Genomic DNA, 115,343 nt, shown 5'->3' with positions numbered 1-115,343 from the left:
GCTGCGGACGCTCACGTGGACCGTGACGTCGGGCTCCTGCGCGTCGGTGAGTGTGGAGAGCAGGATCGGCTCGCTGGCGTGCGGCTGGACCGTGATGCCCTCGCCCACCGTCGACTTGAGGTTGCCGTCCTTGCCGTACAGCTCGATGTCGACGACCGCGGCGGAGTCGTCCGGGTTGGTGAGGTGCACATAGTCGGTGCGGGAGGCGGCGGTGCTGGCGCCCGCGAACCAGAACTCGGTGTCCGGGGTGCTGCAGGCGGTGCCGAGCAGCCCGCGGCCGACGCCCGCGGCGACCTGGGTGGTCTCCTGGACCGTCCAGCCGGGGGCGAGGCCTCCCGTGGCGGTGCCGATCAGCGCGGGCGTGTCCGAGCCCGAGCTGTCCGCGGTGACCGGGGTGCCGGGGTCCTTGGGAGTCACGGTGGGCGCGTCGGACTGCGCCTTGCTCTTGCCGCCCTTGGTGCTCTTCCCGCCTTTCCCGCTCTTGCCGCCGCTGCCGCTCTTGCCGGTGTCCGTGCTGTCCGCCGACTGCGTGTCGGCGGGGGTGAGTTGGGCCTTGCCGCTGCCGCTCGTGCCCTGGGAGACGGGTGTGAACGACGTGTACGTGGTGTCGGCGATGTCGGAGGTGCTCGGCTCGGGGCACAGCAGCCGGGTCTGCTCCACGGGCAGCCGGGCGGCCGTCTTCGCGGTGCTGCTGCCGGGCGCGTGGGGCGCGTCGAGCGCGGCGAACCCGGTGACGGCGGCGAGCGCGGTCACGCCGGCGATCAGGGACAGGGTCGTGCGGTTCACTGCTGGCTCCCGTCGGGGCGCTCACTGTCGGTGCCGTGCGCCGGGTCGTACGGCGCGGCGTAGCCCTGGTGGTACGTCGGGTCGTACGGCGCCGTGTTGCCGTAGGCGTACGGGTCGTACTGGGCGCCCTGGTAGGGGTCGGCCTGGTACTGCTGCTGCTCGTAGGCGCCCTGCGCGTACTCCTGGGTGCTCTGGTACTGCTCGCCGCCGTAGGTGTCGTACTCGGTGCCCGCGTAGCCCGTCGTGTCCCACTCCCCGTACGCCTGCTGCTGCGGGATCGCGACGGGTTCGAACACCTCCTCCTCGGCCGGGTCCGGGGCGTCGGTGTCCTGTGCCGCCTCCTCGGCCTCGGCTTCGGCTTCGGCCTGGGCGCGCAGCCTGCGGGCCCTGCGGCCCTCGCCGCCGGCGTCCTGGACCGGCGCGGGCCGCTCTTCGGGGAGGTCGTCGTCGACGTCCCGGCGGCGGCCCGGCAGGGCGAGCACCACGAGGACGACCGCGAGCGCGCCCTGCGCCCACAGCCACCCGGTGTGGCCGAACGGCGTGTCGTAGGTCACGTCCAACGTGCCGCCGGAGGCGGGCAGTTCGAAGCCCTGGGCCCAGCCGTCGACCGTGGTGCGGGTGAGCGGCTTGCCGTCCAGGGTGGCGGTCCAGTCCGCGTCGGCGGTGTCGGCGATCCGCAGGATGCGGCCGTCGGTGCCGGACGGGATCTTGGTGTGGATCCCGACGGATCCGGCCGCCACGGGCTGCGGTGCGGCGGAGCCGCTGACGATCGTCGCGCGGGAGACCTCGCGGTCCACCCGCCACAGGGCGCTGCCGTCCTGCTGGCTGAGCCGGCTCAGGCCGGGCGTGGCGTCCAGGACGCGGCTGACGTCGCGGGGGGCGCCCTTGCGGACGAGGACGTAGCGCACGGCGAAGCCGCCGAGTTCGTCGGCCTGGTCGGCGCCGGAGCCCGCCACGAGGTTGGCGACGACCTTGTCGAGCTGCTTGTTCTCGCCGTCCTCGGCGGCGAGTTCGGCGTCGCCGAGGCGGGCGCCGGAGCCGCGGACCAGGGTGTAGCGCACGAGCGCGGTGGACTCGCCGTCCAGGACGAGGGTGCGGGCCTGGTCGCTGGTGCCGCCCTCCTCGGCGACGAAGGCGGGCACCTGCGCGGGGTCGCGCCGCTCCACGGGCCCGTCCGCGCCGCGGATCATCCACCCGCCGGCGATGAGCAGGGGACCCGCGGCGGACGCGAACGCGATGAGCGCGGCCACGGGCTGACGCCAGCCGAAGCTCTGCTCGGCCACGCGGGTGCGGGCGCCGTCCGCGCCGACCGCGGCGGCGGCGAGCAGCGCGAGGCCGTAGACGAGGGTCGCGGGTCCGGCCCAGGTCGAGGCGTTGGACAGGACCGCGAAGACGAGCGCCACCAGGGCCGCCGTCCATGCCGTCCAGGCGGCCTTGCGGCGACCGGCGCGCACGAGGGCCGCGAGCGCGGCGAGGACGATGCCGATGAGCATCAGGCCGCTGACCGTGCCGGGGCCGCCGGGGCTCGCGCCCAGCAGATCGGAGGCGGAGGCCGTGCCCTTGCCGTAGGCGAGACCGGCCTCCCGGAAGAAGCCGAGGGGCAGCAGCGTGAGCGACCAGGGGGCGAGCACCAGCAGCGGGGTGCCCAACTGGGCGAGAACGCGCGGCACGTAGCCGAGGATCTCGTTTCTGCGCACGGCGAGCAGGGCGAGGCCCAGGACCGCCGCGATGGGCCACACGATCGGGGTGAACGCGGTGGTGATCGTCAGCAGAAGGGCGTACGCCCAGGTGGCGCGCCAGCTGCCGCGCGCGCCGGAGGAGTGGGCGAGTCCGGAGGCCGCGATGCCCGCGCGCGCGATGAGCGGCAGCAGCACGGCGAGGACCGCGGTGCCGATGCGGCCGCCGGCGAGGGCGCCGGTGGCTGCGGGCAGGAAGGCGTACGCGATGGACGCCCAGGCGCGCAGCAGCCGGGACTCGACGAGCGGCCGCGAGGCGAAGTAGGCGGTGAATCCGGCCAGCGGCACGGAGAAGACGAGCAGCACCGTCACCGCGAGGCCGGTGGAGCCGAAGAGGAGGCTCGCGAGCATGGCGACGAGCGCGAGGTACGGCGGCGCGGAGTGGGTGCCGCCGACGCCCACGGGATGCCAGGCGTCGAGATAGCTCGACCACAGGTCGGAGGAGGCTGCGGGCGCGGGCAGCAGCGCGCCGCCGGCGAGCGCCCCGCCGCCGAGCAGGGCGCGGCAGGCGACCAGCGAGACGAGCAGGAGGACGGCGAAGAGCAGCGGGCCCGGTTTGCGGGCGATGCGCTTGAGCCGGCCGAACTGCTCGACCTCGAGGAAGTCGGCGTCGTCGCCGCCCGGTCCGGACTCCAGGCCGCCGCCGTGCCGGCCGGCCGAGGAGACCTCGGGGTCGGAGCGGCCCACGAGGTTGCTCGCGACCTGTTCGACGGTGGCCCGGATCGTCGCTCCGGGCGGCGGGAACAGCGGGCGCAGCTCGCCCTTGTCGATCTGCGGACGGCCGCGCCTGCGTCGTCCGGCGATGATCCGCTCGGGCCGCAGCAGGGTGCCCAGCAGGCCGCGGATCTCGTCGACGGCCTGTCCGGGCACCTTGCCGACGAGGTACGCGACCGTGCGCAGCAGGGTGCCGAGGACCAGGCGGAGCAGGACCCAGGGCAGCTGTGCCGTACGGGCGTTGGCGAGCAGGGTGTAGACGGCGCCCGCTTTGTCCACCTTGTGCGGGGAGGCCGTGGTGCGGCCCGCGCAGTCGACGGCGCGGCGCTCGCGGGAGGCGGCCTCCGCGTGCCGTACGACCGCGTCGGGGGCGATCAGGACACGGTGGCCGGCGGCATGGGCGCGCCAGCACAGATCGACGTCGTCGCGCATCAGCGGCAGATGCCGGTCGAAGCCGCCGAGCTCCTCGAAGACGTCGCGCCGGATCAGCATGCCGGCCGTGGAGACGGACAGCACCGGGCGGATGTGGTCGTGCTGGCCCTGGTCCTGTTCGCGGCGGTCCAGACCGGTCCAGCGACGGCCGGAGTTGGCGATGGTGACGCCGACCTCCAGGAGCTGCCGGCGGTCGTACCAGCCGCGGAGCTTGGGGCCGACCACGGCCACGTCGTCGCGGCCCAGCTCCAGTTCGTTCTCCACGACCCGCAGGAGCTGGGCCAGGGCGTCGGGTTCGGGGGCGCAGTCGTCGTGCAGGAGCCACAGCCACTGCACCGGCTCCCCGTACGGCAGGTCGGGCAGGTCGTACGCCTCGTCCCGCCAGGTGCGGGTGACCGGATCCCAGCCGCTGGGGCGCTTGAGATAGGGCAGGTCGTCCGGGGTCAGCACGGCCGCGCCGCGGTTCGCCTCATCGACGGCCTGGCCGAAGCCGGTGCGCCGGGCGAGGTGCAGGACCCGGTCGCCGCCGAGGGCGTCGGTGAGCAACCGGGCGGAGTCGTCGGCGCTGCCGGTGTCGGCCGCCATGGCGTTCTGAACGGGGCGCTCCTGGCCGAGCAGCCCGGCGAGCGCGTCGGGCAGCCAGCGGGCGCCGTCGTGGGCGACGAGGACCGCGGTGACCACATGACGCGGGAACTCAGGTGTGGCAGCGGTGTCTTGATGGGCTGCCGTATGGCTGTGCACGGACATCGAGGTACGGGCCCCGGTTCGATGGACTGCGGTGGACGCCTGTGCCCCGCGGGGGCAGCGGTGCGTCTCGGACGAGCGACCACACTATCGGCTGGGCAGCACGACGGCCCGCCGCCTGTGGATAACCCACCTGCGACGGGCCGTCGTGACATCTGGGCAGCAGGCCGTGCGCCGTTGTCCCGGGCCAGGGCGCCGGAGGTCTCCGGCGGGACCGTGTCAGACCGCGGCCTTTTTCAGGCGGCGGCGCTCACGCTCGGACAGACCGCCCCAGATGCCGAAGCGCTCGTCGTTGGCGAGCGCGTATTCGAGGCACTCCGAGCGGACTTCACAGGCGAGGCAGACCTTCTTGGCCTCGCGGGTGGAGCCGCCCTTCTCGGGAAAAAAGGACTCGGGGTCGGTCTGGGCGCACAGCGCGCGCTCCTGCCAGCCGAGTTCCTCGTCCGCGTCGTCGACCAGCAGTTGCTGCACCAGCTCGGTCATGTGCGCCCCTCGTCAGTCTTTCGCGTCCCCGTGATGTAGCCGTTACCGATTTCGGCTGAACGACACGAGTGAAATTACAAGTGTGCCGATCCGGGCCAGTCAAGCCGAGATCTGCTATTGAGCCCCTTATTCACTCTGCGGAACCAAGGCTATGCGGAAAGTGTTCAAATCGGCATAAACCAAGACACTCGACAAGGGCCCTGATGGGCGACCACCCCGTCATAGGGGAGGACGTCCGGACGTTCGATCTCGTTCCGACCCGCACCGCGAAGCGAACCGGATCACAGTCGGATCACGAGATCGCAACGGCGTTCGCGCGCCCGGCGGTGCGCTCCATGTGTCCCGGACTCCCCGTGAACAAACCTTTCGTCTCGCAGATGAACCGGATGAGGTGAAACACCTCCCGCATCGCGGACCTCAAGTTGACAGGGGAGGTGTGAACCGGTGTCCTAGGGGGCATGCTCGCGAACCCGGCACTCACCCAGACCCGCTCCGCCGGGTCCCACGGTGCTGCCCGCGCTCGCTGTAGCTGTTGCTGTTTCGGCTGTTGAGCCTCTCCCACCGCTCCGGCCGCATCTGAGTCCACCGACTCGGCTGTTGTTCCCCGCCCCTATCAGGGCCCCCGCCACGCCCGCGACCCGGGCGGACGCCTCGCGACATCCAGCCGCCCCCCCACTCTCGCCGAGGAATGACCGCACCCCATGAACAGCGACAGCGACCTGCAGATCGCCGGCGACATCCTGGAAGTACCGCATCTGCTCCAGCCGCCGCGAGAGCACCCGGCCACCGTGGCCGAGTTCGCCGGCCTCGCCCGCTCCATCGCCGCCGACCGCTCCCAGTGGGAGCACCTCGTGCGGTACGACGCGACCTCCCGCTGGTACCACCGGCTGCGCACCGGGCCCTGCTACGAGGTGTGGCTGCTGTCCTGGGTCGCCGGGCAGGGCAGCGGACTGCACGGCCACGGGGGCTCGTCCGGCGTGCTGACCGTCCTGCACGGCGCACTGACAGAGCGCACAGAGCGCGGAACCCGCGCGTTGAGTGCGGGGGCGCAGAGGGTCTTCGCGCCGGGGTACGTGCACGAGGTGGTCAATGACGCGCTGGAGCCGGCGGTCAGCCTGCACATCTACTTCCCGGGCCTGACCGAGATGCCCATGCTCCCCGAGTCCCGGCTCCGTGCGGCCGGGGCGGCCGGCGAAATCGCCGGGGTCACCGGGGCCGCGGAGACCCGCGTCTCGGCGTGCGCGGCGGAGCACGGCCCGGTGGACACGGTCACCGGCTGAGCTCCGGCCGGAGCTCACGACACGGTCACCGGCTGTGCCCGGCGGACGTCCCCAACCGGTCCCGAGTCGTCGCCTTCGATCGCAGGACCGTCCCGTCCGTCCCGCGTCGACCACCCCCGCCGAGTCGGCCCGGCGGCTGACACACTGTCTCAATGCGCATTGTGGTTCTGGCAGGCGGCATCGGCGGTGCCCGGTTTCTGCGCGGTCTGAAGCAGGCCGCTCCCGACGCGGACATCACGGTCATCGGCAACACCGGCGACGACATCCACCTCTTCGGGCTGAAGGTCTGCCCGGACCTCGACACGGTGATGTACACACTCGGCGGCGGCATCAACGAGGAACAGGGCTGGGGCCGGGCCGACGAGACCTTCCACCTCAAGGAGGAACTCGCGGCCTACGGCGTGGGCCCGGAGTGGTTCGGGCTCGGCGACCGCGACTTCGCAACGCACATCGTGCGGACGCAGATGCTGGGCGCCGGCTATCCGCTCAGCGCGGTCACCGAGGCCCTGTGCGACCGCTGGAAGCCGGGGGTCCGGCTGCTGCCCATGTCGGACGACCGCGTGGAGACCCATGTCGCCGCCGAACTGGACGGCGAGCGCAAGGCGATCCACTTCCAGGAGTACTGGGTGCGGCTGCGGGCCTCCGTCCCGGCCGAGGCGATCGTGCCGGTGGGCGCCGAGCTGGCGAAACCGGCCCCCGGTGTCCTGGAGGCCATCGCCGAGGCGGACGTGGTGCTCTTCCCGCCGTCCAACCCGGTGGTGTCCGTCGGCACCATCCTCGCGGTGCCCGGCATCCGGGAGGCCATCGCGAACGCCGGGGTGCCGGTGGTGGGCCTCTCCCCCATCGTCGGTGACGCGCCCGTGCGCGGCATGGCCGACAAGGTGCTCGCGGCGGTCGGCGTGGAGTCGACGGCCGCGGCGGTCGCCGAGCACTACGGCTCCGGGCTGCTGGACGGCTGGCTCGTCGACTCGGTGGACGCGGCCGCCGTGGAGCGCGTCGAGGCCGCGGGCATCCGCTGCCGCGCGGTGCCGCTGATGATGACCGACCTGGAGGCGACGGCCCGGATGGCCCGCGAGGCGCTGGCGCTGGCGGAGGAGGTGCGGGGCGCTTGAGCGGCGGGCTTTCCACGAGCGAGGTCGGCGGGGCCCTGGGCGGCCCCTCGGCCGACGGTGCGCAGGGCTACCGCGTGTGGGCCGTGCCCGGGCTGCCCGAGATCCGTGAGGGCGACGACCTGGCCAAGGTCATCGCCGCGGCGGAGCCCGGGCTCGCCGACGGCGACGTGCTCCTCGTCACCTCGAAGATCGTGTCCAAGGCCGAGGGCCGGGTCGTCCGGGCGGACGACCGGGAGGCCGCCATCGACGCCGAGACCGTGCGGGTCGTCGCCCGGCGCGGACCGCTCAGGATCGTCGAGAACCGGCAGGGCCTGGTGATGGCCGCCGCCGGGGTCGACGCCTCCAACACCCCGGCGGGGACCGTGCTGTTGCTGCCGGAGGACCCCGACGCCTCCGCACGGGCCGTCCGGGACGGGCTGCGGGACGCGCTCGGCGTCGACGTCGGCGTGATCGTCACGGACACCTTCGGGCGGCCGTGGCGCACCGGACTCACCGATGTCGCCATCGGGGCCGCGGGCGTACGGGTTCTGGACGATCTGCGCGGCGGCACGGACGCGCACGGCATTCCGCTGAGCGCGACCGTCGTCGCCACCGCCGACGAACTGGCCGCGGCCGGTGACCTGGTCAAGGGCAAGGCCGAGGGGCTGCCCGTCGCCGTCGTGCGCGGGCTGCCGCATCTGATGGCCGGGGACGACGGCGAGGGCGCGCGGGCGATGGTGCGCGGCGCGCGCGACGACATGTTCCGGCTGGGCACCTCCGAGGCGGTACGGGAGGCGGTGACGCAGCGGCGCACGGTGCGGGCGTTCACCGACGAGCCCGTCGACCCCGGTGCCGTACGGCGCGCGGTGGCCGCCGCCGTGACCGCGCCCGCCCCGCACCACACGACACCGTGGCGGTTCGTGCTGCTGGAGTCCGAGGAGTCGCGGACGCGACTGCTGGACGCGATGCGGGAGGCGTGGATCGTCGATCTGCGCCGGGACGGGAAGAGCGAGGAGTCCATCGCGAAGCGGGTCCGGCGCGGAGACGTGCTGCGCAACGCGCCGTATCTCGTCGTGCCCTGCATGGTCATGGACGGCTCCCACAGCTACGGTCATGCGCGGCGGGACGCGGCCGAGCGGGAGATGTTCGTGGTCGCCACCGGCGCGGGCGTGCAGAACCTGCTGGTGGCGCTCGCCGGGGAGCGACTGGGCTCGGCCTGGGTGTCGTCGACGATGTTCTGCCGCGACGTCGTACGCGAGGTACTGGGGCTCCCGGAGACCTGGGAGCCGATGGGCGCCGTGGCGGTCGGGCATCCGGCCGAGGAGCCGAGGCCCCGGCCGGAGCGGGATCCCGGGGCGTTCATCGAGGTGCGGTGAGCGCGCGGAGCGCCGGCCCCGGGTCGCCCGGCCCGGACTCGGGACGCGTGGTGCGGACGGTCGCCCCCGCGCGGCCGTCGCGCGCTCTACTCTCTTAAGACACGTGACTCTCTCAAGAGACGTAGGACACGACTCTCTCGAGACACCCAGGACACGTAAGACACGCCAGTTTCCAGGACCCGCCTCCCTAGGACCCCCGCCGTGGCCGGACGCTTCCCTCTCCGCCCCACCCCGACGACCCTGCGCGGTGGGGACGTCGTCGTACCCAGGGGCGTGCCACGGCAGGCCACGGCCCCGGGCCGGCGGCGGACCTGGACCCCGACCGGCCCGCTCGACCTCGGGCTGGTGCTGGGGCCGCTGCGGCGCGGGCCCGCCGACCCCACGTTCCGGGCGACCCCGGACGGCTCGGTGTGGCGGGCCAGCCACACCCCTCAGGGGCCGGGCACCCTGCGCGTCGCGCTGCGGCACGGGAACGCCGAGGCGGAGGCCTGGGGGCCCGGGGCGGAGTGGCTGCTGGAGCAGTTGCCCGAGATGCTCGGCGCGTCGGACGATCCGGGCGCCTTCGAGCCAAGGCACCGGCTGCTCGCGCTGACCTGGAAGCGGCGTCCCGGGCTGCGGCTGACGCGCACGGGCCTGGTCCTGGAGTCGCTGATCCCGTCGGTCCTGGAGCAGAAGGTCACCACGGACGAGGCGTACCGGGCGTGGCGGCTGCTGGTACGGAAGTTCGGCGAGCCGGCGCCGGGCCCCGCGCCGGGACGGATGCATGTGATGCCGGCCCCGCGTACCTGGGCACTGATCCCGTCGTGGGAATGGCATCGCGCCGGTGTCGACGACAAACGGGCGTCGACGATCCTGCGGGCGGTACGGCTCGCCGCGCGGCTGGAGGAGGCGACGGGGATGGCGCCGGCCGAGGCGCAGGCGCGGCTCGAGGTGGTGCCGGGGATCGGGCCGTGGACCTCCGCGGAGACCGTGCAGCGCAGTCATGGGGCGGCGGACTCGGTGACCGTCGGGGATCTGCATCTGCCGGGGATCGTGGGGTACGCCCTCGCGGGGGACCGGAACGCGGACGACGAGAGGATGCTGTCGTTGCTGGAGCCGTACGCGGGGCAGCGGCACCGGGCGGCGCGGCTGATCCTGCTGAGCGGCTCCGTGCCCCCGCGCCGGGCCCCGCGGATGCGGCGCGGGGACATCGGGCGGCTGTGAGGGAGTTACGGAGCAATAGGCAGTAGAAGGAGTACGACGTCGGGGCAGCGGTGAGGGCCGGGACGGTGCTCCCGGCCCGTCCCGGCCCTCACCTGACCCTTGCCAGGTTCTTACCTTCGATCCCCGGCAGTGCCGTGCTCGCTCGGCCTCACTGGTCCGACGAGAAGCGCACCGCGCCCGCGGGGATCCGCGCGTCGCACCAGACCCGTACCCCGTCACGGAGTTCGTTGTCCGCGCCGACCACGGCGCCGTCACCGATGACCGCGCCCGTGAGGACCGAGCGCTCGCCGATCCGGGAGCGCGCGCCGATCAGGGAGTCGGTGATGACGGCACCCGGTTCCACCACCGCGCCGGAGAGCAGCGTGCTGCCCGAGATCCGGGCGCCCTCCCCGACGAACGCGCCCTCGCCCACCACCGTGCCGCCCGTCAGCTTCGCGCCGGTGGCGACCGACGCCGTCGGCAGGATCAGGCGGTCACCGCAGCGGCCGGGCACCGCGGGGGACGGGGCGCGGCCCAGGACCAGGTCCGCCGAGCCGCGCACGAAGGCGGCCGGAGTGCCCAGGTCGAGCCAGTACGTCGAGTCCACCATGCCCTGGAGATGGGCTCCGGCGGCCAGCAGGTCGGGGAAGGTCTCCCGCTCCACCGAGACCGGGCGGCCCATCGGGATGGTGTCGATCACCGAGCGGCGGAAGACGTACGCCCCGGCGTTGATCTGGTCGGTGACGATCTCCTCGGGGGTCTGCGGCTTCTCCAGGAACGCCGTGACCCGGCCCGACTCGTCGGTGGGGACCAGTCCGTACGCCCTCGGGTCCGTCACCTTCGTCAGGTGGAGGGAGACGTCCGCGCCCGTCGACTCGTGGGTGTGCACCAGGGCGCGGATGTCCAGGCCCGTGAGGATGTCACCGTTGAAGATGAGCACCGGTTCGTCGGGGCCCGAGTGGAGGCGGCTCGCCACGTTGCGGATGGCGCCGCCCGTACCGAGCGGCTCCTCCTCCGTCACGTACTCCAGCCGGAGGCCGAAGGCCGACCCGTCGCCGAAATACGGCTCGAACACCTCGGCGAGATAGGACGTGGCGAGCACGATGTGCTCGACTCCCGCCGCCCTGGCCCGCGCCAGCTGGTGCGTGAGGAACGGGACCCCGGCCGCTGGAACCATGGGCTTGGGGGTGTGCACCGTGAGGGGGCGTAGCCGGGTGCCTCTGCCGCCGACCAGGAGGATCGCTTCTGTCACCTGTCGTCTCTGCTTCCTGCCGGGACCGGCCGAACTGTCCATCGGCCGGCCAGTGTATGCAGACCGTGTTATGAGGACCGCTAAAGGCGTTATGAGGACCGTTAGAGGCGCCTTCGACGACAGTGGGGTGTCCTTCGACGGCTGTGTGGGGAAACGCCCCCGCACGCCTTCATACGGATGAACTCGTGCGGCATGCGCGAGACGTCGTGCGGTGTGGTGCCCGTCACCGTACGACGCCACGCGGGCGGTCGCGTACGACGTCCCGCGACCGCCCCCTCCTCAGCGGCCCTGGTAGCGGGCCGCCTTGAGGCGGATCAGGCCGAGTTCGCCGTAGAGCAGCCTTCCGGGGCACTCCGTGGCGAATCCGTCCCGATGGCCGGAGATCACGTTCAGTCGTACGTTCTCGCCCTTTGGGTAGAGATTGCCACCCCCGGACTCCAGATATGTCTTGGCGCGCGGATCCACACCGAAGAGGCCGAGTTTCCATGCGGTGAGCCGGGCGATGGCGTCCACCGCGGCGGCCGTCGGGGCGGTGCTGGAATAGGTGCCGATGACGGCGATCCCCGTGGTGTCGCTGTTGAAACCGAGGGTGTGGGCGCCCTGGACGGGCTTCTCCACGCCTCCCGCGCGGCCTTCGTAGATGGTTCCGCACCTGTCGACGAGGAAGTTGTAGCCGATGTCGCGCCAGCCGCTGCTCACCACGTGGTAGCGGTAGATACTGCGGATGACGGAAGGGGCTTGGGCGCAGGTGTAGTTGTTGCCCGTGGCGGTGTGGTGCACGAAGGCGGCCTTCACGGTGTCCGTGTAGAGAAAGTCCGGCTCGCGCAGACTCTCGTCGGCGCCCCAGCCGCTGCGCGAGACGATGCGCGGGCGCGGGGCGGCGTAGGCCTGCCGGGTGCGCTCCGTGGGCGTGTCCTTCCCGGCCGCCCTCCCCGGCTTCCGCGATTCCTCCGGGCCCTTCCAAGGGCCCGGGATCCCCAGGCCGTTGAGGGGGGCCAGGCCGGCTTCGACGGCGGACGTGATCGTTTCCGCGTCCGTGCCCGCGCCCACGGCCTGGTCCGGTGCGTCCGTGACCGGGCCGTCCGGCTCCTCGGCGAGACCTGCGGGATCCGCGGGATTTGCGGGATTTGCGGGATTTGCGGGCGCGTCCTCCCCCGGTGCCCGGCCCGGGTCGACCAGCTCGACGTGCAGGCCGTCGGGGAGCCGCGGGGCGCGGGTCTCACCGGATCCGGCCTCGTCGGCGCGGACCGACACCTGCACACCGTCCGAGGCGCCCACCCACAGCGGCGCCGTGGCTCCGCGCATCCGGCGCGAGCTGCCCTCCCTGGTGCTCGGGTCGGGGCCGTGGTCCTCGTTCCGGACCTCCAGTTCCTGCCAGCCGGACCACCGGCCCGTGCCGTCCGCCCGGGTGCGGATCCGGACATGGCCGTGGAGTCGGGCGGCCGGGTCGTCCCAGACGACGCCGACCAGGGAGAAGGAACGCACGGTCTGCGGGGCGAGGCCCCGCTCGGTCGCGGCCTCGGGGGCGCGCGAGCCGGTGAGGGGCGCGAGAGGGAGCGACTGGGTACTGCCGGGGACGGCCGCCGCGGCGACCGGCCCGGCCGCCGCGGCCGGGGGCGCCAGGGGCAGGGCGAGTACGGCGCAGCTGACACCGATCGAGGAAGCAAGGAATCCACGCATGACCACGATCTTGTACATAGTCAGACATATATGTCCATCAAGGAACTGACGGGTCGTCGGATCCGCTCGGCCGAACCGGTGGCTCGTCACACACCCGCCGCGCCGCCCCCGGCCATCGCCCCCCGCGTACGCTTGCGCGCGTGAACGCCACCGACCGCACCCCTGCCGACCTGCTGCGTTCCGCGCTCGTCGCGGACCCCTCGCGCCCCCTGGTGACCTTCTACGACGACGCCACCGGCGAACGCGTCGAACTCTCCGTCACCACCTTCGCCAATTGGGTGGCCAAGACCGCCAACCTGCTCCAGGGCGACCTCGCCGCCGAGCCCGGCGACCGGGTCGCGCTGCTGCTGCCCGCCCACTGGCAGACGGCGGTGTGGCTGCTCGCGTGCGCGTCCGTGGGCGTCGTCGCGGACCTCGGCGGCGACGCGTCGGCCGCGGACCTCGTCGTCAGCGGGCCCGACACGCTCGACGCGGCGCGCGCCTGCCCCGGGGAGCGCGTCGCCCTCGCCCTGCGTCCCCTCGGCGGACGCTTCCCGCAGGTGCCGGCCGGCTTCCTGGACTACGCGGCCGAAGTGCCGGGCCAGGGCGACCGTTTCCAGCCGTACGCGCCCGTCGATCCGCAGGCGGCGGCGCTGATCGTCGCCGGGGCGGAGTACACGGGCGCGGAGGTCGTGGAGCGGGCCCGCGCCGAGGCGCCCGCCCTCGGCCTGACCGGGCCCGGCTCCCGGCTCCTGTCCGGGTTGCCGTACGACACCTGGGAAGGGCTGAGCGCCGGGCTGTACGCGCCCCTGGCCACCGGCGGCTCGGTGGTGCTCTGCCGGCACCTGGACCGGCTCGGCGAGGACGCGCTCGCCCAGCGGATCGACAGCGAACGCGTGTCGGCCACCGCCACCGCTCGCTGAGCGGTCCGCCCCGGTCCACCACGGCGCGCACGGCCCTCCCGCCCGCGCCGGAGGGCACCGCACGCCCCCGTCCGGAACGTCCCCCGTTCGGAGCAGCAACACCCGCCTGTCGGCCCCGCCCCGGGCCATGGTCGTAGGAGCCCGACACGCTCGTACGCGCAAGGGGGTGCACCGGCAGTGACGATCCACGGCACCGCGTGGCGGCCACCCCGACGGCGCCGGCGCTGGGTGCGCCGCTCCGCGCTCGGCCTCGCCGTGCTCGTGCTCGGGACCAGCGGGCTCGCGTGGGCCGCGTACGAGAAGCTGAACGCGAACATCACCGCCGACAACGACGCGGCGTCCGAGCTGGCCCGCTACGAGAAGGACCGGCCCAGCGCGCCGGCTCACGGCGCGCAGAACATCCTGATCATCGGGTCCGACCGGCGGTCGGGCGCCGGGAACGGGCAGTACGGGCGGGACTCCGGGACCGAGCGGTCCGACACCGCGATCCTGCTCCACCTCGCGTCGAACCGGCGCACCGCCACCTCGGTGTCCCTGCCCCGGGACCTCATGGTGGACGTGCCCGACTGCCGGCGGCCGGACGGCAGCCGTACCCGGCCTGTTCACACGATGCTCAACCACGCCTTCGCGACGGGCGGTTCCGCGTGCACGGTGCGCACCGTGGAGAAGCTGACGAACATCCGGATCGACCACTTCATGGTCGTCGACTTCAACGGCTTCAAGGAGATGGTCGACGCCCTCCACGGTGTCACGGTGTGCCTGAAGAGGCCTGTCGACGACAAGGACGCCCGGCTGAAGCTGCCCGCGGGCAGGGTGACGCTCGACGGTGAACAGGCGCTCGGCTATGTGCGGGCCCGCAAGAGCCTCGGCAACGGCAGCGACACCGAGCGGATGGAACGCCAGCAGCTCTTCCTCGGCGCGCTGGTCGGCAAGGTGCGCCGCAACGACGTCCTGCTGAATCCGGTGACGCTGTATCCCGTGCTGGACGCGGCCACCTCGGCCCTGACCACGGATCCGGCCCTGGCGAGTCTGCGCGAGCTCTACCAGCTTGTGAGAGGGCTGCGGAACCTCGGCGCCGAGCACGTGCAGTTCCTGACCGTCCCGCGCACCCCGTACCCGGGCGACGCCAATCGCGATCAACTCGTGCAGCCTCAGGCGCAGAATCTCTTCGCACGGTTGCGCGCGGACCAGCCCGTCGAGGTCACCAAGGAAGTACCGGCCGATTCGCCCGGAAAAACGAGCGAGAAGGCAGGCGGTTTCAGTGACGGCCCGGAGTCGTACGGCAACGGAATGTCCGGTGGAAAGGCCCCTGTTGGCCCCGGTGTTCCGCGCCGGAGTCCCGAACCCCCGCCCACTTTCCGCGGGAACACGGCCGCGCAGGACGCGTGCGGGTAAAGTGCGGCCCAAGGCGGGGAACGTGTGAGCTAAGAACTCTCTGAGAATTAGGGCGGATTGCCCGGTTGTAGGGGAGTGGAATTTGTCACCGCCGTCGCTGGACGCTGAACTGGGCGGATAGTGTGAGCGAGCTGGTGCCATACCCATGAGGTCCGTCCTGGGTCACGCACCGACTCAAGAGACCCGTGCGCCTCGAGGGGGAAGGCGCCGCGTGGCCCCGACGGAGGATTCGGACAACCGTGGACGCGCAAGGCCGTGGGCGGGCGGACAACATCGACCCCGCAGATCAGTGGGTACTCAACCCGAACACCGGCGAATACGAACTGCGACTGGCCCCTTCCGCACCGCAGTCGGCCGTGCCGAGACCCCGCCGGGGCAATCCCCCGCCGGGCGCTCAGGGAGGCACCCGTACCGCACCCGGATCCCGGGGATCGGCTCCGAGCACGGCGCCCCCGGACACCGTCCCGGGACCCCGCCGGCGCCGGGGTGCCCCCGAGGAGCCGCCGCCGGGCCGGCGCCGTGGACGTACCAAGCCCAAGAAGGGCAAGGCGAAGAAGGTCCTGCTGTGGACCGGCGGCAGCATGGCCTTCGTGCTCGTCGCGGTCTCCGCGGCGGGTTACCTCTACATCAAGCACCTCAACGACAACATCACCTCCGTGTCGGACGACGGCGCGAGCACCGGCGGCTTCCAGAAGGACAAGGCGATCAACATCCTGTTGATCGGCACCGACAAGCGCACCGGCAAGGGCAACACGGGATACGGCGACGCCGGCAGCGTCGGGCACGCCGACACCAACATCCTTCTGCACGTCTCCAAGGACCGCTCGAACGCGACCGCCCTGAGCATCCCGCGTGACCTGATCGTCGACGTTCCGGACTGCCCGACGAAGCAGGCGGACGGCACCACGAAGGTCATCCCCGGCACGAAGGGCGTGCGCTTCAACACGAGCCTCGGCCAGGACGACCGCACACCGAGCTGCACCATGCGCACGGTCACCGAGCTGACCGGCATCACCCCGGACGACTTCATGGTCGCCGACTTCAACGCGGTCAAGACGCTGACGTCGGCCGTCGGCGGTGTCGACGTGTGTCTGGGCAAGGACATACACGACCCGGACTCGCACCTCAATCTGAAGAAGGGCATGCGCCACATCGAGGGCGAGACGGCGCTGGCCTTCGTACGCACCCGGCACGCCGTGGGCTTCGGCGGCGACCTGAGCCGGATCCAGTTGCAGCAGCAGTTCCTCAGCGCGCTGATGCGCAAGCTGAAGTCCAACTCCACGCTCAGCGATCCGACGAAGATGCTGGACGTGGCGGAGGCCGCCACCAAGGCACTGACGGTCGACTCGAAGATCGACAGCATCGGCAAGCTGAAGGACCTGGGTCTGGAGCTGGGCAAGCTCAACCCCAAGAACCTGACGTTCACGACGGTGCCGGTCCTCGACAACCCCGCCGACGGCGCGGTCAAGAAGACGGTCATCCTGAGCCCCGGCAAGGCGCCTCAGGTCTTCGAGGCGATCAAGGCGGACGTCTCCTTCACCGCGGTCAAGAAGCAGCAGAAGGCCGCCGTGGACGCCCGGCTCAAGGGCTCCCGCTCGGCCGCCGCCGACATCCGCGTCGACATCTACAACGGCGGCGCCCTGGGCGGCAGCGCGCAGAAGACGCTCGACTGGCTGCAGAACACCGAGGGCGTGACCAAGTCCAGCCAGCTCGGCAACGCGGGCGTCAACCTCGACAAGACGACCCTGGAGTACGCCCCCGACCAGGCCGACCAGGCCCGCAAGCTGGCGGACCTCATGGGTCTGCCCGCGTCGGCGCTGAAGCCGGGCAAGAGCGAGAAGAACGACCAGGGACTGCCCGCGATCGTGCTGACCCTCGGCAAGGACTTCAAGGGTGCCGGGGTGCCGCTGACGGCCCCGACCAAGGCGCCGGCCGTCGACTCCAAGTCCACGGCCGACGAGGTTCAGTGCGCCAAGTGACCTGAGCGGCCCGCGGCGCGTCTAACACGGCGCAAGACCTGCCCCGAGGAGTACATCCTGCGGGGCGGGTCAAGCGTCCTACTGGACGCGGGAACATCTGCGGGGCGCGACGGGCGTCCCGCCCACGACGAAGGTCCCGGGAGCGGCGCGATCAGCCTGCTCCGGGACGGACCCGCTTGCCGGGCGCAGGGTGGGGAGGCAGGGACTTGGTGCAGAGCAAGGTGCGGGGGAAGGGGGCGCGACCACGTGTCCATGACGCCGGTGAACTGGGCTGGGACGAGAGCCTGTACGACGCGAAAGGCGACGGCGCCCAGGACGGCGGGGACACTCCGCCGACCGAACCGCGCGGCGGAGGCCCGACCGACGGCTCGGGCGGGCACGACAAGACCGACGGGCAGCGCCCACGCCGCAGACGCCGCGCCCTGCGCTGGTCGGCGACGATCCTGGCGGTCGTCATACTCGGCACCGCCGGGGCGGGATACCTCTACTACCAGCATTTGAACGACAACCTGAAGAAGGACGCCCTCAACATCGGGGACGCCAAGGACCGGGCGGCCGCGCCGAAGCCGAACGCGGCGGGCCAGACCCCGCTGAACATCCTTCTTCTCGGGTCGGACGCGCGTGACACCAAGGAGAACCAGCAGCTCGGCGGCGCCAAGGACACCTTCGGTACGCCACCCCGCGCGGACGTCCAGATCCTGCTGCACGTCTCCGCCGACCGCACCAACATGTCGGTGGTCAGCATGCCGCGCGACACCCTGCTGTCCATCCCCAAGTGCACCGACCCCAAAGGGCATGTCTACCCGGCGTTGCAGCAGTGGATCACGAACGACTCACTGGGCCGCGGCGGCCCGGGCTGTTCCGTCGCCACCTGGGAGAAGCTCACCGGCATCCATATCGACCACTTCATCATGGTCGACTTCTCGGGTGTGGTCTCGATGGCCGACGCGGTCGGCGGCGTCCCCGTCTGCGTCGACAAGAACATCTACTCGCACACCTCCTCGGGCCATGGCTCGGGCCTGAAGCTCAAGGCGGGCACCACCTACGTCAAGGGCACGCAGGCCCTGCAGTGGCTGCGCACCCGCTACGGGTTCGAGGACGGCAGCGACATCGCCCGCACCAAGGCCCAGCACCAGTACATGAGCGCGATGGTCCGCGAGCTGCGCGCCAACGCCACGCTGAACAAACCCGACAAGCTGCGCAATCTCGCCGAGACGGCCACCCGGTCGCTCACCGTGGACAAGGGCCTCGGCACGGTCGCGAAACTCTACGACCTGAGCACCGAGTTGAAGAAGGTGCCCACCGACCGCATCACCATGACCACGATGCCGTACGACTACGTCGGGGAACGCGTGGTGCCCAAGCCGGGGGACGCGGACAAGCTGTTCCGCCTGGTGCGCGAGGACATCGCGCTCGACGGCAAGGACACGAAGAAGAAGGCCACGCCCCAGGCGACGACGGCCCCGACGGACAGCGACGACAAGATCGCGGTCCAGGTGCAGAACGGCACCGGCACCTCCACGCTCGACCCGGCCCCCGGGCGGGCGGGCGCCGTGGCCCAGTTGCTCGCCGGCAAGGGCTTCAGCGAGGCCGGCGCGGACACCTCGATGGTGGTCTCCGAGGACAGGACGGTGATCCGCTACCCGAGCGCGGATCTGAAGGGCGACGCCGAGCGGGTCGCCAAGGTCCTGGGCATCCCCGCGAGTTCGGTGGTGAAGTCCACGGACGTCTCCGGGGTCACCCTGGTCGTGGGCGCCGACTGGCGGTCGGGCACCGCGTACAAGGCGCCGAGGGAGGACGACAAGACCCCGACGACGGCGAACATTCTCAACGGGGCGACGAAGCAGTGCATGACGGTGGATCCCCACTACACCTGGTGACCGCCGCCCCTGTCCGGTGACCGCGACACGTAGGGCCCCTCTCCACTGCGGAGAGGGGCCCTATGCGGTCGCCGATGCGCTCAGCGGGAGGTGAGGACCGCCGGCCGCCGGGACGCGATGACCTTCTTCGCCAGCGATTTCGGGCTGGTCAGAAAGCCCCAGCCCCACGACATGTGCATGGTCGCGAGGGCGACGGGGATCCGCAGCCGCGCCGGCAGCGGCAGGCCCTTGCCCGCGGGGACGGAGCCCAGGACGATCGCCGCGAGATAGCCGCCCGGGATCACGAAGGCCCAGGGGGTCAGCGCGGCGCCCGCCACGACACCGGCCGCTATCGCGCACACCGCGGTCGGCGGGGCGAGGTAGCGCAGGTTGATGGAGCCCTCGTGGTAGCGGGCGACGACGTGCCGCCAGCGGCCGTAGTCCTTGTACTGCTTGGCCAGCGCCCGCACGCTCGGCCGGGGCCGGTAGGACACCTTCAGCTCCGGCGAGAACCAGATGAGGCCGCCCGCCTCGCGGATGCGGAAGTTGAGCTCCCAGTCCTGGGCGCGGATGAACTCCTCGTTGTAGCCGCCCTGCTGCTCCAGCGCCTCGCGCCGGAAGACACCGAGGTAGACCGTCTCCGCCGGAGCGGCCTGGCCACCGGTGTGGAAGGCGGCGTTGCCGACCCCGATCTTCGAGGTCATGGCCGCGGCGACCGCGTGCTCCCAGGCGTTCTCGCCCTCGGCGTGCATGATCCCGCCGACGTTCTGCGCCCCGGTCTCCTCCAGGAGGCGGACGGCGGTCGCGATGTAGTTCGGCGAGAGCATGCCGTGGCCGTCCACACGCACCACGATCGGGTGGCGGGAGGCCTTGATCGCGGCGTTGAGCGCGGCGGGCGTCCGGCCGGTCGGGTTCGGGACCGTGTGCACCCGCGGGTCCTCGCGGACCAGCTCGGCCGCGATCTCGTCCGTGCGGTCCGCGGAGGGACCGAGGGCGATCACGACCTCCATCTCGCCGGCGTACTCCTGGGCCAGGATCGCTTGGACGGCTCCGCGCAGATGCCGTTCCTCGTTGAGCACGGGCATGATCACGGAAACGGCGGGGAGTCGCACGTCGGGATTGGCGTTCATAGGAGGCTCACGTTACCGCGAACGGGGGACACCGGTGCGCGCCGCCCGGGCGCCGCCCCGGGCCCCGGAACCTGTCGGCTTACGGTGCCCAGGGATCCCCCATCCAGCTCCGCGGAGGTCTCCCCCGTGCCCAGCCCGACCCGCTCGCCCGCGCGCCCTCGGCCGGCCCGTCGCTCACCCGCCCGGCGGCCGCCCGTACGGCGGAGGAAGACCGGCTGGACCATGCGGGCGGTCACCACACTCTCCGTGGTGGTGCTCGCCTCGGCCGGCATCGGGCACGCGGTGATCACGGGCCTCGACGAGAACATCGGCCGGATCGACCCCTTCAAGGACATGAAGGACCGTCCCGAGGCGGGCCACGGGATGAACGTCCTGCTGGTGGGCACCGACGGCCGCGACAGGATCACGGAGCAGGAGCGGCACAGATTCCGGCTCGGCGGTGCGCCCTGCCACTGCACCGACACGATCATGATCGTGCACCTCTCGGCGGACGGGAACCGGGCGACCGTGGTCAGCCTGCCGCGCGACTCGTACGCGGAGGTGCCGACGCGCACCGCACACCCCGGGCGGCGGCACGAGACCCACCCGATCCGACTGAACGCGGCGTACGCGGAGGGTGGCCCGAACCTGACCGTGCGCACGGTCGAGCACATGACCCGTCTGAAGATCGACCACTATCTGGAGGTCGACTTCGTCAGCTTCATGAAGACCGTGGACGTGCTCGGCGGGGTCCGGGTGTGCACCCCGCAGCCGCTGAAGGACCCCTACACCGGACTGAACCTGTCCCCCGGCACCCATGTGCTGAACGGCGGCCAGGCCCTGCAGTATGTGCGCTCACGCCATGTCGACGGCGCCTCCGACCTGGGCCGGATGCAGCGGCAGCAGAAGTTCCTGGCGGCGCTGATCGACCGGGCGACCTCTTCCGGCCTTCTGCTGAACCCGCTGAGGTTCCGGGAGGTGGCCCGGGCGGCGCTCGGCTCGGTGCGGGCAGACCCGGGCTTCGGCACCGACCAGCTGCTCGACCTGGGCCGGGTGATGCGGAACTTCTCACCCCGCTCGTCGGAGTTCACGACCGTGCCGATCGGGCAGATGACCTACGAGGTCAAGGGCCTCGGCTCGACCGTGAAGTGGGACGACGCGAAGGCGCGGGAGCTGTTCACGTCACTGCGCGACGACAGGCCGCTCGCCCCGTCCCGGCCGCCGCGTAAGAAGGGCCCCGCCGCGGTCGAGGTGGAGGTGGACCCCCGGCAGATCCAGGTCCAGGTGGAGAACGGGACGGCCACCGAGGGGCTCGGCAAGCGGCTGGACGACGGCCTCGCGGCCACCGGGTTCCGCACCACGCACCGGCCGGCGAGCGCGGCGGGCCCGGCGGCGCAGCGCACGGTCGTCGTCTACGACCCGCGCTGGGACCGCTCGGCGAAGTCCCTCGCGGCGGCCCTGCCGGGCAGCCAGCTGCGGCCCGCACCCGGGCAGGGCCCGACGCTGAAGGTGATCGCGGGGACCGACTTCAAGGAGGTGCGGCCGGTGCGGACGCCCCCTCCCCCGCCCGCGCCCGGGGCGGCACCGGCGGTGGTGACCGGGGACGAGGTGGTGTGCCCGTAGGAGCCCGGCGGGCCGGACGCGAGGAGCCGTGGTCACGGAGTCACACCGCGCAGCCGTCGGCCCCCGGGCCGTCACTCCTCGTAGCCCTGTGCCGTCCTCTTCTCCCGCAGTTCCTTGATCGCGCGGCGGCGCGCCAGCCGGTGGGTGCGGCGGATCTGGGCCTCCTGGTGGCGGCGCCGGTCCCGGTCCGTCTCCGGGACCACCGGCGGCACCGGCCGCGGCTTGCCGTCGGAGTCGACCCCGGCGAAGACCAGATACGCGGAGCCGACGTGGGTGGCCGGCGCGGACTCGTTCCAGCGTTCGGCCAGCACCCGCACCCCGACCTCCATGGAGGTGCGGCCGGTCCAGTTGACCTGAGCCTTCACATGAACCAGATCACCGACTCTGACCGGCTCCAGGAAGACCATCTCGTCCATCGAGGCGGTGACGGCCGGGCCGCCGGAGTGCCGGCCGGCCACGGCGCCCGCCGCGTCGTCGACGAGTTTCATGATCACGCCGCCGTGCACCGTGCCCAGGAGATTGGTGTCGTTGTGGGTCATGATGTGGCTGAGGGTGGTGCGGGACGCGGAAGTGGGCTTCCCGGGTATGTCACCCGCTTTTTCGCCCGGAATTTCTGATTCCGGGGCGGGGGCCAGGTCTGTCATGCGGTCCACCTTATGCCGGGCGGCCGCTGCGGAGACTTTGTGTCAGCTTCGCAACAGCCCTGACCCTGTTCTCCTCGGCCCCTTGTCGGGCCCATACCGGGACCCTGCACACTGGGGCGCATGAACGATTGGCCCGAGGCATGGTCCGACGACAACCGCGGCAACCGCTACGGACGCGGCAGCGGCAGCACGCAGCCTGAGAGCGCCCGCGTGATGCGCCAGGTCCGGCGCCAGCCGGGTGGCCCGGGCGGTCCTCAGGCCGCACCGCCCTACGGCGGGATCCCGCAGCAGCCGACGTACGACCAGGGCTACGGCGGCTATGACAGCGACTACAACACCGGCCAGGTCTACGGCACCCCGGGCGGCGGTCCCCAGGGGCCGGGCGGCTACGGTCCGGGGCCCGGGCGCCCGGCGCCGAACTGGGGCCGCCGGATCAAGTGGACCGCGATCACCCTGGTCACCCTGCTGGTGGTGACGTCGGTGGCCACGTACTTCTGGGCCGACTCCAAGCTCCACCGGGACGTCGACCTCTCCAAGGTCATCGACCGGCCGGCCGCCGGCGAGGGCACGAACTACCTGATCGTCGGCTCCGACAGCCGCGCGGGCATGTCGGACGAGGAGAAGAAGAAGCTGCACACCGGGTCCGCCGAGGGCAAGCGGACGGACTCGATGATGATCCTGCACGTCGGCGACAACGGCGACACCCTGGTATCGCTGCCCCGTGACTCGGATGTGGAGATACCCACATACAAGGGCTCGACGTCCGGCAAGATCTACCAGGGCAAGGGCCGCCACACGAAGCTGAACGCGGCCTACGCGGAGGACGGCCCCGAGCTGCTGGTCCGCACCGTCGAGTACAACACCGGCCTGCACATCGACCACTACGTGGAGATCGGCTTCGCGGGCTTCGCGAACATCGTGGACGCGGTCGGCGGTGTCGAGATGACCATCGACAAGGGCTTCAAGGACAAGTACTCGGGCGCCGACTTCAAGGCGGGCACGCAGACGCTGAACGGCGAGCAGGCCCTCGCCTTCGTCCGCACCCGGCACGCCTTCGCCACCAGCGACCTGCAGCGCACGAAGAACCAGCAGAAGTTCCTCTCCGCGCTGGCGCACCAGGTCGCCACCCCGTCCACGATCCTCAACCCCTTCACCCTCTACCCGACGATGAGCGCGGGCCTGGACTCCCTGACGGTCGACAAGGACATGAGCCTGTGGGACCTGGGGTCCATGTTCTGGGCGATGAAGGGCGTCAGCGGCGGCGACGGCACCTCGATGAACATGCCGGTCTCGGGCTCCACCGGCGGCAATCTGGTGTGGGACAAGTCCAAGGTCAAGACGCTGGTGGACGAGCTGAAGAACGACGAGAAGGTGACGGTCACGGGCAACTGAGCCGTCCGTCCACCGGGCAAGGGCCCCGCCGAGAGGTTCGGCGGGGCCCTTCGCGTTCCGGCGGCGCCGCGGGCCGCTGTGCCGCGGGTCAGGAGGCGCAGAGGCAGAACGGGTGCCCGGCGGGGTCCGCGTACACCCGGAAGGTGCGCGCGCGGTCCTCCACGTCAAGCGGCCGGGCGCCCAGCGCGAGCACACCCCGCTCCGCGACGTCCAGATCGTCGACCACCAGGTCCAGGTGGAACTGCTGCGAGTCGTCGGGGGACGGCCACTTCGGCGGTACGTGGCCGGGCGCCTCCTGGAACGCCAGCGACTGGCCACCGGGCACCTTCAGGTCCACCCACTCGCCGTTGTCCTCCACCGTGCCGCCCAGCACCTCGGCGTAGAAACCGGCGAGGGCGCGCGGGTCGGGGCAGTCCAGGACGACGACGTCCAGCTTGGCGAGTGCCATGACTTCCTCCTTGGAGTCCTGATCGTCAGTGTTACCTGTAGAACCGGTCAACCGGTAACGGCACCGGTTACCCCATGCTGGCGGACAGGAGGTAACGTCGCAAGGGAAATAGGAGAGGTGGCGTCGCGGGCATGAGGGCACAGAGGTCGCGGAGATGACGGACAGAGCCCCCGCTCCCGGCGGCCTCGCCCTGGTGGAGGCCCTGGTCAACACCCTGGACCTGGAGTCGGGCGAGGACCGGCTGGACACACCGGAAGGGCGCGCCGAGTTCGGCGTCACGGAGGCCGGACTGGCGGACGTACGCGCACTGCGGGAGTCGCTGCGCGCCGTCTGCCTCGCCCACGCGGGACATCCCCCGCACCGTGAGGTCACGCCCCTGGGCGCGCTGCTGGCGCGGGCACCGCTGCTGGTGGCCGTCGACGAGCGGGACGGCTCGGCAGCCCTCGCCCCCGCCGACGCAGGCGATCTGCCGTCCCGGGTGGCGGCCGCCGTCGCGGAGGCGCTCACGGCGGGCACCTGGCTGCGCCTCAAGGCCTGTGAACTGCCCGACTGTCACTGGGCGTACTTCGACCGCAGCCCAGCCGGCAAGGGCCGCTGGTGCTCGATGTCGGTGTGCGGGGCGCGCGCGAAGATGCGGCGATACCGGGCGAAATAGGCGCCCGGTTCACAGGGTTGGGTACTCGCCGCTCACGCGTCCGGGCCGTGGTGCAGAATGCACAGGACGCCGGTCCGGCCGACTGAGCCTCGGCCGGACCGGCGTCACCCTTCTTCTCGCGCTTCCTCCGCCCCTCTTACGCGGTCGGGCGGCCCATCGCGCGGTACATCCACCCGGCCCGGCGCCACAGCTCGGGGTCCAGCGCGTTACGGCCGTCGAGGATCACCCGGGAGGTCGCGACCGCGCCCAGCTCGGCCGGATCCAGCTCGCGGAACTCCCGCCACTCCGTCAGGTGCAGCACGACGTCGGCGCCCCGGACCGCCGCCAGGGCCGAGTCCGCGTACCCGAGCGTCGGGAAGATCCGCCGGGCGTTCTCCATGCCCTTGGGGTCGTAGACCGTGACCTGGCCGCCCTGGAGGTGTATCTGTCCGGCGACGTTCAGCGCCGGCGAGTCGCGGACGTCGTCGGAGTCCGGCTTGAAGGTGGCGCCGAGCACTGCGACCCGCTTGCCGAGGAAGGACCCGCCGCCCCCCGCCTCGCGCGCCATCTCGACCATCTGGCCGCGGCGGCGCATGTTGATGGAGTCGATCTCGCGCAGGAAGGTCAGCGCCTGGTCGGCGCCCAGCTCGCCCGCGCGCGCCATGAACGCCCGGATGTCCTTCGGCAGACAGCCGCCGCCGAAGCCGATGCCGGCCCGCAGGAACTTCTTGCCGATCCGGTCGTCGTGCCCGATGGCCTCCGCGAGCTTGGCCACATCGCCGCCCGCGGCCTCGCACACCTCCGCCATCGCGTTGATGAAGGAGATCTTGGTGGCGAGGAAGGAGTTCGCGGAGGTCTTCACCAGCTCAGCGGTCGGGAAGTCGGTCACCACGAAGGGCGAGCCCGCGGCGACCGGGGTCGCGTAGACCTCGCGCAGCAGCTTCTCCGCCCGCTCGCTGCGTACGCCGACCACGATCCGGTCGGGGTGCAGCGTGTCCTGGACGGCGAAGCCCTCCCGCAGGAACTCCGGGTTCCAGGCCAGCTCGGCGTCCCGGCCCGCGGGCGCGTGCTCGGCGAGATAGGCGGCCAGGCGGTCCGCGGAGCCGACCGGCACGGTCGACTTGCCGACGACGAGGGCGGGGCCCGTCAGATGCGGCGCGAGGGAGGCGACCGCGGCGTCGACGTACGACATGTCGCAGGCGTACTCGCCGTGCTTCTGCGGGGTGTTCACACAGATGAAGTGGATGTCGCCGAACGCGGCCACCTCGGCCCAGTCCATGGTGAACCGCAGCCGCCCGGTGGCGCCCTCGATGCCCGCGACATGCTTGCGGAGCAGTTCCCCCAGCCCCGGCTCGTACATGGGGACCTCGCCCCGCTGAAGCATCTCGATCTTCTCGGGGACGACATCGAGACCGAGCACCTCGAACCCCAGCTCGGCCATGGCCGCGGCATGTGTGGCGCCGAGATAGCCGGTACCGATCACGGTGATCTTCAGGCTCATGCGGTGCTCCAGGAAATACGGCGGTGAATCGGTGCCTGAGCATAGCCGGGCACCTCGGCGGGCAGGTTTCCCGCTGTCGCCAAGCTCACGTATCCCTCGCGTGGGCGTACCCCTAAAATTTGGGTTACTTAACGGTAATTAGCGTCAGCACAGCCTCTTTGGAGCGTGAGAGACCTTGGCCGGATCGGCTGACTTCGACCTGTACCGCCCGTCCGAGGAGCACGACATGCTCCGCGACGCCATCCGCTCGCTGGCCGAGGCGAAGATCGCGCCGCACGCCGCCGCGGTGGACGAGGAGGCCCGCTTCCCGCAGGAGGCACTGGAGGCCCTCGTCGCCAACGACCTGCACGCGGTGCACGTGCCCGAGGAGTACGGCGGCGCGGGCGCGGACGCGCTCGCCACGGTCATCGTGATCGAGGAGGTGGCCCGCGCGTGCGTGTCGTCCTCCCTCATCCCGGCCGTGAACAAGCTCGGTTCGCTGCCCGTGATCCTCTCCGGCTCCGAGGAGCTGAAGAAGAAGTACCTGGGCCCGCTGGCCCAGGGCGATGCGATGTTCTCGTACTGCCTGTCCGAGCCGGAGGCGGGTTCCGACGCGGCCGGTATGAAGACGCGGGCCGTACGCGACGGCGACCACTGGGTACTCAACGGCGTGAAGCGCTGGATCACCAACGCGGGTGTTTCCGACTACTACACGGTCATGGCGGTGACCGACCCCGAGAAGCGCTCCAAGGGCATCTCCGCGTTCGTCGTCGAGAAGTCGGACGAGGGTGTCTCCTTCGGCGCCCCGGAGAAGAAGCTCGGCATCAAGGGCTCCCCCACCCGCGAGGTCTACTTCGACAACGTCCGCATCCCGGCGGACCGGATGATCGGCGAGGAGGGCACGGGCTTCGCCACGGCGATGCGCACGCTCGACCACACCCGCATCACCATCGCCGCCCAGGCCCTCGGTGTCGCCCAGGGCGCCCTCGACTACGCCAAGGGCTATGTCAAGGAGCGCAAGCAGTTCGGCAAGCCGATCGCCGACTTCCAGGGCATCCAGTTCATGCTCGCGGACATGGCCATGAAGATCGCCGCCGCCCGCGCCCTGACCTACCAGGCCGCGGCCGCCTCGGAGCGCGGCGACAGCGACCTCACCTTCCAGGGCGCCGCCGCCAAGTGCTTCGCCTCGGACGTGGCGATGGAGGTCACCACGGACGCCGTCCAGCTTCTCGGCGGTTACGGCTACACCCGTGACTACCCGGTCGAGCGCATGATGCGCGACGCCAAGATCACCCAGATCTACGAGGGCACGAACCAGGTCCAGCGGATCGTGATGGCGCGCAACCTGCCGTAGCGCGCGGCCCGTCGCGGCAATGCGCGGTGGGTTCCGGGGCACCCTGCGGGGTGCCCCTTTTCCTCGTACGGCAGGGTAGGGACATGAGTGATCCGGCGACGGCCGAGCTGCCGTCCTTTCCGTACCACCCGGACCCCCTGGCCACCGGTGCGGTGGTCGCCGGGGACACGGAGTGTCTGTGCTGCGGGCTGCGGCGCGGATATGTGTACGTGGGACCCGTGTACGCGGTGGCGGACATCCGCGCCGAGCTGTGCCCCTGGTGCATCGCCGACGGCAGCGCGGCGGAGCGGTTCGGGGCGCAGTTCACAGAGGTGACGGGCGAGGCGCCGAAGTCGGTGGTGCGTACCGTGGAACGGCGCACGCCGGGCTTCGCCGGCTGGCAGCAGGAGCGCTGGCTGACGCACTGCGGGGACGCGGCGGCGTATCTGGGCCGCGCGGGCGCCAAGGAGCTGGCGGACCATCCGGAGGCCGCGCAGAGCCTGCGCGAGACGCTGGGCGAGACGTTCTTCGCGTCGCTGGACGCCGACGGCCAGCCCACCGCGTATCTGTTCCGCTGCCGCAGCTGCGCACAGCACCTGGCCTACGCGGATTTCACCTGACGGACGAACAGGGGCGCCGGCGGTCGCGGCGCCCCCTCGTCTCAGCTGTCCAGTTCCTCCAGCGTCGCGTTCGACGGACCCCGGCGCCCCTTCAGGTCGCGGGCCACGTCCTCGGCCGCGCCCAGCACCCGTACGGAGTTCTGCCAGGTCAGCTTGGCCAGGTCGGCGGTCGACCAGCCGCGGTCCAGCAGTTCCGCGACCAGGTTCGGGTAGCCGGAGACATCGTTCAGGCCGTCCGGCGTGAACGCGGTGCCGTCGTAGTCGCCGCCGATGCCGAGATGGTCGACGCCCGCCACCTCGCGCATGTGGTCCAGGTGGTCGGCGACCGTCGCGGCCGTGGCGATCGGGCGCGGGTTGCGCTCCTCGAAGGCGTGGTGCACCTTCATCGCCTCGGCGGTGGTGTCGAGGTGGTGGAAGCCGTGCGCCCGCATGTTCTCGTCCGCCGCCGCCGTCCAGTCGACGGCCGCCTGGAGGACGAACTTCGGCACGAACGTCACCATCGCCACACCGCCGTTGGCGGGGAGGCGTTCCAGGACGTCGTCGGGGATGTTGCGCGGGTGGTCGCACACCGCACGGGCGGAGGAGTGCGAGAAGATCACCGGGGCGTCCGTCGTGTCCAGCGCGTCCCGCATGGTCGTCGCGGCGACGTGCGAGAGGTCGACGAGCATGCCGAGGCGGTTCATCTCGCGGACGACCTCGCGGCCGAACCGGGTGAGACCGCCGGCCACCGGCGCGTCGGTCGCCGAGTCCGCCCACGCGACGTTGTCGTTGTGCGTGAGCGTCATATAGCGCACGCCCAGCTCGTACAGCCCGCGCAGGGTGCCGAGGGAGTTCGCGATGGAGTGGCCGCCCTCCGCACCCATCAGGGAGGCGATACGGCCCTCCGCGCGCGCCGCCTCCATGTCGGCGGCGGTCGACGCCGCACGCAGGTCGTCCGGGTGACGTACTATCAACTGACGTACGCAGTCGATCTGTTCGAGGGTCGCCGGGACCGCGTCGGGCAGGTCGGAGCGGACGTACACCGACCAGTACTGCGCACCGACGCCGCCCTCGCGCAACCGCGGGATGTCGGTGTGCAGATGGGCGTTCTGGTGGGTGGCGATGTCACGGGCGTCGAGGTCGTAGCGGACCTGTTCGCGCAGGGCCCAGGGCAGGTCGTTGTGCCCGTCGACGACCGGGAACACGCGCAGGAGTTCGCGCGCCGCTTCGAGTGAGCTGCTCATGGCGGTCACTTCCCCGTGCCGAAGCCGAATCCGGCGGCCGATCCGTCGACCTTGGCGCGCAGCCGCTTGCCCTTCTCGGTGGCCTGGTCGTTCAGGTCGTGCTGGAAGTCCCGCATTTTGCCGAGGAGTTCCTCGTCGTGCGCGGCGAGGATGCGGGCCGCGAGCAGACCGGCGTTGCGGGCACCGCCCACCGAGACCGTGGCGACGGGCACGCCGGCCGGCATCTGCACGATCGACAGCAGCGAGTCCATGCCGTCGAGGTACTTCAGCGGGACGGGGACGCCGATGACCGGCAGCGGGGTGACGGAGGCCAGCATGCCCGGCAGATGGGCGGCACCGCCGGCACCGGCGATGATCACCTTCAGACCGCGGTCCGCGGCGTGCTCGCCGTAGGTGATCATCTCGCGCGGCATCCGGTGCGCGGAGACGACGTCGACCTCGTAGGCGATCTCGAACTCGTCGAGGGCCTTGGCGGCGCCCTCCATGACGGGCCAGTCGGAGTCCGACCCCATGACAATGCCTACGACCGGGCTCATTCCGTGATCGTCCCTCTCAGATAGCCGGCAGCGTGACGGGCGCGCTCCAGCACGTCGTCGAGGTCGTCGCCGTAGGTGTTGACGTGGCCCACCTTACGGCCCGGCTTCACGTCCTTGCCGTACATGTGGATCTTCAACTGAGGGTCGCGGGCCATGCAGTGCAGGTACGCGGAGTACATGTCGGGGTAGTCGCCGCCGAGGACGTTGACCATGACGGTCCATCGGGCGCGGGGGCGGGGGTCGCCGAGCGGGAGGTCGAGGACCGCCCGTACATGGTTGGCGAACTGCGAGGTGATCGCGCCGTCCTGGCTCCAGTGGCCGGAGTTGTGCGGGCGCATCGCCAGCTCGTTGACGAGGATGCGGCCGTCGCGCGTCTGGAAGAGCTCGACGGCGAGGTGCCCGACGACACCGAGTTCCTTGGCGATCCGCAGGGCCAGTTCCTCGGCCTTGAGCGCCAGTTCCTCGGCCAGGCCGGGGGCGGGGGCGATCACGGTGTCACAGACCCCGTTGACCTGCTGCGACTCCACCACGGGGTAGGCCACGGCCTGACCGTGCGGCGAGCGTACGACGTTGGCGGCCAGCTCCCGGACGAAGTCGACCTTCTCCTCGGCGAGCACGGGCACACCGGCGCGGAACGGCTCGGCGGCCTCCTCGGCCGACCGTACGACCCACACGCCCTTGCCGTCGTAGCCACCGCGGACGGTCTTCAGGACGACCGGGAAGCCGTCGCCCTCCGCGGCGAACGCGGCCACGTCCGCCGGGTCGCTCACGATCCGGTGCCGTGGGCACGGCACCCCGATCGCGTCGAGCTTCGCCCGCATCACGCCCTTGTCCTGCGCGTGCACGAGCGCGTCCGGGCCGGGGCGCACGGGGATGCCGTCCGCCTCCAGGGCCCGCAGATGCTCGGTGGGCACATGTTCGTGATCGAACGTGATCACGTCGCAGCCCCGCGCGAAGGCACGCAGCGTGTCCAGATCGCGGTAGTCGCCGATGACCACGTCATGGACGACCTGCGCCGCGGAGTCCTGGGGGGTGTCACTGAGGAGCTTGAACCTGATGCCGAGCGGGATGCCCGCCTCGTGTGTCATACGAGCGAGCTGGCCACCGCCGACCATGCCGACTACCGGGAACGTCACGCCCCTAGGGTATCGGCCGCGCCAACGAGGCCGGATTCCGTCCCTCGCCGGGCATTCTTTCCGTCCTCATGTACTCGTCCACGGGCGTCGTCCACGGCCGCCTGGTTAGCATGGCGGGGTTGACGGTACCGCTCGGCGCGCCGTGCCGACCGGCCGATGCGACGGACCGATGCATCCGATCGACCCATCCGACGGATGCGTCCGGCCGCTGTCAACGACCGATACGACCGACCCGACGGGGGCTGGCAACACCATGGGCAGTGGTTCCACGGGCCTGCAGGACAAACCCCGAGGCGCGGTGCGCCGGCAGGTCGAGCAGATGATGCGCGAGATCGCCAAGTTCGGGGCGGTCGGCGGCGCGGGGCTGCTCGTCAACCTGCTGGTGTTCAACCTGGTGCGCAACGTCACCGGTCTGCAGGTGGTCCGGGCGAGTGTCATCGCCACGGTCGTCGCGATCGTCTTCAACTACATCGGGTTCCGCTACTTCACCTACCGGGACCGGGACAAGAACGGCCGCACCCGCGAGGTGGGGCTGTTCCTGCTGTTCAGCGCCGCGGGCCTGCTGATCGAGAACGGCGTGCTGTACGCGGCGACGTACGGGTTCGGCTGGGACACCCCGCTGCAGAGCAACATCTTCAAGTTCCTCGGCATCGGCCTCGGCACCCTGTTCCGCTTCTGGTCGTACCGCTCGTGGGTCTTCCGGACGATGCCGGCCGGGGAGGCCGTGGCGGGCGCCGAGTCGATACTCGAGCAGGCGGACAAGGACCAGCGCATCAACCGCTGAGCTCGGGCCTCGCGGCTCACCTCACCGTCGGCTCCGGTTCGTCGTCCGGCGGGGGCATCCTGAGCGGGGTGCGGGACAGGAACAGGCCGAAGACCGGGGGCTTGGCCTGGAGCATCTCCAGCCGGCCTCCGTCGGCCTCCGCGAGGTCCCGGGCCACCGCGAGGCCGATGCCCGTGGAGTTGCGGCCGCTGATCGTGCGCTCGAAGATGCGGGAGCCCAGCTCCGGCGGGACGCCCGGCCCCTCGTCGGTGACCTCCACGACGGCCTGGTTGCCGGTGACACGGGTGCGCAGCGCCACCGTGCCGCCGCCGTGCATGAGGGAGTTCTCGATCAGGGCGGCCAGCACCTGCGCGACCGCGCCCGGTGTGCCCACGGCCCGCAGATGCCGCTTGCCCGAGCTGACGATCGCCCGTCCCGCGCTGCGGTAGGCGGGGCGCCACTCGGCGAGCTGCTGCTGGATGACCTCGTCCAGGTCGAAGGAGACGGCCGAGCCGGTGCGGGGGTCGCGGGCGTTCGTGAGCAGCCGTTCCACCACGTCCGTGAGCCGCTCCACCTGCGTCAGCGCGATGGTCGCCTCCTCCTTCACGGTGTCGGGGTCATCCGTGAGGGTGATCTCCTCCAGCCGCATCGACAGGGCGGTGAGCGGCGTGCGCAGCTGGTGGGAGGCGTCGGCGGCGAGCCGCCGCTCGGCCGTCAGCATGCGCCCGATCCGCTCGGCGGAGGCGTCGAGGACATCGGCGACCCGGTCCAGCTCGGGGACGCCGTACCGCTTGTGGCGCGGGCGGGGATCGCCGGAGCCGAGGCGCTCCGCGGTCTCCGCGAGGTCGGTGAGCGGGGAGGCAAGGCGGTTGGCCTGGCGCACGGCGAGCAGCACCGCGGCGATGATCGCGAGCAGCGCCACCAGCGCGATGATCAGCAGCGTGCGGCCGACCTCGCGGGTCACGGCGGAGCGGGGCTCCTCGACCCGTACGCTCTCGCCCTGCTCGCCCTCGGCCGTGGAGTGGATGACGTCACCGGCCGGTTTGGCGCCGATCTGGATGTGGGCCTGGCCGGGGATGTCGACGACCGCGTAGCGGTCCCCGGTGACCTGGGCCTCGAAGACCTCGCGGTTGACCTTCTCGTGGCCGAGGAGCCGGCTGTCCACGATGCTCGCGAGCCGCAGTGCCTCGGAGTCGACGCGTTCCTGAGCGCTGTTGCTGATCGTCCGGGTCTCGACGATCACGAGGGAGACCCCGAAGACGGCGATCACGACGAGGACGACGGCGAGGGTGGACTGGATGAGACGACGACGCACGGGGCCCTCCGGGCGATGGCTTTACGACGACCAGTGTGCCCCGGACACGCCGGCACCCCGCTAGTGCTGTGGCCGGGAAGGTTTGCCGGACAGCTCGCGGCGTCCGGTGCTGGGGGTGCCCCCACGCCTTTCAGGCAGCGGGGGAGCCTCGCAAGGCGCGAGCATCGCCCGCGTACTGGACGTACTCGGGCGATGCGACGACGCGGCGAGGTGCCGTGCCGGGCGTCGCGAGCCGGCGAACCTTTCCGGTCGCAGCACTAGGGGCGGCGGCCTTCGCGGGCGGCGAGCCGTGCCGCCGTACGGCTCGGCCGTCGTGGGCGCGGCCGTGGCGGGATGACGCGCGTAGCCACGCGCGCCGCGTCCCGCCGCTCCGGCGGTGCCCGGCGGCAGCTGTCAGTGCCCCTGTCAGGGCACTAGTTCTTCTCGAAGCGGAAGCCCACTCCCCGCACCGTGGCGATGTACCGAGGGTTCGCCGCGTCGTCGCCCAGCTTCTTGCGCAGCCAGGAGATGTGCATGTCGAGGGTCTTCGTGGACGACCACCACGTGGTGTCCCAGACCTCCCGCATCAGCTGGTCGCGCGTGACGACCCGGCCCGCGTCCCGGACCAGGACCCGCAGCAGGTCGAACTCCTTCGCCGTGAGCTGCAGCTCCTCGTCGCCCATCCACGCGCGGTGGGACTCGACGTCGATGCGCACCCCGTGCGTGGCGGGCGGCTGCGCGGGCTCGGTGGCGCCGCGCCGCAGCAGGGCCCGCACGCGGGCCAGCAGTTCGGCGAGCCGGAAGGGCTTGGTGACATAGTCGTCGGCGCCCGCGTCGAGACCGACGACGGTGTCCACCTCGTCGGCCCGTGCGGTCAGGATGAGGATGGGGACGGTGTGGCCCTCGGCGCGCAGCCGGCGGGCCACCTCCAGGCCGTCCATGCCGGGCAGTCCGAGGTCCAGCACGACCAGGTCGACGCCGCCCTGCATTCCGGCGTCGAGCGCGGTGGGTCCGTCCTCGCGCACTTCGACCTCGTATCCCTCCCGGCGGAGGGCACGGGCCAGCGGCTCCGAGATGGACGCGTCGTCCTCGGCGAGCAGTACACGGGTCATGGGGTGATGGTAGTCCGCCCGCGACCTGAGCAAAGGTGTGATCGCGGGTGTGACCGGCGCACCGGCGTTCTTACCTTCGGCTGCCATCATCCGGCGGCCCCCGCCTTGATTACGGAGCGCATTCGCGCCTGCGGCTTCGGGGTGTCATCCTGGCAGAGACCTTCGAATGAACATCCGGGGTTCCGATATTGCCTGTGATCCCGGTCTCAAGTCCTTCCATATCCGGCACTGTCATGTCGTAGGGTGACCGAAACGCCTCTAGCACCATCAGGGACCTTTGGCGGGCACTCGACGCTGAAGGTCTTTTTGTCGTGCGGGCTGGTTCTCACCAGTCTTGGAAGGAATGACCCAGGGCCGGGCCCCGGGCGCATGCACGCGCTCAGGGTGTGGATCCCGGTGGCCGTCGTCCGCCGCTCCGTGATCCGGAGTGGACACCCCGTGGGCGTGGGGTGGGCGAGCGGTCCAGCCGGTGCCGGCCGCCCATACCGGGTGTGCATGCCCCTTGAGCTCTCGGCTCCGCCCGAGCATGAGGGTCCCCCACGGCAGCGCGCCCCGACCAGCAAGGAACGACCATGGCGTCCAGCCTGACGAAGGACTCGGTCCACCCGGGCACACCCGGAACCGAGAAGACCTTCTTCGGCCACCCCCGCGGACTGGCCACCCTCTTCATGACCGAGATGTGGGAGAGGTTCTCCTACTACGGCATGAGGGCCCTCCTCCCGCTGTACCTGGTCGCTCCTGGCGGCCTGCACCTGAACGCGGCCACCGCGACCGCGATCTACTCGGTGTACGTGTCGCTCGTGTACCTGCTCGCGCTGCCGGGCGGTTGGTTCGCCGACCGTGTCCTCGGCCCGCGCAAGACGGTCGCCGTGTCGGGCTTCATCATCATGCTGGGCCACCTCACGCTGGCCCTGCCGTCCGCGGGCACCTTCTACGCCGGCCTCGGCCTCGTCGCCATCGGCTCGGGTCTGCTGAAGGCCAACATCTCGACGATGGTCGGCCACCTCTACAACGGCCCGGACGACGCGCGCCGCGACGGTGGCTTCACGATCTTCTACGTCGGCATCAACCTGGGCGCCTTCGCCGCGCCGCTGGTCATCGGCACCGTCGGCGAGAACGTCAACTGGCACCTGGGCTTCGCGCTCGCCGCGCTCGGCATGGCGCTCGGCCTCGGCCAGTACCTGCTCGGCGGCCGTCACCTGAGCGAGCGCTCGAAGGAGGTCCCGACGCCGCTGAGCGCGGCGGAGAAGGCCTCGACGCTGCGCAAGTCGGCGCTGTGGGCGGCCATCGCGGTCGTGTTCTACGCGATCGTCGGCTTCTCCGGTGTCTACACCCTGAACTGGCTGCTGGTCCCGATCACCGTCGCCGGTCTGGTCATTCCGATCCTGGTCATCGCGCGGATCAAGCGGGACAAGGACCTGGACCGCGTCGAGCAGTCCAAGATGACCGCCTACATCTGGTTCTTCGTCGCCGCGGCCGTGTTCTGGATGATCTACGACCAGGGCGGCTCGACCCTGTCGATCTTCGCCGACTCCTCGGCCAAGAACACGATCTTCGGCTGGAACTTCCCCGTCTCCTGGTACCAGTCGGTCAACCCGGTCATGATCATGGCGCTGGCCCCCGTCTTCGCCTGGATGTGGCTGGCACTGAACCGTCGCGGCAAGGAGCCGGGCACGACGGTGAAGTTCGCCTCCGGTCTGGTCCTGATCGGTGCCTCCTTCTTCCTGTTCCTCGCCCCGCTGAGGATCGCGGACGGCGGTCACAAGGCCGCGGCGATGTGGCTCGTCGCGATCTACTTCGTGCAGACCGTCGGTGAGCTGACGCTCTCCCCGGTCGGCCTCTCCGTCACCACGAAGATGGCGCCGGCCAAGTACGCCTCCCAGATGATGGGTGTCTGGTTCCTGGCCGTCACCGCCGGTGACGCTACGACCGGTCTGCTCTCCATCGCGGGCGTCGACCTGAACACCACGGGCATCGTCACCCTGGAGGCCGCGGTCGCCGTGGTCGCCGGTGTCGCGGTGTGGATGTACCGCAAGAAGGTCAAGGAGCTCATGGGCGACATTCACTGACGCCCGTCCTGAGCTTTCGAAGGGCCGCCGTACCCGTCGGGTGCGGCGGCCCTTCGCCGTCCTACGGGGCGTCCGCCTCCGTCGCGCTCCCCCGGTCCGTGTCCGGAGTGAACCAGGGCAGGGCCGCGGCGGTGCGGGGCGCGGGGTCCGGCCGGGAGAGGCCCGGCCTCGGCGGACGCCGGACGAGCCCCGGCAGTCGTGGACCGGGGCGGCGGGCCCGCCGGGCCTCCGGTCCGCGCGGCCGGACCCGGTCCACGACGGCCATGCCCAGCCGGAACACGGCGGTCGGCACGACCACGCAGGCCAGGATCCAGAAGACGATGACGCCCCAGGGGCGGTCCACGCCCCACGGCTGCTCGGCGAGGACCCTTCCGCCGTACTCCAGGGAGACCGTGTAGTCACCGTGGGCACCCGCCGGCAGCTCCACCGGCAGGGCGATGCGCGCCCGGCCGCCGGGTGCGAGGGTGCCGTGCCACTGCTGCTCGTCCCACTGCGGGGCGAACACCCCGTGCGAGGTGCCGACCCGGAAGACCGGGTCCTTCACCGGCGAGGGGCCGGCGTTGCCGACGGTGAACACGAGCGTGCGGAACGCCGGCGCGCCGAACCGGGTCAGCAGGCCGTCGGTGCCGTCGAGCCGTGTGTCCGTCAACAACGACAGGCGTCCGGAGACGGACTCTGGGGGCAGTGGCTCCACCGCGTGCCCGGCGACCTGGAAGGCCGCGTCGGTCTCCGCCGCGGCCCCGGTGACCGTGGCGACGTGGACCACGCAGGGGCAGGGCACGGGCGGTTCGGCGACCGGGAGCCTCCGGCGGAACGTCCCCCGTGCGTCGGTGGTGACGGCCCGCCCGTCGGCGTTGGCGCAGGAGCCGGTGCCGCCGGTCACCCCGCGGGAGGGCACGGACTGTCCGCAGATCAGGATCGTGAGCAGGGCCTCGGGCCGCCAGCCGCTGCCGGTCACGGTGATCGAACCGCCCGATCCGCCCTGGGAGGCCGACAGGCCGACGGCCGGTCCGGCGGCGGCCCGGGCGGGCGCCGCCAGGGCCGCCGGAGCGAGCGTGAGCAGCGCAGCCAGCGCCGAGACACTCCGCTTCACCTCACCGCTCCCGTCAACTCGGCCTTGTTGCAGAACAGTTCCACCGGTCCCGGTTCCGGCGGACGGCGGCACCCCCGACGTCGTACGACCGCGCCGTGGGCCGTGCGGTCAGTGGCGAGCCGTCTGACGGCGGGTCAGCCACAGCGCCCCCGCCGTGCCCGCCAGCAGGACCGTGCCGCCGAGGGTGCCGAGCGCGATGACGGAGTCGTCGGGGCCGGTCCGCGGGAGCTGCCCGCCCACGTCCGTGCCGCTCGGGGCGGAGCCGGAGGAGCCGCCGCCCGCGGCGGTGACGTCCAGGCGCAGGGACGCGCCCGGGCTGTTGGTCGGCGAGCAGGTGGTGGTCGTGCCGAGCGCCTTGATGGTCAGCACGCCCGCGGTGAAGGTGACCTTGCCGGCCTTCTTCGGTGTGTAGGTGCCGCTGAGGTCGTTGACCTTGATGGGGGTGTTCGCGGGGATCGCCGCCTGGTTGGCGGGGCCGGTCACCGTCATGGTGCCGCTGTCGGCACCGCCCAGCACGATGGTGGCGCTCGGGTTCATCGCGCCCTCGCCCAGTTCGACCGGGCTGGAGGAGACGCCCTTCTGCCAGGACATGGTGATCTTGTAGCCGCCGCCGCTTCTGACGCCCTTGATGTCGATGGGCGACACGGCGGTCTTGACGCCGATCGGCGTCTGGCAGCGGTAGTTGACGTCGACGACATCGGCCCGGGCCGCCGGCGCGGCCAGCAGCACCGCCGAGCCGGCCAGGGCCGCGGCGGACGCGAGGGCGGCGGTTCGCTTGGGGTACGACACGGTCCCCTCATTCCTGACGGTACATCAGATGGGCCGTCAAGGTACGCCCGGCACCTTGTGGAGGGAAGACACAGTGCGCGCCGGATCTGTGGCGATCCGGCGCGTATCGAGTGAGGTGCCTGTGCTGTCCGTGTGAGGTGCTCGTGCCGTACGGAGAGGGTTCGCACCGACGGTGCGTCCCTGAGGCGCGGTCAGGCGGGGGCGCCCAGCTCCGCCCACACGGTCTTGCCCGCCAGGCCGGGCGTGCGCACGACCCCCCAGTCCAGACAGAGCCGCTGCACGATGAACATCCCGTGGCCGCCGGGGCGCCCGGCGCGGTGCGGGGTGCGCGGGGCGGGCTGTCCCGGGCCGTGGTCGGCGACCTCGACGCGCAGCACCTTGTTGTCGCAGGCGATCCGCAGTTCCTGCGGGCCCTCGGCGTGCAGACACGCGTTGGTGACGAGTTCGGAGACGACGAGCAGCACATCCTCGGCGGCGGCCCGCTGGTCGGCGGTGGCGGCGGGCAGCCAGCCCCATGCGTACAGCGCCTGGCGGGTGAAGTCGCGGGCGAGCGGTACGACGCCGCTCTGGCCCTCGAAGCTCAGCCTGCGGGCCTGCCGGGTGCGGTCCGGCGCCCCCTCGCCGGGCACGCCGGACGCGGCGCCCTCGGCGGGCGGCTCCTGCGCGGGCGTTCCGGAAGCGCCGTCGGGCTCGGGTCCGCGGTCGCCCGGCGAGCAGGGCCGGGTGGTGCTCATCAGCGCTTCACCTCACCGATTCACCAGTTCACGATTGAAGTCTCTGTACAGGGATGTACGGCGTTGCCACCGGTTGTCACTCAAGCTGCGCGCGGGTCTCTCCCTGCGCCCCTCCGCCGGGCCGCCGACGCGCTCAGCATGTCTCCTGCCCGACCGGACCGCCGGAACACCCACGGATTCGGCCGGAACCTGTGACACCTGTAACGCATCGGTCACACGGGGACGTCCCAGGGCGCGGGCGTGCACACCGCGCTACTCGGACAGGGCCGCGTCCAACGTGTCATGAACGGTGAAGACGGCATCCGCACCGGTGATCTCGAACACACGAGCCACCACCGGCTGCATCCCGGCCAGATGGATCCCACCGCCCGCGGCCTCGGCCTTCAGCCGGGCGGCGAGCAGTACGTTCAGCCCCGTGGAGTCGCAGAACTCCAGCCGCGAGCAGTCCACGACCAGGCGCGCGAAACCCTTCCCGAGGCAGTTCTCGAGCGGTTCGCGCAACAGATCGGCGGTGTGGTGATCCAGCTCACCCGCCGGAGTCACGACGGCACTCGTACCCTCTTGTCGCACCTCGACCAGAAGCCGGCCCGACTGTGCGCTGCCGACCGTCCCGCGGTCCATGCCGTGTCTCTCCCGACGTCGTCGCTATTGATGGACGCCCTCGAACACTACGCCTTCCTTGCGCTTCCCGACACCCGAACAACCCCACTAAAGCGGACATTTCTCAATGAAACGCACTTGCGGGCGGCCGACGAAAGCGGGTAGGGCTAGTAGAGACACCCGTACGACCACGGCCGGCTTCGGAGGCGCCGCACACCGCAGTGCACGTACAGGCATCGGCGGCCATACGCCGAGAACGATGGAGGACATTCATGTCACCCCGGCTCGACGCATCGCAGACCCGGAGGGCGACGTCGGCGCCCTCTCCGGTACGACCGGACGAGTACCCCACAACCGCCCCGGCACACTCCGACCGCATCCCCACGCAGCGCGGTCCGGTCGATCTCCCGGAGATCCCCCCGTACGACGAGGTGGGGGCCATGGACGCGCGGGCCCTGTCCAAGACGCTCTTCGAACGGCTGGAGTCGCTCGAGGAGGGCACGCACGAGTACTCCTACGTCCGCAACACCCTCGTCGAGCTCAACCTGGCCCTGGTCAAGTTCGCCGCCTCCCGCTTCCGCTCCCGCAGCGAGCCGATGGAGGACATCATCCAGGTCGGCACGATCGGTCTGATCAAGGCCATCGACCGCTTCGAGTTCAGCCGCGGGGTGGAGTTCCCCACCTTCGCGATGCCGACGATCATCGGCGAGATCAAGCGCTTCTTCCGTGACACCTCGTGGTCCGTGCGCGTCCCGCGACGGCTCCAGGAACTCCGCCTGGATCTGGCGAAGGCGGGCGACGAGCTCGCCCAGCAGCTCGACCGCGCGCCCACCGCGACGGAACTGGCTGAGCGCCTCGGCCTGTCGCGGGACGAGGTCGTCGAGGGCATGACCGCCTCCAACGCCTACACGGCGAGCTCCCTGGACGCACAGCCGGAGGAGGACGAGTCCGAGGGCGCGCTCGCGGACCGTATCGGATACGAGGACCACGAACTCGAAGGCGTCGAGTACGTCGAGTCGTTGAAGCCGCTGATCGCCGAACTGCCGCCCCGGGACCGGCAGATCCTGTCGCTGCGCTTCGTGGCCAACATGACGCAGTCGGAGATCGGCGAGGAGCTGGGCATCTCGCAGATGCATGTCTCGCGCCTGCTGTCCCGGACACTGGTACGGCTGCGCAAGGGACTCACGGTCGAGGAGTGAACGAGGCCGCTCTGCGGCAACCCCGCCCATGAGGAGGGGGGTTGCCGCAGGGCGGCCCCGGCAGCACCCCTTGAGTTACCCCGGGACACCCCTTTCCACAGGAGTGCTCTTCCACCACTATGGTCACCCACCAAACTGGCTGGTTCGTCAGCAACACGGCGGATGGCCGCCAGGGCGCGAGGAGGCAGGTGGATGGCCCGGGCCGACGGGACCGACAACGACGTCGAGGCCACAGGCGGGGTGCACGCGGACGCGTCCGACGGGCAGCTCACCGAGTTGCTGCAGGCCAAGGCGCCCGACGTCTACCCGGCACTGCAGGAGGTGCGCGCGCGGCACCGGCCGTCCGTGCTCCGGTACGCCCGCCTGTGCACGACGAGCGAGTCGTCGGCACGGCAGCTCGCCGCACAGGCGTTCACCCTCGCGGCCCGGGCGACGGCACGCGGCAACGACCCCGGTGTCCCGCTCAGGCACCAGCTCCTGCTGCTGACCGCGCGGCTGGCCGCCGCCTGGGCCCGCGACGAGCGGGCGGGCGGTCTCGACCCCGCCTTCCTGGTGGCCCTCGGACCGACGGAAGGCGACGGTCCCGTCCCGCCGATGCTGGCCGCGTACCAGTTCCTGCCGTCCCGCTCCCAAGGGCTCCTCTGGTACGGGGTCGTGGAGCGGGAACCCGAGGACCGCACGGCGGTCCTCCTCGGCCTGACCCGCGACGACGTCGACCACGGCATCCCGCAGGCGCTGGCGGCCCTCGCCCAGGCGTCCCTCAGATCCCGGCTGGCCGCCTCCCCCGACCCGCAGTGCGCGGACTTCCGGCGGCTGATCGAGGAGTCCGTACGGCCGGACAACCCGCGCTACAGCAGCGATCTGCACGCCCACATGGCGCACTGCCCGCACTGCACGGCCGCGTTCGAGGAGCTGTCCGCCCTGCGCGACCAACCCCGCACGGCACTCGCGGAGGGCCTGCTGCCCTGGGGCGGCGCGGCCTATGTCACCCGCCGCGAGACCGAACCCCCGGCCCGGCCCCGGGCGGCCACGGCCGCCTGGCCGCACTCCCGCCGGCTGGCCCTGGCCTCGGCGGGCCTCGGCGTGGCCCTCGTCCCGCTGCTGCTGTTCCTGGTCGCGTCCGGCAACGCGCCGCAGCGGCACTCCGTCCAGACCGCCGCGACCCCGGCACCCGTGGGCCCGCCGCCGGTCACGGTGACGGCGACGGTCTCGGCGCCCCCGCCGAAGCCGAAGCCCTCCCGGACCTCCGCGTCCCCCTCCCCGACCCCGAGTCCCACACCGTCGAGGACGGCGCAGCCGAAGCCGTCCCCCAAGCCGACCCCGCGCCCCGTCCCGACACACGCGCCGAACGGCACCTTCGCGCAGGTGGTGAACGTCGCCTCGGGCCTGTGCCTGGACGTCGCCGGGGACTTCGACGACGGCACGGACGTGGCCATCGTGGCCTGCACGTCCTCCCCCAGCCAGCGCTGGCGCGTCGACTCCGACCGCGACGTCCTGCAGTCGTACGCCGATCCCGACTACTGCCTGGACAGCCGCGGCTCGACGGACAGAGGCGTCGGGATCTGGACGTGCGACTCGGTCTACAGCCGCAACGGCCGGAACCTCAGGTTCAGCGTGGACGGCGACGGTGTGATCAGCCCGGCCATCGACTACGACACCGCGCTCACCGCCGACGACTACGGCCTGTCGCTGTCGTCGCTGACCGGGGACGCGGACCAGCGGTGGCGGGCGGGCGCGAGCTGACGGTCAGACGACCCGGACGCCGCGCCGCCACACACCGGTGACGAGCGGTACGCCCGGCCGGTAGGCCAGATGGACATGGCTCGGGGCGTCGAGGAGCGCCAGGTCCGCGTACGCGCCCGGGGTGAGCCGGCCGATGTCCGTTCGCCGCAGGGCCTGCGCTCCGCCCGCCGTGGCGGACCAGACGGCCTCGTCCGGGGTCATCCCCATGTCCCGGACGGCCAGCGCGATGCAGAAGGGCACGGAGGACGTGAAGGACGACCCCGGGTTGCAGTCCGTGGACAGGGCCACCGTGACACCCGCGTCGAGCAGCCGGCGGGCGTCGGGCCACTGCGCCCGGGTGGAGAACTCGGCGCCCGGCAGCAGCGTGGCGACCGTGCGGCCGGCGGCCAGCGCGTCCACGTCGGCGTCCGTGAGATGGGTGCAGTGGTCGGCGCTGGCCGCGCCGAGTTCGACGGCGAGCTGCACACCGGGGCCGTACGACAGCTGGTTGGCGTGGATGCGCGGGTGCAGGCCCTTCGCCTTGCCCGCGGTGAGGATCGCCCGGGCCTGGTCGCCGTCGAAGGCGCCCTTCTCGCAGAACACGTCGATCCACCGGGCGTGGGGGGCGCAGGCGTCGAGCATCTCGCCGGTGACCAGGGCCACGTAGGCGGCGGGGTCGTCGGCGTAGTCCGGGGAGACGATGTGCGCGCCGAGGTAGGTGACCTCGTCCGTGTGCGCGGAGGCGATGCGCAGGGCGCGCGCCTCGTCCTGGACGGTGAGGCCGTAGCCGGACTTCGTCTCGAAGGTGGTGGTGCCCTGGCGGAGGGCCTCGGCGAGGTAGCGGACGAGGCCGGCCTCCAGCTCCGCGTCCGTCGCGGCGCGGGTCGCCGCGACGGTCGTGCGGATGCCGCCCGCCGAGTAGCCGCGGCCCGACATGCGGGCGTTGAACTCCTCGGTGCGGTCGCCCGCGAAGACGAGGTGCGAGTGGGAGTCCACGAAGCCCGGGATCACCGCCCGGCCGCCGGCGTCGACCCGGTTGTCAGTGGCCGGTGCTTTGCTTGACTCACCGATCCACGCGACGCGGTCGCCGTCGACGACGACGGCCGCGTCACGGATCAGACCGAGGGGAGAGGTGTCACCGAGGGAGGGGTCGTTGGTGACCAGGCTGGCGATGTTGGTGATGACCGTGCTGCTGCTCATGGGTTCCTCGTGGGTGGCCGGGCCGGTGGGGGGCGTCAGGCGCGCAGGGCTTCGACGGCGTCCGCCAGCGCCCGCGGCACGTCCGGTACGCGGGTGTGCGCCCCGTCGCGGACGACATGGCGTCCGCCCACGACCGTATGGCGCACATCCGCGGCCGTCGCGGCGAATACGGCCGTCTCGGCGCCCAGCCGCGGCAGCGGTCCCGCGGTCCTGACCGAGTCGAGCGCGATCGTCGTGAAGTCGGCGGGCGCGTCGGCCTCCAGGACGCCCGCGTCCTGCCAGCCGAGCGCGGCATGCCCGTCGGCGGAGGCGGCCCGCAGCAGCGCCGCCGCCGTCCAGTGGCCGCGGGTGCGGGTGCGCAGCCGCTCGTTGAGCTCCATGGCGCGCGCCTCCTCGAACAGGTCGATGACGGCATGGCTGTCGGAGCCCAGCGAGAGCGGGGAGCCGGCCGCCTGCAGGGCCACGGCCGGGCCGATGCCGTCCGCGAGGTCCCGCTCGGTGGTCGGGCACATACAGGTGCCGGTGGAGGTGGAGCCGATCAGCCGGATGTCCTCGTCCGTGAGATGGGTGTTGTGGACGCCGGTGGTGCGCGGTCCGAGCACGCCGTGGTCGGCGAGGAGGCGGGTCGGGGTGCGGCCGTGGGCCTGCCGGCAGGCGTCGTTCTCCGCCGTCTGCTCGGACAGATGGACATGCAGCGGGGCCCGCCGCTCCTCCGCCCACCGCGCCACGGTCGCCAACTGGTCGGCGGGCACGGCCCGTACGGAGTGGATGGCCGCGCCGATCCGCGCGTGCTCCCGTTCCTTGAGAACTGAACAGCGTTCGGCCCAGGCCTCGGCGGTGCCGTCGGAGAAGCGGCGCTGGTGGGCGTTGGGCGGCTGTCCGAAGCCGGAGGACAGATAGGCCGTGTCGAGGAGGGTGATGCGGATGCCGGCCTCGGCGGCGGCGTCGATGAGGGCCTCGCCCATGGCGTTGGGGTCGGCGTACGGGGTGCCGTCGGGGGCGTGGTGGACGTAGTGGAACTCGCCTACGGCGGTGATCCCGGCCAGCGCCATCTCCGCGTACACCGCGCGGGCGAGCGCGTGGTACGTCTCGGGGGTGAGCCGGTCGGCGAACGCGTACATCGCCTCCCGCCAGGTCCAGAAGGTGCCGGAGCCCACCTGGACCGCGGAGCGCAGGGCGCGGTGGAAGGCGTGCGAGTGGGCGTTGGCGAGCCCGGGCAGGGTGAGCCCGCGCAGGATCTCGGCATCGGGCGGCGGGGTGGCGACGCCCGTGCGGACCGAGGCGATACGGCCGTCGGCGACCTCCAGGGCGACGCCCGGCTCGACGACGGGGTCGAGCCAGGCGTGCTCCAGCCAGTACGTCTGCGTCACCTGCGGACCAGCCCTTCCAGTACGTCGGCGAGTGCGGTCACCCCGGCCAGGCAGTCGTCCTCGGCGGCGTACTCGGCCGGGGAGTGGGAGACGCCCGTGGGGTTGCGCACGAACAGCATGGCGGTGGGGATGCTGCCGGAGAGGATTCCGGCGTCGTGTCCGGCACCGGTGCCCAGCACGGGGACGGTCAGTCCCGGGCCCCTGTCCCGGCCGAGGATACGGGCCAGTTCGTCGCGCAGCGCGTGGTCGAACTCCACGACGGGTGTGAAGGACTCGCGGACGACGTCGAGCCCGATGCCGTGGGCGTCCGCGTGCTCCCGGGCCGCCTTCTCGATGCCGGCGACGACGGCGTCCAGGCTCTCCTGGCCGGCGGCCCGGGAGTCGAGCCAGCCGCGCACGAGGGAGGGGATGGCGTTGACGCCGTTCGGCTCCACGGCGATCTTGCCGAAGGTGGCGACGGCACCGGCGAGTTCGGCCTCCCGGCGGGCGGCGAGGACGGTCTCGGCGTACGACAGCATGGGGTCGCGGCGGTCCACGAGCCGGGTCGTACCCGCGTGGTTGGCCTCGCCCCGGAAGTCGAACCGCCAGCGCCCGTGCGGCCAGATCGCGCTGGCGACGCCCACGCGGTCACCGCTCAGGTCCAGGGCCCTGCCCTGCTCCACGTGCAGTTCGACAAACGCGCCGATACGGCCGAGCCGCTCGGGGTCGGGCCCGATGGCCTCGGGGTCGTACCCGGCTGCCTCCATGGCGCGGGGCAGCGTGATCCCGTCGCCGTCGGTGAGCCGGTGCGCCTGCTCGACGGTGAGCTGCCCGGCGGTCAGCCGCGACCCGACGCAGGCGAGCCCGAACCGGGCGCCCTCCTCGTCCCCGAAGTTGACGACGGCGAAGGGCCTGGCGAACTCCACGCCCCGGGCGCGCAGTTCGTCGAAGGCGGCGAAGGAGGACACCACGCCGAGGGGTCCGTCGAAGGCGCCGCCGTCGGGCACGGAGTCCAGATGGGACCCGGTGACCACGGCGTCCCCGGCGGCGGGGTCACCGAACCAGGCCCACTGGTTGCCGTTCCGGTCCACCTCGTGGACCAGACCCCGGGCCCGGGCCTGCTCCTCGAACCAGGCCCGGCACTCGCCATCGGCCCCGGTCCAGGCGAAGCGCCGGTAGCCGCCGGAGCCGGGGTGGCGGCCGATGGGTTCCAGCTCCCGCCACATCGTGTGGAAGGAGCTGCCGGAGACGGGCCGGGGCGCCACGGCCCCGTCCCGTCCCGCTGCCTCGTGCGTCACGCGTCGTCACCTTCACGCATCGGAACGCGCACGCCCCGCTCCCCGGCCACCGACTCCGCGATGTCGTAGCCCGCGTCGACATGCCGGATGACGCCCATGCCGGGGTCGTTGGTGAGCACGCGGCGGATCTTCTCGCCGGCCAATTGCGTGCCGTCGGCCACCGTCACCTGACCGGCGTGGATGGACCGGCCCATGCCGACTCCGCCGCCGTGGTGGATGGACACCCAGGACGCGCCGGAGGCCACGTTGACCATGGCGTTGAGCAGCGGCCAGTCCGCGATCGCGTCGGAGCCGTCGAGCATCGCCTCGGTCTCGCGGTAGGGCGAGGCGACGGATCCGCAGTCGAGGTGGTCGCGGCCGATGACGATCGGCGCGGCCAGCTCCCCGCTCGCCACCATGTCGTTGAACCGCTCACCGGCCTTGTCCCGCTCGCCGTAGCCGAGCCAGCAGATCCGGGCGGGCAGGCCCTGGAAGTGGACCCGCTCACCGGCCATCTTGATCCAGCGGGCGAGGGACTCGTTCTCGGGGAAGAGGTCGAGGATCGCCCGGTCGGTCTTCGCGATGTCGGCCGGGTCGCCGGACAGCGCCGCCCACCGGAAGGGGCCCTTGCCCTCGCAGAACAGCGGCCGGATGTAGGCGGGCACGAAGCCGGGGAAGGCGAAGGCGCGGTCGTATCCGGCCAGTTGGGCCTCGCCGCGGATCGAGTTGCCGTAGTCGAAGACCTCCGCGCCGGCGTCCATGAAGCCGACCATCGCCTCGACGTGCCGGGCCATCGACTCCCGGGCGCGGGTGGTGAAGCCGGCCGGGTCCTTGGCGGCGTAGGAGGCCATGTCCTCGAAGTCGACGCCGAGCGGCAGATACGCCAGCGGGTCGTGGGCCGAGGTCTGGTCGGTGACGATGTCGATGGGGGCGCTCATGGCGAGCAGCTGCGGGACGAGCTCGGCGGCGTTGCCGAGGACGCCGATGGACAGCGGCTTGCGCTGGTCGCGCGCCTCGACGGCCAGCTGGAGGGCGTGCTCCAGGGAGTCGGCCTTCACGTCCAGGTAGCGGTGCTCGATACGGCGCTCGATGGCGCGCGGGTCGCAGTCGATGCAGATCGCGACACCGTCGTTCATCGTCACGGCGAGCGGCTGGGCTCCGCCCATGCCGCCGAGGCCGGCGGTCAGGGTGATCGTCCCGGCGAGGGTGCCGTTGAACTTCTTGGCGGCGACGGCGGCGAAGGTCTCGTAGGTGCCCTGGAGGATGCCCTGGGTGCCGATGTAGATCCATGAACCGGCGGTCATCTGCCCGTACATGGTCAGGCCGAGGGCCTCCAGACGGCGGAACTCCTCCCAGTTGGCCCAGTCGCCGACGAGGTTGGAGTTGGCGATGAGGACGCGGGGCGCCCACTCGTGGGTCTGCATGACGCCGACGGGACGGCCGGACTGGACGAGCATCGTCTCGTCCTGCTTGAGGGTCCTCAGCGTGCGGACCATCGCGTCGAAGGAGCGCCAGTCGCGCGCGGCCTTGCCGGTGCCGCCGTAGACGACCAGCTTGTCGGGATGCTCGGCGACCTCGGGGTCGAGGTTGTTCTGCAGCATCCGCAGAGCGGCCTCCTGCTGCCATCCCAGGGCGCTCGGTTCCGTGCCACGCGGCGCTCGGACGGGGCGGGGTCCTGACATGGTCTGCCTCCTGGTGGACGGCCGCACGCGGCCCGAAGGGGGCGCGCGGGGACTGTTGCAGCGGTTATTCACATCCTCGCTTCCTGAATAGAACTAGTCAATACGTTCTTGCGCCAGCACCGGAGCGACCGGGATGTTTGGCTGGAGACAGAGCCGCGACGGCCGGGGTTTCGAACCGGAGAACGCCCGAGAACAGGGCGCCCGCGGGACGCCACACGGGGGAACGGGGGCGCGGCGAACATGAGGCACGGCGGGACGGGGGACGCGGTGAATATGAGGCACAGCGGGACGAAACACAACAACCACCACGAGGACGGCCGCCCCGACGACGCCAAGCGGGTGGCGCGCCGGGACGAGGCCGTGCGCAGCGCCGTGGAGCAGGGACTTCTGGGGCCGGGCACGCCCCTCGTCGGCCTGCTGGACGTCGTCGGCATCCGCGACTCGGCGGCGGCGCTGCGGGCGGCCTTCGGCGCGGTGGTCGCGCCCGGCACGGCGGTGCTGCACGCCTTCGCGGTGAAGGCGGCCCCGCTGGTCCCGGTGCTGCGGCTGCTGCGGGAGGCGGGCATCGGCGCCGAGGTGGCGAGCCCCGGGGAACTGGCACTGGCCCGCGCGGCCGGGGTGGAGCCGGGGCGGACGGTGCTGGACTCCCCCGCCAAGACGGCTCAGGAGCTGCGCGAGGCGCTGGCACTGGGCATCGCCGTGAACGCGGACAACCCCCAGGAGCTGGAGCGGATCGACGCCCTCGTCCGGGAGACGACGACGTCCTCCCCGCTCGGGATGCGGGTGAACCCGCAGGTCGGCGCGGGTGCGATCGACGCGCTGTCCACGGCGACCGCGACCTCCAAGTTCGGCGTTGCGCTACGGGACGAGGGGGCGCGCGAGTGGCTGATCCGCGCCTATGCCGAGCGGCCCTGGCTGACCCGGCTGCACGCGCACTCCGGCTCGCAGGGAGTCCCGCTCTCACTGATGGCACGGGGCATCGCGGAGTGCTACGCGCTCGCCGAGGAGATCAACCGGCGGACCGGCCGCCGTCAGATCGACACGATCGACATCGGCGGCGGGCTGCCGGTCAACTTCGCGTCGGACACGACGACCCCGACGTACGCGCAGTACGCACGGCTGCTGGCGGAGGCGGTGCCGGGGCTGTTCGACGGGCGGTACGGACTGGTCACGGAGTTCGGGCGGTCGCTGCTGGCCAAGCACGGGACCGTGGTGGCGCGGGTGGAGTACGCCAAACGCGCGGGCGGCCGGGCGGTGGCGATCACCCATGCGGGCGTGCAGGTCGCGACCCGCACGGTGTACGCGCCGGGGGCCTGGCCGCTGCGGATCGCGGCGTACGACGCCAAGGGGCACCCCAAGGAGGGGCCCGTCGTGGCGCAGGACGTGGCGGGGCCGGCGTGCTTCGCGGGCGACCTGCTGGCCTCGGCGCACCCGTTGCCGCTGCTGGAGCCGGGCGACCATGTGGCGGCCCTGGACACCGGGGCGTACTACTTCGCGCACCACTACGCGTACAACTCCCTGGCGCGGCCCGGGGTGTACGGCTATGCGCCGGGCGCGGACGGCGGAACGCGGTTCGCGGTCGTACGGGATCCGCAGACCGTCGAGGAGATCGTCGCCGAATCGGGCGGGGGGCGCGTAGGCACATTGACGGAGCTCTGAGAAGCGCGCCGGGCGGCGCCCGCTCGGGTGCGCGCCGCCCGCATCCGCGCTGGTCAGCGCGGGGGTGCCGGGTGCACACCAAGGCCCTCGCAAACAAGGTCAGTTGACCTACCTTAGCGATCCCGCGCATGTTCCACTGGAAAATGCCGGAAGCCTCACTCCCCACGCACACGTTGCGTAGCGTCAGGGTCACTCAGCCGTACCCGAGGCGGGAGGGGAGCCACGGTGCCCGGAATCGACGAGTGCCTGTTGGAAGCCATGCGACTACCCGGTGCCAGGGGCGCCGCGGTGGTCGACTGGACCAGCGGGCTCGCGCTGGGCACAGTCGGGGAGTCGCCCGGCGGTGACCACGAGACGACCGCGGCGGAGGCCGCGGAGCTGGCCCGGCTGGCCGCGGAGCACCGGGCGTTCGCCCCGGAGGAGGACGCCGACTGGTCCGACGCCGCCTGCCCGGTCGAGGACCTGATCATCGCCAACCGGGACAGCTACCACCTGCTGCGGTTCGTCCCGACGACGTTCGACAGCAGCGTCTTCCTGCATCTGTGGCTGGCCCGCTCGGAAGGCAACCTCGCCCTCGCCCGCATCCGGCTCGGCGAGATGGCCGGGCGGCTGGTGCTGGGATGACGATGGTCGCTACTCCTCCGCCCCCGCTGCCCGTGCGCCAGCGCACGCAGATCCCGAGCGGCGGTCTGTCCCCCATGCTCGGCCGGCTCGCCGTCGAACGGGCCACCGGAGTGCTGATGCGTGAGGGCGGTCTGCTCCATCTGGTCGACGGCCAGGTGGTGTACGCCGAGAGCCCCTCGACCCCGGGCCTCGACGTCCTGCTCATCGCGCACGGCGCGCTCGACGAGAACGGCTGGCGGGAGGCGGTCGCCGAGGCGGCGACCCGGCGGCGGGTGGGACGGTTCCTGGTCGACAGCGGCCGGATCAGCGAGGGCGCCCTGGAGCTGTGCCATCTGGGGGCGCTCTACGACGCGGCGTACTTCGTCCTCGGCCCGAGCAGCGCCCCCGCCCGCTTCCGCTACGGCGACGCGCACTGGCTCGGCCCGGTGCACCCGGTACCGGTGGCCGGGGTGGAACGCGAGACGCTGCGCCGCCGCGAGCTGCTGCAGCGCATCTGGCCCGACCCGGCCATCGACGAGGCCCCGCTCCAGCGCACCGGCCGCCGGGCCGGCCCGGCGGTCACCCCCCGCCAGGGGGAGGTGCTCGATCTGATCGACGGAGTACGCACAGCGGCGGACATCTCCCGGGCGCTGGGCCGACCGGCGTTCCACACACTGGTCGACGTACGGCGGCTGGCGGGGGCGGGCGCCGTCACGACCCGTCCGCACCAGGCCCCCGGTCCGGCACCGGAACCGAGCCCGGTTCCGGGCCCGTTGCCGAATCCGCTGCCAACTCCGGTTCCGGATCCGGTACCGAGTCCGGTGCCGGACGCGTTCCCGGCCCCGGGCCCGCTCGCGGCCCCCGACCCGGTTCCGGGCCCGGGCCCGATGCCGGGCCCGCTGCCTCCCGCACAGGCGCCGTCGCCCGCACCGGAGGCCGGGGTGCCCATGCCCGCCGACGTGCTGCCGCCGTTCGCCGACCCCCACATCACGTTGCTGAAGAGGCTGAGGGATGCGCTGGAGGCCCTTTGACCGGCTCGACCGCCCACGCCCCGCCGAGAGGAGACCCCTGATGGACGCGGAGCCCGAGGTCCTCGACGAACTCCGCCGCCTGAGAACCCGTATCCCCCAACTGACCGGTGCCCTCGCGGCCAGCGTCGACGGACTCGTCCTCGCCCAGGACACCGCCGGCGTCGAACCGGAAGGGGTCGCCGCGCTCACCGCCGCCGCGCTGGGTGTCGCCCTACGGCTGGCGGAGGCGACGGGACAGGGCGACTTCCGCGAACTGCTCGTGCGCGGCGTCCACGGCTACGTCGCCACGTACGCGGCGGGCCGCAGCGCCGTGCTCACGCTGCTCGCCCAGGACCGCGTCAACGTCGGCCGGCTGCATCTGGAGGGCCGACGGGCGAGCAGCCGGATCGGCGAGCTGATCGACGAGGCCGTCCTGCGGGCCGAGCCGCCGCAGTCCCGCACCGCCAGGACCCCCACCACTGCCACCACCAGGTCCGCCCCCTTGCGGACCCGCACCGCGCGCACCCCCGCGAGCCCTCGTTCGGCCGCGAACGCGCGCACCACCACGGAAAGTTGAAAGGACACACTCCGAAAATGGCCAACACCGAAACCACGCTGAAAGAAGCGCTCGCGTCCATCGAGGGCGCGACCGCGGCCGCCCTCGTCGACTACACGAGCGGCATGGCGCTGGGCACGCTGGGCGGCAGCAAGAGCTTCGACCTCACGGTCGCGGCCGCCGGCAACACCGATGTCGTCCGGGCCAAGCTGCGCACCATGGAGCACCTCGGGCTCAAGGGACAGATCGAGGACATCCTGATCACGCTGTCCGACCAGTACCACCTGATCCGGCTGCTCACCGGCCGCGGCGGCAACGGCCTGTTCCTCTACCTGGTCCTCGACGCCAAGCGCGCGAACCTGGCGATGGCTCGCCACCAGCTGAAGAAGATCGAGGAGGACCTGGAGGTCTGACCGCCCGGCCCGTCCGCTGCCGGTCCGCGCTACACCAGCTCCGCGGTACGGCGGCGCGCCCCGCCGGGGGCCGCGTCGCCGGCCGCGATGCCGGTGCTGCGGTAGCCCTTGACCGATGTGCCCGCGGGCGTGCCGCCGCGGCGGCCGAGCCAGTCCACGCGCACCCACAGCAGTGCGTCGTCGGCGCGCTCACGGCGGCCGAGCCAGGCGGCCTTCAGCCACAGCCCGGCGCCCGTCCCGGCGAGCAGCATCCCGCCGGTGGCGGGCACCGCGAAGGAGCAGGCCAGCGCGGCGCCGAAGGCGGCGAGCAGCCACCAGCGGTGCCCGCGCCGCCAGCTCCGCACGGTGACATGGCGGTCCTGGAGCACGTCGTACTTGCCGGCGCGGGCGGCACCCCGCGCGAGGGCCGTGTACCGCTTGCGGCGGGTGTACGCGACCACCGCCGCGGCCACGACGAACAGCGCGGCGCCCCCCAGGACGCCGATGCGACGTCCCGTCACTCCGGGCACCAGGATCCCGATACCGGCCGCGAACACCCCGAGCCACCACAGCGGTGCGGCTCCGGCCCGTACGACGACGGCCACCCGTGCCAGTCCCTGACCCCCGTGCGCCATCTCAGCCTCCCGTCCTGTCCGGTCCAGCGCTTGGTGGCGCAGGCTAACGAGCGAACGTGAGACGAGTCTGAAAACGGGCTACTCCACGAACAGCCCCCGGGCCACCGCCCTCGTGTCGAACTCCTCCAGACGCGCCTGCGCGTCCGGCAGGTCGTCGCACATCGCCTCCAGAAGGACCCGGCCGAGCAGCATCGGCGCGCAGGCCGTGTCGAAGGCGAGCCCCGTGCCGACGGCGGCCGGCAGCAGCAGGTCCGAGACCTTGGCCACCGGGGCGAACACCGAGTCGGCGACCGTGACCACCCTCAGATCCGCCTCCCGGGCGTAGGCGAGGGCGTCGAGGACCTCGCGCGGATGCCGGGGCAGCGCGAAGCACAGCAGGGCGCTCGCGCCGGCCCGTACGGCCGCGTCGATGCGGTCGTTCAGCATCGTGCCGCCCTCGTGCAGCAGCCGTACGTCCGGATGGACCTTGGCGGCGAAGTACGCGAAGCCGTACGCCTGGGAGGCCGCGGCCCGCAGGCCGAGCACGGGCAGCGGGCGGGAGGCGGCGAGGATCCGTCCGGCCTGCTGCACGGGCCGCGGGTCGGCCAGCACCTCGGCCAGATGCCTCAGGTTCTCGATCTCGGCCTCCACGGCCTGCTGGTACTCGTTGTACGCGCCGGGGTCCGCCGTCTGTTCCGCCGGCGCGACCTCACGCAGGTGCCTGCGCAGCGCCGGGTAGCCGTCGAAGCCGAGGGCGACCGCGAACCGGGTGACCGACGGCTGGCTCACTCCGGCGAGTTCGGCCAGCTCCACGCTCGACAGGAACGGCACGTCGGCGGCGCGCCGCACCATGCTGTGCGCGATACGCCGCTGGGTCGGCGTGAGCCGGTGCCCCTCGAAGAGCGTCTGCAGCCGTGCCGCAGGGCTTTCGGTCACGCTCATCACGTCCTCCCCCTCCAGATGTTCCGCGCACCGGGCCCGGCTCCGACGCGACGGGTTCTGGCGCCCACGGCCGCGGTCGGCCACCAGACGGTACGCGCTGCGGGCACGCGGTGTCTCACGTCCGGGCCCTCTTCCGGGCAGTGCACACCTATTCAAACACCCCAGCGTCTGCATGGCGATATGCAAGCGGGGGTGTGCGCCATGGTGCGGCGCGTGCGCCGGAGCATGCGGACGGATGCGCCGGCTTACGGCCAAGCCGCGGTATCGCGGCATCGATGATCCGACGACGAATCCACCAAGCATCCTTAAATCGACACACACCGCGACCGTGCGGATACCTACAGTGAACAGGCGTCGCGTTCAACGCCCCCGGTGAGCGCGGCGCTCCAGGACCCTTCGGCGAGCCCCACCCCGAAGAGGGGGGCTTTCCCCAGTGCCGCGGACACCCCGGCTCCCTAGCGTGGTGTGCATGACGGGAATGGACGGACGGGGCGCCGACCTCAAGAAGGAACTGGACGCCACCCTGGGTGCCCGCAGGGAACTGGGCGAGGAGTACGACGCGGCACTGGTCGAGTCCTTCCTCGAGAAGGTCGACCGGCGCATCGACAGCGCGGTCGACCGCCGGCTGCGCAGACAACTGGCCGAGCAGCAGATGGTGGTGGCGCGCGGCGCGCGGTCCCCGCAGGCCACGGACTCCTGGGGCGAGCGCTTCGGCTTCGGCATCGTCTCGCTGGTGCTGGCGATACCGCTCTCCGCGATCGGCGGCGGCGTCGGCCACCTGCCCGGTCTGCTGATCGCCTGGGCGGGCATCGTCGGGGTCAACGTGGTCCAGGCCGCGCGCACCGTTCCCGGCCTCTTCGGCCGCCGCCACCGGCCCTCGGGGGACGGCGACTGGGAGGACTGACGGACCGGACGGACCGGGACGGCCCACGGGGAAGAGACCCCCGAAAAGGGAGTGGCCGGGGGACCGCTGATAAAGAAATGCGCGGGGACCGCCGCACCCCCGTTGCCGGGGGGCGGGACGACGGCGGTCCCCGCGAGGGACGCGGGCCGGGTCAGGGCCGGGCTTGCGCGTCCGTGGCGTCCATGGAGGTCCGGGAGCCGCTCCGGAGGTCCCTGGCGCCGTTTCGGTTGCCGGCCGGGACGGGGAGCCGCTCCCGCCCTGCCGACACCCCTAATGTGCCGGACGCGTGTTAAGCGGGTGCTGCGCGTACGTGACGCGCTCGTACCACTTCCGAGAAGCCCCGCCCCCGCGTGTCACCGTGCATTCCCCGGCGACACGCCCGGTTTACCGGACGTTCGTCACTGCTTTCCGCCCTTGGCCAGGAACGCCAGCAGGTCCTGGCGGCTGACCACGCCGGTCGGCTTGCCCTCGACGATGACGATCGCCGCGTCGGCCGTACCCAGCACGGACATCAGGTCCGCGACCGGCTCGCCGGAGCCGACCTGCGGCAGCGGCGCGGACATGTGCTTCTCCAGCGGGTCGTCCAGCGAGGCGCGCTTGGTGAACAGCGCGTCCAGCAGCTCACGCTCGACGACGGAGCCCACGACCTCCGCCGCCATGACGTCGGGGTGCCCGGCGCCCGGTTTCACGATCGGCATCTGCGAGACGCCGTACTCGCGCAGCACCTCGATGGCCTGGCCGACCGTCTCGTCGGGGTGCATGTGGACGAGGGAGGGGATGCCGCCCTCCTTGTCGTTCAGCACGTCCCCGACACGGGCGCTCGGGCCGGCGTCCTCCAGGAAGCCGTAGTCGGCCATCCACTCGTCGTTGAAGATCTTGGTGAGGTAGCCGCGCCCGCTGTCCGGCAGCAGCACGACCACGACATCGTCCGGCCCCAGCCGCTCGGCGACCCTCAGCGCCGCCACGACCGCCATACCGCAGGAGCCGCCGACGAGCAGGCCCTCCTCCTTGGCCAGCCGCCGCGTCATCTGGAATGAGTCCTTGTCGGACACGGCGACGATCTCGTCGGTGACGGTCCGGTCGTACGCGGTCGGCCAGAAGTCCTCACCGACGCCCTCGACGAGGTACGGCCGCCCGGAGCCGCCCGAGTACACCGAACCCTCGGGGTCGGCGCCGATGACCTTGACCCGGCCGTCGCTGGCCTCCTTCAGGTAGCGCCCGGTGCCGGAGATCGTGCCGCCCGTGCCCACGCCCGCGACGAAGTGGGTGATCTTCCCCTCCGTCTGCTCCCACAGCTCGGGGCCGGTCGAGTGATAGTGCGAAAGGGGGTTGTTGGGGTTGGAGTACTGGTCCGGCTTCCAGGCGCCGGGCGTCTCCCGGACGAGCCGGTCGGAGACGTTGTAGTACGAGTCCGGGTGCTCCGGGGCGACCGCCGTCGGGCACACGACCACTTCGGCGCCGTACGCGCGCAGGACGTTGATCTTGTCGGTGGAGACCTTGTCAGGGCACACGAAGATGCACTTGTAGCCCTTCTGCTGGGCCACGATCGCCAGACCCACGCCCGTGTTGCCGCTGGTCGGCTCGACGATCGTGCCGCCCGGCTTGAGCTCACCGCTCTCCTCGGCCGCCTCGATCATGCGCAGCGCGATGCGGTCCTTCACGGAACCGCCGGGGTTGAAGTACTCGACCTTCGCGAGGACGGTCGCCTGGATGCCGGCGGTCACGCGGTTGAGTCTGACCAGCGGGGTGTTGCCGACCAGGCTGATCATCGAGTCGTGGAATTGCACCGTTGTCTCCGGTTGCTTGCCAAAAAGTGGTCGTGATGGTGCCGCCAGCGTAAGCGCTCCCGCGTCAGGACGGTCCGCAACAGCGGAGGTCCTGGCGTTCACGCGCCGTTGAGATTGGACGACGGTGCGTACGGGGCAAGCAGTGGTTGTACGGCTACGAGGAGGTGGCGGCGACGCATGTCGAGCATGTCGAGGGCGAGAGTGGCCCGGCGCATCGCGGCGGGCGCGGCGTACGGCGGCGGCGGAATCGGCTTGGTCGGAGCAGCCGCCGCCGGACTGCTGCTGGCCGAGGTACAGCTGGCCAAGCGCCATGTGGGCAACGGGCACAGCCCCTACCCGCCGAGCGCAGACGGCCTGTACGGGCGAGGGTACGCCGGTCTGGACGGACCACCGCTGAGACTGATGATGCTAGGCGACTCCACGTCCGTGGGACAGGGAGTGCACCGTTTCCGCCAGACCCCGGGCGCGCTGCTGGCCTCGGGGCTCGCAGCGGTGGCCGAGCGACCGGTGGAGCTGCGGGTGGTGGCGGTCCCCGGCGCGCAGTCGGACGACCTCGACCGTCAGGTGTCGCTGGCGCTGGAGGGGCCGGACCAGGTCCCGGACGTCTGCGTGATCATCGTCGGCGCGAACGATGTGACACATCGCATGCCCCCGACGCGCTCGGTGCGCCATCTGTCGGCGGCCGTGCGCCGGCTGCGCACGGCGGGCGCGGAGGTCGTGGTGGGCACCTGCCCCGACCTCGGGACCATCGAGCCCGTCCAGCAGCCGCTGCGCTGGCTGGCCCGCCGGGCCTCCCGCCAGCTCGCCGCGGCGCAGACGATCGGCGTCGTCGAGCAGGGCGGCCGTACGGTGTCGCTGGGCGACCTGCTGGGCCCGGAGTTCGAGGCGAATCCCCGCGAGCTCTTCGGCCCCGACAACTACCACCCCTCGGCCGAGGGGTACGCCACGGCGGCGATGGCGGTCCTGCCGACGGTCTGCGCGACGCTGGGCCTGTGGCCGGCGGACGAGGAGCGCCCGGACGCGTCCCGCCGGGAGGGCTTCCTGCCCGTGGCCCGCGCGGCTGCGGAGGCGGCCTCGGAGGCGGGCACCGAGGTCACGGCCGCTCTGCCGACGGGTCCCAGGGGCCCCTGGGCCCTCCTCAAGCGGCGGCGCCGCCGGCGTCTGCCGACCCCGGACGCGAGCCCGGCCACCGAGCGGGAGCCGCTGCCCTGACGGGCGGCCACACCCGTCCGCCCGGGCTTTCGGCCCCCGCCCGCCCCGCCCCGCCCCGGTCCCGCCCCCGCCCTGGCGCGACCCGGATCGGGGCGAGGTCGCACCCGCTCCCGGCTCCCGAAAAAAGCAAGCGCTTAGAAAAGTGCGGCCGGAGTCACACCCCACGGCCCGTGACCTCCAACGTACGTACGGGTAACTTCCCCCACAGCCCTGCCCTCCTCGTGCAATGGAGCCGTGATGCCCGAAGCCGTCATCGTCTCGACCGCCCGCTCGCCCATCGGCCGCGCCGGCAAGGGTTCCCTCAAGGACCTGCGCCCCGACGACCTGACCGCGACCATCATCCAGGCGGCGCTCGCCAAGATCCCCGAGCTGGACCCGAAGGACATCGACGACCTGATGCTCGGCTGCGGTCTCCCCGGCGGCGAGCAGGGCTACAACCTCGGCCGGATCGTCGCCGTGCAGATGGGCATGGACCATCTGCCGGGCTGCACGGTCACCCGTTACTGCTCCTCCTCGCTGCAGACCTCCCGCATGGCCCTGCACGCCATCAAGGCCGGCGAGGGCGACGTCTTCATCTCGGCCGGTGTCGAGACGGTCTCCCGCTTCTTCAAGGGCAGCTCCGACGGCCTCCCGGACACCCGCAACCCCCTCTTCGCCGAGGCCGAGGCGCGCACCGCCGCCGTCGCCGAGTCCGGGAGCGACGAGTGGCACGACCCGCGTGAGGACGGCCTGCTGCCCGACCCGTACATCGCGATGGGCCAGACCGCGGAGAACCTCGCCCGCCTCAAGGGCATCACCCGCGAGGAGATGGACGAGTTCGGCGTCCGCTCGCAGAACCTCGCCGAGCAGGCCATCGCCAAGGGCTTCTGGGAGCGCGAGATCACCCCGGTGACCCTCCCCGACGGGACGGTCGTCAGCAAGGACGACGGTCCGCGCGCCGGCGTGACCCTCGAGGGCGTGGCCGGGCTCAAGCCCGTCTTCCGCCCTGACGGCCGCGTCACCGCCGGCAACTGCTGCCCCCTGAACGACGGCGCCGCCGCCCTGGTCATCATGAGCGACACCAAGGCCCGGGAGCTGGGGCTCACGCCGCTCGCCCGGATCGTCTCCACCGGTGTCTCCGGGCTCTCCCCCGAGATCATGGGCTACGGCCCGGTCGAGGCCACCGAGCAGGCCCTCAAGCGCGCCGGCCTCACCATCGGCGACATCGACCTCGTCGAGATCAACGAGGCGTTCGCGGCCCAGGTGATCCCCTCATACCGCGACCTGGACATCCCGCTGGACAAGCTGAACGTCAACGGCGGTGCCATCGCCGTGGGCCACCCCTTCGGCATGACCGGCGCCCGCATCACTACCACGCTGATCAACTCTCTCCAGTGGCACGACAAGCAGTTCGGCCTGGAGACGATGTGCGTCGGCGGCGGTCAGGGCATGGCGATGGTCATCGAGCGCCTGAGCTGAAGGACTCACGTCCCGCACGCCCCACGACAACGGTCCGAAGCCCCCGTTCCTCACGGGCTTCGGGCCGTTTTGTGATCCAATCTCCCCCAGGATGTGACCTATCTCGCTCCGATTGGGATTTATCCAGGTCAGAGCCATTTCAGGGGGAGGCTTGCACATCCGGACGCTGTCCGTTTCGTGACGTTACGCACTGACAGCTGGTTAGTCCACCCTTCAAGCTGATGTAGGAAGTCCGGGGCCGACCTTGAACCGGGAGTACGTCAGTGAGCGCCATGCCGATTGCCCTGCTGCTCACCACGACCGCCACCGCGGGCGTGGGCGTCGCCGTCCTGTGCAGCGTGCGCGCGCTGCGCCGGCAGATCGCGGCCCTGCGCAGCGAACTCACCGAGGGCCGTGCCGCGCAGGCACAGAGCCTGGTGCCCGCCGCCCGCGCCGGCACGGACGCGGAGGAGATACGCACCGCCGTGGCCGAGGCGCTGGCCGAGGAGCGGGAGCGTGAGCTGGCCGAGGCGCGGGCCTTCTGGGCCGCCCAGGAGGCCCGGGACATCGCCGACGCGCCCACCCTGTTCGGCCTGCCCGACAGCGAGCTGTTCGTGCCCCACCAGTCGGACTTCGCGGGCCTGGAGCACGACAGCCTGGAGCCGGTGGTGGAACCCTTCCTCGAGAAGAACGAGTTCGCCCAGAACTCCTCCGTGGACGAGGGTCTCGCGGGGGACTCCCCCGAGCTGGCCGCCGCCCGCCGCCGGCACCCCTCGCACCCCGACTTCGTCCCGTCCCCGTCCCCCGTGGTCAACGACCACGAGAGCACCGTCGCCCGTCTGGAGGAGCTGGCCGCCGCCCGTACGGAACTCGCCGATGTGCGTCCCGGCCCGCTGGGGACCCTCGACGTCTACGTCTTCGCGAACGGTACGACGCTGTGCATGACGCCGGGCCACCGCGAGACGGCGGAGCGCCTGACGGCGGCCCTGGACGCCGGCCACGCGCCGGTCCTGCTCGGCGGCTCGGGCGTCTCGGGGGCGTACGCGCTGACGTTCGAGTGCGGCGACGAGAGCGTCTACATCCTGGCGGACCGAGTCATCGCGACCCTCTGACAGGGCCGGTGGCACAAGCCGGCCACCGGCACGGGTCCCGGGGGATCGCATCGCACCGAAGGTGTACGCACCTCAGACCCCGGCGCGTTGCTGTGCCTCCTGCACCAGCGTCACGGCCTGGGCGAGTTCCTCCTCGTCGCTCAGGACGACCGCGAGATCGTGTGCGGCGACCGTGATCTGGTCGGCGACCGCGAACATACCCGCGTCCGGCATGTCGCGGGGCTCGGCCGAGGGGTCCTCCAGGAGCTGCGCGCGGCGCGCCAACTCCCTTGCCAGGCCGAGCGCCTCGGCCGCGGCGCTCCGTTGCAGCCGGCTCTGGGGTGCGGCCCGCAGGCGGTCGGCGAAGTGATCCACAGCCTGGGTCAAAGGCGTCGTATCAAGCACGCGGCGAGACTACGCGTCGCGGCAGGACTGTTGCCAACAGGCGAACACTCAGGCACGGTGACCTGAAGGACCGGCTTCGTCGAATGCGTCCGGAGGCGCCGATGTCCCAAGTCTTCTCCGAAGAGACCCATCGCAATCTGCTCGCCCGCATCCCGCACTGCACCGGTCGTGAAGTATCCGACTGGCTTCACACCGTCGCCGAAGGCCCCGCTCTCTGCTTCGAGGAGAAGGTCAGCTGGCTCCGGCACGAGCACAATCTCGCCTACGGCCACGCCAAGGCACTCATTCACGAGTACGACCTGAGAAGGGCCGCGCGCAAACTCGCCTGAGCGCGCACCTTCGAGCCCGACTCCACATGCCGAAGGGCCCCCGAACCGCGGTTCGGGGGCCCTTCGGCAGAGACTGACCGGAACTGACCGGTGCTAGTCGTTGCTGCTGAAGATGGCGACCAGCCGCAGCATCTCCACGTAGATCCACACCAGGGTCATGGTCAGGCCGAACGCGGCCAGCCAGGCCTCCTCGCGCGGTGCGCCGTACGCGATGCCGTCCTCGATCTGCTTGAAGTCGAGGGTGAGGAAGAACGCGCCGAGCAGGATCGCGATGATGCCGACGAGCGCGCCCAGGGGGCCCATGCTGCGCAGCCCGCCGTCGGGGGCGGCGCCGAACGCGACCAGCAGCAGGTTGACCGCCATCACCAGGACGAAGGCGATGGCGATGGCCATGCCGATGCGGGCGTACCGCGCGGTGACCCGGATCCAGCCCGCCTTGTAGACGAGCAGGGTCGCGCCGGACACCGCCATGGTGCCGAGCACCGCCTGGAAGGGCGCGCCGGACCACTGCGCGTTGTACATCTCGCTGATGACGCCGAGGAAGACGCCCTCGAAGGCGGCGTACCCCAGGATCAGGGCGGGCGAGGGGGTGCGCTTGAAGGACTGCACCATCGCCAGCACGAACGCGATCAGGGCGGAGCCGACCGCGAGGCCGTAGCTGGTGGCCGAGATCGGCAGCAGCGTCCACGCGAGGATCGCGCCCACGGCGACCGTGCCGAGCGTCATCGCCGAGCGCATGACGACGTCGTCCATCGTCATCCGGCCGGTGGAGGCCGGGGCCTGCGGCGGGGCGCCGTACTGCGTCTGCTGGGCGTAGGGGTTCTGCGCGTAGGGGTTGCCGCCCGCGTACGGGTTGCCCTGCGTGCCGACAGCGGCTCCCCCGGCCTGCGGCGCGGTGTTGAAGCTCGCGTAGCCGTTGTCGCGGCTGAACCCCCGACGCGAGAAGACCGGGTTGCTGCTCCTCATTTCACTCCTCCATGGCCACCCTGCGTGGCCTTGGCTCAAGAGTAATAGGTAGGCAAAGGATTGACCCTACTGCTTGAGGAGGATCTTTCCCTCGCCCTTGCGCGCAACACGCTACGCACCTGCGTGATTCCCAGCACGTAAGCGGCCCATCCATGACCGAGTCGGAACAGAGTCGAGACCGGCCACGGACCGACCACGGCCCGCTCTTCACCCGGACGGGTGACACCGGCCGCCGCCGAACCCACCCGGACGGCCCCCCGAGGACCCACCCCGACGGAACCCCGAGGTCTCTCCCTAGGGGTCACGTCCGGCGGAGGCCCCTGCAACGGCACCGCGGGCCAGGGGCCGGTCGTCAGCGCCTCCCTCATGACCTTCACCCACAGGAAAATGCCCCCGGCGGAAACGGGAAAAAGGATCTCGGAAACCCTCGTTCTCGCCGACCGGAGGCACTTTCCACGGAAACGTCAACCAGTGCGTCGGCCACCACCGGTATTTCCCGGGGAGGAGCGGGCGGAGCGACGGGGAACGAATAGGTCTCCAGCACGTGCCCGCCCTCGTCACGGGCCGACAACGAGATCTCCGCCATGCCGTCCACGGTCAGACCGAAGGCGGCGACATTCACTCCGGGACGGTGCGGGACCGGATACAGCCGGAGTTCGGCCGGCTCGGCCGATCCCACCGTCATGGTCAGTTGCGCGACGGACTCCGCGGCTCGCACGACGATTCCGAGGAAATCGCCCTCTCTGCCCCAGTAGAGGTTGAGGTCGCGGTGCTCCGCGAGCGCCGGTCCGCCCATGCCGCCGCCGAACACCACGGCACCCTGTCTCCTGACGCCGAGCATCGTCGTGACATCGTCCGGGCGGACCGTGACGGTGAGCTGCCAGTCCTCCCCGGACGGAAGCACTCCCCGGGCGACGACCACTTCATCGTCCTGCATGTCGCTCCTGTCGAACCGCATTTCGTTTCTCCGGCGACCGGATCGGCGGTGCACGGTGGCACACGGATATCCGGTGTGTTTCGTCCACGCGTTGCACAGCTTGGTGTTCTGCGGGTAGGTCGTGTTCGGGTTCGCGTAGTAGTAGTAGTAGTAGTAGTAGTAAACGCCCGGGTTGCTGTTCGGCGGGCAGATGGAAGGCGACTCGAAGACCTGGTTCGAGTTCCGCACGTACTTCACCTGGCTGCACCCCACATTGGCGTTGGCCGTGGTGTTCCACATGTTCACCTTGAGCCCGGTGCCCTGGACGTCGATACACACGTCCGCGTTGCAGCCGAAGTGACTCTTCGGTTCCGCCGCGACGGATTTCGCCTGGGCTTCGAGGAACCCCGGGTGCGCCTGCAGATAGTCGCCGGACACCCATCCGTAGACGGCATCGCCGTTCTGCACCGACACCACCTCGTCCTGCTGCACGTCGGCCGACGCCTCGGTGGTCGCCCCCGTCAGGAGCGCGGCAGCAAGTGCGGTGCCGACGGCGAACATACGGGAACGCATCACGACAACCTCCCCGTTTCCGGCGAGCGGTCCGTTCCCCCGGGGCACGCGTGCCAAGTCGTGGTCGATCACGACATTAGGATGATTGAAGCGGTCATGACATGAGCGATGCGTTCCTTGGCGGTTCCTTGGCCGGGCCTTTCAACGTTGAACGATGTCCGGGCCACGACCGGGCGGTCGGGGCATGGCCGCTCGGGTCGGGAGCACTCGCACCGGCGACGCCCACCCGACGTTCACACGCCCACCTCGAGCCGGCGGGTCCGGGAGAGCTCACCGTCCGTCAGATCCTGGGCCAGGTACCGGAGATGTCCCACAGCTCCGCCACAGCCGCAGTCGGCCGACCCTCCGGCGCTCCCCTCTCCCCACTCACTCGGTGTCAGGCACATGCCACGCGCAAACTCCCGAAGAATGCGGCAAACAGGGGCGAATACGCACGCGAGAGGGTGGAAATGCAACCAGCGGGCCACCGTCGCGTCACTTCGACAGTGGCCCGCGGCCTACCGCCGCAGGTATGGAGGTGCCCGGAACCGGACTTGAACCGGTACGCCCGCGAGGGGCAGCGAGGTTTAAGCTCGCCGTGTCTGCATTCCACCATCCGGGCAGGCCATGGGCTCCGCATCGAGCGTTCCGAGCCTATCGGGAGGCATCCCCCGAACAGCGGGCGCACGATGCGATGTTGTCTTATTTTATTGAGGTCTGAGGGAGCATCAGCACTCGGTACGGGCCATCCGCACTTGCCAATAGCCTTTCGGGCGGCCATGGGCCGTGTATGCGGAATGACGGAATTTCACCGCCCTGAAGGAGGGCACTGCGACCTGCACGTATCGGCTGACCAACCGCTTTCCGCTCTGGGCGGACGCGGGGCCCCTCTCAGGGGCGCTCCTCATCCCCAGGTATGACACCGACGGGCCCGGTCCGACTCGAGGCTGTCCCGGGAACGGGAACTGCGGCTGACTCCACGGGGCCGATCGGCGGCGACGATGGAACACGTCCCCTCGACCTTCGTCGTCCCGACAGGAGCACCCGCCCGTGACCAGCACCCCTCTCGCCGACCGGACCACCACGGTGGCCGCCCGCGCCACGGACCTGTCGAAGGTCTACGGACAGGGCGAAACCCAGGTGGTGGCCCTGGACCGAGTGACCGTCGACTTCCAGCAGGCCCAGTTCACGGCCATCATGGGCCCCTCGGGCTCCGGCAAGTCGACGCTCATGCACTGCGTCGCCGGGCTCGACACCTTCTCGTCCGGCTCCGTCCGCATCGGCGACGTCGAACTGGGCTCGCTGAAGGACAAGCAGCTCACCAAGCTGCGCCGGGACAAGATCGGCTTCATCTTCCAGGCGTTCAACCTGCTGCCCACCCTGACCGCGCTGGAGAACATCACCCTCCCGATGGACATCGCGGGCCGCAAGCCGGACAAGGCGTGGCTGGACACCGTGATCCAGATGGTCGGGCTCGCGGACCGGCTGAGCCACCGGCCCGCACAGCTGTCCGGCGGCCAGCAGCAGCGCGTCGCGGTGGCGCGGGCGCTCGCGTCCAAGCCGGACATCATCTTCGGCGACGAGCCCACCGGAAACCTGGACTCGCGCTCGGGCGCGGAGGTGCTGGGCTTCCTGCGCAACTCCGTGCGGGAGCTGGGGCAGACGGTCGTGATGGTCACGCACGACCCCGTGGCGGCGGCCTACGCGGACCGGGTGATCTTCCTGGCGGACGGCCGGATCGTGGACGAGCTCTACGGGCCGAGCGCCGACGCGGTGCTGGACCGCATGAAGCAGTTCGACGCCAAGGGCCGTACGAGCTGAGGTCCCCGCGCCCCGCCCCGGGGCCCGCGTCCCAGGACCCCCGTCGGCCTGACCGGCCCGTCCCCCCGTCCCGCCCCCAGCCCAGGAAGAGAAATGTTCCGTACCGCCCTGCGCAATGTGCTCGTGCACAAGGCCAGGCTGCTCATGACCGTCCTCGCCGTGATGCTCGGCGTAGCCTTCGTGTCGGGCACCCTGGTCTTCACCAACACCATCTCGGACGCCTACCAGAAGAGTTCGGCCAAGGGCTTCGACCAGGTCGACGTGGCCATCCGGCCCGACGGCGGCCACGAAACCCGTCGCGACAAGATCGCCGAGGAGCCCCAGCTCACCCAGGCCCTCCTCGACAAGGCCGCCAAGGTGCAGGGCGCCGGGTCGGCCGTCGGCGTGGTCAACGGCTTCACCGCCATCGCCGACAAGCACGGCAAGCTCATCGGCGGCGGCTACCAGTCCCAGGGCGGCAACTACTGGAAGACCGCTGACGCCCGGTACCCGCTCGTCAGCGGGCACGCCCCGACGGGCGCGGACCAGATCCTCATCGACTCCAAGACCGCCGAGCGCGCCGGATACAAGGTGGGCGACACCGTGCGGCTGTCGATCGACGGCCCGGTGCTGACCCCGAGGGTCACCGGCATCTTCACCACCGACGACGGCAACGTGGCGGCCGGCGGCAGCCTCGTCCTCTTCGACACGGCCACCGCCCAGCGCCTGTTCCACAAGCCAGGCGCCTACGACGAGATCGATGTGAAGGCGGCCTCGGGCACCAGCCAGATCGCGCTGCGCAACGCCCTCGACCAGATCCTGCCGAAGGACACCGCCTCCACGACCACCGGCAAGCAGCTCGCCGACGACCAGGCGAAGGAGATCGCCGACGCCACGAGCAGCATGCGCACCGCCCTGCTGGTGTTCGCGGGCATCGCGTTGTTCGTCGGCACGTTCATCATCGCCAACACCTTCACCATGCTGGTCGCCCAGCGCACCAAGGAGCTGGCACTGCTGCGCGCCGTCGGCGCCTCCCGCCGCCAGGTCACCCGGTCCGTGCTCATCGAGGCGTTCGTGGTGGGCGCGGCCGCGGCCGTCACCGGTCTGGTCGCCGGTATCGGCATCGGCGCGGGGCTGCGCTCGCTGGTGGGCTCGCTGGGCGGGACGGTTCCGGACGGACCTCTCGTCATCACCCCGGGCACGGTCGTCGCCGCCCTCGCCGTCGGCATCCTGATCACGATGCTGGCCGCCTGGCTGCCGGGCCGCCGCGCGGCGAAGATCCCGCCGGTCGCCGCGATGAGCAGCGTCCACGCGAAGGCCACCACCAAGTCCCTGGTCGTACGGAACACGATCGGCGCCCTGTTCGCCGCGGCCGGCATCGCCACCGTGGTGTACGCCACCACGCTGAACGCCTCGGACGGCCAGGGCCCGATGGGCCTCGGCGCGGTCCTCCTCATCATCGGTGTCTTCGTGCTCACCCCGCTGCTGTCCCGCCCGCTGATCGCGGCCGCCGCGCCGGTGATGCGCGTCTTCGGGATCGCCGGAAAGCTGGCCAGGCAGAACTCGGTGCGCAACCCGCGCCGCACTGCGGCCACCGCCTCGGCCCTGATGATCGGCCTGACCCTGATCACCGGTCTGACGGTGATGGCGGGCAGCCTGCAGACCGCGATCGACAAGATGGCGTCCTCCGCCATCAAGGCCGACTACGTGGTGTCCATGGCGAACCGCAACGAGCTGTCGCCCGACGTCGAGAAGACGCTCCGGACGACGGACGGCGTCACCGCGATCAGCCCGCTGCGCAACGCTCCCGCCCGCATCGAGGGCGACGCCGAGTACGTGACCGGCGTCAGCGGCGCCGCCATCGGCAAGCTGACGGATCTGAAGGTCGACGACGGCGCGTTCAAGGTCGGCGGCAGCCAGGTCGTCGTGGACGACGAGACCGCCAAGAACCACCACTGGACGGCGGGCTCGCGGTTCACGGCCGCCTACGAGGACGGCCGCAAGCAGCAGCTGACGGTCACCGGTGTCTACCAGAGCACCGAGATGATGCGCGGCATCATGCTGGACAACGCGACGCTCTCCCCGCATCTGCGCCACCCGGCCGACATGCAGGTCATGGTGAAGATGTCGGGCGGCGCCACCGCGTCGGCCAAGAGCGCGCTGCAGAAGGCGCTCGGCGACAACCCGGCCATCCTGGTCCAGGACAAGAAGGACATCTCCAACAGCATCGCGCAGATCTTCACGCTGATGCTGAACATGCTCTACGGCCTGCTGGCCATGGCGGTGATCGTCGCCGTCCTGGGCGTCATCAACACCCTGGCCATGTCGGTCTTCGAGCGCTCGCAGGAGATCGGCATGCTGCGGGCGATCGGCCTGGACCGCAAGGGCATCAAGCGGATGGTCCGGCTGGAGTCCCTGGTCATCTCGCTGTTCGGCGGAGTGCTCGGCATCGGCCTGGGCGTGTTCTTCGGCTGGGCGGCCGGTGAGCTGCTCGGCACCAAGATGTCGACGTACGAACTGGTCCTGCCCTGGGGCCGGATGGCCGTCTTCCTCCTGCTGGCGGGGGTGGTCGGCGTGCTGGCCGCCCTGTGGCCGGCCCGGCGGGCGGCCCGTCTGAACATGCTGGCGGCGATCAAGTCGGAGTAGCGGCGCCCGTCGCGAAGGGGCCCCGATCCAACCGGAACGGGGCCCCTTCGTCGTACCGTCGCCCGCCTCCTACGGCCTCTCCCGTACGGAGGTCAGCCGTGCCAGGTGCGAGGACGCAGCGGCAGCCCGGACGCGCCCGACTCCGGCGTCCGTACGGCGAGGACCTGGTTGACGCCGATGCGGTTGCGTTCGAAGGCGAGGGCGGAGGCGGCCATGTACAGACGCCACACCCGGGCACGGCCGGGGCCGGCGAGGGACTGCGCACGCCCCCACTGCGCCTCCAGCCCGCCGACCCACGCGCGCAGGGTGAGGGCATAGTGCTCGCGGAGCGACTCCACGTCGCGGACCTCGAATCCGGCGCGCTCCAGCTGGGTCACGGTGGTGCCCACGGGGGCGAGCTCACCGTCGGGGAAGACATAGGCGTCGATGAACGCGTCGACGGAGTACGCCGACTCGTCCTGCTGGGGGCGCCGCCCGATCTGGTGGTTGAGCAGCCGCCCGCCGGGCTTCAGCAGGCCGTACAGATCGCGGGCGTACTCCAGGTACCGGTCGGCGCCGACGTGCTCGGCCATGCCGATGGAGGAGACCGCGTCGTAGGGGCCGTCGACGACGTCCCGGTAGTCCTGCACCCGGATCTCGACACGGTCGGCGAGACCCTCCTCGGCGACCCGCTTACGGGCGTAGGTGGCCTGCTCCTGGGAGAGGGTGACGCCTACGACGCTCACCCCGTGCTCGCGGGCCGCGTGGATCGCCATGGAGCCCCAGCCGCAGCCGACGTCGAGGAGACGCTGACCGGGCTTCAGCCCGAGCTTGCTGCAGACTAGTTCGAGCTTGTCGCGCTGGGCGTCCTCCAGGGTGGCACCGGACGCCTCCCAGTAGGCGCAGGAGTACACCATGGACGGGCCGAGGACGATCTCGTAGAACTCGTTCCCCACGTCGTAGTGGTGGCTGATGGCGCGTTTGTCGCTGCGCCGGGTGTGGAGGTGCCCGCGGACTCTGCGGACCTCCTCACGGGGCGGCGGGGGCGGCAGGAAGGGGCCGGCCAGCCGGGCGAGCCCGCGGACGGCGGCGCGCACGTCCGGGTCGCGGACCGCCTGGACGAGGGTGCGGGAGTCGTCGCCGCGCTCCCAGACGAGACCGGCCATCAGTCCGAGGGCGGTGTACAGATCGCCGTCGATGGTGAGGTCCCCGGCGACCCAGGCACGGGCCAGCCCCAACTCCCCCGGCTTCCACAGCAGGCGGCGCAGGGCACGGCGGTTGCGTACGACGAGAACGGGATCACCGGGAGGGCCGGCTTCCGAACCGTCCCAGGCGCGGATGCGCACCGGGAGCGGCGCCCCCAGCAACTGTTCGACGAGACTCTTCAGCCGCGGCGCGGCGTCGGCCATGGTGCACACCTCCGATGGGGATATCCCCTGCTCGCACCGGACGGAGAACCGCACGGGGAGCCCGGGGAAGGGTTCCGGGATGTCCAACACCACGTAAACACCTGCGGGGCCGGGCCGCAGTCCCCCGATGGCGTTACGGCTGGGCAAAATGCCCGTGTACGAAGGCCGGTGGGCGCCGCTTTGCGAGGTCAGGCACCGAAAGCACGCCGAACGCCGAAGGGCCTCCCGCACCACGGATGGCGGGAGGCCCTTCGGCTGGATCGGTGACCGTCAGGTCAGGAGGCCTTGGCCTTCTCCTCGGTCTTGGCCGCGGCGACCGGCGCCGGCTTGGCGGCCTCGTAGAACTCCTCGCGCGGAGACTCGATGGCGCCGAGCGAGACGACCTCGCGCTTGAGGAACATGCCGAGCGTCCAGTCCGCGAAGATCCGGATCTTGCGGTTCCAGGTCGGCATGGCCATACCGTGGTAGCCACGGTGCATGTACCAGGCGAGACGTCCCTTGAGCTTGATCTTCGTCTTGCCCATGACGATCATCGCGACGCCCTTGTGCAGACCGAGGCCCGCGACCGCGCCCTTGTTGGCGTGGCTGTACTCCTTCTGCGGGAAGCCCCGCATACCGGAGACCACGTTGTCGCCGAGGACCTTGGCCTGACGCAGCGCGTGCTGGGCGTTCGGCGGGCACCAGGCGTTCTCGTTGCCCGCCTTGCGGCCGACGAGGTCGGGCACCTGGGCGTTGTCACCCGCGGCCCAGATGTAGTCCGTGCCCTGGACCTGGAGGGTGGCGGCGGTGTCCACGTGACCACGCGGACCGAGCGGGAGGCCGTAGCGGGCGAGCGCCGGGTTCGGCTTAACGCCGGCCGTCCACACGATGGTGTTGGAGTCGACCTCGAGGCCGTTCTTGAGCACCACGTGCCCGTCGACGCAGGACTCCATCGAGGTGGACAGGTAGACCTCGACGCCGCGGCCCTCGAGGTGCTGCTTGCCGTACTGGCCGAGCTTGGGACCCACCTCGGGGAGGATCTTGTCGGCGGCGTCGACGAGGACGAAGCGCATGTCCTCACGGGACACGTTCTTGTAGTACTTGGCCGCGTCCCGGGCCATGTCCTCGACCTCACCGATGGTCTCCGCACCGGCGAAGCCACCGCCGATGAAGACGAAGGTGAGCGCCTTGCGGCGGATCTCCTCGTCGGTCGTGGAGTCGGCCTTGTCGAGCTGTTCGAGGACGTGGTTGCGCAGGCCGATGGCCTCCTCGATGCCCTTCATGCCGATGCCCTGCTCAGCGAGGCCGGGGATCGGGAAGGTGCGGGAGACCGCGCCGAGCGCGATGACCAGGTAGTCGAACGGCAGCTCGTACGCCTCGCCGACCAGCGGGGCGATGGTGGCGACCTTGCGGTCCTGGTCGATGGTGGTGACCCGACCGGTGAGGACCTCCGCCTTGGGCAGGACGCGTCGCAGCGGGACGACGACATGCCGGGGGGAGATGCTGCCGGCGGCGGCTTCGGGGAGGAAGGGCTGGTAGGTCATGTACGAGCGCGGGTCGACGACTGTGACGGTCGCCTCGCCGTAGCGCATCTTCTTCAGGATGCGTCGAGCTGCGTACAGGCCTACGTACCCACCGCCTACTACGAGGATCCTGGGACGCTCCGTGGTGCTCATGCCATCGAGTATCCACCCGCCCCCGAGGGGTCGCTCGTGCGCCCCTTCACAAGGTTCTTGAGGGCCCGTGCTACACTCCGCGACCCGCGTGACGCAGGTCATGGCGGCGGACGGGAACCGCGGCACACCATGATCCGTTGTCAATGCCGCGTGAGCTGCCTCTCTGGGCGCACAAGGCGGCCATGGGGGTGCCCGAACACCCTCGGAACCTTCCCTTCCGGGCCCCTCTCACACCTACCGACTGAACATGTTCAAACGGTTCAGAGCCCCGCGCAAGGGCCAACCGGCCCCCTTTCACGGCGGCACACGGCGGTTTTCCTTGTGAAGAACTTCACGAAGTTTTCCGACCGGCCGTCGCTGAGGCGCCCCAAGGGGCCCCTCAGCATCGCTCAGACGTTATCCGACCTGCTCAGCCGATGACTACCGGTGAGTAACAAAAGAGAGCTACACCACCGCCCACCCGACGCGGACCACGCCACAGCCGGGCGACGCGCCAGGCGTCAGGGGGATCGCGGCCCAGGAGGTCCGGACCGGTTCCCCGGCATCCGCCTGCCACCCCCTTGGTGACCACCGGTCCACGCACAAGTCGGACCCCGGTCGGACGCGACCGGGGCACGGTGAACGACCTGCAACAGCCGCAGGGCCCGGCTCCCGTTCGAGGGGAGTCGGGCCTGCGGGGGCGTTGATCGAGTGGTTCCTACGCCACCGACCACGCGATGCCGTCGAGGATGTCGTGTTCGCTGACCACGACCTCGGTGGCGCCGATCCGTTCCATGATCGCGAGCAGGACGAGGGCGCCCGCGCCGATGACGTCCACGCGTCCCGGGTGCATGGACGGGATCGCCGCGCGCTCGGCGTGCGTGGACCGCAGGAGCCACTCGGTGATCTCGCGCACGCGCTCCAGGGAGATGCGGGAGTGGTGGATCCTCGTGGAGTCGTACTCGGGGAGCTCCTGGGCGATCGCCGAGACGGTGGTGACCGAGCCCGCGAGGCCGACCAGCGTGTGCGCCTCGTGCAGCGGCACGGTCTGCTCGACCAGGTCCAGCGCCGCGTCGATGTCGGACCGTATGGCGGCGATCTGCTCCTCGGTGGGCGGATCGGTGACGGCACCGTGGTGCACGAGATGCCGCTCCGTCATCCGGACGCAGCCGATGTCGACGGACCGGGCACCGTCCACCCGGTCGTCGCCGACGACGAACTCCGTGGAGCCGCCGCCGATGTCCACGACCAGATAGGGCCTGGCGAGGTCGTCCCGGCCCGCCAGCTCCTTGGTCGCGCCCATGAAGGAGAACTCCGCCTCCTGGTCGCCGGAGATGACCTCGGGCTCGACACCGAGGATGTCCAGGACCCCACGGACGAACTCGTCCCGGTTCTCCGCGTCCCGGGAGGCGGACGTGGCGACGAAACGCAGCCGCTCGGCGCCGTACCCCTTGATGATCTCCGCGTACTCGCGGCAGGCGGCGAACGTGCGCTCCAGCGCCTCCGGGGCGAGCCGCCCGGTCCGGTCCACACCCTGGCCGAGCCGGACGATGGTCATCCGCCGGTCCAGCTCGACGAGTTCACCGGTGGCGGGGTCGGCGTCCGCCACCAGGAGCCGGATGGAGTTCGTACCGCAGTCGACGGCGGCGACGCGTGTCACTTGCCCCTCTCCTTCTCGCCGGCCCGGTCCTCCTCGGCGGCGGGAGCCTGGACGGGCTGGACGGCGAACCAGCCGGTGTCCGTCGTCTCCACCTCCCACTCGTCGCCGGGCGGCGGCCCCGCGGGCGACACGCACGACCCCTTGCGCCACCACTCCGGCAGCATCGCGATCGCCTCGTCGCCGAGCGGGTTGACCCCCGGCCCAGCGGCCAGCGAGTGGCCCACGAGCACATGGAGGCACTTCACCCGGTCCGGCATGCCGCCCGCGCTCGGGAAGCCCTCCAGGACCTCGATGGCGTCGCGGCGGGCGATGTAGTCCTCGTGTGCGGCGCGATAGGCGGCGGCCAGCTCCGGGTCGGTCCCGAGGCGCTCCGTCATCTCCTTCATGACGCCGTTGGCCTCCAGCGTGCCGATCGCCGAGGCGGCGCGCGGACACGTCAGGTAGTACGTCGTCGGGAAGGGGGTGCCGTCGGGGAGCCGCGGCGCCGTCTCCACGACGTCCGGCTGCCCGCACGGGCAGCGGTGCGCGATCGCGCGCAGCCCGCGCGGTGTGCGGCCGAGCTGCTGCTGGATGGCCTCGACATCCGCGTCCGTGGGCTCGGTGGGCGGGGTGGGCGGCGGGGGCGTTTCCATGCGGTACGAAGTCTCTCTTGGTCTCTCTTGTGTCCCTGCCGGGCTCCGGCAGGTACGGCGGGCGGGGTCCGGCGGGTTCACCGGTCCGAGGCGTCGGCCTTGTCCACCCCGTCCCAGACACCGGTGTACCAGGGGCGTGCGAAGGCCGTCCGGTGCACGCGGGACTGCCTGGCCGGGTCCGGGTCGACCACGATGTACCCGGTCTCACCCGGCATCACATAGTGCAGCCGCTGCCGGATCTGCTGCTCCGCGTACGCGTCGTCCTGCCAGCGCGCCTTGAGGTCGCGCAACTGCTCGACCCGGTTGCGGGCCTCCTGGCGCTGCCGCTCCAGGCCGGCGATCTGGGCACGCTGGGAGACGTACTGCCGTATCGGGTACGCGAGCGCCACGATCAGCGAGCACAGCACCAGGGCGAGCAGCGCGGCCCGGCCCGTGAGCCGGGAACGGCGGGCCTGCCGTCTGGTCTGGGAACGGTAGACCCGGGCCGCCGTCTGCTCGCCGAGCAGCCGCAGCCTGGTCGCGGTGGAGAACCGGTCACGGTCCTTCACGGCCATGTCTTCCGCCTCCCCTTCACACGTGCGTACGTCCCCGCACACGGTACGGGACCGCGTACGGGGACGTACGGACGACTGGCTAAGGCGTTGCCCTGCGTGCTCAGCCCTTGAAGCGCGGGAACGCGCTGCGGCCGGCGTACACCGCGGCGTCGTCGAGGATCTCCTCGATGCGCAGCAGCTGGTTGTACTTGGCGACGCGCTCCGAGCGGGCCGGGGCACCGGTCTTGATCTGGCCGCAGTTGGTGGCGACGGCCAGGTCGGCGATGGTGACGTCCTCAGTCTCGCCGGAGCGGTGGGACATCATGCACTTGAAGCCGCTGCGCTGGGCCAGCTCGACGGCGTCGAGGGTCTCGGTCAGCGAACCGATCTGGTTGACCTTGACCAGCAGGGCGTTGGCGGTGCCCTCCTCGATGCCACGGGCGAGGCGCTCGGGGTTGGTGACGAACAGGTCGTCGCCGACGAGCTGGACCTTGTCGCCGAGGCGGTCGGTGATGACCTTCCAGCCGGCCCAGTCGTCCTCGAACAGCGGGTCCTCGATGGAGACGAGCGGGTAGGCCGCGACGAGCTCCTCGTAGTACTCCGTCATCTCGGCGGCGGAGCGCTCCTTGCCCTCGAAGAGGTACTTGCCGTCCTTGTAGAACTCGGAGGCGGCGACGTCGAGGGCGAGGGCGATCTGCTCACCGGGGACGTACCCGGCCTGCTTGACGGCCTCGAGGATGAGGTCGAGGGCCTCGCGGTTGGAGCCGAGGTTCGGGGCGAAGCCGCCCTCGTCGCCGAGGCCGGTGGACAGGCCCTTGCCCTTCAGCACCTTCTTGAGGGTGTGGTAGACCTCGGTGCCCCAGCGCAGGGCCTCGGAGAAGGACTCCGCGCCGATCGGGGCGATCATGAACTCCTGGATGTCCACGTTGGAGTCGGCGTGCGAGCCGCCGTTCAGGATGTTCATCATCGGCACCGGCAGCAGGTGCGCGTTCGGGCCGCCCAGGTAGCGGAAGAGCGGGAGGTCGCTGGCCTCGGAGGCGGCGTGGGCCACGGCGAGGGAGACGCCGAGGATGGCGTTGGCGCCGAGCGAGCCCTTGTTGTCGGTGGCGTCCAGGTCGAACATCGCCTGGTCGATCAGGCGCTGCTCGGTGGCGTCGTAGCCGACGAGCTCCGGGCCGATCTGCTCGATGACCGCGAGGACGGCCTTCTCGACACCCTTGCCCTGGTAGCGGTTGGGGTCGCCGTCGCGGAGCTCGATGGCCTCGAAGGCGCCGGTGGAGGCGCCGGACGGAACGGCGGCACGACCCGTGCTGCCGTCGTCGAGGCCGACCTCGACCTCGACCGTGGGGTTGCCTCGGGAGTCCAGGATTTCCCGGGCTACGACGACGTCGATGGACGGCACGAGCATCTCCTTCGTGGAATGTGACGCTGAAAGTGCGGGGCTGGTGTGCCTTGCGACTAGAGCCTAACCGTCCCGGGGCATCGGCCAGCCGACCGACCGTCCCGCGGACAGGGTGACGGTACACATTGTTCGATCCCGGAACAAAGAGCGGGTGACGAAGAAGGGACGCCGAAGCAAAGAGCCCCGCTCCGATGCGTTCGGGGGTATACGCATCGGAGCGGGGAGCCCGTGGGGACGGGGGCGGTCCTCAGGGGGTGCCGACCGTGAGGGGCGCGGCTCGGGGGAGGCCGCGGGCCGACCGCCGGACAGCCGTCACTTCAGGTGCAGCTGCTGGCCCGGGTAGATGAGGTCGGCGTTCTCGACAATGTCCTTGTTCAGCTGGAACAGCTTCTCCCAGCCGCCCTGGACGTGGTGCTTCTCGGCGATCGAGCTGAGGGTGTCGCCCTTGACCACCTTGTACTCGCCGTCGCCCTTCTTGACCTTCTTGCCGGTCGGCGTGGTGACGGTCTTCTTGGCGGCCGGACGCTGCGCGGAACGGTTGGCCGCCTGCGGCTCGGTCGAGCGGGTGGTGGTGCTCTTCACGGAGTTGCCGGAACCGGTGGAGCTGCCCGTGGAGGCCGCGGCGCCGTTGTAGGGGGCGCTGGTCAGACCGGTGCCGCAGACCGGCCAGGCACCCTTGCCCTGACCCCCGAGGACCTTCTCGGCGACGGCTATCTGCTCGCCCTTGGAGGCCAGGTCGGCGCGCGCGGCGTAGGCGGTGCCGCCGTACGCGGCCCAGGTCGAGTTGGTGAACTGCAGGCCGCCGTAGAAGCCGTTGCCCGTGTTGATGGACCAGTTGCCGCCGGACTCGCACTGCGCGACGGCGTCCCACTGGGAGGCGGTGGCGGCGGAGGCGCTGCCGGCCGCCATCAGCGGGCCGGCGACGGCGGCGCCGGTGACACCGGCGAGCGCGATGGCGCGGACGGCCTTGGACGGACGGCGGTGCTTTCCCTTGCCGGAACACAGCATGGTTCGATCCCCTCACCGACGCCTGCGAGGTGAGCTGTCGGGTTCGGGCCGGTTGAGTTGCCCGGCCGCACGCCTCCCCGGCGCGCGGCTCCACCCCTAGCCGCACCCGGTCAACTCCCGGGCGCGGCACTTACCTTGGGTCCCCCGCTCCTGCCTACGGCGCTCGAAGCGTCGACTGTTCCCGCACGGCCGCTGGCAGGATTCGGCGTTGCGACCGTCGGGGCCCGCTGTGGCGAGCGGTCACGACCGTAAGCAGGCGACGCGCCGAATTTCAAAGACGATCAGGGCTTATGAGACTCATATCTCACTCTCGCCAAACCGGACATTCAGCGCGAAGCGGGGCGTGAAATGGCGCCGTCGGGACGGCAGTTCGGACGACTGCTCAGGACTCGTCGCCGGCCAGTCCAGCCGTCACCACAAGGCTCAGACCGGGCATGATGTGGTTGGGGTCGGCGCCGATCTCCTGCTTGTTCGCGTCGTACAGCGCGTGCCAACCACCCTTGAGGTCAAGGAAGTCGGCGATGCCCGACAGGGTGTCTCCGAGACGGACTAGGTACGAGTCGTCGGCGGTCTCGCGCCCGGCAGCGGAGCCGCGCGAGGCATGACGGCCGGCCGACTCGCCGCTGCGGCCGTCCGTGTCGCCCTCGTCGGCACTGTCGCCGCGGTGGCGGCCGGCACCCGAGGCCGAAGACGCCCCGTTCTGCGCGACCTTGTCCGACTGGTCGCTCTTCGTCGTGGCCGAGAGCGTGCCGAGCAGGTCGTCCGATCCGTTGCCGTCCTCGTCGTCCCCGGTCGAGTCGTCCGTCGCCGTCGAGGACGACGGGGAGGACGGCGAGGTCGAGGGGGAGTCGGAGTCGGACGAGGAGGGAGAGGAGGAGGACGACGGCGACCCGGAGGAGGACGGGGACGACGAAGGCGACGTCGACGGCGAGTCCGACGAGCCCGACGGCTTGGCCGAGTCCGATGCTCCCGACGAATGGTGCGACTTGGACGAGTGGGATTCGTCAGACGTATCGGACGACCCGAAGCCGACCCCGGTGTCCGAGAAGAAGACGGCGCCGCCGCCGGAGGGGTGGTCGCCCACGCCCGTGTCGACGTCCGCCGCGGCCTTGTCCTGGCCCAGGCCGGCGACCGTGCCGCAGGTACCGAACGCGGAGACGCCTCGCTTGTCCAGGATCTTCTCGGCGACTGCGATCTGCTGGGAGCGGCTCGCCTGGTCGGGACTGGTGGCGAACTCGAGGCCGCCGTACTTGTCCCAGTCCTCCTGCGTCAACTGGAGTCCGCCGTAGCGGCCGTTGTCGTGGTCGGCGCTCCAGGCGCCACCGCTCTCGCACTCCGCGACCCGGTCCCAGGTCGTGCCGCTGGCCGCGCTCGCGCCGGTGGCGGCCAAGAGCGGGATGGCGATCGCTGAGCCGGTGACCCCTGCGGCGACAAGAAGTGCCGGAGCCTGGCGGGGGCGACGGTGTCGACCGTTCCCGGAGAGCATGCGGTTGCCTTTCACACGACAGCAGGGGCCGACGCGGCGGATGTGGAGTTCCGCCTCGTTGATGCGTGAAGGTATCCGCAGCGGATCACTTGTCACAAGTTAATGCAGCACAGATCACGTGAAGATTACGGAGCTGAGAAACTGTCACTTTTCTGTGACCATCGGCGTGTCCGCCACCTCATTCCGCGGCACCGGCGGTACGGCGGTGATCTTCCTCCGGAATCAGGGTGAACTCCACCGGAAGCGTGCGCAATCCGCGCATAATGAGCCCTCCGCGCCAGCGCAAATCGGTGGAATCCACCGCGAGTCGCAGGTCCGGGAGACGGGTGAGGAGCGTGGCGAGGGCGGTCTGTCCCTCCAGCCGGGCGAGGGGCGCACCGAGGCAGTAGTGGATCCCGTGCCCGTAGCCGAGGTGCTGATTGTCACGGCGGGAGAGATCGAGCACATCGGGCTCGGTGAACCGCTCAGGGTCCCGGTCCGCGGCGGCGAGCACCACGAGGACGGGATCACCGGCGGCGATGTCCCGCCCGCCGATGGAGAGCGGCCGGGTCGCGAACCGCCACGTGGCCAGCTCGACCGGGCCGTCGTAGCGCAGCAGTTCCTCGACGCCGGTCTCCAGCAGGTCCCTCTCGCCGCAGCTGAGCGAGGTCTGGAGGCGGGACCGCTGTTCGGGGTGGGTGAGCAGGGCGTAGGTCCCGTTGCCGATGAGGTTGACGGTGGTCTCGAACCCGGCGAAGAGCAGGATGAAGGCCATGGCGGCGGCCTCGTTCTCGGTGAGGTGCTCGCCGTGGTCGGAGGCGCGGATGAGCCCTGAGATGAGGTCCTCGCCGGGGCCGGGCGTCTCGGACAGGGCCTCGCGCTTGCGGTGGATGAGGTCGGCGAGATAGCCGCGCATCTTCTTCACGGACCGCGCGACCCCGCCCCGGGGGCCTCCGCCGTGGCGGATCATCATGCCCGCCCAGTCCCGGAAGTCGTCCTGGTCCTCGCGGGGGACGCCGAGCATGTCGCAGATCGCGTAGATGGGGAGCGGGAAGGCGAACTCGTGGATGAGATCGGCGGACCCGCGGTCCGCGAACCGGTCGATGAGCTGGTCGGCCAGCTCCTGCACCCGGGGCGCGAACTCGGCTACGCGGCGGGGCGTGAACGCCTTGGAGACCAGCCGGCGCAGCCGGGTGTGGTCCGGCGGGTCGATGTTGAGCAGGTGCGTCATCAGCTCGGCCTTGCGCTCGCCGGGGATGCCGGTCTTGCCCTTCGCGTGCGCGGGCTCGTCGTGGTGTGCCGGGTTCTTGCTGAGCCGCTGGTCGGCCAGGGCCTGCTTGGCGTCGGCGTAACGGGTGACCAGCCAGGCCTCCACACCGCTCGGCAGCCGCGTCCGGTGCACGGGGGCGTGCTCGCGGAGCCAGGCGTAGGCGGGGTAGGGGTCGGCGGCGAACTCCCAGGTGAAGAGTTCGGGGCCGGGGGTGGAAGCGGGGCGGGCGGGCTGGTGCTGGTCGGTCACTCCCCGACGGTATCCACGGCCGCCCGGGCCCGCCCTGCCAGGTCCGCCCTCGACCCCGGGGCTTCGGCCGACGAGCCCGCCGGCCTCGACCCCGGCTCCCGGCCCCCGGCGGCTTGCTGCGGCGGCTGCGCCCAGACCACCGACCCGAACCCGCCGCTCCCCGGCCCCCGGCGACTCCCCGCCGCAGCCGCTCCCAGACCACCGACCCGAACCCGCCGCTCCCCGGCCCCCGGCGACTCCCCGCCGCAGCCGCTCCTAGACCTCCGACCCGAGCCCGTCGCTCTCCGGCCCGGTCTCCTTGGTGCCGGGCCCGAGTCCCTCGGCGGCCCGTACGGCGTCGCGGTAGGCGCGGGCGGCGGCGCGCAGGGCCGCCTCCGGGTCCACCCCCTCCGCCTCCGCGTGCGCGGCGAGCGCCAGCAGTTCGTAGCCGACGCCCTCGCCCTGCGGGAGCGGCACGTCCAGGCCCGCCGAGCGCACCCGGGAGGACAGCTTCGCCGCCAGGGCCAGACCCGGCTGCCCCAGGGGCACCCCCTCCGTCACCGATGTGCGCTGCTTCTCGATCGCCTTGGTGCGCAGCCAGTGCTCCTTGACCTCCTCCGGAGTCGTCGCGGTCTCGTCGCCGAAGACATGCGGATGGCGGTGGATCAGCTTGGCGACGATGCCGCCCGCCACGTCGTCGACGGAGAAGGGGGCGTCGGGGTCCTCCTCGGCTATCCGGGCGTGGAAGACGACCTGGAGCAGGACGTCGCCCAGCTCCTCGCGCAGTTCCTCCCGGTCGCCCGCCTCGATCGCCTCGACCAGCTCGTACGCCTCCTCGATGCCGTACTTGGCGAGGCCCTTGTGGGTCTGCTGCGAGGACCAGGGGCACTCGGCCCGGATGCGGTCCATGACCTGCACCAGGTCGAGCAGTCGAGCGCCCGGAAGATCGTAGGAGGCGGGGAGCAGCTCCAGGTCCGGCATCCGCACCCGGCCCGAGCCCGCGAGCCGGGCGAGGCCGTCGGTGAGGTGCGGCTCGCCCTCGCCGGTCGCGACGACGACCACCGTGCGGCCGCCGGCACAGGCGTCGACCAGGTCCTGGGCGCTCGGGGCACCCTGCTCGACGGCTATGCCCGCCTCACGCAGATACGGCAGCTGCGGATGCGCGCCGTCCGCGCACAGCACCCGGTCGGCGTCGCGCAGCGCCTGCCACGCGGGCCAGGACAGCAGCCCGGGGGCGACCCGGTGGCTGGTGGTGAGCAGGACGACCCGGCCGGGGGCGGCGGATGCCGCCGCGTCCCGGCCCTGGTCGGGGGCGCCTTCGAAGCTGGTTGCGTTCACCCTTCGAACGTAACCCACGGCACCGACGGCCCCGGAAGTTTTCCACAGACCGGCGCGCGGCCGTGCCGGGCTCCGCCGCCGGTCTTCCCCGCTACGCCGGCTGCGGTGCCGCGGCCGCCGTGGCCTCCTTGACCCAGGGCGTCTTCGCGTCCACCCGGCTGCTCTTCTGCACGTCCCAGGTGCCGTAGCGCGGATTGAGGTCGATGTTCAGTTCCTTGGACGCCTGAGCCATCGCCTTCCAGAACGTGGCCTTGCCATCCGTCGTGCTCATGTCGGCGCCAAGCACGGCGGACAGCTTCTGCGCCTGGACCTCGGTGCGCAGGTTGTCGTCGATGCGCCGGGGCGCCACCCCGTACTGCTCCAGCCAGATCGACTGCAGCGCCCGCGCGCCGCCCGCCCGCTGTTCGAGGTTCGTGCGCATCTGTTCGACGTCCCGGCGGCTGACCGACACGCCGGCGTCCCTGGCCGCGCGGTCCAGGACCCGGTCGAGGACCAGGCTGTGGAGCGTGTCGCGGGCGAGGCCGCTGGTCCGGGCGATCGTCTGCTGGTACTGGGTGTCGTCCGGGGTGGCGGCGCGCTGCGCCGCGCGCACCTCCTTCACCCGGCCCTCCAGCTGGGCGATCGTGATCCGCTCGCCCCCGACGACGGCCGCGGCACCCGGGTGCTCGGTTTCACCGCACGCGGTGAGGACGGGGGCCGCGACGAGGGCGGCGCTGACGGCGATCGCGGTGCGACGGCGGTGCAAGGTGGCCTCCCGAGGAGATTGTGCGACGGTGCACAAGGTCTTGCGGTGATCGATGGTAGGCAGTGGCCCAGCTCTGGCCAACCCGTACGACCAACGATTCACCGGGACTTCGGGCACCGTCGTCACATGCGCGCCACTCACTTCGCCGGTCGCCCGGCCGCCGCCCGGACCCCCGGTCCCGCCCCTGCGGCCGGTTCGGGCGGGTTCAGCCGGTGATGGCGACGGGCGCGTCCCAGGCGTCACGGTCGACGGTGAGCGTGTAACCCCCGCGGGTCTCCTTGCTGTTGACCATGTACTGGTGGCCACGGCTGTGGCCGGTGTACTGGGTGGAGCCCCACGGCCAGTCCGTGGTGGTGGTGTAGCTCTTGTCCCACAGGGCGTACCAGAGATTGCCCGGCAGGTCCGTCTTGTCCTTCGCGGTGGCGATGGCCTTGGCGCTGGAGCTGGTGAAGCCGTAGAAGCCGGCCCGGTAGGTCTTGGCGTGCAACTGCTTGTCGAAGGCGCGCACATAGGCCAGCACGGCGTTGTTGCACGACGTGTCGGTGATGTCGTACGGCTCCATGTCGAGGTAGATCGGGCTGCCGGCCTTGATGCCGAGCGCCGACGCCTTGGCCACCGCGTCCGAGGCGTCGCTCGTCCCGAGGGAGGTGGCGTTGGCGGCGGTGAGCTTCTCCGGGTTGGAGCTGGTCTGGCAGGGCGGCTGGGCGCCGACGTAGATCGGGATGAGCTTCCAGCCGACGGAGCTGACCGACTTCACCCAGGACGCGGTCAGGTTCGGCTGGTTGCAGCCGCGGTTCTTGCCGCCCACATACACGGCGGCGGCACCGTAGAAGCCGTCGTGCCAGCCCTTCATCGCGGACAGCGACGGCGCGGTGCACGTGTCGAAGGCGTGTCCGGTGAACGTCTTCTGCGCGGGCCAGGTCGTCGCGGCCATCGACGTCTGCGCCGCGATCCCGGCGCCCGCGACGACGGCGGCCCCCGCCGCCGCCCACGAGATGTAACGGAACTTCTTGGACTGCCGGTGGCCGGCCATCCCCCACCCCACTTCTCGACAGGCGGCACGCGCGCGGCGGCCGCCGGAAGAATCCCTGAGCCCCGGGCGGCGGCGCGCGTCCGGCGCGGCTGCGCCCATGACGGCGTCCGCACAGACGTCCGGGGATGGCTGAAACCTACACCCCATCCGGGAGCCGTGTGCCCGTTAACTCGGTTCACACGACCCGACTTGAGGAATCTTTGACTGTTCGTCCATCTGTGCGTGATCTGGGTGCCGCCCGGCCCACCTCACACCCGCCGGGTGCGCCGCAGGATCCGTACGGCGGGCCAGGCCAGCAACGCCGCGACGCCCCACAGGAAGCCCGAGATGCCCAGCCACTCGCCGGTGGTCGTCTCCGGGTCGCCGGCGCCGAACACCGTCAGCAGCAGGGCGAAGAAGGCGAAGAGACCGCCGAGGAGGCCGAAGACGACCACTGCGGCCGTCTGCCGTCCGGTGCGCCGGGTGGGGGCGGGCCGCCCGGACGTCACGGTGCCCGCTGCGGCCGCCTGCGGTGCCGGCCGCTGCTGCCGGGGCGGCAGCGACACCACCGCGTGCGGCGGTACGGCCGCGTCGAGGGCCGCCATCGTGTGCGCGTCCACGCCGTACAGCTCCGGATCCACCTCGATGACCAGGGCGTCGGTACCGACGAGCCGGCGGCCGCCGTCGGGCCAGGCCAGCATCGCGGCGCAGGCGCGGTAGAGCACGGTCACCGCGCCCTCCGTCCCGTCCTTCTCCCGGCCCGTCACGCTGATGCCCTCGTCCCCCACCACCAGCGCCGTCCCGTCACCGCGCACCGAGGGAAACCGGCGCCCGGTCACCGCGTACGTCGAGCTGGTGGGGGCCTCCGTGTACCCGGCCCAGTCCGCCCGGTGCCCCGCGGGCACCTGGAGCAGGGCCGTCCCGGCGGCCTCCAGGGCCACCGCGTGCAGATGGCCCGGCGTCACCGCCCACAGCTCCGACCTGAGTTCGTCGGTGCTGCGCACCGGACGCCCGGCAAGCAGGTCCTCCGCCGCCCCGGGCAACCGGCGCACGGCGGCGTCGGGCGCGGTGAGCGCCCCGTCGGCCCGGGTGCGCACCGCCTCCAGGCCGGCCTGGCCGATCCGGCCCACCTGGAGCCCGGCGAGGACGTCGACGAAGCCGCCGAGCACCGCGTCCTGCTTGGCGGGCAGGGCGTCCGCGAAGGCAGTCACCAGGGCGAATCCGTCGCGGCGTGAGGCGTAGTCGGTGGCGGTCGTGTAGGAGTAGCCGCCCTCCTGGCGCAGCGCGCGGGAGAGTTCGCGCTCCAGGACGCCCGCGTACAGCCGGGCGGCGGCGGTGTCCTCGACGACGGCGTCCAGCAGGACACCGCCCTTGCCCTCGGAGAAGTAGGCGGGGGTGGCGGGCAGCGCGGAGGTGACCGCAGGCAGCGGGCGCCGGCCGCCGGCGGGCAGCCTGAGGCTGAGTCCGGCCGGCAGCCGCTCACCGGCCACCCAGAGCACGGCGTTGCCCTGGGTGAACCAGGTCCGCGCCCAGTCCCGTACGTCCTCCGGGCGAAGGTTCCTGACGCCCCACTCCGGATAGCTGACCAGGCCGTGCCCCTGGGCCCCGTAGCGCCACAGCGGGAGCGGCCCGACTTCGCGCCGGGACTCCTCGGTGCGCAGGATCTCCTTCTCGGTCTCCAGGCGCTCCATGGGCAGATCGGTCAGGGAGGCGCAGACGCCCTGGAGGTAGGCCACGACCTCGTGCTCGGCGCCCTCCACATGGAAGTGGGTGAAGGCGGCCTTGGTCGCGCCGTTGAAGTGGTAGTCGGCCAGGCCCTGCCGGTGCAGGGCGAGGTGCTCGACGAGATGGGTGACCCCTGCCCGGGCGAGCGTCTCGTCGGCGACCCCGACACGGAAGACGAGTCCGGCGCGCACGGGTCCGGTGGCGTACGCGAAAAGGGTGGGTATGCCGTCGACCTCGGTCGGGTGGATGGCGGCCTGGGGGTTCATCTTCGGCCTCTGTTCGGCGTGTTCGTCGTCATGGAGGGTCAGCCTCGGGCGAGGGCGGCATCGCGGTGTTTGACGTAGGCCGCGGCGGCGTCGCCGCCCAGATCGGCCCACGGGTACTCGGAGGCGAGGTTGCCGAGCACGCGGAAGCAGGCCGCGGCCCGCGGCAGGTCCCCCATGAGGGAGAAGACCGCGGCGAAGTAGCCCTGGGCGGTGACCCAGCCGTAGGCGCGCCGGAATCCGGGATGGAGCGCGGACCGCTCGGCGGCCTCGACGAGTTCGGCCCGCACCGGGTCCTGGCGCAGATACGCCTCGCGCTCGGCGCCCCGCAGGGCAAGCCAGTGCTCCATGTGCACCTCGGCCACCAGTCCGCCGTTCACGGCGCCTTCGGGCGCGGCCAGCAGGCATTCCCGGGCGAAGGCGTGGGCCGCCTCCCAGCTGCCGCCCCACTTGGGGCAGAGCTTCTGGAGCAGCCGGCCCTGTGCGCTGAAGTGGTGCGGGTGGTGGGCGGCCAGCCGGTCGTAGCGGCGTCGCGCCTCGTTCTGCCCGAGTTGCAGGCCCATGGCCGTGGTGAGGCGCTCGGCCCAGGCCGCGTCGAACGACGGGTCGAGGGCGGTGGCCCGGATCAGCAGCTGCTCGGCCTGGCGCAGATGCGCGTGCAGCCCGGCGAACTGCTCCCGGCTGACCTTCGTGGCGGGCGCCGTGGTCCGGATCTCCCAGCCGATGCGCACCTCGCGGCTGCCGAGGACGGTGAGGGCGAGCACGTCGTCGGGTGTCGCGGCGAGGATCTCACGCATCCACTGCTCGGCTCCGGCCACTTCGGACAGCACACCGACGGCGAAGCTGCGGTTCGTCTCCCGCGGCAACCCGTCGACGTAGTCCCGGATCGACGCCCAGTCCCACGCGGCGGCGGCCTGCTTCAGCCAGGTGACCTCGGGGAAGGCGGAGGCGGTCTCGAAGTCGGGAGGCGGCAGGGCGGAGGCGGAAGCGTGCGGCATGCGGCGGATCCTAGGGGAGAGCCATGACCGTCACGCCGACGGGGCGAACCGGATTCCAGACCGGGAGAAGGACAACCCCGACTTGACCGTTCTCACACCACTCATTCACCTGATGTTAACCAATCATCCGTAACGTCCGCCCGTCCCGATCACCGCCGTGATCCGCGCGCCGCTCTGGCCGGCCCTGCTCATCGACGCCTTGCCGAACGCCCCTGTGTGCGTACGAACAGCCCGCGCGGCCCCACGTCCTTTTGCGCACCAGGAGTCCCCATGGCCCTCAACGCCCGCCGCGCCAGACAACTGCAGGAAGCCGTCGCCCCCTTGCTGCTCCAGGGCGAGCAGGTGCAGCTGACGAGCCTCGCGGGCGTCGGGTCGGTCTCCGTGCGCAAGCAGGCGCTCACCGCGGCCGTGGTCGGCGTGCTCAGCGCGGGCACCGTGATGGCCACGGTCACGCCCCGCCCGCTGTACATAGTCCTGACCGACCAGCGCGTGCTCTTCTTCGACGGCAACCGCGGCGGCAAGCCCGGCAAGCTCGTGCTCAACCTGCCGCGGCCGTACGTCTCCGCGGGCGGCTCGAAGAAGGCGTTCCTGGGTCTGCAGTACGTGACCCACCTGTCGGTGGCCGGCCAGGAGAAGGGCCTCAAGGTCACCTTCCCGGTCCAGCACCGCGGCGACGGACCGCGGTTCGCGTCGGCGCTGCCCGTCACGCGCTGAGCGACGCCCGGGGGACGCGGACCGCCTGAGAGCTCGAAGCAGCTCTCAGCCGCGGACCTGTCCCAGCCACTGCAGGGTCCGCCGGATGTCCCCGGCCAGCGGATGCCCCGGTCCGCGCAGGCGCTCGACGTCGTGCAGCAGCCGTACGAGGGTGTCGTGGGCGGCGGCGCGGTCGCCGAGGGCGAGCAGCAGATGGCCGATACGGCGGCGGACGTCATGGGCCAGTTCCGGGTCCCCCGCGACGTACTGGTTCTCGTAGTACGGGAGCAGCGCCCGGTACTCGGCGAGCGCCGACGCCGGTTCGCCCAGTTGCTCCAGGCACTGCGCGATCTCGTAGCGGAAGCGCAGCGACTGGGGGTCGGCCTGGCCGGACTCGGTAGCGCGCTCGTCGGCGAGGCGGCGCAGCTCGGGCAGTGCGCGCCGGTACTGGCCGTCGTCCATGAGGGTGGCCGCGTACTGCTTGCGCAGGCTGCGGACGACCGGTGAGTGCTCCCCGTGCTGGGCGGCCGCCGCCGGGAGGATCGCGCCGAGGATGTCGACGGCCTGGGTGATCCGGCCCTCCCCGAGGAGGCGCTTGACCTCGTCGACGGCGCCCACGACATCCGGTTTCGCGACCGTCGGCGCGGCCTGCGGCTGGGACGCCGGAGTGCGTGCCCGGTCCGGCCAGGGGGCGTGCGGGCGCAGGAAGGGGCGCGTGGGGTCGAGCGGGGCTCCGGAGGGCATACCGCGGGCGGGCAGCAGCGGGAGCAACTGCTCGTACGTCTCCTGCGCCGAGGCCGGGCGGTGCTGGGGGTCCTTGGCGAGCAGCCGCAGCACGAGCGACTCCAGCGCCTCGGGCACTTCGGGGCGCAGCCGGCGCACCGGCAGCGGGGGCTCGTACAGATGGCGGTGCAGCACACCGAGCGCGGTCGAGCCCGCGAACGGCACATCGCCGCTGAGCAGTTCGTGCATGAGCACGCCGAGCGCGTAGAGATCGGTGTACGGACCGACCGCGCCGCCCATCGCCTGCTCGGGCGCCATGTAGGCGGGCGAGCCGATCGGGGAGCCGGTGTGGGTGAGCCGGGTCGTGTCCGTGTCCATCACCGACGCCACACCGAGGTCCAGCACGGTGACCGTGCCGTCCTGCTTGACCATGACGTTGCGGGGCTTCAGATCGCGGTGGACGATCGGCACCGCGTGCACGGCGGACAGCACGGCGCACAGCTGCGCCGCGACGGCCACCACCCACGGCCAGGGGTACGGGTCGTGCTCGGCGAGATGGTCGGCGAGGTCGGCCCCGTCGACGTACTGCATCACGAGGTACAGCTCCTCGCCCTCGCTGCCCGCGTCATGGACGGTGACCAGACCGGGGTGGTCGACCTGCGCGGTGACCCGGCACTCCCGCATGAACCGGCGGCGCAGCTCGTCGACCTCCTGGCCCGCGACCTTGTCCGGCCGCAGCAGCTTGACGGCCACACGCCGGTCCAGGCGCTGGTCGTACGCCGTCCAGACCTGGCCCATGCCGCCCTGGCCGATGAGTGTGGACAGCTCGTAGCGCTGCGCGACGACGCGTCCGGCCGTCGCGCTCACCTGCCGTCCTCGTGCCGGCGCAGATAGTCGCTCAGTTCGTCGAGTTCGGCCCGGACCTGGTCGATACGGGCGGGCGCGGGACGCTGCGGCTGCGGGGGCGTCAGCGGGTACGGGGGCGGCGGGGTCTGGGCCTGCGGGGCGGCGGGGTAGGGCGCCGGGGCGGGGTAGCCGTAGCCCGTCCGGGGCGGTGCGTAGGGGGCGGGCGGCAGGGCGCGGTGGTGGCGTATGTCGAACACCAGGAAGTGCGCCCCGCTGAAGGCGCCGAGGATGAGCACGACCACGAGCGCCAGATCCCCCCGGTGGTCGCTCTCCGGGACCGAGCCGACGACCACGAGGCAGATTATGGACACGGGGACGCTGATCCAGGCCAGGAGCCAGTCCGTGCCTCTGCCGCGCAGCATGGCGATCCGGAACAGCGGGATGCACGCGAGCAGTCCGCAGCTGAGGAAGCCGGCGAGGGGGAGCAGCACCCGCAGGGTGATGACCATGCCCGAAGTGCGGGTGGGCGGCGGCGCGCCGTGGCCGTACATGACTGCTCCTGGGACCGGATGAGGACGGACGTACGAGTGTCGACGTCCGAGCGTATAGCCCGACTGCGACAGACGGCCCGGGTTGCACGGAACCGTAGTCGTACCGCGTCCGAGCTGCGGGCGGGGCCGCACGACGACACGGGAGCGCAGGCCCGTCCGGTGGCGCCGGTCCGGTGTCCGGTGCTCGTCAGTCCGGCGCGACCGTGCCGTCCGTCAGTCCGTCGTACAGACCGCGGACGAGCTGTTCGCCGAGGCGGCCGGCCAGGCGCAGGGCGTCCTCGAACCCGGCGAGCGCCCGGAACCGCTCGCCGTAGCGGCGCTGCTGGTCCAGCGGCAGCCGGGGCAGTTGGAGCCGGCGCACGTCGAGCCGGGTCGCGGTGGAGGCGTAGCTGCTGGCCTGGCGGGTGTTGGCGGTGCCGCGCAGGAAGCCGGCGAGGAACCAGGGGTCGAGCGCCGCCGGGTCCGGGCGCAGCAGCGTCAGATTGCGCCCGAGCGCGGCTCCCGCGGCCGTCGCGTCGATCACGCGCGCGACGGCACCACCGCCGAGCACGGGCACGACCACGTCGCCCTGCTCGACGAGGACCGGCTCCTCCCCCGTCCCGGGCAGGGTCCCGGAGGGTGCGGTGCCGGCGAGCACGTCGTGGTCGGTGAGCACGCGCGTGTGGGGGCCGTGTCCACCGGTGCGCATCACCAGGGCGCCGCCCCGGGCGAGTTCGCCGACGGTCGTGAGCGGCCAGCTGGTCTGGTCCGCGGTGTCGTGCGCGGGCGGGTTGAGGTCGACGGTGAGCCGGAGGGTCTCGTCGAGACGGGCGCGCAGGGCCGTGAGCTCCTGGGCCCCGCCGCCGACCGAGGGCGGCGGGAGATGGCGGGCGGGGGCCAGGTCCACGTCGTCGTCGAGGAGTTCGATGACCGGCACGGACCGGCTCACACCCGGCACCTCGGGCGCGGTTCCGGTCCGGGCGAAAGGCCGCCAGGCGCCGAGGACGGCGTCCCGCACGACCTGCCAGTCCGCGCCGCCGCGCCCCTCGGGGTCGAGCGCGCCGACGTCCGTGAGCAGCAACTCCGGCTGCGCGGGCGCCTTCTCGGGCCGGCGCAGCACCCACAGGTGCAGCGGGATGTTGTACGGGGGCGCCACGCCCACCGGCAGGGCGATCACAGCGCGCAGGGCGCCGCGGCGCAGCAGGTCGGCGCGGATACGGCGGCCCGAGCGCCGGGAGGCGGCGGCGGGCGGCATCAGCAGCACGGCGGTGCCGCCCTCCCGCAGCCGGGCCAGCGCATGCTGCACCCAGGCGAGTTCGGACTCCGTGCGCGCCGGGAAGCCGTACTCCCAGCGGGGGTCGTAGGCGAGTTCGTCGTGTCCCCAGTTGCGCTCGTTGAACGGGGGATGGCACAGCACGGCGTCCGCCCTGAGGGTGTCGAACGCGTCGGCCCTGAGGCTGTCACCCGCGGCCGTGCGCACGACGGCCCTGGTCTGCAGCGTCAGGCGCAGACCGGTGAGCGCGGCCAGTCCGGGATCGCTGTCCTGGCCGTGGAGTTCCTGCCCGTCGGGCTCCCGGCCGGACACGGCGGCGACGGCCCGCAGCAGGGCGCCGGTACCGCAGGCCGGGTCGAGGACGCTGCGGGCGGGCCCGGCGAGCTCGGCCATCAGTGCGGCCAGGTCGGCCGGGGTGAGCGTGTACTGGCGGGGGTTGGCGTCGAGGTGCCGGCCGAGCAGGAACTCGTACGCCTGCTGGGGACCCAGTTCCGCGGCGAGGTCCGCGGCGCCGCGCAGCAGCGGGGCCGACGGGAGGAGTTCCGCCGGGGTGGGGAAGGGTGTGGCGGGGCCCCGCGGGGTGCCGAAGCGAGGGGTCAGCACCTGTTCGAGGGCGGTGGGCAGCAGTTCGGCCAGGCGGGCGTCGGAGCCGGCGCTCGCCTCCTGCCAGACCGTCGGCCGGTCGTGGACGAGCACGAGGACACAGCCCGCGTGGACCAGCGCCGTCACGGGTCCCTCCGGGTGGCCAGCCACCTGCTGCCAGACCCGCTCCCGCAGGGGCACCTCGGCGAGCTTGCCCTGCCGGCGCAGCCAGTTCTCGACCTCGGTGAGCGCGAAGGAGGGGCTGGTCTCGGTGCCCCCCACCGGCTTGGGGAAGTCGGTGTGGCGTCGGCGCCAGTTGCTGACGGCGGCACGGCCGACCCCCGCGAGCCGGGCGATTCCGGCAGCGGTCACCTCTGTCCCGTTGTCCTGCACCCGCCCGGCTCCCCTCTGCCCTGTGCGGCACCGTCGCCGTCCGGCGCCCCGGTCTCGGCGCCCTCGGCCCGCGGCTCTCGGCCTCGGCACTACGTCCCTGTGGCGCCGAGCATACCGAGATGTGCAAGATCCACCGCTTCACGTCCGTGTACAAGACCGATCCATGGGTTCATGTTGACTCGGTTCACAAGCTCTGGTCTTATTGGCCTCGTGAACGGGCGACTCGCCGCAGCGGCGAACGCCCCGAACAGGGGAGGGAAACAGCCGTGTCCATGAGGGGAAGGATCACCTTCGGGGCCGTCGTCGGCCTCGTCGTCATCGGCACGGTCTCGGCCCACGCGGACAGGGTGGCCGGAACAGGAGCGCCCCGGAGCGACAAGGACGCGGCCCCGTCCATGTCCGCCGGTCAGCACCCCGGACCCACGTCAGGCCGGGCGTCGGACGGGGGTACGCCCGGCCGCGTGGGTGGGGGTGCGTCGGGCCGCGCGGGAGGGGACCGCGGCGCGACGCCCCGGGCGACGCCGCCCCGCTGAGCGGGCCGGCCCGTCGCACCGCACCCATCCCACCCGGCTACTCCGCTCAACTCTCGCGCGCCGTCTCCGCGCGCACCACTCGCCGCACGCCGTCTCCACGCGTGCAGTCACCACGCACGCCGTCACCACGCACGCCGTCACCACGCGTGCAAGTCCCCACGCACGCCGTACGCACGCCACTTCACCTCAAGGAACTCTCATGCGTCGCACCGCACTTGCCGCTCTCTGCCTGGCCGCCGCAGCCACCGCGGGTCTGACCGGCTGCCTGCCCGGCCAGAACTCTGCGGACGACAAGCCCAAGGGCCCCTTCGCCGGGCTCACCGGCGGCGACATCGCCGACCGGGCCATGAAGGCCACCACCGACGCCACGTCGCTGCGTATGACGGGCGATGTCCGCGACGACGAGAGCAGCGGCACCATCCGGATCGACATGGCCCTGAACAAGAAGGGCGAGTGCGCCGGCACGATGGCCATGGGCGGGCAGGGCAAGGCCGACCTGATCAAGACCGGCGACACCGTCTACATGAAGTACGACGAGGCCTTCCTGCGTGCGCAGGGCAAGGGCGACTCCAAGTCGGACACCGACGCGGTCGTGGCCATGATGGCCGGCAAGTGGACCAAGATGGCGGCGAAGGGCAAGGACGCCAAGGACATCGCGGGCTTCTGCGACCTGGACTCGGTGCTGGCCGACGCCAAGAACGTGAACTCCGACGCGACGCGGGGCGAGACGACCACGGTCGACGGCACCCCGGCGATCGTTCTGCACGAGAAGGACGGCAAGGACCGTTACACGCTCTACGTCGCCACCCAGGGCAAGCCGTACCTCCTGAAGGTCACGAGCACCTCCAAGAAGGACCCGGGCACCATCACCTTCACCGACTTCGAGAAGCGGGTGCCGGCCGACGCGCCCAAGGGCAAGGTCCTCGACCTGGACAAGCTGGGCGGCTGAGCCGCGCGGGGGCAGCCCCGCTCCCCGTGCGCCGCCCGTGCGGTGGCGCACGGGCGGCCGTCGGTCCGGCGGGTCAACCGCCGCACTGCTCCAGCATCATCTGCTTGTCGGCCGCGGTCACGGGAAGCTCGTACTTGAGTGACACCTGGGCGACGCGCACCGAGTAGGAGCAGCGGATCTGCTTGTTCGGGGGCAGCCAGGTCGCCGGGCCCGAGTCGCTCTTGGCGCCGTTGGTCGGTCCGTCCACCGGGATCAGATTGAGCGGGTCGTTGGCGATGTCCTCCCGCTTGTCCTTCGTCCAGCGGGAGGCGCCCATCTGCCAGTCGTAGGACAGCGGCATGACATGGTCGATCTGTACCATGGTGGCACGGGACTTGGTCCACTCGATCGTCTTCGTGGTGTACGGGTCGTGCAGCGTCATGGAGGCCACGACACAGTTCGAGCCGGACCGGAACCGGACGCTCTGCCCATCGCGCTTGAGAAGGTCGTTCCGGGTGTCGCACCCGTTGTGGGCGTACGGGATGCCACCGGGGGCCGAGTCCATCCACGCGTACCCGAACTTGTCCCGGGCGTAGCCCGTCTTGGGGCCGCGTCCCTTGGTCGCCACCTTCCCGATCAGCGCCCGCGCCCTCGCTCGGTCGGCGTCCGAGGTGATGGGCGCCAGTCCGGGCCTGGTGCCGTCCGGGTTGTCCAGCGGGCTGACGGCATGACCGTCGCCGGCCCCGGCCGCCGAAGACCCGGAGGCCGAACCGGCCTTGGGCACATCCATCCCCTGGCAGCCGGTCACGGTGACCACGACCAGGGCGGCGACCGCGACCCCACCCCTCAACTGCACCACGCGAAGCCCTCCCCCTGCCCATGACCGCTCGTCCGGGCCGCCCCGCACGGGCGCGGCGTGCCCGCTCTCACGGTAACCGTCCGCAGGTCATGCTCCTACGACTGCCCCATGGCGACGGATGCACGCCAGGCGTGCGGCCGGTGGTGAGCCGACCGCACCGCCACCCGGGCCAGGGCCGAACGAGGGCTCGGGCCTACGACCCCAGGACCGAGGTCAGGAACTCCCCGACCCAGCCCAGCAGTTCCCGGCCGACCAGCGGCTTTCCGCCCACCTTCGCGGTCTTGGGGCGGGGCACCAGGACCTGGTGGAGTGCCGGCTTGATGACGGTCCCCGGGTACAGGCGCTTGAGCCGCAGCTCCTGGGACTCCCTCAACTCCACCGGCGCGAAGCGGATGTTGGCGCCCTGCAGGACGATCTCGCCGACGCCGCACGCGCGGGCGAGCATACGCAGACCCGCGACCAGCAGCAGGTTCTCGACCGGCTCGGGGAGTTTGCCGTAGCGGTCGACGAGTTCCTCGCGTACGTGCTTGATGTCCTCCTCCGTGTTCACGGAGGCGATCGCGCGATAGGCCTGCAGACGCAGCCGCTCGCCGGGCGCGTAGTCGTGCGGGACGTGCGCGTCGACCGGCAGCTCGATCTTGACCTCGAGCGGCGGTTCCTCCTCCACGCCGCCCTCCAGGGACGCGCGGTAGTCCGCGACCGCCTCGCCGACCATCCGTACGTACAGGTCGAAGCCGACGCCCGCGATATGGCCCGACTGCTCGCCGCCGAGCAGATTGCCCGCGCCGCGGATCTCCAGGTCCTTCATCGCCACATACATGCCCGCGCCCATCTCCGTGTGCTGGGCGATGGTCGCCAGGCGCTCGTGGGCCGTCTCCGTCAGCGGCTTCTCCGGCGGGTACAGGAAGTAGGCGTAGCCGCGCTCGCGGCTCCGGCCGACCCGGCCGCGGAGCTGGTGGAGCTGGGAGAGGCCGAAGTTGTCGCCGCGCTCCACGATCAGCGTGTTGGCGTTGGAGATGTCGATGCCCGACTCGACGATCGTGGTGGAGACCAGGACGTCGTACTTCTTCTCCCAGAAGTCCACCACCACCTGCTCCAGCGTCTGTTCCGACATCTGGCCGTGGGCCGTGGCGATGCGCGCCTCCGGGACGATCTCCCGCAGCCGTGCCGCGGCCCGGTCGATCGACTCCACCCGGTTGTGGATGTAGAAGACCTGGCCCTCGCGCAGCAGTTCGCGGCGGATGGCGGCGCCGATCTGCTTCTCCTCGTACGGCCCGACGAAGGTGAGCACCGGGTGGCGCTCCTCCGGCGGCGTCGTGATCGTGGACATCTCGCGGATGCCCGTCACCGCCATCTCCAGGGTCCGGGGGATCGGGGTCGCGGACATGGTCAGCACGTCGACGTTCGCGCGCAGCTTCTTCAGCTGCTCCTTGTGCTCGACACCGAAGCGCTGCTCCTCGTCGACGATGACCAGGCCGAGGTCCTTGAACTTCGTCTCCGACGAGAACAGCCGGTGCGTGCCGATCACGATGTCCACCGCGCCCTCGCGCAGGCCCTCCAGGACCCCCTTCGCCTCCGAGTCGGTCTGGAAGCGGGACAGCGCCTTCACGCTCACCGGGAACTGGGAGTAGCGCTCGGAGAACGTGCCGAAGTGCTGCTGCACCAGCAGCGTGGTGGGCACGAGGACCGCGACCTGCTTGCCGTCCTGCACCGCCTTGAAGGCGGCCCGGACCGCGATCTCCGTCTTGCCGTAACCCACGTCGCCGCAGACCAGACGGTCCATCGGGACCGACTTCTCCATGTCCTCCTTGACCTCGGCGATCGTGGTCAGCTGGTCCGGGGTCTCCGCGTACGGGAACGCGTCCTCCAGCTCCCGCTGCCACGGCGTGTCCGCGCCGAAGGCATGACCGGGCGCCGCCATCCGCGCGCTGTACAGCTTGATCAGGTCCGCGGCGATCTCCTTGACCGCCTTCTTCGCGCGCGCCTTCGTCTTCGTCCAGTCGGCGCCGCCGAGACGGTGCAGGGTCGGGGCCTCGCCGCCGACGTACTTGGTGATCTGCTCCAGCTGGTCGGTGGGGATGTAGAGCCGGTCGCCGGGCTGGCCGCGCTTGGCCGGGGCGTACTCCACCACCAGGTACTCGCGGGTCGCGCCCTGGACCGTGCGCTGCACCATCTCGATGTAGCGGCCCACGCCGTGCTGCTCATGGACGATGTAGTCGCCGGACTCCAGGGTCAGCGGGTCGATCGTCTTACGGCGGCGGGCCGGCATCCGGGCGCCGTCGCGGCCGGCGGTCTTCTGGCCGGACAGGTCCGTCTCGGTGAGGACGGCGAGCTTGAGGGCCGGGTCCACGAAGCCGTACTCGATCGAGCCGCACGCCACATGCACCACCGACGGGGACGGCACCCCGAGATCGGCGTCGAGCCGGGCCGCGATGCCCTCGTTGCCCAGCACCTCGACCGTGCGGGACGCCGGGCCGTGGCCCTCCGTCACGAACACCGTCCGCCAGGCCTCGGCGAGCCAGCCCTTGGTGTCGGCGAGCGCCTTCGCGGTGTCACCGCGGTAGGTCTCCGGGGCGTGCATTCCGAGCTTGAGGGTGTCCCCTTCGAGGGAGTCCAGGTCGTCGTCGCCCGCCGCGAACGGCGACACCGACCACCACATCATGCCCAGCTCACGGGCGCGGTCCCGGACGTCCGCGATGGACCACAGGGACGCCGCGCCGACGTCGATCGGGGCGTCGCCGCCGCCCGCCGTGGCCGCCCAGGACGCCTGCAGGAACTCCTGGCTGGTCGCCACCAGGTCGGCGGCCCGCGTGCGCACCCGCTCCGGGTCGCACACGACAGCCATCGCGCCCAGGGGCAGGACGTCGAGCAGCAGCTCCATGTCGTCGACGAGCACGGGGGCGAGGGACTCCATGCCCTCCACGGCGATGCCCTCGGCGAGCTTGCCGAGCAGCTCGCCCAGCTCGGGGTGCTGTTCGGCGAGCGCGGCGGCCCGCCCCCGCACCTCTTCGGTGAGCAGCAGCTCACGGCAGGGCGGCGCCCACAGGCCGTGCTCGGCGACCTCCAGGGAGCGCTGGTCGGCGACCTTGAAGTAGCGGATCTCCTCTACGTCGTCGCCCCAGAACTCGATGCGCAGCGGGTGTTCCTCGGTAGGCGGGAAGACGTCCAGGATGCCGCCGCGCACAGCGAACTCGCCGCGCTTCTCGACCAGCTCCACCCGGGAGTACGCGGCCGCCGCGAGGGCGTCCACCACCTCGTTCAGATCGGCCTGCTGTCCGCTGCGCAGGGCGACCGGCTCCAGGTCGCCCAAGCCCTTGACCTGCGGCTGGAGCACGGAACGGATGGGGGCGACGACGACGGACACCGGGCCGGTCTCCGGGTCGTCCTGGCTCGGGTGGGCGAGGCGTCTGAGGACGGCGAGGCGGCGGCCCACGGTGTCGCTGCGCGGGCTGAGCCGCTCGTGCGGGAGCGTCTCCCACGACGGGTACTCCACGACGGCGTCCGGCGGCAGCAGGGAGCGCAGCGCGGCGGCGAGGTCCTCGGCCTCGCGTCCCGTCGCGGTCACGGCGAGGACGGGCCTGCCCGCGTCCCGGGCCAGCGCGGCCACGGCGAAGGGGCGCGCGGCCGGGGGGCCGACCAGGTCGACATGCATCCGGTTGCCGTCGGTCGCGGCCTTGACCGCTTCCACGAGTGCGGCGTCCTTGACGACGGCGTCGAGCAGACCGTGCAGGCTCATGAGGGGGTATCCCGTCCCGGGTGGGCAACACGAACGCCCGGCCACGAGGTTTTCGGGGGCCGGGGGTGTCCAGCGTACGACGCCGGATTCGCCGATGCCGGGGCTGTGGACAACCGTCTGCACGTAAGGGCGAGCGGCGGGAGTGACCCGAGTGGCGTCCCCATCATGCGGAACGGGCCGAGGAAGACCTCGGCCCGTCGACGCACACCCCCTGCCCCCGTGGTGTCGGCTACTCCGTGGCGATCGCGTTCAGGACGTTCATCCGGCCCGCCCGGAACGCCGGGATCAGGGCGGCGAGCAGGCCCACGAAGGCCGAGCCGATGAAGACCGTGATGATCGTGGACCACGGGATCTCCAGGACGGTCAGCCCCTGCAGGGCGAGGAGCTTCTGGGCCGTCGCGCCCCAGCCCATGCCCAGCCCCAGGCCCAGCAGGGCACCGAAGAGGGCGATCACCACCGATTCCAGGCGGATCATCCGGCGCAGCTGGCGGCGCGAGAGGCCGATCGCGCGCATCAGGCCGATCTCCCGCGTGCGCTCGACCACCGACAGTGCCAGCGTGTTCACCACGCCCAGGACCGCGACGATGATCGCGAGGGCCAGCAGACCGTAGATCATGTTCAGCAGCTGGCCGATCTGGTCCTTCAGCGCCTTCTTGTAGTCGGTCTGGTCACGGACCGTGTACTGCGGATAGTCGTGCAGCGCCGACTTCAGCGACTTGTACGCGGCGGCCTGCTGCCCGTCCTTGGCCGAGGCGAAGACCAGCGCGTCGAGCGGCATCCTGTCGGCCGGCACGTACGTCGCCACCGTCGCGGTCGCCACATACATCGCGCCCTTGTCGATCAGCGCGTCGTCGCTGGTGATCGCGCGGACCGTCAGCCGGGCCGTCCTGCCGTCCTTGAAGGCGACCGTGACCTTCGAGCCGAGCCGGATGCCGTGCTTCTTGGCGAAGCCCTCGAAGACGGACATCGAGTCGGGCCGGTAGGCGTCCGCGAGGTTGCCGGCGACCGTCTTGATCCGCAGGTCCTGGGCGTACGTCGGGTCGGCGGCGTTGACCGTCTCCTTCGCGGCCGTACGTCCGTCGGGCGTGGTCAGCGAGACGTCCAGCAGCCGGTACTCGGTGACCCGCTTCAGGCCCGGCGTCGACTTCATCGCCCGCACCGCCTGCGAGGTGATCAGCTGGCCGCTGTCGGACTGCACGATGAAGTCGGTGCCGACCGTCTTGTCCAGCTGGTTCGTGGCCGAGGCCACCATCGAGGAGCCCACCACCGACAGGCAGGCGACCAGTGCGAGACCGATCATCAGCGCGGCACCCGTCGCGCCGGTGCGGCGCGGATTGCGCAGGGCGTTGCGCTCGGCCATGCGTCCAACGGGTCCGAAAACCCGCAGAAGGACCGTGGCGAGCGCCCGGACCACTCCGCCCGCGAGCAGCGGGCCGATGACGACGAAGCCGATGAGCGAGAGGACCACGCCGAGGCCGAGCCACAGCGAGCCGTTCTGGGCCCGGCGGTCCGCGGCGGCCAGATACAGGGCGGCGCCGCCGGCACCGGTGAGGACGAGTCCGAGCACGGCCCGCACCCGTCCGGCCTTCGCGTCCACGGGGACGCCCGCGTCGCGCAGCGCGGCCATCGGGGAGACCTTTCCGGCACGCCGGGCCGGCACATAGGCGGCCAGGATCGTGACCAGGACGCCCAGGACGAGGCCGACCACCGGGGTCGTCCAGGCGATCGTCAGATCGTCGGTGGACAGCTGCATGCCCATCGACCCCATGAGCTTCATCAGGCCGACCGCGATGCCGACGCCCGCGCCGACGCCGAGCACCGACCCGAACACCCCGAGCAGCAGGGCCTCCACCAGGACGGAGCGGTTGACCTGCCGGCGCGAGGAGCCGATGGCCCGCATCAGGCCGATCTCGCGGGTGCGCTGGGCGACCAGCATGGAGAAGGTGTTGATGATCAGGAAGATGCCGACGAGGAAGGCGATCCCGGCGAAGCCGAGCATCGCGTACTTCATCACGTTCAGGAAGCTCGCGATGCTCTTCTGGTTGGCGTCGGCGACCTCCTTGGCGGTCTGCACCTTGTAGCCGCCGCCGAGCCGGCTCACCACGTTCCGCTTCAGCTGTGCGTCGCTCACGCCGGAGGCGGCGGTGACATTGACGTTGGTGTAGACGCCGGTCCTGCCGACCAGGGTCTGCTGGGCGGTCCTCGTGTCCTCGTAGAAGATCGCGGCGCCGGGGTTGGTGACGGTGAACGCGGCGATGCCCGAGATCCTCGCGGTGTGGGTGCCGACCGCGCTGATCACGCCCATCTCGTCGCCGAGCTTCAGGTGGTGCTTGTCGGCGGTGTCCTCGTCGACCATCACCTGGCCGGAGCCGTGCGGTGCCGCACCGGAGGTGATCTTCATGGTGCGGGCGTCGTTGCTGTTCCAGCTGCCCACGATGGTGGGCGCGCCGCTCGTGGGCGACAGGCTGTGCTTGTCCGCGTCGACGACGGTCACCGAGGTCGAGAAGACCGTGCCCTCCGCCGACTTCACGCCGGTGATGCCGCGCACCTCACCGAGCAGGGAGGCGGGCAGGACGGGCGGCTTTCCGTTGCCGGAGCGGGTCTCGCCGGTGTCCGAGGCGCTCTTCGCGGTGACCGTGACGTCGGACGCGGTCGCCTGGAAGAGCTTGTCGAACGTCGTGTTCATCGTGTCGGTGAAGACGAGCGTGCCGCAGACGAACGCTACCGACAGCAGGACCGCGACGGCCGACAGGGCCATGCGTCCCTTGTGCGCGAAGAAGTTGCGCAGAGAGGTCCTCAGCACGGTCATGATGTACGCCCCCGGGCGTCGAAGTCCTTCATGCGGTCCAGGACCTGGTCCGCGGTGGGCTGGTGCATCTCGTCGACGATCCGGCCGTCGGCCAGATACAGCACCCGGTCGGCGTAGGACGCGGCGACCGGGTCGTGCGTGACCATCACGATGGTCTGGCCCAGCTCGTCGACCGAGCGGCGCAGGAAGCCCAGCACCTCCGCGCCGGCCCGCGAGTCCAGGTTTCCGGTGGGCTCGTCACCGAAGATGATCTCGGGGCGGGCGGCCAGTGCCCGGGCCACGGCGACACGCTGCTGCTGGCCGCCGGAGAGCTGGGCGGGCCGGTGCTTGAGACGGCCCGCCAGGCCGACGGTCTCCACGACCCGGTCCAGCCAGGCACGGTCGGGCTTACGGCCCGCGATGTCCATGGGCAGCGTGATGTTCTCGAGCGCGTTCAGCGTCGGCAGCAGGTTGAACGCCTGGAAGATGAAGCCGATCCGGTCCCGGCGCAGCTGGGTGAGCCTCTTGTCCTTCAGGCCCGTTATCTCGGTCTCGTCGAGGTAGATCTGACCACTCGTCACGGTGTCCAGGCCGGCGAGGCAGTGCATCAGCGTGGACTTGCCGGACCCGGAGGGGCCCATGATCGCGGTGAACTGGCCGCGGGCGATGTCCACGTCGACGTGGTCGAGGGCGACGACCCGGGTCTCCCCGCTGCCGAACGCCTTGACGACCTGTCGCGCTCGCGCCGCAACGGCCGTACGCCCTCCAGTACCCCCGTGCCTGGGAATGGTTACGGCCGTTGTCATGACATATCTCCTCTGTCGGTCAGCGAATGAGACGCGCGGTGACGCGTCGGGTGGCGGCATGGGACGAGACGCGGGGAAACGCGCCTCGTGAGTGAATGACCGGCTACGTCGGTCAGTCTGGTGGCGGAGGGGCCCGGACCGCGCTGGTGCACGGCCCCGTCTTCCGCTGGGGAAAACCCCACCCCCTCCGCTGCGGCCGGCACGACCCCCGTCCGTCCCGGCCGCTCCCCAGCGGCGTAAAGCCAGGTTAAGGACGACCCGCCCGCCTCCTCGTCCTCCGCCGGGACGAACCCTCCCCGAGCCCTTGTACGGAGGTACCCCTAAGGGCTGTCCACCGTCAGGTGGAGCCCTTCTCAGGGTTGGGTCCACCCTCCGGCGGACCGAGCTTCCACCCTCCCGCCGCGTCAGGGTCAAGTGGGAAGCTTGCGTGCGGGGGACAACAGGCAAGGGGGAACCGGTGGACAGCACGAAGCCCGCGATACGCGACAGCGCACGGAGCGTCGGAGCCGACCGGCGCGGTGCCGTGGTCGCGGCCCTGATGCTGGCGATGGCGCTCGCCGCGCTCGACTCGACGATCGTGTCGACGGCCGTCCCGCAGATCGTCGGCGACCTCGGCGGCTTCTCCGTCTTCTCCTGGCTGTTCTCGGGATATCTGCTGGCCGTGACGGTGACCCTGCCCGTCTACGGCAAGCTCTCCGACACCTTCGGCCGCAAGCCGGTGCTGGTCGCGGGCGCCGTCGTCTTCCTGCTCGGCTCGCTGCTGTGCGCGCTCGCCTGGAACATGGGGTCGCTGATCGCCTTCCGTATCGTGCAGGGCCTGGGCGGCGGCGCGCTCCAGGGCACGGTCCAGACCCTCGCCGCCGACCTGTACCCGCTCAAGGAACGCCCGAAGATCCAGGCCAAGCTGTCCACGGTGTGGGCGGTGTCCGCGATCGCGGGCCCGGCGCTCGGCGGGATCCTCGCCGCGTACGTCGACTGGCGGTGGATCTTCCTCGTCAACCTGCCCATCGGCTCGGTCGCCCTGTGGCTGCTCGTCCGCCGCCTGCACGAACCCGACCGCCGCGCCACCGGCGCCCGCCCCCGCATCGACTGGGCGGGCGCACTGGCGGTGTTCGCGTGCGGCGGTGTCCTGCTCACTGCGCTGGTGCAGGGCGGGGTCGCCTGGCCGTGGCTGTCGGCGCCCTCACTCGCCCTGTTCGGTACGGGCCTCGCGCTCGTCGCGCTCGTCGTGGTGACCGAACGCCGGGCCGCCGAGCCGATCATCCCGGGATGGGTGTGGCGCCGCCGCACGATCGCCGCGGTCAATCTCGCCCTCGGCGCGCTGGGGCTGCTGATGGTGGCGCCCACGGTCTTTCTGCCGACGTACGCGCAGGCGGTCCTCGGACTGGCCCCCGTCGCCGCCGGATTCGTGCTCTCCGTATGGACGCTGAGCTGGCCGGTGTCGGCGGCGCTCAGCCAGCACGTGTACCGGCGCATCGGCTTCCGCGACACTGCCGCGCTCGGCATCGGCACGGCGGCGCTGATCCTGCTGGCGTTCCCGTTCCTGCCGTACCCGGGCCAGGCGTGGCAGCCGACCCTGCTGATGCTGTTGCTGGGCAGCGCGCTGGGCCTGTTCCAACTGCCGCTCATCGTCGGCGTGCAGTCGACGGTGGGCTGGGCGGAACGCGGCACGACGACCGCGTCCGTCCTCTTCTGCCGCCAGACCGGCCAGACCGTCGGGGCGGCGGTGTTCGGCGCGATCGCCAACGGTGTGCTGGCCGCACGTCTGGGAGGCGCGGGCGATCTGGACACGGTCACCCGAGGCCTGGACTCGGGCACCGTCCCGGAGGCGACGCGCCGGGCGGTCGCGGACGCGGTCCACGCGGTGTACCTGGGCGCGGCGTGCGCGGCGGCGCTGGCGTTCCTGGTGCTGCTCTTCGTGGCCCCGCGCCGCTTCCCGGTCCTCCAGGACTGAGCCGCGCCCGCTCCCGGCCCGATCCGGCTGCAGACGGCATCAACTCCCTCTCCCGTCCCGCCCGTTGACTTCGTCCGCCCCCGCCTCTACGTTCAGCGCCGCCCTACGTTCGATGCACCGATCCTTGTTCGATATTCCGCACAGACAAGGAGTCGGATGTTTCCCCCACACCCACCTCGCCGACGCGACCTCCTCCGCCGGTGCAGAGCCACTGCCGTACGCGCCCTCGCCCTCGCCCTGACCGCGACGGCCGCCCTCCTGTTCGCCCAGCCCGGACCGGCCCGGGCGGCCACGACGGCCACGACGATCAGTCAGGCATCGGTCCCCACCGCCCCGATGGGCTGGGCCTCCTGGAACAGCTTCGCCTCGAAGATCGACTACAGCGTCATCAAGCAGCAGGTCGACGCATTCGTCGCGGCAGGACTCCCCACCGCCGGATACCGGTACGTCGACATCGACGAGGGCTGCTGGCAGGGCACCCGTGACAGCGGCGGCGACATCACCGTCGACACCGGCGAGTGGCCCGGCGGTATGAGCGCCATCGCCGACTGCATCCACAGCAAGGGGCTCAAGGCGGGCATCTACACCGACGCCGGCGAGAACGGCTGCGGCTACTACTACCCGCCCGGCCGCCCCGAACACCGGCAACGAGGGCCACTACGACCAGGACATGCTCCAGTCCTCCCGGTGGGGCTTCGACTTCGTGAAGGTCGACTGGTGCGGCGGGGACGCCGAAGGCCTCGACGCGGCGACGGCGTACAGGTCGATCAGTTCCGCTGTGAGCAGCGCCGCGGCCACCACCGGGCGCCCGCTCACCCTCTCGATCTGCAACTGGGGCCACCAGAACCCCTGGAACTGGGCGACGGGCCTCGCCCCCATGTGGCGGACCAGCACGGACATCGTCTACTACGGCAACACGCCCTCGCAGACGAACATGCTGTCCAACTTCGACCAGGCCCTGCACCCCGCCGCCCAGCACACGGGCTTCCACAACGACCCCGACATGCTGATGGTCGGCATGCCCGACCTCACCCCGGCCCAGAACCGCACCCACATGGCCCTCTGGGCGATCTCCGGCGCCCCGCTGCCGGCCGGCAACGACCTCACCGCCATGACCGCCGAGACCGCCGAGACCGCCGCCGTCCTAGAGAACTCCGATCGTCGTCGCCGTCGACCAGGACCCGCGCGGCCTCCAGGGCGTCAAGGTCGCCGAGGACACCACGGGGCTCCAGGTCTACGGCAAGGTCCTCGCCGGCACCGGCAACCGCGCGGTCGTCCTGCTCAACCGCCCCTCCTCCGCCCAGAACATCACCGTCCGCTGGTCCGACCTCGGCCTCACCGGCGTCGCCGCGACCGTCCGCGACCTGTGGGCGCAGAAGGACCTGGGCTCGTACGCGACGAGCCACACCACCGGCGTGCCGGCGGGCGGCTCGGTAGCGGGGGCCGTTCAGAATTGGAGTAAACGCGGGTAACACCGCACGTCAGCGCAGTAAGCGCATACCTACCGGTCAGTTTGGTGAAAACCCTGCGCGCCCCCGATCGCCGCGAGTAGCGTGCGTCGCCGCCCACCGCTCCCTGCGGTCCGCCGCCGCGGACCCGAGCCACGCAAGGAGAAACGGGATGTCCGACGCATTCTGGTCGCCGCACTCGTACCCCGAGCACCCTCCGCCGCACCGCTCCGCACCGCCGTATCCCACCTACCCCTGGCAGCCGCAGCCCGCCCCGCAGGCGCGGCGGCGGCCGCCGAGCCACCCGCCCCTCGGGCACCACAGCGACCTGAGGGTGCTGCGCACCGCCTACCGCTGGCAGCGGCGCGTGGCCACCCTCACCGCGCTGGGCTACTTCACGCTGTTCCTGATCCTGTCCGCGTTCGCCCCGTCCTTCATGACCACCCCCGTCTCCGGCGGTCTGACCACGGGCCTGCTGCTGGGACTGCTCCAGGTCCCCGTCACCTGCCTCGCGATCGGTCTCTACGAGTACACCGCACGCCACACCGTCGACCCGATCGCCGACCGCATCTGCCGGCAGGCAGCCCTGGACGCCAGGCGGGAGGGCGCACGATGACCGCCGCGAACGCGCTCGGCACCACGAACGCGGCGGGCCCGGCCGTCGGATTCACCGGATTCAGCGACTCCGCGCAGGCCATGTCGCTGGTGGCGTTCACCGCCGTCGCCACGATCACCCTGCTGCTGTGCGTGATGACCGGACCCGACCGCGACGACCTCGACGAGTTCTACACCGGCTACAGCTCCCTGTCCCCGATGCGCAACGGCCTGGCCATCGCCGGGGACTACATCTCCGCCGCGACCGTGCTCGGCACCAGCGGGATCATCGCGCTCACCGGCTACGACGGTGTCGTCCTCGCCCTGAGCACGGCCCTGTCGCTGATGCTGCTGATGTTCCTGCTGGCCGAACCCCTGCGCAACGCCGGCCGGTTCACCATGGGCGACGTGCTGGCACGGCGCATGCCTGGCCGGGCGGTGCGGATGGCCGCCTGCGGCGTGACCCTCGCCGCGCTGCTGCCGATGATGCTCGTCCAGCTCGCCGGCACCGGCAACCTCCTCTCCTTCCTCCTCGGATTCTCCGGCGACTCCCTGAAGACCGGCTGCATCATCGGGCTCGGCGCCCTGATGATCAGCTACGCGGCCATCGGCGGCATGAAGGGCACCGCCCTCATCCAGATCCTGAAGATCGTGATGCTGCTCGGCACCGGTATCGCCGTCGCCGCGCTGGTCCTGCGCCGCTTCGGCTGGGACCCGGGCACGCTGCTCACGGCCGCCGCCGGCAACAGCGGGGTCGGCAACGCCTTTCTGCATTCGGGCCTGGAGTTCGCGGGCGGTCCGGCCCCCCGCCTCGACATGATCAGCTCGGAGCTGACGGTGGTGCTCGGCGGCGCCTGCCTGCCGCACATCACCATGCGGATGTACACCGCGAACAGCGCCCGGCAGGTGCGCCGTTCACTGTCCTGGGCGGTGCCCTCGGTGGCCCTCTTCGTCCCGGTCATCGCGGTGATCGGGTTCGGCGCGACCGCCCTGGTCGGCCGCGAGACCATCGCGGCGGCCGACCCCGAGGGCAATACCGCCTATCTGCTGGGCAGCCGGGCCGCGTTCGGGGCGACCGTGTCCACTGCGGGAACCCTGCTGTTCACCGCGGTGACCACGGCGGTCTTCCTGACCCTGCTCGCCTCCGTCGCCGGGATGATCCTCGCCTGCGCCAACTCCCTGGCGCACGATGTGTTCGCGGCCCGGGTGCACGAGATGCCGCCGCGCCGCGAGATGGTCCTGGCCCGGCTGTCGGCGCTGGCGGTGGGGGCACCGGCGATCCTGCTCGCCACCCTCGTCCAGCACCGCGGACTGCAGCCGCTGGTGACGCTCTCCTTCTGCATCGGCGCGTCCGCGCTCGCACCCGCCCTCGTGTACGGGCTCTTCTGGCGCCGCTACACCCGCACCGGGCTGCTGTGGACGCTGATCGGTGGCACGCTGACGGTGCTGGTCCTGATGACCGGCACCAATCTGGTCTCCGGCTCGCCCACCGCCTTCTTCCCCGACGCCGACTTCAACTGGTTCCCCTTCACCACCACCGGCCTGGTCTCCATCCCGCTGGGCTTCGCCTACGGCTGGCTGGGCACCATCGTCTCCGGCCGCCGCCAGGCCGCCGAGCAGCGCCGCCAGTACGAGGCGGTGGAGGGCTGGATCCTGGCCGGGGCGATCCGCAGAAGCGGCTGACCCGCACGGACGGTCCCCTGCGAGGTCCCGCTCCGCCGGCCCCCGCAGGGACCTACTCCGCCGCCGCCCGGCCCGTCAGCATGGCGAGGCTGTTGCGCACATGGTCCATCTGGGCCTGGACTCCGTCCCACATCTCGCCGTGCTCCCGCAGCACCCGCTCCGTCTCCCGCGCGATCCGGTCCTCCCGCAGCCGCGCCTCGGCGACCAGTTCCGCCGCGCGCGCCTGGGCGTCCCCCTGCACCCGCCGGGACGACTCCCCGGCCTCGGCGAGCGCCCGCTGCGCCTCAGCCAGTGCGGCCTCCGCCTGCGCCACCCGCTCCTCCTCCCACGCCTGGAACTCCGCGAGCCGTTCGGCCTCCGCGCGCTCCTCGGCCTCCCATCGCTCGGCCTGCTCCCGCTCCTGCTCCACGAGCAGGGCCTCGGTGCGTTGCCGCACCTCCCGCAACACCGCCAGCGCCTGCGCGCGCCCCTCCTTGACCTCGCGCCGCGCCACGATCCGTACCTCGTCGGCCTCGGCCCGCGCCGCCAGCAGCCGGGTCCGGATCAGCTCCTCGGCCTCACCGCGCACCTCGTCGGCGTACGCCTGCGCGGCCTGACGCACCCGCTGCCCGTCCTCATCCGCCTGCGTGACCCGGTGGACCGCGTCCTGCCGCGCGCCCTCCCGCACGGCCTCGGCCTCCTCCTGCACCAGGCCGAACACCCGCCGGGCCCCGTCGCCGAGCGCCTCATAGCTCTGCGCGGGCAACTGCGCCACTCTCTCGCGCAGCCGCGTCAGTCCGGCCTCCATGTCCTTGGCCAGCACCGTCAGCCGGGCGGCCCGCTCCCAGTCGTCGTCACGCTCCCGCGAGAGGGCCGCGGTATACGCGTCGACCTGGTCGGGACGGTAGCCGCGCCGCACGGACACAAAGCCGTGCGGCGACCCCGATGCGCTGCTCATCGTGGAACCCCTCTCCACCTGACCCACACGAAGCGACGATTCGCGCACATCCTTGTGGATCAGACGGAAGTGTTCATAACACGACACTCCGCGCATAAGCAATGGACCGGGGCAGGGCAGGAGGCGCACGCGAGGTATCGCGCGCACCCTCGCACCGAGGACCCCACACGCCGTCGCACGCCACGGCGCACACACAGCGCATCACCTGCGCCCCCGCCTCGCGCCCACCGACACGGAAAAGGCCGGGCCCGGCCGCACGAAGGAGTGCGACCGGGCCCGGCCCTTGACGGAACGTCAGCAGCGCGCCGTCACAGCAGACCGTCCCACATCTGCTCCAGCAGCACCGACCACCAGCTGTCCGGCGAACCGAGCGCCGCCGGATCGAGCGCCGCCAACTGCGCCTGGAAGTCGACCGTCCAATGGCCGGCCTGCTCCTGGTTCAGCCCGTACCTCAGCCGCCACATCCGGCCGAGCAGCGCCAGACAGCGCACGAACTCCGGCAGCCCGGTGTTCACATACTGCGGCGGTACGGGAGCACCACCGGGCCCCGCCTCCACGGGCACCGCGACGATGTTCGCCGTGCCGTACTGCACACAGATCGCCTTGCCGAAGTCGCTGCCGAGAACGAGATACGAGCCCGCGTCCGAGGCCGGCGGCAGCCCGCGCTCCTGCGCCAGTTCGGCCAGCGTCGGCACCGGCCGGCCCGGCTGGGCCTGCGCCCAGAAGAACGGACCCATGTCGAGCGGCAGTCCCGCCACCATCAGAAGCTGCGCCACGATCGGCGGCACGCCCTGCCGGGAGACCGCGGCCTGCTCGAACCGGAAGATCCCCGGCCCGAAGGCGGCGGCCAGCTCCTGCGCGATGCCCTCCGGCGGGATCGGCGGCGCCGGCTGCACGGGCGGCAGCGGCGCACGCACCGGACCCGGACGCGCCGGACCGTCCGCGACCTGGTGCAACTCACCCTGGTGTGCGAGCAGTTGCCGCATGCCCTGCTGACGCGAGGCATGGTCGGTGCCGTACGGGGCGATGCTCGCGATCCTGGCCTGCGGCCAGTTCTCCCGGATCATCCGCGCGCAGTAGGCACCCGGCAGCTCGCACGACTCCAGCTCGGTGTGCAGCTCCAGCACCTGGCCCGGCGGCACGTTCATGGCACGCAGCTCATGGAAGATCTGCCACTCCGGGTGCGGGGTGCCCGGCGCCGAACGCCGGATCAGCTGCTGTTCCGAACCGTCCTGCGCGCGGTAGCGCAGCACGGCCTGGTAGCCGGGGCCGACGGTCGGCCTGCTCTGCGGATAGCCGTACGAGGGCTGCTGCCCGGGCACAGGCTGGCCCGGCACCGGCTGACCCGCCCCCGACTGCTGAGCCCCCGGGGGCGGCGGCGGGGGCGCACCCGGACCGCCCACGGGAGGCCCGGCCAGCATGGTCTCGGCGTGGTGCACGGCACCGGGGGCGGGCGGGTTGGGTACGCCCGGAGCCGGAGGTGCGCCCGGACCGTCCGGGAGCTGCGGGACGACTTGTGTGGGGGCGTAACCGCCCACGGGAGCGCCCGGCGGCGCAGGCGCGGCACCGGGCCGCGCCCCCGGCGCGCCAGGAGCGCTGGGCGGATGCGGCGCACCACCAGCGCGCGGGGCGCGCGGCGGCGCCGCCTTGCTGGTCGCGGCGTCCGCGATGTCCTCGGCGTTCGGCGCCCGCCGCGGCCCGGGCGCGGACGGACCGACCGGAGGCTGCGGCACACCCGGAGGCTGCGGACCACCGACCGGAGCAGGCCCCGGAGGGGGAGGCGGACCCTGCGGCACACCCGGAGGCGTAGGCATACCCGGCACACCCGAAGCCGGAGGCACACCCGGTGCACCCGGCACACCCGGTGCACCCGGCGCTCCCGGAGGCGCCGGCGTCTTCGAGGCCGCCGCGGCCGAAGTGGCCGACGCGGGCGGCGCGACCGGCGCCGCACCCCTGTCGGTGTCGCTCAACTGCGGTGCGAACACGGTCTCCGGCAGTGGCACCGAACCGTCCTCGCCCGCCTCGGCGCTGGTGTCGGTCCCCGCCCACGGAGTCACCCCCGCGGACGCCACCGGCACCGCGTCCCGCACCTCGTCACCGCCCCCGGCCGCGGGCCACGACGCCGCGGACGCCGGACCCACGCCCCCAGCGCCCCCCGAGGTACCGGAGGCATCGGAAGCCGCAGCCAGAGCCGCAGACGCGGAGGCCCCCGCCCCCGTCGGCCCCCCGCCGCCCTGCCGCTGCTCCGGAGTCCCCTTCCGGTCCGCCGCCTCGTCGCCCCGCTCCGGCGGGGTCAGCAGGAACGACGTCTGGTTCAGATCCGACCGGGCCGCCGGAGCCGGCGCCGGCTGCGCCGCCGTCTCCTTCGCCCCGTACTCCTCCTCGTAACGGCGGATCACCTCACCCACCGGCAGACCCGGCCACAGCGTCGCCTCGCCGCTGTCACGCGCGATGACGATCCGCTGCGCGCCCCCGTCCGACCGCGGCCCGTCGGCCCGGTCCTCCGCCCACACCACGAAACCGAGCCCGAACTCCCGCACCCGCACCTCACGATGCTGGTACGACGGGACGTCCCCGTTGATCCACTCCTTGGCGCGCTCCTGCGCCTGAGCGAAGGTCACCATCGTCCGAACTCACTCCCCTGCCTCGGACGCCGACGCCACCGGCACCGCACGCGCGAACCCGCCGTCCACCATCAGATTCGCCACCGTCTCCAACTCCGGTGGGTTACCGGCGAGTCGGGACAGGAAGGCGTCGAAGTCGTCACCGCACGGCACCAACAGCCGCTCCACCCGCTCGGCGGGCGTCCACGAGGCGTCCACGTCACGCGCGTCGTCGTACGCGCAGAACCAGACCGAACCGGTCCGGTCACCCTTCACCTTCACGGCCAGCAGGCCGCCCTGCACAAAGCCGACGCCCAGGTAGTCCTTGGTCAGATGGTCGCGCAGACACTTGTTCACGTACACCAGGTCGTTGACCGCCGCCTCGTCGCGCACCGTCAGGAACGGCTGGTCGACCAGCAGCCCCAAGTCCACGTCCAGCGCCGCGCCCACCGGCGCACAACCGCCCGCCGCCTTCAGGAACGACCGGTACGCCCCCGGCAGCCGATAGCCCAGATCCTCCTCGACGCCCTGGACCTGCTGCTCGGTCACCGCCACCGCGGCCTTCGGCAGCCCGAAGTGCGCCGGGCGCTTCTCCTGCAGGGGCCGCGTGCCCCGCTTGCCCTGGTCGACGGCCGCCGTCGCGATCCCGCCGTGGTGCCGCAGCAACGCCTTCACCTCGACCGGGACCAACTCCAGCCGGCGCGAGCCGCGGACGTGATGCCACGTCCAGCCGTGCGGCGTCGCCACCGCAGGCGTCGCGTCCCACAGCTCATGCCCGGACAGCGCCAGCGCCGCGTTCGCCGACACATAGTCGGTCAGCCGCAACTCGTCGACGCCGAAACCCTCCGGAGGATCCGCGATCTCCGCGACGGCACGGGCGTAGAGCGAGAAGTCGGGATAGCCGTACGGGTCCACCCGCACCCCTCTCGGATGACGAGCGGCCCGGACCGGGTCCGGAAAGTGCACGACCTGCCCCGCGTAGGCCGCGTTGGGCGGTGCGGCGTGTCCCCCGGCCTGGCTGCCGGGAGGCACCCCCAGCCCGAGCCGACCTGTCGTCATGACGGTTGCCCCCTGCGGCGATCTGTCTGGCCTGTACGGCGGTGTCTTCACGGACATCGACAGCCTATGCGGTACGACGACGCCGGTCACCGGGCCACCGGGCCACCCCGGCCGGCCGCCCGCCGGTACCGTGACCAGCCGTCACCCGGCCGTGACCGTACGCCGAAGCCCTGGCGTGTCGCGGTGCCCCAGCTTCCGCACCCGGCACGGCATTTGGCAGTCTGTGTTCCCGCCGGGGGATGCAAGGGAGGGGAAAAAGATCATGAACGCGACACAAACAGACACGACAGGCGACCCACGTATCGGCTGGAGCTCCGCCGAGGCCGCCGTCGTCCCCACCCTGCTCCACCGCCGCGACGGCATACTCCCGACCGTCGCCGCCGCCCTCTCCGTCCGCGGTGCCACCCTCACCGGCACCGCCGCACGCGGCGACCAGCCTCCCGCCCTGCACCCGCTCGTCCAGGACTTCCTCGACAGCCTCACCAGCGGCCAGCGCGACCGCTTCACCGGACGGTGCGCCGAGGCGATCCTCATCTCCCGCCACATCACCGCCGCCGACGCCGAACGCAGCAAACGCGCCGCCCGCAAGCCGATGACCAACGGCGAGGCCCGCAAGGCCCTCAAACAGGCCAAACTCACCGCCCGCCGCATCCGCGAGGACGGCGACCCGCTGCACGGCAGCTTCGCCGCGCCCTGTCGCGCCTGCACCGCACTCAGCAACCACTTCGGCGTACGCATCGTCGATCCCACGGCGCAGAGCTGACACTCCCCGGCCTCGAACCACCACCCACCGCACACCGCACGACGGCGCACGCGCCGGTCCACGGCACTCGACGAACGAAGGGCAGATGCACGCCGACCGCTCCTCAAGCACACGTTTCTCCGTCCCCGTGGACGCCGCACTACGCACCGCCGGCTGGCAACCCGGCCGCTGGAACATAAAACAGGCCGAACTCTGGGCCGACACCCTGCGCGGCCACGCCTCACCGGCGGGCCACCGGCACGCGGTGTTCCCCGCGGCCGTCGAGGCATGGGCCGAATTCGGCGGCCTCCACATCACCGCACAGGGCCCCGGACGCCAGCTCGCCCCGGCCACCCTCCACCTGGACCCCCTGCACGGCCTCCACATGGCCCGCACCCTCGGCGACCTCGGCCGCGCCCTCGACACCCAGGTCTGCCCCCTCGGCGAGGAGTCCGACAGCCACGCCCTGCTCGCCATCGACACCGAGGGCCGCGTCTACTCCCTCGACCACACCGGCGACTGGTACGTGGCCCCCGACATCGACCACGGCCTCGCCACCCTGCTGACGGGCATCGAGCCGGTACGCCTCACCGCCGGGTGACCGCACCCGCCGTACGACGACTCGCGGCACGACCGGCCTGGCGACACCCCGCTACGCCGCCGCCTGGGCCGGAATCACCGCCGACACCCGGAACCCGCCCGCGTCCGTCGGCCCCGACACGAACACCCCGCCCAGCGCGCTGACCCGCTCCTTCATGCCCACCAGGCCGTTGCCCCCGCTGGGCAGCCGCACGGCCCGAGCCGACCCCGGCTCCGGCGGCGGCTCGTTCTCCACCTGCATCGCGATCTCCGCCGTACGGTGCGCGAGCCGCACATGCGTCTTCGCGCCCGCCGCGTGCTTGTGCACGTTGGTCAGCGCCTCCTGCACCACCCGGTACGCGGTCTGCTCGACCATCGGCGCGTACGGCCGCACCTCGCCCTCCACGGACAGGTTCACGATCATCCCGGCCGCGGCCGACTGCCCGATCAGCTCCTCCAACTCGGCCAGACACGGCCCCTCGGAGGACTCCTCGGCCACCCGCGACGCCGCCGCCGCGGCAGCGGCCCCGACGGCCGCCAACGGCACCGCGGACGGAGCAGGCCGCGCCACGGCGCCCTCCCCCGTCCGCAGCACCCCGAGCATCTCCCGCAACTCGGTCAGCGCCTGCCGGCCCATGTCCCCGACCAGCGCGGCGTTCCGCACCGCCTTCTCGGGATCCTTCCGGGCCACGGCCTGCAACGCGGCCGCATGCACGACCATCAGGCTCACCCGGTGCGCCACGACGTCGTGCATCTCCCGGGCGATCCGGGTCCGCTCCTCGTTCCGCGCCCACTCGGCCCGCTCCTCCGCCCGCTCCGCGAGCAGCATCAGCTCCCGCTCCAGCGAGTCGGCCCGCTCCCGCAGACTCTCCATCAGCCGGCGCCGGGCGCCGATGTACAGGCCGAGCAGCACCGGCGGAGCCGTCATGCCGAGCGCCGTGGTGACGGACAGGAAGGGGATGAACCCGCCGGCGATCGACAGATCGCCCCGGACCACCCCCTGGTGCGCCCGCACATACGTGACGATGAACATCCCGAAGAACGACATGCCCGCGAGGGCGGCGGTGATCCGCCGGGGCAGCTCCGAGGCCGCCAGGGTGTACAGCCCGACCACGCCCATCAGAAACCCCATCTGGGCGGGCGTGATCGCCACGGACACGAGGACCACGGCGACCGGCCACCGGCGCCGCAGCAGCAGGGTGAGACCGGCGAACAGTCCGAACACCATCCCCACAGGGACGAACAGGCCGGCGTCCCGCGAGAACTGGATCCCCTCGACCGCGCACTCCATGGCGGACAGCGCTGCGAGCGATATGTCGAGCAGGGCACTGCGCCACCGCCCCCACCACCAGGGGCCCTCCTCGGCCCCCGCGCGGACTTCCCCCGTCGTGGTCATGGCTCCAGCCTACGGGCGCGGAGCGGCGGTTTTCCGGTGAGTTTCCACGGCCGCGTCACACCACACTCCGTAATCGAACAGAAGCGAAACCATCCGGAATCCCTCGAACTGCTGAATCGCACACCGTTCGACACCGGAAGCCCGGATTCCACCCGAGGTTAGACTCGCTGCGGTCGGCGACGTCGGGGAACTGACGGACCGCGAGCTGTTCATGGCGGGGACGCGCTGTACCGGGCCGAAGGGTCGAAGAGCAAACCGTACGACCGGCGCGAGCGGGTCGTCTTCGCCAACAGCGACCCAGGAGTGATCCGGACCTACCTCGCCTGGCTCGATCTGCTTGAGGTGGACCGGAAGCACCTGGGCTTCCGGGTGCTCATCCACGAATCCGCCGACGTGGAAGCCGCGCAGCGCCACTGGGCCGGCATCGCCGACGTCGACGTGTCGGTCTTCGCGAAGCCGACGCTCAAGAAGCACAACCCGAAGACGGTCCGGAAGAACACCGGCGACGACTGCCACGGCTGCCTGGTCGTCCACGTGGCGAGGAGCGCCCGTCTGTACAACCGAATCGAGGGCTGGTGGGAGGGAATCGTGGCCCAAGCCCAGGCACGTCTCCGGTAAGGTCTGAAGCGCTGTCCCCCGTGGTGTAACTGGCAGCACACTGGTTTTTGGTACCAGCAGGACAAGGTTCGAATCCTTGCGGGGGAGCCACAGCGCACAAGCCCCAGGCTCGGGCCCTGACAGCACCGTCAGGGCCCGCTCTCATGTCCCCCCAGGAACACCCCGGTATCCTGCGGATGTCCACCCCACCCCATGAAGCCGAAGGGCATCCCCGTGAGCGCCATCCGCCCGGCCGCCGTCGTCGTTCTCGCAGCGGGTGAGGGCACCCGTATGAAGTCGGCCACACCCAAGGTCCTGCACGACATCTGCGGCCGTTCCCTCGTCGGACATGTACTCGCCGCCGCGCGCGAGTTGGAGCCCGAGAACCTCGTCGTCGTCGTGGGCCACGCCCGGGAGAAGGTCGGCGCCCACCTCGCCGAGATCGACCCCGGCGTGCGCACCGCGGTCCAGGCGGAGCAGAACGGTACCGGCCACGCCGTCCGGATGGGCCTGGAGGAGCTCGGCGGTTCCGTCGACGGCACCGTGGTCGTCGTGTGCGGAGACACTCCCCTGCTCACCGGCGAGACGCTCCGGCGCCTGGCCGGCACCCACCAGGAGGACGGCAACGCCGTCACGGTGCTCACCGCGGAGGTCCCCGACGCCGCCGGCTACGGCCGTATCGTCCGGGACGGCTCCGGTGCCGTCACCGCCATCGTCGAGCACAAGGACGCCTCCGACACGCAGCGCGCGATCCGTGAGATCAACTCCGGTGTCTTCGCCTTCGACGGGCAGCTCCTCGCCGAGGCCCTGAAGCAGGTCAGGACGGACAACAGCCAGGGCGAGGAGTACCTGACCGACGTCCTCGGCATCCTGCGGTCGGCCGGGCACCGGGTCGGCGCGTCCGTGGCGGGCGACCACCGGGAGATCGCCGGCATCAACAACCGGGTGCAGCTGGCGGAGGCCCGCCGCATCCTCAACGACCGGCTGCTGACCGAGGCGATGCTGGCGGGTGTCACGGTCGTGGATCCGGCGACCACCTGGATCGATGTGACGGTCACCTTCGAGCAGGACGCGGTGGTGCAGCCGGGCACGCAGCTGATCGGTGCCACGCACATCGGCGAGGGCGCCGAGGTCGGGCCCAACTCGCGGCTGAAGGACACCCGGGTGGGTGCGGGGGCGCGGGTGGACAACACCGTCTCCGACGGCGCGGTCGTGGGGCCCCAGGCGTCGGTGGGGCCGTACGCGTATCTCCGTCCGGGCACGCGTCTGGGGCTGAAGTCGAAGGTCGGCACGTATGTGGAGACCAAGAACGCCGCGATCGGCGAGGGCACGAAGGTGCCGCATCTGTCGTACGTGGGCGACGCGACGATCGGTGAGTACACGAACATCGGTGCGGCCAGCGTCTTCGTGAACTATGACGGACAGGACAAACACCACACCACCGTGGGGTCCCACTGCCGTACCGGCTCGGACAACATGTTTGTGGCTCCTGTCACGGTCGGGGACGGCGCGTACACCGCCGCGGGGTCCGTGATCACGAAGGACGTACCCCCCGGTTCGCTGGCCGTGGCCCGTGGCCAGCAGCGGAATATCGAGGGTTGGGTCGCCCGTAAGCGCCCGGGGAGCGCGGCCGCGAAGGCGGCCGAGGCGGCCTCCCGGGAACCGGATGGCGAAGACTGAGTGGAAACAGGTGCGTCTGACACGGCGTACCGTGATAAGTGCACACCCTTACCCCACCAGCCGAGACAGCCGCTCGCGTCCCGCGAACACGGCTGCGCAAGGCCTCTCGCACCGAGCCGAGAACACCTCTGAGGAGACAGTGCTGTGACCGGGATCAAGACGACCGGCAAGAAGAAGTTGATGTTCTTCTCCGGCCGCGCCCACCCCGAGCTTGCCGAGGAGGTCGCCCAGCAGCTGGGTGTCGGGGTCGTCCCGACGAAGGCCTTCGACTTCGCGAACGGTGAGATCTACGTCCGCTACGAGGAGT

At 71.6% G+C, this 115,343-nt stretch carries 92 protein-coding genes, 2 tRNA genes, 1 pseudogene and 1 riboswitch (2 of these 96 cut by a window edge); of the genes and pseudogenes, 41 read left to right on the top strand and 54 right to left on the bottom strand.

Going from position 1 to position 115,343, the window contains the following annotated elements; genetic code table 11:
* The 3 genes from ACFYX0_RS11295 to ACFYX0_RS11285 all read right to left on the bottom strand — a co-directional run.
* Window positions 1-786, bottom strand: partial view of a DUF5719 family protein gene (locus ACFYX0_RS11295; RefSeq protein WP_388969181.1) — the 5' portion only. It extends 768 nt beyond the left edge of the window; the window shows 786 of its 1,554 coding nt (coding positions 1-786); it begins with the start codon at window positions 784-786; its stop codon lies beyond the left edge, outside the window.
* Window positions 783-4,415, bottom strand: a complete 3,633-nt coding sequence (locus tag ACFYX0_RS11290) for a glycosyltransferase (protein ID WP_388969178.1) — start codon at window positions 4,413-4,415, stop codon at window positions 783-785. Before ACFYX0_RS11290 ends, ACFYX0_RS11295 begins: the two co-directional genes overlap by 4 nt.
* 216 nt (window positions 4,416-4,631) lie before the next feature.
* On the bottom strand, window positions 4,632-4,895 hold the full coding sequence (locus tag ACFYX0_RS11285; protein WP_003975777.1) for a WhiB family transcriptional regulator: 264 nt from the start codon (window positions 4,893-4,895) through the stop codon (window positions 4,632-4,634).
* A gap of 701 nt (window positions 4,896-5,596) precedes the next feature.
* On the opposite strand from ACFYX0_RS11285, the gene ACFYX0_RS11280 reads away from it, so the two are divergent.
* The 4 genes from ACFYX0_RS11280 (at window position 5,597) to ACFYX0_RS11265 (ending at window position 9,845) form a co-directional block, all read left to right on the top strand.
* On the top strand, window positions 5,597-6,175 hold the full coding sequence (locus tag ACFYX0_RS11280; protein WP_388969175.1) for a cysteine dioxygenase: 579 nt from the start codon (window positions 5,597-5,599) through the stop codon (window positions 6,173-6,175).
* A gap of 152 nt (window positions 6,176-6,327) precedes the next feature.
* Window positions 6,328-7,287: a 2-phospho-L-lactate transferase gene (gene cofD, locus ACFYX0_RS11275; RefSeq protein WP_388969172.1), complete on the top strand. Its 960-nt coding sequence runs from the start codon at window positions 6,328-6,330 to the stop codon at window positions 7,285-7,287.
* Window positions 7,288-7,322: 35 nt separating this feature from the next.
* A complete protein-coding gene (locus tag ACFYX0_RS11270; RefSeq protein WP_388969232.1) occupies window positions 7,323-8,642 on the top strand; it encodes a coenzyme F420-0:L-glutamate ligase in 1,320 nt (439 codons plus the stop codon).
* Window positions 8,643-8,843: 201 nt separating this feature from the next.
* Complete coding sequence (locus ACFYX0_RS11265) at window positions 8,844-9,845, top strand: DNA-3-methyladenine glycosylase family protein (protein ID WP_388969169.1); 1,002 nt, start codon at window positions 8,844-8,846, stop codon at window positions 9,843-9,845.
* 148 nt (window positions 9,846-9,993) lie between these two features.
* Here ACFYX0_RS11265 and ACFYX0_RS11260 read toward each other — a convergent pair whose 3' ends face one another.
* Both ACFYX0_RS11260 and ACFYX0_RS11255 read right to left on the bottom strand, forming a co-directional pair.
* Entirely contained in the window at window positions 9,994-11,076 is a 1,083-nt protein-coding gene (locus ACFYX0_RS11260) for an NDP-sugar synthase (RefSeq protein WP_355911628.1), read from the bottom strand.
* 279 nt (window positions 11,077-11,355) lie between these two features.
* Complete coding sequence (locus ACFYX0_RS11255; protein WP_388969166.1) at window positions 11,356-12,756, bottom strand: peptidoglycan recognition protein; 1,401 nt, start codon at window positions 12,754-12,756, stop codon at window positions 11,356-11,358.
* 140 nt (window positions 12,757-12,896) lie between these two features.
* On the opposite strand from ACFYX0_RS11255, the gene ACFYX0_RS11250 reads away from it, so the two are divergent.
* From ACFYX0_RS11250 to ACFYX0_RS11235, 4 genes are all read left to right on the top strand, one after another.
* Window positions 12,897-13,658: a TIGR03089 family protein gene (locus tag ACFYX0_RS11250; RefSeq protein WP_355911622.1), complete on the top strand. Its 762-nt coding sequence runs from the start codon at window positions 12,897-12,899 to the stop codon at window positions 13,656-13,658.
* Between the two features lie 183 nt (window positions 13,659-13,841).
* Complete coding sequence (locus ACFYX0_RS11245) at window positions 13,842-15,053, top strand: LCP family protein (protein WP_388969229.1); 1,212 nt, start codon at window positions 13,842-13,844, stop codon at window positions 15,051-15,053.
* A gap of 239 nt (window positions 15,054-15,292) precedes the next feature.
* On the top strand, window positions 15,293-17,032 hold the full coding sequence (locus ACFYX0_RS11240) for an LCP family protein (protein ID WP_355911616.1): 1,740 nt from the start codon (window positions 15,293-15,295) through the stop codon (window positions 17,030-17,032).
* Window positions 17,033-17,238: 206 nt separating this feature from the next.
* Window positions 17,239-18,912, top strand: a complete 1,674-nt coding sequence (locus ACFYX0_RS11235; RefSeq protein WP_388969163.1) for an LCP family protein — start codon at window positions 17,239-17,241, stop codon at window positions 18,910-18,912.
* 80 nt (window positions 18,913-18,992) lie between these two features.
* Here the strand turns inward: ACFYX0_RS11235 and ACFYX0_RS11230 are convergent, their stop codons facing one another.
* Window positions 18,993-20,021, bottom strand: coding sequence for a glycosyltransferase family 2 protein (locus ACFYX0_RS11230; RefSeq protein ID WP_388969160.1), 1,029 nt, complete (start codon window positions 20,019-20,021; stop codon window positions 18,993-18,995).
* Between the two features lie 222 nt (window positions 20,022-20,243).
* On the opposite strand from ACFYX0_RS11230, the gene ACFYX0_RS11225 reads away from it, so the two are divergent.
* Window positions 20,244-21,623 (top strand): LCP family protein, encoded by a 1,380-nt coding sequence (locus tag ACFYX0_RS11225; RefSeq protein WP_388969157.1) that lies wholly within the window; start codon window positions 20,244-20,246, stop codon window positions 21,621-21,623.
* A gap of 71 nt (window positions 21,624-21,694) precedes the next feature.
* On the opposite strand, the gene ACFYX0_RS11220 is transcribed toward ACFYX0_RS11225, so the two are convergent.
* Window positions 21,695-22,267 carry an acyl-CoA thioesterase gene (locus ACFYX0_RS11220; RefSeq protein WP_311699724.1) on the bottom strand — a complete coding sequence of 191 codons (573 nt, stop codon included), beginning with the start codon at window positions 22,265-22,267 and terminating at the stop codon, window positions 21,695-21,697.
* 120 nt (window positions 22,268-22,387) lie between these two features.
* On the opposite strand from ACFYX0_RS11220, the gene ACFYX0_RS11215 reads away from it, so the two are divergent.
* Window positions 22,388-23,659, top strand: a complete 1,272-nt coding sequence (locus ACFYX0_RS11215) for an LCP family protein (protein ID WP_388969154.1) — start codon at window positions 22,388-22,390, stop codon at window positions 23,657-23,659.
* An 88-nt stretch (window positions 23,660-23,747) separates the two neighbouring features.
* Here ACFYX0_RS11215 and ACFYX0_RS11210 read toward each other — a convergent pair whose 3' ends face one another.
* Window positions 23,748-24,107 (bottom strand): VOC family protein, encoded by a 360-nt coding sequence (locus ACFYX0_RS11210; protein WP_311699726.1) that lies wholly within the window; start codon window positions 24,105-24,107, stop codon window positions 23,748-23,750.
* 154 nt (window positions 24,108-24,261) lie between these two features.
* Here ACFYX0_RS11210 and ACFYX0_RS11205 point away from each other — a divergent pair, with 154 nt between their 5' ends.
* Window positions 24,262-24,762, top strand: a complete 501-nt coding sequence (locus tag ACFYX0_RS11205; protein WP_388969151.1) for a CGNR zinc finger domain-containing protein — start codon at window positions 24,262-24,264, stop codon at window positions 24,760-24,762.
* Between the two features lie 136 nt (window positions 24,763-24,898).
* Here the strand turns inward: ACFYX0_RS11205 and ACFYX0_RS11200 are convergent, their stop codons facing one another.
* Window positions 24,899-26,242 (bottom strand): UDP-glucose dehydrogenase family protein, encoded by a 1,344-nt coding sequence (locus ACFYX0_RS11200; protein WP_388969148.1) that lies wholly within the window; start codon window positions 26,240-26,242, stop codon window positions 24,899-24,901.
* A gap of 175 nt (window positions 26,243-26,417) precedes the next feature.
* Between ACFYX0_RS11200 and ACFYX0_RS11195 the strand changes: the two genes are divergently transcribed.
* Window positions 26,418-27,575: an acyl-CoA dehydrogenase gene (locus tag ACFYX0_RS11195; protein ID WP_388969144.1), complete on the top strand. Its 1,158-nt coding sequence runs from the start codon at window positions 26,418-26,420 to the stop codon at window positions 27,573-27,575.
* An 83-nt stretch (window positions 27,576-27,658) separates the two neighbouring features.
* Complete coding sequence (locus tag ACFYX0_RS11190; protein WP_388969142.1) at window positions 27,659-28,174, top strand: CbrC family protein; 516 nt, start codon at window positions 27,659-27,661, stop codon at window positions 28,172-28,174.
* Window positions 28,175-28,215: 41 nt separating this feature from the next.
* Here the strand turns inward: ACFYX0_RS11190 and ACFYX0_RS11185 are convergent, their stop codons facing one another.
* Genes ACFYX0_RS11185 through ACFYX0_RS11175 form a run of 3 tightly spaced genes read right to left on the bottom strand, consistent with a single transcriptional unit; the run spans window position 28,216 to window position 31,069 of the window.
* Complete coding sequence (locus ACFYX0_RS11185; protein WP_388969139.1) at window positions 28,216-29,397, bottom strand: dipeptidase; 1,182 nt, start codon at window positions 29,395-29,397, stop codon at window positions 28,216-28,218.
* A 5-nt stretch (window positions 29,398-29,402) separates the two neighbouring features.
* The gene (gene purE / locus ACFYX0_RS11180; RefSeq protein ID WP_355911585.1) at window positions 29,403-29,933 is read right to left on the bottom strand and encodes a 5-(carboxyamino)imidazole ribonucleotide mutase; all 531 of its coding nucleotides are present in this window, start codon (window positions 29,931-29,933) and stop codon (window positions 29,403-29,405) included.
* Complete coding sequence (locus ACFYX0_RS11175) at window positions 29,930-31,069, bottom strand: 5-(carboxyamino)imidazole ribonucleotide synthase (protein ID WP_311700378.1); 1,140 nt, start codon at window positions 31,067-31,069, stop codon at window positions 29,930-29,932. Before ACFYX0_RS11175 ends, purE begins: the two co-directional genes overlap by 4 nt.
* A 253-nt stretch (window positions 31,070-31,322) precedes the next feature.
* Between ACFYX0_RS11175 and ACFYX0_RS11170 the strand changes: the two genes are divergently transcribed.
* Window positions 31,323-31,853, top strand: coding sequence for a GtrA family protein (locus tag ACFYX0_RS11170; RefSeq protein ID WP_355911579.1), 531 nt, complete (start codon window positions 31,323-31,325; stop codon window positions 31,851-31,853).
* Between the two features lie 16 nt (window positions 31,854-31,869).
* Here ACFYX0_RS11170 and ACFYX0_RS11165 read toward each other — a convergent pair whose 3' ends face one another.
* Both ACFYX0_RS11165 and ACFYX0_RS11160 read right to left on the bottom strand, forming a co-directional pair.
* Window positions 31,870-33,147 carry an ATP-binding protein gene (locus ACFYX0_RS11165; RefSeq protein WP_388969136.1) on the bottom strand — a complete coding sequence of 426 codons (1,278 nt, stop codon included), beginning with the start codon at window positions 33,145-33,147 and terminating at the stop codon, window positions 31,870-31,872.
* 413 nt (window positions 33,148-33,560) lie between these two features.
* Window positions 33,561-34,238: a response regulator transcription factor gene (locus ACFYX0_RS11160; protein ID WP_086747411.1), complete on the bottom strand. Its 678-nt coding sequence runs from the start codon at window positions 34,236-34,238 to the stop codon at window positions 33,561-33,563.
* A 572-nt stretch (window positions 34,239-34,810) separates the two neighbouring features.
* Between ACFYX0_RS11160 and ACFYX0_RS11155 the strand changes: the two genes are divergently transcribed.
* Window positions 34,811-36,307 carry an oligopeptide:H+ symporter gene (locus tag ACFYX0_RS11155; RefSeq protein ID WP_388969133.1) on the top strand — a complete coding sequence of 499 codons (1,497 nt, stop codon included), beginning with the start codon at window positions 34,811-34,813 and terminating at the stop codon, window positions 36,305-36,307.
* A 61-nt stretch (window positions 36,308-36,368) separates the two neighbouring features.
* On the opposite strand, the gene ACFYX0_RS11150 is transcribed toward ACFYX0_RS11155, so the two are convergent.
* From ACFYX0_RS11150 to ACFYX0_RS11135, 4 genes are all read right to left on the bottom strand, one after another.
* Window positions 36,369-37,400, bottom strand: a complete 1,032-nt coding sequence (locus ACFYX0_RS11150; protein ID WP_388969130.1) for a hypothetical protein — start codon at window positions 37,398-37,400, stop codon at window positions 36,369-36,371.
* A gap of 108 nt (window positions 37,401-37,508) precedes the next feature.
* On the bottom strand, window positions 37,509-38,189 hold the full coding sequence (locus ACFYX0_RS11145; RefSeq protein WP_388969127.1) for a peptidase: 681 nt from the start codon (window positions 38,187-38,189) through the stop codon (window positions 37,509-37,511).
* Between the two features lie 191 nt (window positions 38,190-38,380).
* Window positions 38,381-38,923, bottom strand: a complete 543-nt coding sequence (locus ACFYX0_RS11140; protein WP_388969124.1) for an ATP-binding protein — start codon at window positions 38,921-38,923, stop codon at window positions 38,381-38,383.
* A 252-nt stretch (window positions 38,924-39,175) separates the two neighbouring features.
* Window positions 39,176-39,544 carry an STAS domain-containing protein gene (locus ACFYX0_RS11135; RefSeq protein WP_311700371.1) on the bottom strand — a complete coding sequence of 123 codons (369 nt, stop codon included), beginning with the start codon at window positions 39,542-39,544 and terminating at the stop codon, window positions 39,176-39,178.
* A 251-nt stretch (window positions 39,545-39,795) separates the two neighbouring features.
* Between ACFYX0_RS11135 and ACFYX0_RS11130 the strand changes: the two genes are divergently transcribed.
* Together ACFYX0_RS11130 and ACFYX0_RS11125 are read left to right on the top strand one after the other, a co-directional pair.
* Window positions 39,796-40,722, top strand: a complete 927-nt coding sequence (locus ACFYX0_RS11130; protein WP_388969121.1) for an RNA polymerase sigma factor SigF — start codon at window positions 39,796-39,798, stop codon at window positions 40,720-40,722.
* Between the two features lie 192 nt (window positions 40,723-40,914).
* Window positions 40,915-42,465 carry an RICIN domain-containing protein gene (locus ACFYX0_RS11125; protein ID WP_388969118.1) on the top strand — a complete coding sequence of 517 codons (1,551 nt, stop codon included), beginning with the start codon at window positions 40,915-40,917 and terminating at the stop codon, window positions 42,463-42,465.
* 3 nt (window positions 42,466-42,468) lie between these two features.
* Here the strand turns inward: ACFYX0_RS11125 and hutI are convergent, their stop codons facing one another.
* The 4 genes from hutI to hutU form a co-directional block, all read right to left on the bottom strand.
* Window positions 42,469-43,644 (bottom strand): imidazolonepropionase, encoded by a 1,176-nt coding sequence (hutI, locus tag ACFYX0_RS11120; RefSeq protein ID WP_388969115.1) that lies wholly within the window; start codon window positions 43,642-43,644, stop codon window positions 42,469-42,471.
* Window positions 43,645-43,679: 35 nt separating this feature from the next.
* Window positions 43,680-45,014 carry a formimidoylglutamate deiminase gene (locus ACFYX0_RS11115; RefSeq protein WP_388969112.1) on the bottom strand — a complete coding sequence of 445 codons (1,335 nt, stop codon included), beginning with the start codon at window positions 45,012-45,014 and terminating at the stop codon, window positions 43,680-43,682.
* Window positions 45,011-46,219 (bottom strand): allantoate amidohydrolase, encoded by a 1,209-nt coding sequence (locus tag ACFYX0_RS11110; RefSeq protein ID WP_355911675.1) that lies wholly within the window; start codon window positions 46,217-46,219, stop codon window positions 45,011-45,013. Before ACFYX0_RS11110 ends, ACFYX0_RS11115 begins: the two co-directional genes overlap by 4 nt.
* Before the next feature lie 68 nt (window positions 46,220-46,287).
* Window positions 46,288-47,952 (bottom strand): urocanate hydratase, encoded by a 1,665-nt coding sequence (gene hutU / locus ACFYX0_RS11105; protein WP_355911546.1) that lies wholly within the window; start codon window positions 47,950-47,952, stop codon window positions 46,288-46,290.
* 273 nt (window positions 47,953-48,225) lie between these two features.
* Between hutU and ACFYX0_RS11100 the strand changes: the two genes are divergently transcribed.
* The 5 genes from ACFYX0_RS11100 (at window position 48,226) to ACFYX0_RS11080 (ending at window position 52,193) form a co-directional block, all read left to right on the top strand.
* On the top strand, window positions 48,226-49,611 hold the full coding sequence (locus tag ACFYX0_RS11100; protein ID WP_388969109.1) for a diaminopimelate decarboxylase: 1,386 nt from the start codon (window positions 48,226-48,228) through the stop codon (window positions 49,609-49,611).
* 225 nt (window positions 49,612-49,836) lie between these two features.
* The gene (locus ACFYX0_RS11095; protein WP_311700364.1) at window positions 49,837-50,235 is read left to right on the top strand and encodes a hypothetical protein; all 399 of its coding nucleotides are present in this window, start codon (window positions 49,837-49,839) and stop codon (window positions 50,233-50,235) included.
* The gene (locus ACFYX0_RS11090) at window positions 50,232-51,245 is read left to right on the top strand and encodes a hypothetical protein (protein ID WP_388969107.1); all 1,014 of its coding nucleotides are present in this window, start codon (window positions 50,232-50,234) and stop codon (window positions 51,243-51,245) included. The genes ACFYX0_RS11095 and ACFYX0_RS11090 overlap by 4 nt, the downstream gene beginning before the upstream one ends.
* 40 nt (window positions 51,246-51,285) lie before the next feature.
* Window positions 51,286-51,801 carry a roadblock/LC7 domain-containing protein gene (locus ACFYX0_RS11085; protein WP_355911535.1) on the top strand — a complete coding sequence of 172 codons (516 nt, stop codon included), beginning with the start codon at window positions 51,286-51,288 and terminating at the stop codon, window positions 51,799-51,801.
* Between the two features lie 17 nt (window positions 51,802-51,818).
* Complete coding sequence (locus ACFYX0_RS11080) at window positions 51,819-52,193, top strand: hypothetical protein (protein WP_355911532.1); 375 nt, start codon at window positions 51,819-51,821, stop codon at window positions 52,191-52,193.
* Window positions 52,194-52,222: 29 nt separating this feature from the next.
* On the opposite strand, the gene ACFYX0_RS11075 is transcribed toward ACFYX0_RS11080, so the two are convergent.
* Complete coding sequence (locus tag ACFYX0_RS11075) at window positions 52,223-52,807, bottom strand: hypothetical protein (RefSeq protein WP_388969104.1); 585 nt, start codon at window positions 52,805-52,807, stop codon at window positions 52,223-52,225.
* Window positions 52,808-52,885: 78 nt separating this feature from the next.
* Window positions 52,886-53,728 carry a MurR/RpiR family transcriptional regulator gene (locus tag ACFYX0_RS11070; protein ID WP_388969101.1) on the bottom strand — a complete coding sequence of 281 codons (843 nt, stop codon included), beginning with the start codon at window positions 53,726-53,728 and terminating at the stop codon, window positions 52,886-52,888.
* Between the two features lie 478 nt (window positions 53,729-54,206).
* Between ACFYX0_RS11070 and ACFYX0_RS11065 the strand changes: the two genes are divergently transcribed.
* On the top strand, window positions 54,207-54,632 hold the full coding sequence (locus ACFYX0_RS11065) for a hypothetical protein (RefSeq protein ID WP_355911673.1): 426 nt from the start codon (window positions 54,207-54,209) through the stop codon (window positions 54,630-54,632).
* Window positions 54,633-55,030: 398 nt separating this feature from the next.
* Here ACFYX0_RS11065 and ACFYX0_RS11060 read toward each other — a convergent pair whose 3' ends face one another.
* On the bottom strand, window positions 55,031-56,419 hold the full coding sequence (locus ACFYX0_RS11060) for a cystathionine beta-synthase (protein ID WP_311700358.1): 1,389 nt from the start codon (window positions 56,417-56,419) through the stop codon (window positions 55,031-55,033).
* A gap of 177 nt (window positions 56,420-56,596) precedes the next feature.
* On the opposite strand from ACFYX0_RS11060, the gene ACFYX0_RS11055 reads away from it, so the two are divergent.
* The 3 genes from ACFYX0_RS11055 (at window position 56,597) to ACFYX0_RS11045 (ending at window position 60,180) form a co-directional block, all read left to right on the top strand.
* Window positions 56,597-57,631 (top strand): SGNH/GDSL hydrolase family protein, encoded by a 1,035-nt coding sequence (locus tag ACFYX0_RS11055; protein WP_355911523.1) that lies wholly within the window; start codon window positions 56,597-56,599, stop codon window positions 57,629-57,631.
* Between the two features lie 237 nt (window positions 57,632-57,868).
* Entirely contained in the window at window positions 57,869-59,089 is a 1,221-nt protein-coding gene (locus ACFYX0_RS11050; RefSeq protein WP_355911520.1) for an acetyl-CoA C-acetyltransferase, read from the top strand.
* Window positions 59,090-59,361: 272 nt separating this feature from the next.
* A complete protein-coding gene (locus ACFYX0_RS11045; protein WP_355911517.1) occupies window positions 59,362-60,180 on the top strand; it encodes a hypothetical protein in 819 nt (272 codons plus the stop codon).
* 72 nt (window positions 60,181-60,252) lie between these two features.
* Here the strand turns inward: ACFYX0_RS11045 and ACFYX0_RS11040 are convergent, their stop codons facing one another.
* Window positions 60,253-60,564 (bottom strand): hypothetical protein, encoded by a 312-nt coding sequence (locus ACFYX0_RS11040; RefSeq protein WP_388969098.1) that lies wholly within the window; start codon window positions 60,562-60,564, stop codon window positions 60,253-60,255.
* A 101-nt stretch (window positions 60,565-60,665) separates the two neighbouring features.
* Here ACFYX0_RS11040 and ACFYX0_RS11035 point away from each other — a divergent pair, with 101 nt between their 5' ends.
* Complete coding sequence (locus tag ACFYX0_RS11035; RefSeq protein WP_355911514.1) at window positions 60,666-60,893, top strand: DUF4287 domain-containing protein; 228 nt, start codon at window positions 60,666-60,668, stop codon at window positions 60,891-60,893.
* A 93-nt stretch (window positions 60,894-60,986) separates the two neighbouring features.
* Here ACFYX0_RS11035 and ACFYX0_RS11030 read toward each other — a convergent pair whose 3' ends face one another.
* From ACFYX0_RS11030 to ACFYX0_RS11020, 3 genes are all read right to left on the bottom strand, one after another.
* A complete protein-coding gene (locus tag ACFYX0_RS11030; RefSeq protein WP_355911511.1) occupies window positions 60,987-61,859 on the bottom strand; it encodes a Bax inhibitor-1/YccA family protein in 873 nt (290 codons plus the stop codon).
* 373 nt (window positions 61,860-62,232) lie between these two features.
* Complete coding sequence (locus tag ACFYX0_RS11025) at window positions 62,233-63,336, bottom strand: hypothetical protein (RefSeq protein WP_388969095.1); 1,104 nt, start codon at window positions 63,334-63,336, stop codon at window positions 62,233-62,235.
* A 530-nt stretch (window positions 63,337-63,866) separates the two neighbouring features.
* A tRNA-Leu gene (locus ACFYX0_RS11020) sits at window positions 63,867-63,949 on the bottom strand.
* A gap of 428 nt (window positions 63,950-64,377) precedes the next feature.
* Here ACFYX0_RS11020 and ACFYX0_RS11015 point away from each other — a divergent pair.
* Together ACFYX0_RS11015 and ACFYX0_RS11010 are read left to right on the top strand one after the other, a co-directional pair.
* Window positions 64,378-65,148 (top strand): ABC transporter ATP-binding protein, encoded by a 771-nt coding sequence (locus ACFYX0_RS11015; protein ID WP_311697532.1) that lies wholly within the window; start codon window positions 64,378-64,380, stop codon window positions 65,146-65,148.
* A 93-nt stretch (window positions 65,149-65,241) separates the two neighbouring features.
* The gene (locus tag ACFYX0_RS11010) at window positions 65,242-67,773 is read left to right on the top strand and encodes an ABC transporter permease (protein ID WP_388969092.1); all 2,532 of its coding nucleotides are present in this window, start codon (window positions 65,242-65,244) and stop codon (window positions 67,771-67,773) included.
* Window positions 67,774-67,865: 92 nt separating this feature from the next.
* Here ACFYX0_RS11010 and ACFYX0_RS11005 read toward each other — a convergent pair whose 3' ends face one another.
* The 14 genes from ACFYX0_RS11005 to ACFYX0_RS10940 all read right to left on the bottom strand — a co-directional run bounded on the left by ACFYX0_RS11005 (window position 67,866) and on the right by ACFYX0_RS10940 (window position 85,074).
* The gene (locus ACFYX0_RS11005; protein ID WP_388969089.1) at window positions 67,866-69,161 is read right to left on the bottom strand and encodes a class I SAM-dependent methyltransferase; all 1,296 of its coding nucleotides are present in this window, start codon (window positions 69,159-69,161) and stop codon (window positions 67,866-67,868) included.
* 275 nt (window positions 69,162-69,436) lie between these two features.
* The gene (locus ACFYX0_RS11000; RefSeq protein WP_311697535.1) at window positions 69,437-70,816 is read right to left on the bottom strand and encodes an NAD(P)/FAD-dependent oxidoreductase; all 1,380 of its coding nucleotides are present in this window, start codon (window positions 70,814-70,816) and stop codon (window positions 69,437-69,439) included.
* Between the two features lie 697 nt (window positions 70,817-71,513).
* Window positions 71,514-72,455 carry a Ppx/GppA phosphatase family protein gene (locus ACFYX0_RS10995; protein ID WP_355911493.1) on the bottom strand — a complete coding sequence of 314 codons (942 nt, stop codon included), beginning with the start codon at window positions 72,453-72,455 and terminating at the stop codon, window positions 71,514-71,516.
* Window positions 72,452-73,087, bottom strand: coding sequence for a DUF501 domain-containing protein (locus ACFYX0_RS10990; RefSeq protein WP_388969086.1), 636 nt, complete (start codon window positions 73,085-73,087; stop codon window positions 72,452-72,454). The genes ACFYX0_RS10995 and ACFYX0_RS10990 overlap by 4 nt, the downstream gene beginning before the upstream one ends.
* 77 nt (window positions 73,088-73,164) lie before the next feature.
* A complete protein-coding gene (locus ACFYX0_RS10985) occupies window positions 73,165-73,641 on the bottom strand; it encodes a septum formation initiator family protein (protein ID WP_388969083.1) in 477 nt (158 codons plus the stop codon).
* Between the two features lie 100 nt (window positions 73,642-73,741).
* Complete coding sequence (gene eno / locus ACFYX0_RS10980) at window positions 73,742-75,028, bottom strand: phosphopyruvate hydratase (RefSeq protein WP_355911485.1); 1,287 nt, start codon at window positions 75,026-75,028, stop codon at window positions 73,742-73,744.
* Window positions 75,029-75,334: 306 nt separating this feature from the next.
* Window positions 75,335-76,030: a transglycosylase family protein gene (locus ACFYX0_RS10975; protein ID WP_388969080.1), complete on the bottom strand. Its 696-nt coding sequence runs from the start codon at window positions 76,028-76,030 to the stop codon at window positions 75,335-75,337.
* 4 nt (window positions 76,031-76,034) lie between these two features.
* A riboswitch (cyclic di-AMP (ydaO/yuaA leader) is annotated at window positions 76,035-76,202 on the bottom strand.
* Window positions 76,203-76,412: 210 nt separating this feature from the next.
* Window positions 76,413-77,420 (bottom strand): transglycosylase family protein, encoded by a 1,008-nt coding sequence (locus ACFYX0_RS10970; protein ID WP_388969077.1) that lies wholly within the window; start codon window positions 77,418-77,420, stop codon window positions 76,413-76,415.
* 274 nt (window positions 77,421-77,694) lie between these two features.
* Window positions 77,695-79,014, bottom strand: coding sequence for a cytochrome P450 (locus ACFYX0_RS10965; RefSeq protein WP_388969074.1), 1,320 nt, complete (start codon window positions 79,012-79,014; stop codon window positions 77,695-77,697).
* A gap of 255 nt (window positions 79,015-79,269) precedes the next feature.
* Complete coding sequence (locus tag ACFYX0_RS10960; protein WP_388969072.1) at window positions 79,270-80,331, bottom strand: nucleoside triphosphate pyrophosphohydrolase; 1,062 nt, start codon at window positions 80,329-80,331, stop codon at window positions 79,270-79,272.
* A 91-nt stretch (window positions 80,332-80,422) separates the two neighbouring features.
* Entirely contained in the window at window positions 80,423-81,076 is a 654-nt protein-coding gene (locus tag ACFYX0_RS10955) for a SurA N-terminal domain-containing protein (protein ID WP_388969069.1), read from the bottom strand.
* A 205-nt stretch (window positions 81,077-81,281) separates the two neighbouring features.
* Window positions 81,282-82,109, bottom strand: coding sequence for a glycoside hydrolase domain-containing protein (locus ACFYX0_RS10950; RefSeq protein WP_388969066.1), 828 nt, complete (start codon window positions 82,107-82,109; stop codon window positions 81,282-81,284).
* A gap of 248 nt (window positions 82,110-82,357) precedes the next feature.
* Window positions 82,358-84,079, bottom strand: coding sequence for an insulinase family protein (locus tag ACFYX0_RS10945; protein ID WP_388969063.1), 1,722 nt, complete (start codon window positions 84,077-84,079; stop codon window positions 82,358-82,360).
* A 38-nt stretch (window positions 84,080-84,117) separates the two neighbouring features.
* The gene (locus ACFYX0_RS10940; protein ID WP_388969060.1) at window positions 84,118-85,074 is read right to left on the bottom strand and encodes a hypothetical protein; all 957 of its coding nucleotides are present in this window, start codon (window positions 85,072-85,074) and stop codon (window positions 84,118-84,120) included.
* A 270-nt stretch (window positions 85,075-85,344) separates the two neighbouring features.
* Here ACFYX0_RS10940 and ACFYX0_RS10935 point away from each other — a divergent pair, with 270 nt between their 5' ends.
* Window positions 85,345-85,788: a hypothetical protein gene (locus ACFYX0_RS10935; RefSeq protein ID WP_311697548.1), complete on the top strand. Its 444-nt coding sequence runs from the start codon at window positions 85,345-85,347 to the stop codon at window positions 85,786-85,788.
* 45 nt (window positions 85,789-85,833) lie between these two features.
* Here the strand turns inward: ACFYX0_RS10935 and ACFYX0_RS10930 are convergent, their stop codons facing one another.
* The 3 genes from ACFYX0_RS10930 to ACFYX0_RS10920 all read right to left on the bottom strand — a co-directional run bounded on the left by ACFYX0_RS10930 (window position 85,834) and on the right by ACFYX0_RS10920 (window position 90,114).
* Window positions 85,834-87,315: a protein kinase gene (locus ACFYX0_RS10930; protein ID WP_388969226.1), complete on the bottom strand. Its 1,482-nt coding sequence runs from the start codon at window positions 87,313-87,315 to the stop codon at window positions 85,834-85,836.
* A gap of 38 nt (window positions 87,316-87,353) precedes the next feature.
* Window positions 87,354-87,887, bottom strand: coding sequence for a hypothetical protein (locus ACFYX0_RS10925; protein ID WP_388969057.1), 534 nt, complete (start codon window positions 87,885-87,887; stop codon window positions 87,354-87,356).
* A 187-nt stretch (window positions 87,888-88,074) separates the two neighbouring features.
* A complete protein-coding gene (locus ACFYX0_RS10920) occupies window positions 88,075-90,114 on the bottom strand; it encodes an N-6 DNA methylase (protein WP_388969054.1) in 2,040 nt (679 codons plus the stop codon).
* A gap of 732 nt (window positions 90,115-90,846) precedes the next feature.
* Between ACFYX0_RS10920 and ACFYX0_RS10915 the strand changes: the two genes are divergently transcribed.
* Window positions 90,847-91,596: a hypothetical protein gene (locus ACFYX0_RS10915; RefSeq protein WP_311697551.1), complete on the top strand. Its 750-nt coding sequence runs from the start codon at window positions 90,847-90,849 to the stop codon at window positions 91,594-91,596.
* Between the two features lie 73 nt (window positions 91,597-91,669).
* Here ACFYX0_RS10915 and ACFYX0_RS10910 read toward each other — a convergent pair whose 3' ends face one another.
* From ACFYX0_RS10910 to ACFYX0_RS10895, 4 genes are all read right to left on the bottom strand, one after another.
* Entirely contained in the window at window positions 91,670-92,434 is a 765-nt protein-coding gene (locus ACFYX0_RS10910) for an HNH endonuclease family protein (RefSeq protein ID WP_388969051.1), read from the bottom strand.
* Between the two features lie 193 nt (window positions 92,435-92,627).
* Window positions 92,628-96,170: a transcription-repair coupling factor gene (gene mfd / locus ACFYX0_RS10905; protein WP_388969048.1), complete on the bottom strand. Its 3,543-nt coding sequence runs from the start codon at window positions 96,168-96,170 to the stop codon at window positions 92,628-92,630.
* Between the two features lie 229 nt (window positions 96,171-96,399).
* A complete protein-coding gene (locus ACFYX0_RS10900) occupies window positions 96,400-98,979 on the bottom strand; it encodes an ABC transporter permease (protein ID WP_388969046.1) in 2,580 nt (859 codons plus the stop codon).
* Entirely contained in the window at window positions 98,976-99,764 is a 789-nt protein-coding gene (locus ACFYX0_RS10895; protein WP_388969043.1) for an ABC transporter ATP-binding protein, read from the bottom strand. The genes ACFYX0_RS10900 and ACFYX0_RS10895 overlap by 4 nt, the downstream gene beginning before the upstream one ends.
* 457 nt (window positions 99,765-100,221) lie before the next feature.
* On the opposite strand from ACFYX0_RS10895, the gene ACFYX0_RS10890 reads away from it, so the two are divergent.
* The 4 genes and pseudogenes from ACFYX0_RS10890 (at window position 100,222) to ACFYX0_RS10875 (ending at window position 105,443) form a co-directional block, all read left to right on the top strand.
* Window positions 100,222-101,718, top strand: coding sequence for an MFS transporter (locus tag ACFYX0_RS10890; protein ID WP_388969040.1), 1,497 nt, complete (start codon window positions 100,222-100,224; stop codon window positions 101,716-101,718).
* 156 nt (window positions 101,719-101,874) lie between these two features.
* Window positions 101,875-103,154 (top strand): annotated as a pseudogene (locus tag ACFYX0_RS10885) (glycoside hydrolase family 27 protein); the annotation flags it as partial.
* Between the two features lie 184 nt (window positions 103,155-103,338).
* Window positions 103,339-103,782, top strand: a complete 444-nt coding sequence (locus ACFYX0_RS10880) for a DUF485 domain-containing protein (protein WP_355911437.1) — start codon at window positions 103,339-103,341, stop codon at window positions 103,780-103,782.
* Entirely contained in the window at window positions 103,779-105,443 is a 1,665-nt protein-coding gene (locus tag ACFYX0_RS10875; protein WP_388969037.1) for a cation acetate symporter, read from the top strand. The genes ACFYX0_RS10880 and ACFYX0_RS10875 overlap by 4 nt, the downstream gene beginning before the upstream one ends.
* A 52-nt stretch (window positions 105,444-105,495) precedes the next feature.
* Here ACFYX0_RS10875 and ACFYX0_RS10870 read toward each other — a convergent pair whose 3' ends face one another.
* From ACFYX0_RS10870 to ACFYX0_RS10860, 3 genes are all read right to left on the bottom strand, one after another.
* Complete coding sequence (locus tag ACFYX0_RS10870; protein ID WP_388969035.1) at window positions 105,496-106,380, bottom strand: cellulose-binding protein; 885 nt, start codon at window positions 106,378-106,380, stop codon at window positions 105,496-105,498.
* 308 nt (window positions 106,381-106,688) lie between these two features.
* Complete coding sequence (locus tag ACFYX0_RS10865; protein WP_388969032.1) at window positions 106,689-109,004, bottom strand: SUKH-4 family immunity protein; 2,316 nt, start codon at window positions 109,002-109,004, stop codon at window positions 106,689-106,691.
* Between the two features lie 9 nt (window positions 109,005-109,013).
* The gene (locus tag ACFYX0_RS10860; RefSeq protein ID WP_355917134.1) at window positions 109,014-110,042 is read right to left on the bottom strand and encodes an SMI1/KNR4 family protein; all 1,029 of its coding nucleotides are present in this window, start codon (window positions 110,040-110,042) and stop codon (window positions 109,014-109,016) included.
* Window positions 110,043-110,304: 262 nt separating this feature from the next.
* On the opposite strand from ACFYX0_RS10860, the gene ACFYX0_RS10855 reads away from it, so the two are divergent.
* Entirely contained in the window at window positions 110,305-110,805 is a 501-nt protein-coding gene (locus tag ACFYX0_RS10855) for a YwqJ-related putative deaminase (RefSeq protein WP_311697562.1), read from the top strand.
* A gap of 85 nt (window positions 110,806-110,890) precedes the next feature.
* Complete coding sequence (locus ACFYX0_RS10850; RefSeq protein WP_388969029.1) at window positions 110,891-111,385, top strand: SUKH-3 domain-containing protein; 495 nt, start codon at window positions 110,891-110,893, stop codon at window positions 111,383-111,385.
* 51 nt (window positions 111,386-111,436) lie between these two features.
* Here the strand turns inward: ACFYX0_RS10850 and ACFYX0_RS10845 are convergent, their stop codons facing one another.
* Complete coding sequence (locus tag ACFYX0_RS10845) at window positions 111,437-112,759, bottom strand: histidine kinase (RefSeq protein ID WP_355917140.1); 1,323 nt, start codon at window positions 112,757-112,759, stop codon at window positions 111,437-111,439.
* Window positions 112,760-113,062: 303 nt separating this feature from the next.
* On the opposite strand from ACFYX0_RS10845, the gene ACFYX0_RS10840 reads away from it, so the two are divergent.
* From ACFYX0_RS10840 to ACFYX0_RS10825, 4 genes are all read left to right on the top strand, one after another.
* Window positions 113,063-113,377, top strand: coding sequence for a hypothetical protein (locus ACFYX0_RS10840; protein ID WP_388969026.1), 315 nt, complete (start codon window positions 113,063-113,065; stop codon window positions 113,375-113,377).
* Window positions 113,378-113,391: 14 nt separating this feature from the next.
* Window positions 113,392-113,467 (top strand) — tRNA-Gln (locus ACFYX0_RS10835).
* A 123-nt stretch (window positions 113,468-113,590) separates the two neighbouring features.
* The gene (glmU, locus tag ACFYX0_RS10830) at window positions 113,591-115,036 is read left to right on the top strand and encodes a bifunctional UDP-N-acetylglucosamine diphosphorylase/glucosamine-1-phosphate N-acetyltransferase GlmU (RefSeq protein ID WP_388969023.1); all 1,446 of its coding nucleotides are present in this window, start codon (window positions 113,591-113,593) and stop codon (window positions 115,034-115,036) included.
* A 144-nt stretch (window positions 115,037-115,180) separates the two neighbouring features.
* A protein-coding gene (locus ACFYX0_RS10825; RefSeq protein WP_311697567.1) for a ribose-phosphate diphosphokinase crosses the window boundary here: on the top strand, window positions 115,181-115,343 show its start. 812 nt of this gene lie beyond the right edge of the window; the window shows 163 of its 975 coding nt (coding positions 1-163); the start codon lies at window positions 115,181-115,183; its stop codon lies beyond the right edge, outside the window.

Origin of the sequence: Streptomyces sp. NPDC002573 (genome assembly GCF_042889625.1) — a bacterium.
Lineage (GTDB): Bacteria > Actinomycetota > Actinomycetes > Streptomycetales > Streptomycetaceae > Streptomyces > Streptomyces gibsoniae.
The sequence above is the reverse complement of the archived record's forward strand: the minus strand, read 5'-3'. Positions and strand labels throughout refer to the sequence as shown.

What these genes read in the sequence shown, in the direction of transcription:
- ACFYX0_RS11290 (WP_388969178.1), bottom strand. Translation starts at nt 4,415, where the DNA reads ATGTCCGTGCACAGCCATACGGCAGCCCATCAAGACACCGCTGCCACA.
- ACFYX0_RS11285 (WP_003975777.1), bottom strand. Translation starts at nt 4,895, where the DNA reads ATGACCGAGCTGGTGCAGCAACTGCTGGTCGACGACGCGGACGAGGAA.
- ACFYX0_RS11280 (WP_388969175.1), top strand. Translation starts at nt 5,597, where the DNA reads ATGAACAGCGACAGCGACCTGCAGATCGCCGGCGACATCCTGGAAGTA.
- cofD (WP_388969172.1), top strand. Translation starts at nt 6,328, where the DNA reads ATGCGCATTGTGGTTCTGGCAGGCGGCATCGGCGGTGCCCGGTTTCTG.
- ACFYX0_RS11255 (WP_388969166.1), bottom strand. Translation starts at nt 12,756, where the DNA reads ATGCGTGGATTCCTTGCTTCCTCGATCGGTGTCAGCTGCGCCGTACTC.
- ACFYX0_RS11230 (WP_388969160.1), bottom strand. Translation starts at nt 20,021, where the DNA reads ATGAACGCCAATCCCGACGTGCGACTCCCCGCCGTTTCCGTGATCATG.
- ACFYX0_RS11225 (WP_388969157.1), top strand. Translation starts at nt 20,244, where the DNA reads ATGCGGGCGGTCACCACACTCTCCGTGGTGGTGCTCGCCTCGGCCGGC.
- ACFYX0_RS11220 (WP_311699724.1), bottom strand. Translation starts at nt 22,267, where the DNA reads ATGACAGACCTGGCCCCCGCCCCGGAATCAGAAATTCCGGGCGAAAAA.
- ACFYX0_RS11215 (WP_388969154.1), top strand. Translation starts at nt 22,388, where the DNA reads ATGAACGATTGGCCCGAGGCATGGTCCGACGACAACCGCGGCAACCGC.
- ACFYX0_RS11210 (WP_311699726.1), bottom strand. Translation starts at nt 24,107, where the DNA reads ATGGCACTCGCCAAGCTGGACGTCGTCGTCCTGGACTGCCCCGACCCG.
- ACFYX0_RS11205 (WP_388969151.1), top strand. Translation starts at nt 24,262, where the DNA reads ATGACGGACAGAGCCCCCGCTCCCGGCGGCCTCGCCCTGGTGGAGGCC.
- ACFYX0_RS11200 (WP_388969148.1), bottom strand. Translation starts at nt 26,242, where the DNA reads ATGAGCCTGAAGATCACCGTGATCGGTACCGGCTATCTCGGCGCCACA.
- ACFYX0_RS11190 (WP_388969142.1), top strand. Translation starts at nt 27,659, where the DNA reads ATGAGTGATCCGGCGACGGCCGAGCTGCCGTCCTTTCCGTACCACCCG.
- ACFYX0_RS11185 (WP_388969139.1), bottom strand. Translation starts at nt 29,397, where the DNA reads ATGAGCAGCTCACTCGAAGCGGCGCGCGAACTCCTGCGCGTGTTCCCG.
- purE (WP_355911585.1), bottom strand. Translation starts at nt 29,933, where the DNA reads ATGAGCCCGGTCGTAGGCATTGTCATGGGGTCGGACTCCGACTGGCCC.
- ACFYX0_RS11170 (WP_355911579.1), top strand. Translation starts at nt 31,323, where the DNA reads ATGGGCAGTGGTTCCACGGGCCTGCAGGACAAACCCCGAGGCGCGGTG.
- ACFYX0_RS11160 (WP_086747411.1), bottom strand. Translation starts at nt 34,238, where the DNA reads ATGACCCGTGTACTGCTCGCCGAGGACGACGCGTCCATCTCGGAGCCG.
- ACFYX0_RS11155 (WP_388969133.1), top strand. Translation starts at nt 34,811, where the DNA reads ATGGCGTCCAGCCTGACGAAGGACTCGGTCCACCCGGGCACACCCGGA.
- ACFYX0_RS11140 (WP_388969124.1), bottom strand. Translation starts at nt 38,923, where the DNA reads ATGAGCACCACCCGGCCCTGCTCGCCGGGCGACCGCGGACCCGAGCCC.
- ACFYX0_RS11135 (WP_311700371.1), bottom strand. Translation starts at nt 39,544, where the DNA reads ATGGACCGCGGGACGGTCGGCAGCGCACAGTCGGGCCGGCTTCTGGTC.
- ACFYX0_RS11130 (WP_388969121.1), top strand. Translation starts at nt 39,796, where the DNA reads ATGTCACCCCGGCTCGACGCATCGCAGACCCGGAGGGCGACGTCGGCG.
- ACFYX0_RS11125 (WP_388969118.1), top strand. Translation starts at nt 40,915, where the DNA reads ATGGCCCGGGCCGACGGGACCGACAACGACGTCGAGGCCACAGGCGGG.
- hutI (WP_388969115.1), bottom strand. Translation starts at nt 43,644, where the DNA reads ATGAGCAGCAGCACGGTCATCACCAACATCGCCAGCCTGGTCACCAAC.
- ACFYX0_RS11110 (WP_355911675.1), bottom strand. Translation starts at nt 46,219, where the DNA reads ATGTGGCGGGAGCTGGAACCCATCGGCCGCCACCCCGGCTCCGGCGGC.
- hutU (WP_355911546.1), bottom strand. Translation starts at nt 47,952, where the DNA reads ATGTCAGGACCCCGCCCCGTCCGAGCGCCGCGTGGCACGGAACCGAGC.
- ACFYX0_RS11100 (WP_388969109.1), top strand. Translation starts at nt 48,226, where the DNA reads ATGAGGCACAGCGGGACGAAACACAACAACCACCACGAGGACGGCCGC.
- ACFYX0_RS11090 (WP_388969107.1), top strand. Translation starts at nt 50,232, where the DNA reads ATGACGATGGTCGCTACTCCTCCGCCCCCGCTGCCCGTGCGCCAGCGC.
- ACFYX0_RS11085 (WP_355911535.1), top strand. Translation starts at nt 51,286, where the DNA reads ATGGACGCGGAGCCCGAGGTCCTCGACGAACTCCGCCGCCTGAGAACC.
- ACFYX0_RS11080 (WP_355911532.1), top strand. Translation starts at nt 51,819, where the DNA reads ATGGCCAACACCGAAACCACGCTGAAAGAAGCGCTCGCGTCCATCGAG.
- ACFYX0_RS11075 (WP_388969104.1), bottom strand. Translation starts at nt 52,807, where the DNA reads ATGGCGCACGGGGGTCAGGGACTGGCACGGGTGGCCGTCGTCGTACGG.
- ACFYX0_RS11070 (WP_388969101.1), bottom strand. Translation starts at nt 53,728, where the DNA reads ATGAGCGTGACCGAAAGCCCTGCGGCACGGCTGCAGACGCTCTTCGAG.
- ACFYX0_RS11065 (WP_355911673.1), top strand. Translation starts at nt 54,207, where the DNA reads ATGGACGGACGGGGCGCCGACCTCAAGAAGGAACTGGACGCCACCCTG.
- ACFYX0_RS11055 (WP_355911523.1), top strand. Translation starts at nt 56,597, where the DNA reads ATGTCGAGCATGTCGAGGGCGAGAGTGGCCCGGCGCATCGCGGCGGGC.
- ACFYX0_RS11050 (WP_355911520.1), top strand. Translation starts at nt 57,869, where the DNA reads ATGCCCGAAGCCGTCATCGTCTCGACCGCCCGCTCGCCCATCGGCCGC.
- ACFYX0_RS11045 (WP_355911517.1), top strand. Translation starts at nt 59,362, where the DNA reads ATGCCGATTGCCCTGCTGCTCACCACGACCGCCACCGCGGGCGTGGGC.
- ACFYX0_RS11035 (WP_355911514.1), top strand. Translation starts at nt 60,666, where the DNA reads ATGTCCCAAGTCTTCTCCGAAGAGACCCATCGCAATCTGCTCGCCCGC.
- ACFYX0_RS11030 (WP_355911511.1), bottom strand. Translation starts at nt 61,859, where the DNA reads ATGAGGAGCAGCAACCCGGTCTTCTCGCGTCGGGGGTTCAGCCGCGAC.
- ACFYX0_RS11025 (WP_388969095.1), bottom strand. Translation starts at nt 63,336, where the DNA reads ATGTTCGCCGTCGGCACCGCACTTGCTGCCGCGCTCCTGACGGGGGCG.
- ACFYX0_RS11010 (WP_388969092.1), top strand. Translation starts at nt 65,242, where the DNA reads ATGTTCCGTACCGCCCTGCGCAATGTGCTCGTGCACAAGGCCAGGCTG.
- ACFYX0_RS11005 (WP_388969089.1), bottom strand. Translation starts at nt 69,161, where the DNA reads ATGGCCGACGCCGCGCCGCGGCTGAAGAGTCTCGTCGAACAGTTGCTG.
- ACFYX0_RS11000 (WP_311697535.1), bottom strand. Translation starts at nt 70,816, where the DNA reads ATGAGCACCACGGAGCGTCCCAGGATCCTCGTAGTAGGCGGTGGGTAC.
- ACFYX0_RS10990 (WP_388969086.1), bottom strand. Translation starts at nt 73,087, where the DNA reads ATGGAAACGCCCCCGCCGCCCACCCCGCCCACCGAGCCCACGGACGCG.
- ACFYX0_RS10985 (WP_388969083.1), bottom strand. Translation starts at nt 73,641, where the DNA reads ATGGCCGTGAAGGACCGTGACCGGTTCTCCACCGCGACCAGGCTGCGG.
- eno (WP_355911485.1), bottom strand. Translation starts at nt 75,028, where the DNA reads ATGCTCGTGCCGTCCATCGACGTCGTCGTAGCCCGGGAAATCCTGGAC.
- ACFYX0_RS10975 (WP_388969080.1), bottom strand. Translation starts at nt 76,030, where the DNA reads ATGCTGTGTTCCGGCAAGGGAAAGCACCGCCGTCCGTCCAAGGCCGTC.
- ACFYX0_RS10950 (WP_388969066.1), bottom strand. Translation starts at nt 82,109, where the DNA reads ATGGCCGGCCACCGGCAGTCCAAGAAGTTCCGTTACATCTCGTGGGCG.
- ACFYX0_RS10945 (WP_388969063.1), bottom strand. Translation starts at nt 84,079, where the DNA reads ATGAACCCCCAGGCCGCCATCCACCCGACCGAGGTCGACGGCATACCC.
- ACFYX0_RS10940 (WP_388969060.1), bottom strand. Translation starts at nt 85,074, where the DNA reads ATGCCGCACGCTTCCGCCTCCGCCCTGCCGCCTCCCGACTTCGAGACC.
- ACFYX0_RS10935 (WP_311697548.1), top strand. Translation starts at nt 85,345, where the DNA reads ATGGCCCTCAACGCCCGCCGCGCCAGACAACTGCAGGAAGCCGTCGCC.
- ACFYX0_RS10925 (WP_388969057.1), bottom strand. Translation starts at nt 87,887, where the DNA reads ATGTACGGCCACGGCGCGCCGCCGCCCACCCGCACTTCGGGCATGGTC.
- ACFYX0_RS10915 (WP_311697551.1), top strand. Translation starts at nt 90,847, where the DNA reads ATGCGTCGCACCGCACTTGCCGCTCTCTGCCTGGCCGCCGCAGCCACC.
- mfd (WP_388969048.1), bottom strand. Translation starts at nt 96,170, where the DNA reads ATGAGCCTGCACGGTCTGCTCGACGCCGTCGTCAAGGACGCCGCACTC.
- ACFYX0_RS10900 (WP_388969046.1), bottom strand. Translation starts at nt 98,979, where the DNA reads ATGACCGTGCTGAGGACCTCTCTGCGCAACTTCTTCGCGCACAAGGGA.
- ACFYX0_RS10895 (WP_388969043.1), bottom strand. Translation starts at nt 99,764, where the DNA reads ATGACAACGGCCGTAACCATTCCCAGGCACGGGGGTACTGGAGGGCGT.
- ACFYX0_RS10880 (WP_355911437.1), top strand. Translation starts at nt 103,339, where the DNA reads ATGTCCGACGCATTCTGGTCGCCGCACTCGTACCCCGAGCACCCTCCG.
- ACFYX0_RS10875 (WP_388969037.1), top strand. Translation starts at nt 103,779, where the DNA reads ATGACCGCCGCGAACGCGCTCGGCACCACGAACGCGGCGGGCCCGGCC.
- ACFYX0_RS10870 (WP_388969035.1), bottom strand. Translation starts at nt 106,380, where the DNA reads ATGAGCAGCGCATCGGGGTCGCCGCACGGCTTTGTGTCCGTGCGGCGC.
- ACFYX0_RS10865 (WP_388969032.1), bottom strand. Translation starts at nt 109,004, where the DNA reads ATGGTGACCTTCGCTCAGGCGCAGGAGCGCGCCAAGGAGTGGATCAAC.
- ACFYX0_RS10860 (WP_355917134.1), bottom strand. Translation starts at nt 110,042, where the DNA reads ATGACGACAGGTCGGCTCGGGCTGGGGGTGCCTCCCGGCAGCCAGGCC.
- ACFYX0_RS10855 (WP_311697562.1), top strand. Translation starts at nt 110,305, where the DNA reads ATGAACGCGACACAAACAGACACGACAGGCGACCCACGTATCGGCTGG.
- ACFYX0_RS10850 (WP_388969029.1), top strand. Translation starts at nt 110,891, where the DNA reads ATGCACGCCGACCGCTCCTCAAGCACACGTTTCTCCGTCCCCGTGGAC.
- ACFYX0_RS10845 (WP_355917140.1), bottom strand. Translation starts at nt 112,759, where the DNA reads ATGACCACGACGGGGGAAGTCCGCGCGGGGGCCGAGGAGGGCCCCTGG.